At 43.2% G+C, this 115,343-nt stretch carries 102 protein-coding genes, 18 tRNA genes, 2 rRNA genes, 1 riboswitch and 1 other annotated feature (1 of these 124 running past the window's edge); of the genes, 46 read left to right on the top strand and 76 right to left on the bottom strand.

Annotated elements, in window-relative coordinates; translation table 11 throughout:
- From PV403_RS19065 to PV403_RS19050, 4 genes are all read right to left on the bottom strand, one after another.
- Positions 1 to 1,106: the 5' portion of an alpha-amylase family glycosyl hydrolase gene (locus PV403_RS19065; protein WP_332085646.1), read on the bottom strand. 601 nt of this gene lie to the left of the window's left edge; 1,106 of the gene's 1,707 nt are visible here — the first part of the coding sequence; the start codon lies at positions 1,104 to 1,106; its stop codon lies beyond the left edge, outside the window.
- Entirely contained in the window at positions 1,103 to 1,945 is an 843-nt protein-coding gene (locus PV403_RS19060; RefSeq protein ID WP_213533040.1) for a sugar ABC transporter permease, read from the bottom strand. The genes PV403_RS19065 and PV403_RS19060 overlap by 4 nt, the downstream gene beginning before the upstream one ends.
- On the bottom strand, positions 1,942 to 3,282 hold the full coding sequence (locus PV403_RS19055) for a carbohydrate ABC transporter permease (RefSeq protein ID WP_213533221.1): 1,341 nt from the start codon (positions 3,280 to 3,282) through the stop codon (positions 1,942 to 1,944). The genes PV403_RS19060 and PV403_RS19055 overlap by 4 nt, the downstream gene beginning before the upstream one ends.
- Before the next feature lie 159 nt (positions 3,283 to 3,441).
- Positions 3,442 to 4,746 (bottom strand): sugar ABC transporter substrate-binding protein, encoded by a 1,305-nt coding sequence (locus tag PV403_RS19050; protein WP_213533042.1) that lies wholly within the window; start codon positions 4,744 to 4,746, stop codon positions 3,442 to 3,444.
- Positions 4,747 to 5,326: 580 nt separating this feature from the next.
- Between PV403_RS19050 and PV403_RS19045 the strand changes: the two genes are divergently transcribed.
- On the top strand, positions 5,327 to 6,355 hold the full coding sequence (locus tag PV403_RS19045; RefSeq protein ID WP_213533044.1) for a LacI family DNA-binding transcriptional regulator: 1,029 nt from the start codon (positions 5,327 to 5,329) through the stop codon (positions 6,353 to 6,355).
- A 93-nt stretch (positions 6,356 to 6,448) separates the two neighbouring features.
- On the opposite strand, the gene PV403_RS19040 is transcribed toward PV403_RS19045, so the two are convergent.
- Both PV403_RS19040 and PV403_RS19035 read right to left on the bottom strand, forming a co-directional pair.
- Entirely contained in the window at positions 6,449 to 6,652 is a 204-nt protein-coding gene (locus PV403_RS19040) for a helix-turn-helix domain-containing protein (RefSeq protein WP_249717289.1), read from the bottom strand.
- On the bottom strand, positions 6,649 to 6,987 hold the full coding sequence (locus tag PV403_RS19035) for an RNA polymerase sigma factor (RefSeq protein ID WP_213533048.1): 339 nt from the start codon (positions 6,985 to 6,987) through the stop codon (positions 6,649 to 6,651). Before PV403_RS19035 ends, PV403_RS19040 begins: the two co-directional genes overlap by 4 nt.
- A 345-nt stretch (positions 6,988 to 7,332) precedes the next feature.
- Here PV403_RS19035 and PV403_RS19030 point away from each other — a divergent pair, with 345 nt between their 5' ends.
- On the top strand, positions 7,333 to 8,418 hold the full coding sequence (locus tag PV403_RS19030) for a hypothetical protein (RefSeq protein WP_306433089.1): 1,086 nt from the start codon (positions 7,333 to 7,335) through the stop codon (positions 8,416 to 8,418).
- Positions 8,419 to 8,587: 169 nt separating this feature from the next.
- Here the strand turns inward: PV403_RS19030 and PV403_RS19025 are convergent, their stop codons facing one another.
- The 4 genes from PV403_RS19025 to PV403_RS19010 all read right to left on the bottom strand — a co-directional run bounded on the left by PV403_RS19025 (position 8,588) and on the right by PV403_RS19010 (position 13,644).
- On the bottom strand, positions 8,588 to 10,852 hold the full coding sequence (locus PV403_RS19025) for a bifunctional 2',3'-cyclic-nucleotide 2'-phosphodiesterase/3'-nucleotidase (protein ID WP_213533050.1): 2,265 nt from the start codon (positions 10,850 to 10,852) through the stop codon (positions 8,588 to 8,590).
- A 211-nt stretch (positions 10,853 to 11,063) separates the two neighbouring features.
- A complete protein-coding gene (locus PV403_RS19020) occupies positions 11,064 to 11,480 on the bottom strand; it encodes a pyridoxamine 5'-phosphate oxidase family protein (RefSeq protein WP_213533052.1) in 417 nt (138 codons plus the stop codon).
- Between the two features lie 93 nt (positions 11,481 to 11,573).
- On the bottom strand, positions 11,574 to 12,866 hold the full coding sequence (gene serS, locus PV403_RS19015; RefSeq protein WP_213533054.1) for a serine--tRNA ligase: 1,293 nt from the start codon (positions 12,864 to 12,866) through the stop codon (positions 11,574 to 11,576).
- A gap of 316 nt (positions 12,867 to 13,182) precedes the next feature.
- Positions 13,183 to 13,644 carry a hypothetical protein gene (locus tag PV403_RS19010; protein WP_213533056.1) on the bottom strand — a complete coding sequence of 154 codons (462 nt, stop codon included), beginning with the start codon at positions 13,642 to 13,644 and terminating at the stop codon, positions 13,183 to 13,185.
- A 216-nt stretch (positions 13,645 to 13,860) separates the two neighbouring features.
- Positions 13,861 to 13,979: riboswitch (TPP riboswitch) on the top strand.
- A gap of 159 nt (positions 13,980 to 14,138) precedes the next feature.
- Here PV403_RS19010 and PV403_RS19005 point away from each other — a divergent pair.
- The 5 genes from PV403_RS19005 (at position 14,139) to PV403_RS18985 (ending at position 17,939) form a co-directional block, all read left to right on the top strand.
- Entirely contained in the window at positions 14,139 to 15,146 is a 1,008-nt protein-coding gene (locus tag PV403_RS19005; protein ID WP_213533223.1) for an ABC transporter substrate-binding protein, read from the top strand.
- Positions 15,147 to 15,189: 43 nt separating this feature from the next.
- On the top strand, positions 15,190 to 15,483 hold the full coding sequence (locus PV403_RS19000; protein ID WP_213533058.1) for a thiamine-binding protein: 294 nt from the start codon (positions 15,190 to 15,192) through the stop codon (positions 15,481 to 15,483).
- Complete coding sequence (locus tag PV403_RS18995; protein WP_213533060.1) at positions 15,480 to 16,241, top strand: ABC transporter permease; 762 nt, start codon at positions 15,480 to 15,482, stop codon at positions 16,239 to 16,241. The genes PV403_RS19000 and PV403_RS18995 overlap by 4 nt, the downstream gene beginning before the upstream one ends.
- A gap of 63 nt (positions 16,242 to 16,304) precedes the next feature.
- Positions 16,305 to 17,102, top strand: coding sequence for an ABC transporter ATP-binding protein (locus PV403_RS18990; RefSeq protein WP_213533062.1), 798 nt, complete (start codon positions 16,305 to 16,307; stop codon positions 17,100 to 17,102).
- 24 nt (positions 17,103 to 17,126) lie between these two features.
- On the top strand, positions 17,127 to 17,939 hold the full coding sequence (locus PV403_RS18985) for a TatD family hydrolase (RefSeq protein WP_213533064.1): 813 nt from the start codon (positions 17,127 to 17,129) through the stop codon (positions 17,937 to 17,939).
- 100 nt (positions 17,940 to 18,039) lie between these two features.
- Here the strand turns inward: PV403_RS18985 and nfsA are convergent, their stop codons facing one another.
- Both nfsA and PV403_RS18975 read right to left on the bottom strand, forming a co-directional pair.
- Positions 18,040 to 18,783: an oxygen-insensitive NADPH nitroreductase gene (nfsA, locus tag PV403_RS18980; protein ID WP_213533066.1), complete on the bottom strand. Its 744-nt coding sequence runs from the start codon at positions 18,781 to 18,783 to the stop codon at positions 18,040 to 18,042.
- A gap of 16 nt (positions 18,784 to 18,799) precedes the next feature.
- Positions 18,800 to 19,177 (bottom strand): hypothetical protein, encoded by a 378-nt coding sequence (locus PV403_RS18975; protein WP_213533068.1) that lies wholly within the window; start codon positions 19,175 to 19,177, stop codon positions 18,800 to 18,802.
- 254 nt (positions 19,178 to 19,431) lie between these two features.
- On the opposite strand from PV403_RS18975, the gene PV403_RS18970 reads away from it, so the two are divergent.
- Positions 19,432 to 20,007 carry an RNA polymerase sigma factor gene (locus PV403_RS18970; RefSeq protein WP_249717291.1) on the top strand — a complete coding sequence of 192 codons (576 nt, stop codon included), beginning with the start codon at positions 19,432 to 19,434 and terminating at the stop codon, positions 20,005 to 20,007.
- Positions 20,004 to 20,813, top strand: coding sequence for a hypothetical protein (locus PV403_RS18965; protein ID WP_332085645.1), 810 nt, complete (start codon positions 20,004 to 20,006; stop codon positions 20,811 to 20,813). Before PV403_RS18970 ends, PV403_RS18965 begins: the two co-directional genes overlap by 4 nt.
- A 24-nt stretch (positions 20,814 to 20,837) precedes the next feature.
- On the opposite strand, the gene PV403_RS18960 is transcribed toward PV403_RS18965, so the two are convergent.
- Complete coding sequence (locus tag PV403_RS18960) at positions 20,838 to 21,866, bottom strand: YeiH family protein (protein WP_225229255.1); 1,029 nt, start codon at positions 21,864 to 21,866, stop codon at positions 20,838 to 20,840.
- 199 nt (positions 21,867 to 22,065) lie between these two features.
- On the opposite strand from PV403_RS18960, the gene PV403_RS18955 reads away from it, so the two are divergent.
- Complete coding sequence (locus tag PV403_RS18955; protein WP_332085644.1) at positions 22,066 to 22,953, top strand: LysR family transcriptional regulator; 888 nt, start codon at positions 22,066 to 22,068, stop codon at positions 22,951 to 22,953.
- Between the two features lie 27 nt (positions 22,954 to 22,980).
- On the opposite strand, the gene PV403_RS18950 is transcribed toward PV403_RS18955, so the two are convergent.
- From PV403_RS18950 to PV403_RS18935, 4 genes are all read right to left on the bottom strand, one after another.
- The gene (locus PV403_RS18950; protein WP_332085643.1) at positions 22,981 to 23,721 is read right to left on the bottom strand and encodes a uracil-DNA glycosylase family protein; all 741 of its coding nucleotides are present in this window, start codon (positions 23,719 to 23,721) and stop codon (positions 22,981 to 22,983) included.
- Positions 23,722 to 23,903: 182 nt separating this feature from the next.
- Complete coding sequence (locus PV403_RS18945; protein ID WP_332085642.1) at positions 23,904 to 26,342, bottom strand: heavy metal translocating P-type ATPase; 2,439 nt, start codon at positions 26,340 to 26,342, stop codon at positions 23,904 to 23,906.
- A 156-nt stretch (positions 26,343 to 26,498) separates the two neighbouring features.
- Positions 26,499 to 26,699, bottom strand: coding sequence for a copper chaperone CopZ (gene copZ, locus PV403_RS18940; RefSeq protein ID WP_191799946.1), 201 nt, complete (start codon positions 26,697 to 26,699; stop codon positions 26,499 to 26,501).
- 70 nt (positions 26,700 to 26,769) lie between these two features.
- Positions 26,770 to 27,180, bottom strand: a complete 411-nt coding sequence (locus PV403_RS18935; protein WP_332085641.1) for a metal-sensitive transcriptional regulator — start codon at positions 27,178 to 27,180, stop codon at positions 26,770 to 26,772.
- A 186-nt stretch (positions 27,181 to 27,366) separates the two neighbouring features.
- Here PV403_RS18935 and PV403_RS18930 point away from each other — a divergent pair, with 186 nt between their 5' ends.
- Positions 27,367 to 28,041, top strand: coding sequence for a metal-dependent hydrolase (locus tag PV403_RS18930; protein WP_332085640.1), 675 nt, complete (start codon positions 27,367 to 27,369; stop codon positions 28,039 to 28,041).
- 104 nt (positions 28,042 to 28,145) lie between these two features.
- On the opposite strand, the gene PV403_RS18925 is transcribed toward PV403_RS18930, so the two are convergent.
- The 6 genes from PV403_RS18925 to PV403_RS18900 form a co-directional block, all read right to left on the bottom strand.
- The gene (locus PV403_RS18925; RefSeq protein ID WP_332085639.1) at positions 28,146 to 28,886 is read right to left on the bottom strand and encodes a nucleoside phosphorylase; all 741 of its coding nucleotides are present in this window, start codon (positions 28,884 to 28,886) and stop codon (positions 28,146 to 28,148) included.
- A gap of 1 nt (position 28,887) precedes the next feature.
- Entirely contained in the window at positions 28,888 to 29,559 is a 672-nt protein-coding gene (locus PV403_RS18920; RefSeq protein ID WP_332085638.1) for a sulfite oxidase-like oxidoreductase, read from the bottom strand.
- A gap of 33 nt (positions 29,560 to 29,592) precedes the next feature.
- Entirely contained in the window at positions 29,593 to 30,516 is a 924-nt protein-coding gene (locus PV403_RS18915) for an ABC transporter permease (RefSeq protein WP_332085637.1), read from the bottom strand.
- Positions 30,500 to 31,567: an ABC transporter permease gene (locus PV403_RS18910; RefSeq protein WP_213533093.1), complete on the bottom strand. Its 1,068-nt coding sequence runs from the start codon at positions 31,565 to 31,567 to the stop codon at positions 30,500 to 30,502. The genes PV403_RS18915 and PV403_RS18910 overlap by 17 nt, the downstream gene beginning before the upstream one ends.
- On the bottom strand, positions 31,564 to 33,066 hold the full coding sequence (locus tag PV403_RS18905; protein ID WP_332085636.1) for an ABC transporter ATP-binding protein: 1,503 nt from the start codon (positions 33,064 to 33,066) through the stop codon (positions 31,564 to 31,566). Before PV403_RS18905 ends, PV403_RS18910 begins: the two co-directional genes overlap by 4 nt.
- 153 nt (positions 33,067 to 33,219) lie before the next feature.
- A complete protein-coding gene (locus PV403_RS18900; RefSeq protein WP_332085635.1) occupies positions 33,220 to 34,257 on the bottom strand; it encodes a BMP family lipoprotein in 1,038 nt (345 codons plus the stop codon).
- A gap of 264 nt (positions 34,258 to 34,521) precedes the next feature.
- On the opposite strand from PV403_RS18900, the gene PV403_RS18895 reads away from it, so the two are divergent.
- The 3 genes from PV403_RS18895 to PV403_RS18885 all read left to right on the top strand — a co-directional run bounded on the left by PV403_RS18895 (position 34,522) and on the right by PV403_RS18885 (position 38,756).
- Positions 34,522 to 35,898, top strand: coding sequence for a hypothetical protein (locus PV403_RS18895; protein ID WP_332085634.1), 1,377 nt, complete (start codon positions 34,522 to 34,524; stop codon positions 35,896 to 35,898).
- A 158-nt stretch (positions 35,899 to 36,056) separates the two neighbouring features.
- Complete coding sequence (locus PV403_RS18890) at positions 36,057 to 36,656, top strand: DUF5317 domain-containing protein (protein WP_332085633.1); 600 nt, start codon at positions 36,057 to 36,059, stop codon at positions 36,654 to 36,656.
- A 237-nt stretch (positions 36,657 to 36,893) separates the two neighbouring features.
- Positions 36,894 to 38,756: a diguanylate cyclase gene (locus PV403_RS18885; protein WP_332085632.1), complete on the top strand. Its 1,863-nt coding sequence runs from the start codon at positions 36,894 to 36,896 to the stop codon at positions 38,754 to 38,756.
- 80 nt (positions 38,757 to 38,836) lie between these two features.
- Here PV403_RS18885 and PV403_RS18880 read toward each other — a convergent pair whose 3' ends face one another.
- Entirely contained in the window at positions 38,837 to 39,007 is a 171-nt protein-coding gene (locus PV403_RS18880; RefSeq protein WP_191799918.1) for a hypothetical protein, read from the bottom strand.
- A 372-nt stretch (positions 39,008 to 39,379) separates the two neighbouring features.
- On the opposite strand from PV403_RS18880, the gene PV403_RS18875 reads away from it, so the two are divergent.
- Positions 39,380 to 40,222: a sensor histidine kinase gene (locus PV403_RS18875; RefSeq protein WP_332085631.1), complete on the top strand. Its 843-nt coding sequence runs from the start codon at positions 39,380 to 39,382 to the stop codon at positions 40,220 to 40,222.
- Positions 40,219 to 40,875, top strand: a complete 657-nt coding sequence (locus tag PV403_RS18870; protein ID WP_285745658.1) for a response regulator — start codon at positions 40,219 to 40,221, stop codon at positions 40,873 to 40,875. Before PV403_RS18875 ends, PV403_RS18870 begins: the two co-directional genes overlap by 4 nt.
- Before the next feature lie 196 nt (positions 40,876 to 41,071).
- Here PV403_RS18870 and PV403_RS18865 read toward each other — a convergent pair whose 3' ends face one another.
- A complete protein-coding gene (locus tag PV403_RS18865; protein WP_332085630.1) occupies positions 41,072 to 41,941 on the bottom strand; it encodes an SDR family oxidoreductase in 870 nt (289 codons plus the stop codon).
- 138 nt (positions 41,942 to 42,079) lie between these two features.
- Between PV403_RS18865 and PV403_RS18860 the strand changes: the two genes are divergently transcribed.
- Complete coding sequence (locus PV403_RS18860; RefSeq protein WP_332085629.1) at positions 42,080 to 42,439, top strand: winged helix-turn-helix transcriptional regulator; 360 nt, start codon at positions 42,080 to 42,082, stop codon at positions 42,437 to 42,439.
- Positions 42,440 to 42,620: 181 nt separating this feature from the next.
- Here PV403_RS18860 and PV403_RS18855 read toward each other — a convergent pair whose 3' ends face one another.
- Positions 42,621 to 42,989, bottom strand: coding sequence for a TIGR02328 family protein (locus PV403_RS18855; RefSeq protein WP_332085628.1), 369 nt, complete (start codon positions 42,987 to 42,989; stop codon positions 42,621 to 42,623).
- A gap of 16 nt (positions 42,990 to 43,005) precedes the next feature.
- Positions 43,006 to 44,256 carry a DUF445 domain-containing protein gene (locus PV403_RS18850; RefSeq protein WP_332085627.1) on the bottom strand — a complete coding sequence of 417 codons (1,251 nt, stop codon included), beginning with the start codon at positions 44,254 to 44,256 and terminating at the stop codon, positions 43,006 to 43,008.
- Positions 44,257 to 44,792: 536 nt separating this feature from the next.
- On the opposite strand from PV403_RS18850, the gene PV403_RS18845 reads away from it, so the two are divergent.
- On the top strand, positions 44,793 to 45,254 hold the full coding sequence (locus tag PV403_RS18845) for a hypothetical protein (protein ID WP_332085626.1): 462 nt from the start codon (positions 44,793 to 44,795) through the stop codon (positions 45,252 to 45,254).
- Positions 45,255 to 45,319: 65 nt separating this feature from the next.
- Here the strand turns inward: PV403_RS18845 and PV403_RS18840 are convergent, their stop codons facing one another.
- Together PV403_RS18840 and gpmA are read right to left on the bottom strand one after the other, a co-directional pair.
- Positions 45,320 to 45,535: a hypothetical protein gene (locus PV403_RS18840; RefSeq protein WP_160035944.1), complete on the bottom strand. Its 216-nt coding sequence runs from the start codon at positions 45,533 to 45,535 to the stop codon at positions 45,320 to 45,322.
- Positions 45,536 to 45,651: 116 nt separating this feature from the next.
- Positions 45,652 to 46,416, bottom strand: a complete 765-nt coding sequence (gene gpmA, locus PV403_RS18835; protein ID WP_332085624.1) for a 2,3-diphosphoglycerate-dependent phosphoglycerate mutase — start codon at positions 46,414 to 46,416, stop codon at positions 45,652 to 45,654.
- A 304-nt stretch (positions 46,417 to 46,720) separates the two neighbouring features.
- Between gpmA and PV403_RS18830 the strand changes: the two genes are divergently transcribed.
- The 3 genes from PV403_RS18830 to PV403_RS18820 all read left to right on the top strand — a co-directional run bounded on the left by PV403_RS18830 (position 46,721) and on the right by PV403_RS18820 (position 48,194).
- Complete coding sequence (locus PV403_RS18830) at positions 46,721 to 47,536, top strand: transporter substrate-binding domain-containing protein (RefSeq protein WP_332085650.1); 816 nt, start codon at positions 46,721 to 46,723, stop codon at positions 47,534 to 47,536.
- Between the two features lie 74 nt (positions 47,537 to 47,610).
- Entirely contained in the window at positions 47,611 to 47,919 is a 309-nt protein-coding gene (locus tag PV403_RS18825; protein WP_332085623.1) for a hypothetical protein, read from the top strand.
- Between the two features lie 119 nt (positions 47,920 to 48,038).
- Entirely contained in the window at positions 48,039 to 48,194 is a 156-nt protein-coding gene (locus tag PV403_RS18820) for a hypothetical protein (protein WP_332085622.1), read from the top strand.
- A gap of 100 nt (positions 48,195 to 48,294) precedes the next feature.
- Here the strand turns inward: PV403_RS18820 and PV403_RS18815 are convergent, their stop codons facing one another.
- Entirely contained in the window at positions 48,295 to 49,044 is a 750-nt protein-coding gene (locus PV403_RS18815; RefSeq protein WP_332085621.1) for a Crp/Fnr family transcriptional regulator, read from the bottom strand.
- Between the two features lie 198 nt (positions 49,045 to 49,242).
- On the opposite strand from PV403_RS18815, the gene PV403_RS18810 reads away from it, so the two are divergent.
- From PV403_RS18810 to PV403_RS18785, 6 genes are all read left to right on the top strand, one after another.
- Positions 49,243 to 49,695 carry a GAF domain-containing protein gene (locus PV403_RS18810; protein WP_332085620.1) on the top strand — a complete coding sequence of 151 codons (453 nt, stop codon included), beginning with the start codon at positions 49,243 to 49,245 and terminating at the stop codon, positions 49,693 to 49,695.
- A gap of 135 nt (positions 49,696 to 49,830) precedes the next feature.
- Positions 49,831 to 50,484, top strand: a complete 654-nt coding sequence (locus PV403_RS18805; RefSeq protein WP_332085619.1) for a response regulator transcription factor — start codon at positions 49,831 to 49,833, stop codon at positions 50,482 to 50,484.
- Positions 50,477 to 51,592: a PAS domain-containing sensor histidine kinase gene (locus PV403_RS18800; RefSeq protein WP_332085617.1), complete on the top strand. Its 1,116-nt coding sequence runs from the start codon at positions 50,477 to 50,479 to the stop codon at positions 51,590 to 51,592. The genes PV403_RS18805 and PV403_RS18800 overlap by 8 nt, the downstream gene beginning before the upstream one ends.
- A gap of 312 nt (positions 51,593 to 51,904) precedes the next feature.
- Positions 51,905 to 52,405: an Lrp/AsnC family transcriptional regulator gene (locus PV403_RS18795; RefSeq protein ID WP_332085616.1), complete on the top strand. Its 501-nt coding sequence runs from the start codon at positions 51,905 to 51,907 to the stop codon at positions 52,403 to 52,405.
- Positions 52,406 to 52,420: 15 nt separating this feature from the next.
- Positions 52,421 to 53,008 (top strand): chromate transporter, encoded by a 588-nt coding sequence (locus tag PV403_RS18790; RefSeq protein WP_332085614.1) that lies wholly within the window; start codon positions 52,421 to 52,423, stop codon positions 53,006 to 53,008.
- A 3-nt stretch (positions 53,009 to 53,011) separates the two neighbouring features.
- Positions 53,012 to 53,566 (top strand): chromate transporter, encoded by a 555-nt coding sequence (locus tag PV403_RS18785; protein WP_332085613.1) that lies wholly within the window; start codon positions 53,012 to 53,014, stop codon positions 53,564 to 53,566.
- A 77-nt stretch (positions 53,567 to 53,643) separates the two neighbouring features.
- Here the strand turns inward: PV403_RS18785 and PV403_RS18780 are convergent, their stop codons facing one another.
- Together PV403_RS18780 and PV403_RS18775 are read right to left on the bottom strand one after the other, a co-directional pair.
- On the bottom strand, positions 53,644 to 56,019 hold the full coding sequence (locus tag PV403_RS18780) for an Ig-like domain-containing protein (protein WP_332085612.1): 2,376 nt from the start codon (positions 56,017 to 56,019) through the stop codon (positions 53,644 to 53,646).
- 544 nt (positions 56,020 to 56,563) lie between these two features.
- Positions 56,564 to 57,013 (bottom strand): Lrp/AsnC family transcriptional regulator, encoded by a 450-nt coding sequence (locus tag PV403_RS18775; RefSeq protein WP_332085611.1) that lies wholly within the window; start codon positions 57,011 to 57,013, stop codon positions 56,564 to 56,566.
- Positions 57,014 to 57,130: 117 nt separating this feature from the next.
- Between PV403_RS18775 and PV403_RS18770 the strand changes: the two genes are divergently transcribed.
- Entirely contained in the window at positions 57,131 to 57,685 is a 555-nt protein-coding gene (locus PV403_RS18770) for a cysteine hydrolase family protein (RefSeq protein WP_332085610.1), read from the top strand.
- A gap of 253 nt (positions 57,686 to 57,938) precedes the next feature.
- Here the strand turns inward: PV403_RS18770 and PV403_RS18765 are convergent, their stop codons facing one another.
- On the bottom strand, positions 57,939 to 58,280 hold the full coding sequence (locus PV403_RS18765) for a winged helix-turn-helix transcriptional regulator (RefSeq protein ID WP_332085609.1): 342 nt from the start codon (positions 58,278 to 58,280) through the stop codon (positions 57,939 to 57,941).
- Positions 58,281 to 58,633: 353 nt separating this feature from the next.
- On the opposite strand from PV403_RS18765, the gene PV403_RS18760 reads away from it, so the two are divergent.
- The 4 genes from PV403_RS18760 to PV403_RS18745 all read left to right on the top strand — a co-directional run bounded on the left by PV403_RS18760 (position 58,634) and on the right by PV403_RS18745 (position 62,526).
- Positions 58,634 to 59,506, top strand: coding sequence for a hypothetical protein (locus PV403_RS18760; RefSeq protein WP_332085608.1), 873 nt, complete (start codon positions 58,634 to 58,636; stop codon positions 59,504 to 59,506).
- 45 nt (positions 59,507 to 59,551) lie between these two features.
- A complete protein-coding gene (locus PV403_RS18755; RefSeq protein WP_332085607.1) occupies positions 59,552 to 60,394 on the top strand; it encodes a Sir2 family NAD-dependent protein deacetylase in 843 nt (280 codons plus the stop codon).
- 24 nt (positions 60,395 to 60,418) lie between these two features.
- Complete coding sequence (locus PV403_RS18750) at positions 60,419 to 60,997, top strand: HD domain-containing protein (RefSeq protein ID WP_332085606.1); 579 nt, start codon at positions 60,419 to 60,421, stop codon at positions 60,995 to 60,997.
- Between the two features lie 62 nt (positions 60,998 to 61,059).
- A complete protein-coding gene (locus PV403_RS18745; RefSeq protein WP_332085605.1) occupies positions 61,060 to 62,526 on the top strand; it encodes a nicotinate phosphoribosyltransferase in 1,467 nt (488 codons plus the stop codon).
- A gap of 67 nt (positions 62,527 to 62,593) precedes the next feature.
- On the opposite strand, the gene PV403_RS18740 is transcribed toward PV403_RS18745, so the two are convergent.
- Positions 62,594 to 62,872, bottom strand: coding sequence for a hypothetical protein (locus tag PV403_RS18740; RefSeq protein ID WP_213533146.1), 279 nt, complete (start codon positions 62,870 to 62,872; stop codon positions 62,594 to 62,596).
- 16 nt (positions 62,873 to 62,888) lie between these two features.
- The gene (locus PV403_RS18735) at positions 62,889 to 64,862 is read right to left on the bottom strand and encodes a heparinase II/III family protein (RefSeq protein ID WP_213533148.1); all 1,974 of its coding nucleotides are present in this window, start codon (positions 64,860 to 64,862) and stop codon (positions 62,889 to 62,891) included.
- 159 nt (positions 64,863 to 65,021) lie between these two features.
- Here PV403_RS18735 and PV403_RS18730 point away from each other — a divergent pair, with 159 nt between their 5' ends.
- The 3 genes from PV403_RS18730 (at position 65,022) to PV403_RS18720 (ending at position 67,043) form a co-directional block, all read left to right on the top strand.
- The gene (locus PV403_RS18730; RefSeq protein WP_213533150.1) at positions 65,022 to 65,585 is read left to right on the top strand and encodes a hypothetical protein; all 564 of its coding nucleotides are present in this window, start codon (positions 65,022 to 65,024) and stop codon (positions 65,583 to 65,585) included.
- A complete protein-coding gene (locus PV403_RS18725; RefSeq protein ID WP_332085602.1) occupies positions 65,575 to 66,192 on the top strand; it encodes an immunoglobulin-like domain-containing protein in 618 nt (205 codons plus the stop codon). The genes PV403_RS18730 and PV403_RS18725 overlap by 11 nt, the downstream gene beginning before the upstream one ends.
- 104 nt (positions 66,193 to 66,296) lie before the next feature.
- On the top strand, positions 66,297 to 67,043 hold the full coding sequence (locus PV403_RS18720) for an alpha/beta hydrolase (RefSeq protein ID WP_332085601.1): 747 nt from the start codon (positions 66,297 to 66,299) through the stop codon (positions 67,041 to 67,043).
- 93 nt (positions 67,044 to 67,136) lie between these two features.
- Here PV403_RS18720 and PV403_RS18715 read toward each other — a convergent pair whose 3' ends face one another.
- The 8 genes from PV403_RS18715 to PV403_RS18680 form a co-directional block, all read right to left on the bottom strand.
- Positions 67,137 to 70,202, bottom strand: coding sequence for a glycoside hydrolase family 2 TIM barrel-domain containing protein (locus PV403_RS18715; protein WP_332085649.1), 3,066 nt, complete (start codon positions 70,200 to 70,202; stop codon positions 67,137 to 67,139).
- A 157-nt stretch (positions 70,203 to 70,359) separates the two neighbouring features.
- Positions 70,360 to 71,184: a carbohydrate ABC transporter permease gene (locus PV403_RS18710; protein WP_213533158.1), complete on the bottom strand. Its 825-nt coding sequence runs from the start codon at positions 71,182 to 71,184 to the stop codon at positions 70,360 to 70,362.
- Positions 71,181 to 72,053: a carbohydrate ABC transporter permease gene (locus PV403_RS18705; RefSeq protein WP_191800315.1), complete on the bottom strand. Its 873-nt coding sequence runs from the start codon at positions 72,051 to 72,053 to the stop codon at positions 71,181 to 71,183. Before PV403_RS18705 ends, PV403_RS18710 begins: the two co-directional genes overlap by 4 nt.
- A gap of 201 nt (positions 72,054 to 72,254) precedes the next feature.
- A complete protein-coding gene (locus PV403_RS18700) occupies positions 72,255 to 73,556 on the bottom strand; it encodes an ABC transporter substrate-binding protein (protein ID WP_332085600.1) in 1,302 nt (433 codons plus the stop codon).
- A gap of 253 nt (positions 73,557 to 73,809) precedes the next feature.
- Positions 73,810 to 75,627 (bottom strand): cache domain-containing sensor histidine kinase, encoded by a 1,818-nt coding sequence (locus tag PV403_RS18695; RefSeq protein ID WP_332085599.1) that lies wholly within the window; start codon positions 75,625 to 75,627, stop codon positions 73,810 to 73,812.
- A complete protein-coding gene (locus PV403_RS18690) occupies positions 75,624 to 77,198 on the bottom strand; it encodes a response regulator transcription factor (RefSeq protein WP_213533161.1) in 1,575 nt (524 codons plus the stop codon). Before PV403_RS18690 ends, PV403_RS18695 begins: the two co-directional genes overlap by 4 nt.
- A gap of 188 nt (positions 77,199 to 77,386) precedes the next feature.
- Positions 77,387 to 78,175: an NAD-dependent epimerase/dehydratase family protein gene (locus tag PV403_RS18685; protein ID WP_213533163.1), complete on the bottom strand. Its 789-nt coding sequence runs from the start codon at positions 78,173 to 78,175 to the stop codon at positions 77,387 to 77,389.
- A gap of 67 nt (positions 78,176 to 78,242) precedes the next feature.
- On the bottom strand, positions 78,243 to 80,549 hold the full coding sequence (locus PV403_RS18680) for an AraC family transcriptional regulator (protein ID WP_213533165.1): 2,307 nt from the start codon (positions 80,547 to 80,549) through the stop codon (positions 78,243 to 78,245).
- Between the two features lie 174 nt (positions 80,550 to 80,723).
- On the opposite strand from PV403_RS18680, the gene PV403_RS18675 reads away from it, so the two are divergent.
- The 5 genes from PV403_RS18675 (at position 80,724) to PV403_RS18655 (ending at position 87,257) form a co-directional block, all read left to right on the top strand.
- Entirely contained in the window at positions 80,724 to 82,226 is a 1,503-nt protein-coding gene (locus PV403_RS18675; RefSeq protein ID WP_332085597.1) for an extracellular solute-binding protein, read from the top strand.
- Between the two features lie 301 nt (positions 82,227 to 82,527).
- On the top strand, positions 82,528 to 84,078 hold the full coding sequence (locus PV403_RS18670) for an extracellular solute-binding protein (RefSeq protein ID WP_332085596.1): 1,551 nt from the start codon (positions 82,528 to 82,530) through the stop codon (positions 84,076 to 84,078).
- A 197-nt stretch (positions 84,079 to 84,275) separates the two neighbouring features.
- Positions 84,276 to 85,220, top strand: a complete 945-nt coding sequence (locus tag PV403_RS18665; protein WP_332085595.1) for an ABC transporter permease — start codon at positions 84,276 to 84,278, stop codon at positions 85,218 to 85,220.
- A gap of 19 nt (positions 85,221 to 85,239) precedes the next feature.
- Positions 85,240 to 86,115, top strand: a complete 876-nt coding sequence (locus tag PV403_RS18660) for a carbohydrate ABC transporter permease (RefSeq protein ID WP_332085594.1) — start codon at positions 85,240 to 85,242, stop codon at positions 86,113 to 86,115.
- 41 nt (positions 86,116 to 86,156) lie between these two features.
- Entirely contained in the window at positions 86,157 to 87,257 is a 1,101-nt protein-coding gene (locus PV403_RS18655; RefSeq protein WP_332085593.1) for a glycoside hydrolase family 88/105 protein, read from the top strand.
- Positions 87,258 to 87,544: 287 nt separating this feature from the next.
- On the opposite strand, the gene PV403_RS18650 is transcribed toward PV403_RS18655, so the two are convergent.
- From PV403_RS18650 to ypfJ, 12 genes are all read right to left on the bottom strand, one after another.
- A complete protein-coding gene (locus PV403_RS18650) occupies positions 87,545 to 88,684 on the bottom strand; it encodes a DUF2087 domain-containing protein (RefSeq protein ID WP_332085591.1) in 1,140 nt (379 codons plus the stop codon).
- Between the two features lie 202 nt (positions 88,685 to 88,886).
- The gene (locus tag PV403_RS18645) at positions 88,887 to 89,732 is read right to left on the bottom strand and encodes a manganese catalase family protein (RefSeq protein ID WP_332085590.1); all 846 of its coding nucleotides are present in this window, start codon (positions 89,730 to 89,732) and stop codon (positions 88,887 to 88,889) included.
- A gap of 266 nt (positions 89,733 to 89,998) precedes the next feature.
- Positions 89,999 to 91,675, bottom strand: a complete 1,677-nt coding sequence (gene nagZ / locus PV403_RS18640) for a beta-N-acetylhexosaminidase (protein ID WP_442951778.1) — start codon at positions 91,673 to 91,675, stop codon at positions 89,999 to 90,001.
- Between the two features lie 4 nt (positions 91,676 to 91,679).
- Complete coding sequence (locus PV403_RS25330) at positions 91,680 to 91,781, bottom strand: hypothetical protein (protein ID WP_442951777.1); 102 nt, start codon at positions 91,779 to 91,781, stop codon at positions 91,680 to 91,682.
- A 154-nt stretch (positions 91,782 to 91,935) separates the two neighbouring features.
- On the bottom strand, positions 91,936 to 93,906 hold the full coding sequence (locus PV403_RS18635; protein WP_332085588.1) for a methyl-accepting chemotaxis protein: 1,971 nt from the start codon (positions 93,904 to 93,906) through the stop codon (positions 91,936 to 91,938).
- A 150-nt stretch (positions 93,907 to 94,056) separates the two neighbouring features.
- On the bottom strand, positions 94,057 to 95,082 hold the full coding sequence (locus PV403_RS18630) for an aromatic ring-hydroxylating dioxygenase subunit alpha (RefSeq protein ID WP_332085587.1): 1,026 nt from the start codon (positions 95,080 to 95,082) through the stop codon (positions 94,057 to 94,059).
- Between the two features lie 78 nt (positions 95,083 to 95,160).
- On the bottom strand, positions 95,161 to 96,198 hold the full coding sequence (locus tag PV403_RS18625) for a BMP family protein (RefSeq protein WP_332085586.1): 1,038 nt from the start codon (positions 96,196 to 96,198) through the stop codon (positions 95,161 to 95,163).
- Between the two features lie 28 nt (positions 96,199 to 96,226).
- Positions 96,227 to 97,744, bottom strand: a complete 1,518-nt coding sequence (locus tag PV403_RS18620; RefSeq protein ID WP_332085585.1) for an ABC transporter ATP-binding protein — start codon at positions 97,742 to 97,744, stop codon at positions 96,227 to 96,229.
- Between the two features lie 34 nt (positions 97,745 to 97,778).
- On the bottom strand, positions 97,779 to 98,717 hold the full coding sequence (locus PV403_RS18615) for an ABC transporter permease (protein ID WP_332085584.1): 939 nt from the start codon (positions 98,715 to 98,717) through the stop codon (positions 97,779 to 97,781).
- A complete protein-coding gene (locus PV403_RS18610) occupies positions 98,710 to 99,852 on the bottom strand; it encodes an ABC transporter permease (RefSeq protein ID WP_332085583.1) in 1,143 nt (380 codons plus the stop codon). The genes PV403_RS18615 and PV403_RS18610 overlap by 8 nt, the downstream gene beginning before the upstream one ends.
- A 30-nt stretch (positions 99,853 to 99,882) precedes the next feature.
- Positions 99,883 to 101,268 carry an amidohydrolase family protein gene (locus PV403_RS18605; RefSeq protein ID WP_332085582.1) on the bottom strand — a complete coding sequence of 462 codons (1,386 nt, stop codon included), beginning with the start codon at positions 101,266 to 101,268 and terminating at the stop codon, positions 99,883 to 99,885.
- 328 nt (positions 101,269 to 101,596) lie between these two features.
- Positions 101,597 to 102,442, bottom strand: coding sequence for a KPN_02809 family neutral zinc metallopeptidase (gene ypfJ / locus PV403_RS18600; RefSeq protein ID WP_332085581.1), 846 nt, complete (start codon positions 102,440 to 102,442; stop codon positions 101,597 to 101,599).
- A gap of 369 nt (positions 102,443 to 102,811) precedes the next feature.
- Here ypfJ and PV403_RS18595 point away from each other — a divergent pair, with 369 nt between their 5' ends.
- The 3 genes from PV403_RS18595 to PV403_RS18585 all read left to right on the top strand — a co-directional run bounded on the left by PV403_RS18595 (position 102,812) and on the right by PV403_RS18585 (position 107,350).
- Complete coding sequence (locus tag PV403_RS18595; RefSeq protein WP_332085580.1) at positions 102,812 to 104,497, top strand: PucR family transcriptional regulator; 1,686 nt, start codon at positions 102,812 to 102,814, stop codon at positions 104,495 to 104,497.
- Between the two features lie 144 nt (positions 104,498 to 104,641).
- Positions 104,642 to 106,072, top strand: coding sequence for a serine hydrolase (locus PV403_RS18590; protein ID WP_332085579.1), 1,431 nt, complete (start codon positions 104,642 to 104,644; stop codon positions 106,070 to 106,072).
- A gap of 66 nt (positions 106,073 to 106,138) precedes the next feature.
- Entirely contained in the window at positions 106,139 to 107,350 is a 1,212-nt protein-coding gene (locus tag PV403_RS18585; RefSeq protein WP_332085578.1) for an acyl-CoA dehydrogenase family protein, read from the top strand.
- Between the two features lie 178 nt (positions 107,351 to 107,528).
- Positions 107,529 to 107,835 (bottom strand) — a sequence feature (23S ribosomal RNA rRNA prediction is too short).
- 755 nt (positions 107,836 to 108,590) lie between these two features.
- Here PV403_RS18585 and PV403_RS18580 read toward each other — a convergent pair.
- Entirely contained in the window at positions 108,591 to 109,370 is a 780-nt protein-coding gene (locus PV403_RS18580) for an ABC transporter ATP-binding protein (protein WP_332085577.1), read from the bottom strand.
- A gap of 471 nt (positions 109,371 to 109,841) precedes the next feature.
- On the opposite strand from PV403_RS18580, the gene PV403_RS18575 reads away from it, so the two are divergent.
- From PV403_RS18575 to PV403_RS18565, 3 genes are all read left to right on the top strand, one after another.
- Positions 109,842 to 110,765 carry a TauD/TfdA dioxygenase family protein gene (locus PV403_RS18575; RefSeq protein WP_332085576.1) on the top strand — a complete coding sequence of 308 codons (924 nt, stop codon included), beginning with the start codon at positions 109,842 to 109,844 and terminating at the stop codon, positions 110,763 to 110,765.
- Positions 110,766 to 110,828: 63 nt separating this feature from the next.
- Positions 110,829 to 111,854, top strand: coding sequence for an aliphatic sulfonate ABC transporter substrate-binding protein (locus tag PV403_RS18570; protein ID WP_332085575.1), 1,026 nt, complete (start codon positions 110,829 to 110,831; stop codon positions 111,852 to 111,854).
- A gap of 264 nt (positions 111,855 to 112,118) precedes the next feature.
- The gene (locus tag PV403_RS18565) at positions 112,119 to 113,033 is read left to right on the top strand and encodes a TauD/TfdA dioxygenase family protein (RefSeq protein WP_332085574.1); all 915 of its coding nucleotides are present in this window, start codon (positions 112,119 to 112,121) and stop codon (positions 113,031 to 113,033) included.
- A 72-nt stretch (positions 113,034 to 113,105) separates the two neighbouring features.
- Here PV403_RS18565 and PV403_RS18560 read toward each other — a convergent pair.
- The 20 genes from PV403_RS18560 to PV403_RS18465 all read right to left on the bottom strand — a co-directional run.
- A tRNA-Gly gene (locus tag PV403_RS18560) sits at positions 113,106 to 113,176 on the bottom strand.
- Between the two features lie 9 nt (positions 113,177 to 113,185).
- Positions 113,186 to 113,259: transfer RNA gene (locus PV403_RS18555), tRNA-Pro, on the bottom strand.
- A 9-nt stretch (positions 113,260 to 113,268) separates the two neighbouring features.
- Positions 113,269 to 113,345 (bottom strand) — tRNA-Arg (locus PV403_RS18550).
- 9 nt (positions 113,346 to 113,354) lie between these two features.
- Positions 113,355 to 113,429: transfer RNA gene (locus PV403_RS18545), tRNA-Gly, on the bottom strand.
- Positions 113,430 to 113,437: 8 nt separating this feature from the next.
- Positions 113,438 to 113,524 (bottom strand) — tRNA-Leu (locus PV403_RS18540).
- Between the two features lie 13 nt (positions 113,525 to 113,537).
- Positions 113,538 to 113,610, bottom strand: a tRNA-Lys gene (locus PV403_RS18535).
- 10 nt (positions 113,611 to 113,620) lie between these two features.
- Positions 113,621 to 113,695 (bottom strand) — tRNA-Gln (locus PV403_RS18530).
- Positions 113,696 to 113,715: 20 nt separating this feature from the next.
- A tRNA-His gene (locus PV403_RS18525) sits at positions 113,716 to 113,791 on the bottom strand.
- 26 nt (positions 113,792 to 113,817) lie between these two features.
- Positions 113,818 to 113,903 (bottom strand) — tRNA-Tyr (locus PV403_RS18520).
- Between the two features lie 10 nt (positions 113,904 to 113,913).
- Positions 113,914 to 113,989 (bottom strand) — tRNA-Thr (locus tag PV403_RS18515).
- Positions 113,990 to 114,039: 50 nt separating this feature from the next.
- Positions 114,040 to 114,116 (bottom strand) — tRNA-Asp (locus PV403_RS18510).
- A gap of 11 nt (positions 114,117 to 114,127) precedes the next feature.
- Positions 114,128 to 114,201 (bottom strand) — tRNA-Met (locus PV403_RS18505).
- Between the two features lie 9 nt (positions 114,202 to 114,210).
- Positions 114,211 to 114,286, bottom strand: a tRNA-Val gene (locus tag PV403_RS18500).
- Between the two features lie 8 nt (positions 114,287 to 114,294).
- Positions 114,295 to 114,366, bottom strand: a tRNA-Glu gene (locus tag PV403_RS18495).
- A 32-nt stretch (positions 114,367 to 114,398) separates the two neighbouring features.
- Positions 114,399 to 114,487, bottom strand: a tRNA-Ser gene (locus tag PV403_RS18490).
- A 5-nt stretch (positions 114,488 to 114,492) separates the two neighbouring features.
- A tRNA-Asn gene (locus PV403_RS18485) sits at positions 114,493 to 114,568 on the bottom strand.
- A 4-nt stretch (positions 114,569 to 114,572) separates the two neighbouring features.
- Positions 114,573 to 114,648 (bottom strand) — tRNA-Ala (locus PV403_RS18480).
- 22 nt (positions 114,649 to 114,670) lie between these two features.
- Positions 114,671 to 114,747: transfer RNA gene (locus tag PV403_RS18475), tRNA-Ile, on the bottom strand.
- 49 nt (positions 114,748 to 114,796) lie between these two features.
- Positions 114,797 to 114,913: ribosomal RNA gene (gene rrf, locus PV403_RS18470) — 5S ribosomal RNA — on the bottom strand.
- A gap of 204 nt (positions 114,914 to 115,117) precedes the next feature.
- A 23S ribosomal RNA gene (locus PV403_RS18465) occupies positions 115,118 to 115,343 on the bottom strand; the annotation flags it as partial.

The raw sequence follows: 115,343 nt of genomic DNA, 5'->3' as shown, positions 1-115,343 counted from the left end.
TGTGATTTCTCGGCGAAAAGCTCATAGTTGCGGTTCCATTGAATCAAGAAACCGCCGTTTTGCTCACTGCTTACTGTGCGAATAATTTGATCGGCAAGTCCAAAGTTAAAACTGGAATCAAATGCATTTTCTAAATAAGGAGCAATAGATACCGGGGAATTCTCCCATACTTCCCCTACAATATAAGCATCTTCTTTCACTTCGTTCATCGCCGCTCTAAATTCCTGCCACCATGCTACATTTTTAGAAGTGGTTTCGGGACTGCGATCACTCTGTAAATCCTCGTAGATGTGTTTTGCTGCATCCAGACGGAATCCATCAAAACCTTGTTCAAGCCAAAACTTTCCGATCTTCTTCATCTCTTCTCGCACGGCCTCCTGATCAAAGTTCAGATCCGGCATACCGCTCCAGAAGGTTCCAAGATAATGATTTCCATTCTTCTCATGCCATGCCGGGCCGCTGCCTGCAGCACTAAGTCCAGATGGATCTATATTCAGATCTTCTGCCCATTTATACCAAGCACGTTGTGTATTGTCTAAAGATGAAGCAGATTCCACAAACCAAGGATGTTCTGTGCTCGTATGGTTAATGACCAGATCCATGATGACTTTCATCCCGCGCTTGTGTGCTTCTTCTAATAGATGCTGTAAATCTTCCATCGTTCCATACTCAGGATTAACCTCGTAGTAGTCCGTGACATCATATCCGTGATAACTTGGTGACGGGTTAATGGGCATAAGCCATATTCCTTCTACTCCGAGATCGTCACCTCCGGGTTTCCCATCATTTAAATAATCCAGCTTCTCTGTAACGCCGTTTAAATCTCCAATGCCATCGCCATCTGAGTCATAAAAAGATCGAACAAAGATTTCATAATATACCCGGCCTGGCTGTTCATCGATAACAGCGGCAGAATCAGAACCGTTAGAAGCAGGCGGATCCGCCTGCCCCTGTGTACGATCTGGTTCTTGCTGCTTCTGAGGATCGGTTCTGTCCCCATTCTCGTCTGCATCACTGCAGGCCACTGTAAGGCACAAGGAGCATATCAATATGCTAGCACCCATCCATTTTTTCCAAGCGAACTTATCCTTAAGAATAGGTATCACCCTTTCGTTGCGCCTGCTGTCAGCCCATCAACGAGGAAGCGCTGCAAGAACATATAGAGAAGTGTGATGGGTACGGCTACGAGAACGGAACCCGCAGCAAACAAAGTGAATTCCGTACTGGAATAACTGTTTACGAGTTCATAAAGTCCAACAGCAAGTGTCCAATTTTCGCGTGACCGAAGAATTAGCCTTGCAAAGATAAAGTCAACCCACGCACCGCTGAAAGTCATGAGTGAGATATACGTAATAATGGGTCTCGAGAGCGGCAGAATAATACTAACAAAGATTCGCATATGACTTGCTCCGTCGAGTAAAGCCGACTCTTCGAGCGCTCTGGGAATGGTATCAAAGAATCCTTTGGCTACGAACATTCCGAGTGCCGCACCGGATGTGTATACCAGGATCAGCGCGAGCGGCGAATCAAGCAGGTTCATCTGCAGCAACATAACGTATACGGCGATCATGCTCATAAATCCAGGGAACATACCTAGAATAAGAATGACGGACATCGCTGTTTTACGTCCCTTAAAACGGAAACGAGACATCGCATATGCCGTGAGCACTTGAATGATCGTTCCGAGTATCATACTTGTGACTGCAATCTTCAGTGTGTTTCCGTACCACTTCAAGAAAGGAATATCCTTGTCCGCCTGAGGCTTAAAGAGATCTACATAATGCTGTATAGTGAATTTTTCAGGAATAATGGTCTCACTATACAATGAGTCCCCTACCTTAAAGGAAGACATCACAATCCACAAAGCGGGATAGATACATACAATCGCTATGAGTATCAGCAAAATATAGCTGAAAGTAAGCTTAATTCTCTTTTTTCTTTTCATTGAATCATATCCTCCTCTTTAAACGAACGGCTTCTACGATAGTTGTAGATTGAGAACGAGGCAATGATTAAGAAAATAAGAATTCCGATCGCAGAGGCAAAGTTATATCTTTGATTATCCAGCGTCAGTTTGTACAGCCAAGTAACGAGCAAATCCGTACTTCCGGCAAACGCATAATCCCCATTCGCAGGAGCACCGCCTGTTAATAGGAAGATCACGTTAAAGTTATTGATATTCCCAGCAAACTGCATAATCAGAATGGGTGCGGTCTGGAACAGAACGAATGGCATCGTGATGTTGCGGAATTTTTGGAATCCAGAAGCCCCGTCTACTTCAGCAGCTTCATATAAATCTTTTGGAATGGCCGTTAATACCCCGAGCACTAGAATCATAGATACTGGAATCCCGATCCACATGTTGACGAGAATGACAGTCACCTTCGCCATAAACGGATCATTAAGCCATGGAACCTGCCCTAGCCCCAGCATACCGAGATACTGATTAATGGGCCCAAACTGGGAATTCAGAATATTTTTCATGATAAGCAAAGAGATGAATTGCGGAATTGCATAAGGAAGTATAAAGATCGTACGCCACATCGTCTTAAAGCGAATACCATGCTGCTGAATCAGGAGCGCGACGAGTATACCGCCAAAATAAGTAGTCACTGTAGCTACGACAGCCCATATAATAGTCCAGGTCAAAACACCATAGAACGTTTTACTCCAGGCTTTCAGGGTAAAGAGGCTTTTGAATGTCTCAAATCCAACCCAGTCTACCAGGTTCTTTGGCGGAATATGATCCGGCGCAGAGTAATTGGTAAAGGCCATGAGAATCATGAACATAATCGGAAGAATCGTGAAAAATAATACGCCGATCGTTGGTAGGGAAAGCAGTAGATAAGGAAAACCTTTATCAAGAAGATGCTTAGTGGTATCCCGGAAAGAAGGTACTTCTTTCCCTTCATCCCGAAGCTGACCGATTACCCGAGCATCCCGGATGTTACCAATATAGAATAATACGAACAGCACGATATAGATCAACGCAGCAAGTCCGTAAATCATCATAAAAATAGAGTGGTCCCCAGGGACGTTCTGATAGAGTCTGCCTACCTTCTCCATTCGAGAAGGGGTATCACCCAGTGTTATGAGTCCCCATAGGTTCGCTCCAAACTGTGCAATGATGAGATAAATACTAATGACCTCAGCAAGCATGAAAATGGCACCTTTCACCCACTGACGGTGATAAAATTGTCCAAGTCCCATAAACAATGCTGAAAGTATGGTCCCGTTACGGGCATGGCTAGCTCCGGCGGATTGCGGTTTGCCGGTTGACATCATGGTGGGGGATTGTCCTTTACTCATCGTATGTTCCCAGCCCTTCCTTCCGCAAAATGGTGATGAACCACCTACGGAGAAATCAAGTCCCGTCGGTGGCTTCTTTTTATCTGCTATTTGAATCAATTCAACTCATTAGAACGATAAATTTGTAACTTCTTAAGATCCGGTCTGAATGTTACTCTTCATTTGTTCTACAACGTTATCCATCACGGCTTTAGGGTCCTTACCGTTATTCCACAAGTCGGACAGAGCGGCTTCCATTGGAGACCATAACTGAGCCATTGCAGGAATAGAAGGCATCGGAATCGAGTTCTCAAATTGGGCAAGGAAGGCCGAAGCGATCTCATCGTTTTTCACAACTTCACTAGCCGCTGCTTCTGTATTCGACGGAAGTGCCCCTGTCATTTCAAAGTTTTTCATTTGGTTTTCTGTATTGGTAATAAAATCAGCAAACAGTTTTGCTGCATTAGGATACTTTGTATACGCATTTACAAAATAGCTCTTCACACCAGAGAAAGGTTTCATGGGATCGCCATTGGGAAGAGCAGGATATACCCCTACACCCAGATTCGTAACGCCTTCTTTCAGAGAACCTACATCCCAAGGACCGCTGATATTCATGGCGAGTTTACCTGAAGTAAATAAGGATTTACGAATATCCCCATTAATATCGGAGGATTTAAGTGGCATGAGCTCTTTTAGTGACTGAAGAAAGGTAGCTGCTTCTACGCCTTGTTCACTATTCAGTCCGATATCGGTTGGATCCGTACCATCATTACCGAAGACATAAGCACCGTATCCCCCGAAGAAAGGATAAGAACTATAACCGTTCCCTACATCCCACATAATGGCGAACTTATTGGCTTTTGTATCGTTAAAGGTAGCTGCAAACTCCTTAATTCCATCCCAATTGGCGGGAACTGCGTCGATCAGATCCTTATTGTAAAATACAGCCGTTGTCTCTACAGACTTCGGATATCCATATAGAATATCTTCATAAGTTAAAGCATTTACAGCGATCTCGCTGTTTCTTGCTCGAATATCTTCTTCAAACCAGTCATTCGGCATAATAACACCCGCGGTTACTCCTTGCCCTATCTGATCATGTACACCCGCAAATATGTCAGCACCAACACCAGCAGGTCCATCCGTAACCATTTGTGTCATCGCTTTATCTGCACCAAGCTCCGTGTAAGATACTTTGACTCCGTACTTTTCTTCAAAAGCAGCGGCTGCCTGTTCTACAAAACCTTTCTGATCTCCGCCGTCCCAGATCGTAAGCATGGCTCCTTCTTCCGGTGTAAGTTCTTCGACTTCAGCAGGTGGTGCTTCGTTATCCGGGGGAGTTCCTGTATCTACTGTATTGGTGGAATTACCGTTACCTCCACTACCGCATGCTGCAAGCAAAACCGTCATTGCAAGTGAGAGTGACATGAAGCTGAATTTTTTCCCTTTTTTCATTTGAAATCATCCCTTCCCCTTTTTTTGCTGCGCATACACCCTCTTTCGTCACTGTATGAACACAGCAACAAAAGACCACTGAACTTGTTCGAATCCGGCAGAGATTCTCTGTTTCTTCACTGCCTTTCAGAAATCAGAATCAACGATGTTCTCCGTTGTGCAAACGTTTGTCTTGATTCGTAAATTTCTGCTTTCATCGGCTAAGTCATCAGCGTATGTATTCTAAATTCATGTAAATATTGGTAGGTAAGCGCTTTATTATCAAATTAATCATAACCGACAAAACCATTTTGTTAAAACGTTTGCATAGATCAAATTCGTCCATATTACGCCATATTCCTGAATTAATCCATTATTTGCTTTGATTTACAATGTCTGTCGTTTATTTTCTCGGGTTTATCATTGAAATATGGATAAGACCTGATTTTTCTTGCTGAAAAACCCTAAAAATAATTTAGTTTTCTGTTAAAACCATGCCATAATGGCTATAAACTCAAAAAAATCTCCATTTACAAACAGGTAAATAATGGATTAACATATCGATACAACGCAAACGGTTTCATTAAGGGAGTGAAAGTAAGTGGCGGTAACGATCAAAGACGTAGCAAAACTGGCGGGTGTATCTCCTTCCACTGTATCCCGTGTACTTTCCGGCCACCCTCGTATCAGTCAGAAAACAGCTAGTAAAGTACGCGATATTATGCAGGAACTAGGCTACCATCCGAATATTATGGCAAAAAGTCTTGTATCCAAAACAACCAAGAGTATTGGGGTGATCTTGCCCAAACCGGCAGAAGAGCTATTCCTCAATACCTTTTTTATGGAACTCATCCGTGGAATTGTCACCCAGGCGAATCGATCAGGGTATGATATTGTCATCAGTTCAGGTGCGAATGAACAGGAAGAAGTCGAAGCTGTCCAAAGGCTGGTATATGGCGGGCGTGTAGATGGAGCGATCTTGCTCTATTCCAGGCAAAATGACCCTGTTGTCGAATTTTTGTATCAAGAGAATTTTCCTTTTGTACTGGTTGGAAGAACGGAACAATATCCCGATCTTCTATCTGTCGATACGGATAATATACAAGCAGCCTATGATGCTACGCGTCATCTGATTTCGTTCGGGCATGAACGGATCGGTTTTGTGAGCGGTCCAAAAAACTTAATGGTATCGAAAGACCGATTAAACGGCTATCATCTAGCCATGAAAGAAGCAGGCCTAGCGGTTAAAGCAGATTGGATTGTGGAAGATGATTTCTTGCAGGAGAGCGGATACCGAGCCATGTCATTCTTTATGAATTTACCCGAACGCCCCACCGCGCTTGTTGTCATTGATGATGTAGTCAGCTTTGGAGTTCTTCGCGGTCTGAACGAGCTTGGATTCAAGGTCCCTTCTGATCTATGTATTGTCAGCTTTAATAACAATCCCTTGTCAGAATTGTATAGCCCACCGCTAAGCAGTGTAGATATTGGTATCTATCATTTAGGATATGTTGCTTCACAAGCACTCATTCAGGCCATACAAGATGAGGATAAGTCCTTGTTCAGTAAACGTCATATCATTCCTCATCGGCTAATGGTGAGAGAATCGTCCATGCACCATCTCTCTTAAGCGGACAGTATAATTTCTTTTCTACTAATCACCTATTCATAAAAAAACAGCACAGTACCCGCGGTCTTCATAGACAGCGGGTACCTTCGTTTTCTACTCTTCCTCATCTGACGACCCCTTCTGATCGAGCACTTTGTTCTTAATCAGTGTGATAAATTCAAGCTTCATACTCTGCAGCGCATCTTCTTCAGGCATGGGAATATATTTGCTTAGCAGCCGCATATCAGATTCAAACATATCGAGCAGCTTTTCCATTGCGGCCGTATCCCCTTGCTGCACATCATAAACAAGTCTCAAGAACTCATTCTCTCCGATAGACTCTGGATTGTTTTTCTTCTCCATTTGTTCACCGCCTGCTGACTAATATTCAGTTCTTTTGCAATCTCTGCCTCACTTTGATCTTCCAAATAAAATAAACGAATGACTTTTTGTCCCGTAACCGAGGGAATCAGTCCGAGAATATACTCAATGAACAGTTTTGATTCGATCTCTTGCTCAGGAGATAAATTCGAGATTAATAGCAGCTCTGTTTTGAGTGGAAGCTCTCTTTGACGTTCGGCACGGACACGATACTGAAGACGCCACGCAATTCGTTTGAGTTCTTTTTGATAATAGTGGACGGAACTACTCATAACTAACACCTCTTTTTTTCTAATTATAGGAACATTTGTTCCCTCTTTGTTGCTATTATAATCGCTCCACCTTTTTCTTCCAAGTCCTAAATTAAAAAGTAGTTATTCCTGCTCTTTCTTCTCTAGGTCTTTCGTCCTTCATACCATTGCTGATTCACCAATCCGGTCTCAGAGGTAGAGTTAGATAAAGAAAACCGCCAGCACGGTAGAGATGTCACCATCTAAGGAAAAATGAGAGAAGAAAAAAAGTTAAAAAAGTTTTATAGAACAGGTTGTATTTTCAACGTCCCAAACTCCTATATTAGTGAACAACAAAAAACGAGAGAAGAAAGAGGAGGAATAAATATGAGCTGCAAACAAGAAAATTTGGCTGTTGAAACACTGGTGGTACCGGGGAACATTAATATTGATATTGCCTCCGCAAAAGCGGGCGACGAGCGCAGATTAATGCTTAGTGATAATCCAGAGACACTGACACAAGAGATTTTGACAGAGCCGTTTTCGACACTATGGCATGATGTGGTGGTGACTTCCAAACGATCGATGAAACACCGCATCTTTGGATGGCACTACAATCGTACAGGTGCTCCCGTGCGAATTGGAGTTACGATTGAAAACAAAGATGAGGAGCAGATCGAGGTTCGTCATATCGAAAGAGATCTGAAGCTAAGTCCCTCCACAGGACACTGGATTATTGATGTCGGTCAATGTCTTGCGAAGTCATGTGTAGGCGGTACTCTCGATCGAATTAAACCCGTAGACCCTTATAAATTTGGCAAAAGAGTTTCTCTTATTGAGGAATTTATCGTGGAAGATGACGTGCTTGCAGGATTTATATACGAATTCACTGTGGAACACGCGAGCGGCAAGGGCGGCCAGAATTACGAGATTCGAACCGTCGTCTCGAAAGTAGAAGATAAGAATCTTCGCGAGATTACCTCCGCCCCTATCCCTCCTCGGCCTGCACCTCAAGCCCACCCTCGCGGCAGTTGGACCTTCTCTGAGACGGATGCAACCACCCCTGTATATCGTGTTGGACAAAGTGCTAACTATCGCACCTGTGCCGGTACCAAACTCACGGGAGAACCTCCTGCCGACCTGCTTTTCACTGCAGACAGCAGCACGCTTCCAGCATCCATGACGAATCGTGGACAATTCGGAGCTGTCTATCAAGTAAATATCCCGATTCTAAATGAATCTAGCCAAGAGGCTGTCGTTCGTATTCGGGTGAATCCTCGCGGAGGCGCTTTTGCTGGGGCAGCACTCATTGATGGTAAAACCTACGGTATTCCCCTTCTTCGCAATAACACACAGGCAAGTCCCATTGCAGACGTCACTGTTCCTCCAGGTGCAAGCTCCTATTCCTTCAAATACATGACGGCGGGCAGCGCAAGTACACCGCTTGGCATTTATGTAACGACTCTGACGTAAAACGACTTATTAACTAAGAACTTCTATGTTCATCATCTTTCTTACCTGTGTAGAATGCTAGACTTCCCCGTTATCCGCCACTATCAAAAAAAGCCTTGCCCCGCCGAATCACTCGGACAAGGGGCAAGGCTTTAATCAACTCTAACAGCTGATCAAAATAAGTCATTCATTAGGATGCTGGAATGATCAATTTTTGACCTACTTGCAGCGTATATACATTGCTAATCTTGTTTGCTTTTACAATCGCATTCCAATCTACTCCATACTTTAAGCCAATACGGTACAGGTTATCCCCTTTTTTCACCACATGTACTTTGTCTTTGCTTGCTTCCGGTTTGGACGGCTTCTCCGGCTTAGACGGTTGTACTGGGGTCGATGGTTTCTCCGGTGTTGGTGTCGGCGTTGGCGTAGGAGTCGGTGTTGGAGTCGGTGTTGGTCCCGGTGCAGCCGTTGCATCGCTTGCCAGATTCAATGCATATTTACCGAATCCATCTTTTCCTTCACCAAGATACGTCATCACTTTACTCAGCTCTGGATCTGATTCCACTAATTTTTTCGCTTCTGTCGCTGTATTAAAAATAACTTCCGGATTTCCGCTTACTGCTGCGAATGACCAGTTTCCATCCGCAGATGGATTAATCGTTTTGTTCTCCGTAATATAATCGATGATGACTTGGCGGCTCTCATCGGGTGCAGCGAGGACAATTCGTTTTCCATCTGGATTCGCAAGTTTGGAAGATCCCGCACGGTAGTTATTGGTTGCTACGATAAATTTCTTCTGCAAGTCGATCGCTTTCCCTTCAAATTGAAGGTTCTTGATGCGGCTCGCTGCAGCATTGACTATATTTCCTTTTGCATCATATTTACTCGGCTGGGTTACATCAATTTCGTAGGTTACACCGTCAATAACGTCAAAGTTATACGTCGGAAAATCAAGATTAACCAGCTCTTGTTCTCCTGTCTTACTCGGATCGATCTGATTGAACTGTCCTGCGGACCATTCGAGCCATTCTTTAATCTCTGCTCCGTTTACTTCAACAGCATGTAGTGTATTCGGGTACACATAGAGATCTGCTACATTCTTAATTGCAATCGTTCCTGTAGGGATATCCGTGTAGTAGTCAGCACCCATACGGCCGCCTGCTTTAAAAGGAGCACCTGCAGACAATACCGGAGTACCTTCGTATTTAGTGCCTTTCAGTTTGTTCTCGATATACCATTTCTGTGCATTCGTTACAATCTGAATGGAAGGATCATCTTGGACAAGTGCAAAATAGCTCGTTATCGGCGCCGTTGTCGTTCCTACCGGCCCACGCACATAATCCACTGTCGCTTTATGCTCGTCCGCTATGGCGGCTACGATCTCTTTGTCGGCTTCGACGATTGCTTTTTTATTCGCTGCATCATAAATTGGGCTCGATACCGATTTTGAATCTACCACTTTCCATTTTCCATTTGCCTGCTCCAGTTGTAAATCAATAACTCCAAGGTTATCTCCCCAAGCGCCAGGTTCTACAGCGGCAACACCATTAATCGTCCCTTTTTCAAGATTCACTCCCTTTTGATCTGCAAATGCACTTCCAGGGAAAACCTTGTGAGCATGTCCGAACAGAATGGCATCAATACCATCCACTTCACTCAGCGGAAGAACCGCATTCTCTGCCATATCCGCCGGCGGATTCTGGTCGTAACCGGTATGAGCAAGGGCAACGATAAGATCTGCCCCTTTTTCCTTCATTTCAGGAACAAACTTCGCCGCCGTTTTTACAATATCTTTGGCAATGACTTTACCAGTAAGGGAAGAACTGTCCCACTGCATAATCTGCGGAGTAACGAGTCCAATCACGCCCACTTTCAGTGTATGTTCCTTACCGGATTCATCTTTTACTTTCTTCTCAATCATTTCATAGGGTTTAAAATAGTTCACGTCGTTGCTTTCATCCTTATCGCCATCATCTTTATAAATATTGGCGTTCACATAAGGAAAATCAGCGCCTTTCAGCGTTTGATTCAAGAAATCAAGACCATAGTTGAACTCATGGTTCCCAAGCGTTGCTGCATCATAATCCAGCAGATTCATTGCTTTATATACAGGGTGGACTTCAGCACCCTTCAGCGGCTTTACTTTAGCCACATAATCCCCGAGCGGATTCCCTTGAATAAGGTCACCATTATCAAACAAAAGACTATTGGTTGCTTCCTTACGAGCCTGTTTAATGAGGGTAGCGGTTCTTGCCAGACCATACGTTTCAATTTCCTGATCACTGTAGTAATCATAATCCAGCAGATTCACGTGAATATCCGTTGTCTCCAGAATACGAAGTTTCACTTTGGCTGCATCGGCAGCAGAGACAGGTTGTCCTGGAATGGCGAATAATTGAAACAGTAAAGCTGCGGTCGTCAGACCTGCTAATAATGGTTTACGTGATCTCAAAAGAACCCCTCCAAATTTTCATCCCAATAATACTGGAAATAATATACTTCTGACAGATATTCTAAACCATTTATTACTGGTATAAAAGTGTAATTTTAACTAAAATAACAACCTTGAGGGAGGCTTTTTATACAAAAAAAGAAAGAAGAACGATCTATGTCGATCGCCCTTCTTTCTCTTCTGACATCAGGCTGTAAAGGTCATGTGATATTTATGCTTCCCATACCTGTTTTTCTTGCCCTTGTCCTGTATATTCAATCCGGTTTGGGGTGATATCCAGAATGACGTAGTTCGGATCTTCCGGACCGCTGAACCATTTGCTGAACTCGTCATTCCACAGTTTTTTGCGAAGACCGCCGTCCTTTGTTACACTTGCGGTTCCTTCAATCTCAAGTATATCTTTGGTACCGCCGGCTTCGTAACCCATCAGTAGGCTAACATTCGGGTTATCCTCCAGCTCCTCCACCTTATGAGTGCAGCGGTTTGTTGCCATATGAATGTTCAGGCCATCATTGAAAACAGCCATGTATCTCAGTTTTGGTTTTCCTCCCTCTACGGTTGCCAAGGAACCAAAATGATTATTTTCTATGCCCGCTATGATTGCACGTTCAAGATCTGTTTTATTCATTGTATTTGTCTCCTTTCAAGAGCGAAGTTTGTAATTATAGTAAAAATAATCTGTTACTATAGTGTACCCGTCTCTCGAAAGTTGAACCTTATTTTACCCTTGCACTGCCGTACAGGTAATGATGTCTCTGCCCCCCATATAAGGCCGAAGTGCCTTAGGAATATAGATGCTTCCATCCTCCAGCAGATGATTCTCAAGCAGTGGAATTAGAATTCTTGGCGAGGCTGCTGCTGTATTGTTAAGCGTATGCACATATTTTAATTGTCCATCCTGATCCCGGTAGCGAATGTTCGAACGACGCGCCTGAAAGTCATGTAAATTCGACGAAGAATGGGTCTCTCCATAAGCTTGCCTGCTTGGCATCCAAGTCTCAATATCATATTGTTTGTACGTTTTCTGCGACATGTCTCCCGTACATACAGCCATGACTCGGTATGGCAGCTCTAGCGCCTCTAGCAACTGTTCGGCATAACTTGTAATCTCCTGGTGAACTCTCTCCGACACATCGTCATTTGCTTCTGTTAGAACAACCATCTCTACTTTAGCAAACTGATGGACACGGTATAGTCCTCTGACGTCCCGTCCTGCCGACCCCACCTCGCTGCGGAAGCTCGTCGATACAGCAGCAAGGCGAATCGGCTCCGTTACATCAACCACTTCCCCGGCATAATACGAGATCAGCGGAACTTCCGAAGTGCCGACGAGGAACTTATCCTCTTCTTCCAGCGCATAGGTCTGATCACGCCCGGTAGGAAAGAAACCGGTGTTTACAAGAGCTTCCTCCCGCACCATAATCGGTACATCCATCGGTATAAATCCGTGTTTCATTACGATATCCAGCGCCAGCTGCTGAACAGCCCGGTGCAATAGTACGCCGTCTCCTTTTAAATAATAACTTCTCGAACCGCCGACTTTCACTCCGCGAGGAACATCAAACAGATCATGAAGTTCCCCTAGCTGGATATGATCCTTGATGGTAAATTCCCTTTCCCTTACTTCACCTACTTGCCGCACGAGTACATTATCTTCATCCGACTTACCAATCGGGGTGTCCTCCGAGACGATATTTGGAACGAGCATCATCTGTCTTTCATATTCCTTCTCCGTCTCAGACAATTCCTTGTCTATTTGTTCAATACTGCCGCCCAGTTCTCGAATCTCCGCCTTCAGCTGCTCTGCTTCTTCCTTTCGTCCTTCTTTCATAAGCTGACCGACTTTTTGCGATCCTTTATTTCGCTGCCCGCGCAGTTTCTCTACTTTAGTAATAAGCTCTCTTCTTTTATCATCCGTGTCTATAAGCTCTTTTACCGATAGACTCATATTCTTCAGCCTTGCAACTTCTTCTACCTCATCTGCATGCTCTCGTATCCAGTTTATATCCAGCATACCGCTCACATCCCTGTCGTTATTTTTTATAAAAAAAAGACAAAGAGCGCCCTCATCCCTTGGGACGAGGAGCGCTCTATATGCTCGCGGTGCCACCCAATTTATTGAAATGAATACGGATCCGTGCACATTTCAATCACTTTGGTTCCGCGATAACGGGCGGTGCCGATTAACTTAGGGAATGTCCATATTCCCTTAACGAAAATACCTCCGAGTTGGAATCTCTTCACTGGCATTATAACCGATTTTTAGTTGGCATAATTATAATGTAGCTTTCCCCCATTCGCAACCTTTTTATTCAAGCTATGTGAACGAATTAATTAAGTGCACTTGCAGATATCTTATAGTTACTGTTTGTACCATCTATACTTATCATCGACACAGTATAAATACCACTTCTCAGAGTATGTTCATCTTCTAGGGAAGAAATTGTTTCAAGGTAGGATTTGCCTGCTGCCACTTTTCCGGACCTAATAATACGCTTATCTCCGTCAGTTAAAGTCCAATCAAAAGCAGCTCCTTTTGTATTTTCAACGTAAAATCTTAAATCGTATCCTTGAACATAAGTAAATGTAGTCTTACGTTCACCATTAGAAAATGTGCCTGTCTCATCTGTTAATAGAGTTAGCGGAGCTATTGAACCTTCATCAAATTCAACATCTGATGAGTCAGATCGTTCAACAAGTTGTTCTACAGACTCTGAGAATAATGGTAGTGTAGACCCTGAAAGTAAGATAAGAGAAAGTGCAACTGCAATAAACACTTTTTTATCAATCACGTAAACAGCTCCCATGTTATATTTGAATAAACGAACGAAATTTAAACATCCTATAAATACATATTATAACAAAAATTACATTTTTGGAATTTTTGTTTTCTCTATCCTATTAGCCCATCTTAACTTTGTAGACGTTACCTCCCCTACTCTGTCTTATCATCTGGACATGCCTGTGATATAGGACTATAATACATGGTTGTAACAACTTAACTTTATAATGTACTCAAGGGGTGCTGGTGAAGCCGGCTGAGATAGTATCCGTGAAATACGTGCAGATACGTACCCTGTAACCTGATCTGGATAATGCCAGCGTAGGAATGGAGAAATATATTTTTGGGCTTACTATTTCATGAAGAAGTATACCCATTCCCTTACGTACACAGAGCATCCCGATTCGGGATGCTTTTTTTATGATGAAAAGGTAGCTTTCAGGTGCATTCTAAAGACATCTAAGATATCTAAAGGAGAGGGAAACATTGCAGAAAAAGTTAGGCATGTTCTTGCTGCTTGCTATGCTCACCATCGTTACCGCCTGTGGTAATTCCGGAAATGGCAGCTCAGGAGAGCAAAGCGGGGCAGGAGAAAATACAGAGGGTGAATCACTCCGCGATATTAAGGTGGTACTAGATTGGACCCCAAACACGAATCATACCGGTCTTTATGCGGCGGTAGATCAAGGATTTTACAAAGAAGAAGGATTGAATGTTGAGATTATTCAGCCTGGACAAGCGGGTGCAGATACTATGGTCGCTTCTGGTGAAGTACCCTTTGGAGTAAGTTACCAGGAAGGTGTCACTCAGGCTCGTACCCAAGGGGTACCTATTGTGTCCATCGCGGCAGTGATTCAGCATAATACGTCTGGTTTCGCTGCTCCTACTGATCGGAACATCAAGTCACCTAAAGATTTTGAAGGTAAAACTTACGGCGGCTGGGGCTCCCCGATCGATTCTGCCGTTCTTGATACGATTATGAGTCTCGAAGGCGGCGATGTAGATAAGGTGTCTAATGTGAACATGGGCGATGCCGATTTCTTTACAGCGATCAAGCGTGACATTGATTTTGCATGGATCTTCTATGGCTGGACCGGAATTGAAGCTGAGCTGCGCGGTGAGGCTATCGATATGTTCTATGTCAAAGATTACTCTGAGAAGCTCGACTACTACACACCGGTTCTGATCTCGAATGAAAAGACGATTAACGAAGACCCAGAACTCGTAAAAGCGTTTATGCGTGCAACTACGAAAGGTTATGAGTATGCGATTGAACATCCGGAAGAGGCTGCTGGTATCCTAAGTGCAGCTGTACCCGATCTTGATAAAGAACTAGTGCTTGCCAGTCAGAAATGGCTGAGTCCAAAATATCAGGATGATGCTTCTCGCTGGGGCGAGCAAAAAGCAGAAGTATGGCAAAACTACTCTGACTGGATGGTAGAGCATGGACTTCTCGATCAGCCGCTGGAAGTAGAAAAAGCATACACAAATGAATTTTTACCAACTGAATAATTTGGTTAATTCTATTAATGAAGGAAAGAGAAGGTGATTTATCATGGCAAAGACACTACTCAGCATTCAGGTCATACCGAAAACACCGAATGGAGAAGATTCCATTCCTTATGTAGACAAAGCCATTGAAGTTATTCAGCAGTCCGGACTTACATATCAGGTCAATCCGCTCGAAACCACACTCGAAGGAGAACTTCCTGAGCTGCTAGAGGTAGTCCGTCAAATGCATGAAGTACTGATTGAAGCAGGCAGTCCGAGTGTAATCTCTCAGATTAAGATCGCTCATTATCCTAGCGGAATCAGTATGGAAGGTCTTACGGAGAAATATCGCCCATGAGTTCTTGGTGGAAAAGCGTATGGCCGCCTCTTACGGCAGTCATCCTCTTCTTAGCGGTGTGGCAAATTGCCGTGCCGCTTTTTCATATTGAGAAGTGGATTCTGCCAAGCCCTGCTGATATTACGAAAGAAGCGCTTGCTCAGGCTGCAAGTCTCACCGAGCATACTTGGGCTACGGTGCAGCTGACTTTGCTTGGATTCTTCATTGGTACAGTTGTCGGACTTCTTACGGCGATGCTGCTCCATCTTGTCCCATTTTTGAAGTCGGCCTTATATCCGCTGCTTATTCTCAGTCAAAATATTCCGACGATCGCTCTGGCTCCTCTGCTCATGATCTGGTTTGGTTTTGGGCTGCTTCCCAAAATCATTGTCATTACGCTGGTGTGCTTCTTCCCTGTTGCTGTGTCCACCATGGATGGACTGACACAGACCGATCGGGGAATGATGAACTACATGCGAATGGCCGGAGCGAGTAAAGCGCAAATTTTCAGGAAATTAGAAGTTCCGCATGCGCTCCCTTCCGTCTTTTCCGGCGTAAAAATTGCCGCTACCTACAGTGTAATGGGTGCTGTCATTGCGGAATGGATTGGAACCGATCGCGGTATCGGTTACTATATGATGCTACAAAAATCTGCCTACCGCACTGACCGGGTTTTTGTCGCTATGGCAATCATCGTCCTGTTAAGTCTGCTCCTATTTGCATTGATCGCTCTGCTGGAAAAGATACTTGTCCGCTGGCGAGGAGCAAATACGAAATAATATTTCTGCAGCAGTTTCAGCAATTGAACAATTCATTCCGGAATGGAAAGGAGATAACTGCATATGAATGTACCCGCTCTAGAAGTCAGAGAGATCGCTCTCTCCTTCCGAGAGAAGAAGAAAAATCTCCAGGTCCTTAACGATATTTCACTTACGGTTCAGAAGGGAGAATTCGTCTCTATTGTCGGTCCTTCCGGCAGCGGGAAGAGCTCTTTATTTCAAATTATTGGCGGTCTTCTTGCTCCCGGGGCAGGAAGTATCCATATGAATGGAGAAGTGGTAACAGGAGAACGAGGGCATATCAGCTATATGCCCCAGCAACCGGCGCTTTTTCCTTGGCGTACAATCATAGATAATATCAAGCTTTCTAGTGAGGTCGCTCCTCGAAAGCATGCTGCTAAGAGCGGGAAACTTAGCGAAGATGAGATCCTCCACTGGATTAGACAAGCAGGCCTCGAAGGTTTCGAACATGCCTATCCCCATATGCTCTCTGGCGGGATGCAGCAGAGGGCCGCTTTTGTACGCGCGCTGCTAAGTCCTCAGGAGCTCATGCTGCTGGATGAACCGTTTAGTGCGCTCGATGCGCTCACTAGAAGCGAGATGCAGGAATGGCTGCTCGGTATATGGGAACAGTACCGCCGATCGGTGCTTTTTATTACTCATAATATTGAAGAAGCCTTATTGCTATCCGATCGAATCTATGTATTTTCCAGCCGGCCTGCCACCGTTCTCCATGAGATTCAGGTTCCTTTTGCAAGACCAAGACAAGAACAAATTACCGAGAGCCCTGACTTTCTTGCATTAAAAAGACAGATGTCAGGCTGGTTACGTGCGGAAAAAGAACGAAGCCGCCCGTTGTAATCTAGACAAGGAGGTGAAGAACACTTGCAGCAAACCGAAGATTTTGGATGTCCGGTTATTGATGCACATATTCACCTCGATCAGTATGAGGATGATATACAGCCGCTGCGGTTGTCTCTTGCTCCAAATGGAGTAAAATCAGTAATTGCGGTATCTACTCAGCTCGCCTCTTGCCAGAAAATAGAGAGAGCTGCTGCCGCTGCGCCTGACTTAATCTATCCTGCCTATGGATATCATCCAGAGCAATCCATTCCAAGTACAGAACAGCTGAATGAACTGCTGGACTGGATGGAGAATCACACGGATTCCATGATCGCTGTTGGGGAGGTTGGACTACCCTACTATTCACGGATGGAAGCGGAAAAGGCAGGACAGCCTTTTGATATGGACCCTTATATCTCCATGCTGGAGCAGTTTATTATCTTTGCCAAGAAGCATAACAAACCAATTATTCTCCACGCCGTTTATGAGGATGCCGATCTTGCCTGTGATTTGCTGGAGAAGCATCAAGTAAAGAAAGCCCATTTCCACTGGTTTAAAGGGTCCGATGATACGATCCACAGAATGGCTGAGAATGGGTATTATATTTCTTTTACACCCGATCTTGTGTATGAAAAAGAAATTCAGGATCTAGCAAGCAAATATCCGCATGATCAAATCATGGCAGAGACCGATGGTCCATGGCCTTTTGAGGGGCCTTTTGCTGCTCATAAAACCCATCCCCGGATGGTAAAAGACGTGATTCGTGCCTGGTGTGATGTCACTGGGGTTAAGCTTGAAATCGCGGCAGAACTGTTTTATAAGAATACGAAACAGTTTTACAACCTATATTCATAGTTTACGTACGCTAATACTCGCTCTACATACGTGGAGAGCCCCTCGCACTTCAATGCGAGGGGCTCTCCTTTTTTATTTGTATAACAAATGAAATAAGGTACTAGCGTTTCATAAACCCTTTACCATCAAGGAATGATTTTAACTGAAGACGAGCAGGCTCCGTCAGTCGTTTCGTCATCATCTCAGACCAGGTAGCAGACTGCTTCCCATTAGAACGTTCACGCATATAAGCCGATAAGGTCTCATCATACTCTTTTACCCCAGCCATAGACTGCTCTTTATTATAGCCGTTTCTATGCAAAACAGCTTTCAACGGAAGACGCGGACGAAGCACAGGATCCTGATCCGGTACCCCGAGGCACATACCAAACACAGGGTACACGAGCTCAGGTAGTCCTAGTAGTTCAGAGAGTTCTTCAATGTTATTGCGGACTCCGCCAATGTATACAACACCAAGTCCCAGAGATTCTGCAGCAACAGCAGCATTCTGAGCGGCGAGCGCTACATCAATGGTGGACACCACAAAATTCTCCATGGTATTTTCGTAGGTTTCTACCCCTGCAGCCTGTATTTCAGCCGTTTCACGAAGTCTGTACATATCTGCACACCACACGAGGAAAACAGGGCACTCATTTATATAAGCTTGGTTCCCCGCAAGACTCGAAACCTTATCTTTTAGCTCGGAATCGGTAACGGCAATTACACTGTAGGCTTGTACATTACTTGAAGAAGAGGCCATTTGCCCTGCCGCTATGATTGTTTCTAGCTGTTCCTCTGTCACAGGTTCATTTTTGTATTTGCGAATCGACTTGTGATTCATTAATAGATTGATTGTGTCGTTCATTTCTCCTTCACCCCTTCTATTTAACCTTCAGATAATCTTCAATGTCCTGCGGAACCTCATAGTATGTGCCATCAAGCCCACTCAGTACATGACCGTCCCCAATATATACAAGATCTACTTTTGGAAAATGCATAAGAACCGCTTCTTTTGCAGTCGCAGGGTTAATTCCTTGTGCTTCCTCAGGCACTTCGATTGACTTGCCTTGATTCAAGATCGCAATCATAGCCGATAATTCTTGCTCATCCGTGATGGTCCTAGATGCTTCTTCTTGGCGAATCAGCACTTCACTGCTCCCTGTCAAGCTATCCGCATATGGCGGTAATTCTTCCTTCTGCGAACAAGCAGAAAGAATCAGGATCAATAACATGCCTAACATAAGGCCGTATTTCTTCATGATGTCTTTTCTCCTTCCTAGATAGTGATCATTACAGAGATGTACTAAGTACATTACCCATATATGATCATGTTCTATCTTTGGTCTATTTTCTAACCTCTCTTTACAGGCAACAGACATTATTTATAAAATCATTTCTGCTCCATTCTTTTATTTTAGCACGAAATGATATAAGTGTTGTGATGAGGAACATCTCTGCATCTAGGAACTTATTTCGACATTATGTAGTCTATAGAGTAGTGAGGTGAGCAGGCTTGGATTACAGCGATCTTAAACATGCAGTTACGCTGGATAACGATACTTTATATCAAATCATGGACGACTTTGGTAATGACGTATGGAATTATGCTTTTTTTCTGACCGGAAGCCGGGACCATGCCGATGATATTTCGCAAGAGGTTTTTATTAAGGCCTATCAAGGAATTCACACCTACCGGGGTGAAGCTTCACTCAAAACATGGCTGATCACCATCACACGAAATACAGTTCATTCCTACCGAAGATCTCGTTTCTTTCGTCAGAGCCTCGGCAGTAAACTTTTCTCGATAGATGATGAAAAAACAGCGGAAAGCAGTGCTTTATCGTCACATAGCCGAATAGCCCCTTCTGCCGAATCGATCGTCATGGAACAGCACTATGAGGATTCGATATGGGAGATTATTATGAGCTTGTCTGTCAAATCGCGGGAAGTACTCATTCTTGCTTTAAAATATGAAATGAAAATTCATGAGATCGCTAAGATCCTCCACATATCAGAAGGTACAGTGAAATCACGTCTTTCCAGAGCAAAGGAAAAAGTACAAAAAGAACTAGGGAGGCGGGCAGAATGACAAAACATCATGAAGAGTGGGAAAAACGGGTTAAAGAGGATCCTTTTGCAGATCAACCTTTCACGGAAGAGCATAAGCGGCAAGTCATTCAGGCGGTGCAGCGCATTTCTCAAACACCGGCTCCCAAGAAAAAAAACGTTTGGCTAAAACGCATCCTGCCGAGTGTCGCTGTATGCACCACTCTTATAGCCGCAGTATGGTGGTTTCTGCCCGGTACGGAACTTACACCCAGCCAGCCAGAAATGATTAGTATGAGCGAAGCTGGCCCATCTGCCGAGTCCACAGCAGAATCAACGGATAGCGAGTCTTACGCCATGACTCAGAAGGAAACGAATAGAAACGCTAAACAACATGCGGAGATAGCGGATTCGTCATCTAAAGAGGAGCAATCCAAATTGAGATTTTCGGACCAGGAACTATGGTTACAAGATTTGATTAAAGAAGCGGATCTGATTGCGGAGCTGAAAATAACAAATCCAAATCGGGATGGACTTGGTCTGCAAGGTAATGTAGAGAAAATCATGATCTCGCACGTAAATGAGGTGCCAAGTGCACTAAAAGTTAACCTAAGTGAGACAGTAAATCTGACTGATCTTTCCCTTGAGGCAGAAGATAGAGTGGTGCTTTTTTTGAAGAAAACAGAAAAATTAGATACGTATCATCTAGCAGGAGAAACCCAGAATGTATACGTGGTTTCAGCAGATAATCTTGTGTCTTCCATCGGATCTACACCGAATTCTTCAGCCATGGAAGAAATCCCTTATGATGAATTTATAGAGAATATAAAAGCCCTTGAGGATCAATGATCCTAAGGGCTTTTGTCTTTTACCTTATGCAAGTCCGAATAAATGTACGAGTGCAAAACCAAGAAGGGATAACAGAATCGAACCGATACCGCCTGCAATAAACGAAGGCAGTCCTTTTTTTCTAAAGGTAGAAAACTGAACACCGAGTCCAAGACCGGCCATCGCCATACCAATCAAAAGATAAGAAATCGTAATGATACCAGAAACCATGGCAGGTGGGATAATACCCAGTGTGTTTATACCGCTCATAACCAAGAAACCAACAATGAACCAAGGAATAGGGATATCACGAACACTCATTTTTGCGCTGCCGCCATGTTCAATGCGCTCCTTACGAGCACTCCACATCCCAATCACGATAGCAATCGGAACAAGCATAGCAACGCGGGACAATTTAACGATAACCGCCAGATCGACTGCACTTTGTCCGCCCGGATCTGCTGCTGCAATGACATGGGCGATTTCGTGAAGCGTTGCACCAGAGAAGATGCCGTATCCAGATGCAGTTAATCCAAGTACAGGGTACAATAGCGTATAGAGTAAAGTGAAAATGGTGCCAAGGATTGCGACCGTTGCCGCGCTTATGGCTGTATCTTCATCACTTGCCTTTAACTGTGGAGAGATCGCCACCACGGCAGCTGCTCCGCAGATGGCCGTTCCGCAAGCCGTTAGAATACCCAGCTTCTGATCCACTTTGAAGACTCTCGTCAGTACATAGACCACCACGATAGCAAAAATAATATTGATAATGGCAATGGCCAGTACTTTCGGTCCCGCTTCAATTACGTCTGCCAAGTTAAGTCTTACTCCCAGCAGAATAATCCCGTACCTGAGCAGTTTTTTACTGGAAAATGATATGCCGCCTGAGGCGTTCTCAGGAATAGGGAAGAATGCCCTGTAGATCATCCCCAGCAAGATCGCAAGTACAAGCTGGCCCATAATACTTAAAAAAGGAAGCATTGCTAAAAATCTTGCGACAAGCGCGATAGCAAGTGTAATACCAATCCCTAGGAAGAAGCCTTGTTTATTCGGCCCTCTTTGGGGTGCAGCCATAGATTTGCTCATTTTCAAACACTCCTTGTTTAACCTAGATGACTTCTGCGTGTTCTCATGTCTTTACTATAGATGATCGTGTTTCCCGAGTGAAATACCGATATGCTATGCCAATCATTACAAATACTTATGATTGAAATAACGAACGATCGACTTCTCTCATGTCTCATAGCAAAACAATTATCAAAGGAGAATAATGATGATTACAGATACTTTACGGGTATTCGTTACTGTTGCAGAGCTGCGTCACTTCTCTAAAGCAGCCGAATCGCTTAACCTATCTCAGCCTGGAGTCAGTCTTCACATCCGTAATTTGGAGAATGAGATGGGAGCTAAGCTGCTTCATCGTTCTTCGAAACAGGTCCGCTTAACAGAAGCAGGAGAAATTCTGTATAAGCACGCAAAACAAATGATGCACCTGTATGATGGAGCAAAACAGTCCATCCGGCTTCTTCAACACGAAGTCACTGGTCAGATTCGGCTAGGTGCCAGCTTTACGATTGGTGAGTATATTCTTCCCGGCATGATTGCGGATTATGCGAAACAATATCCACATGTCAATATTGAAGTAACGATTCGAAATACAGAAGAAATTATGCGAGGAATTCGCGAAGGTATTTTGGATATTGGCCTGGTAGAAGGAAAAGTGAGTGCTGCGGAATGGACCGCCGTTACCCCTTTTATGAAAGATCAAATGATTCTGATCGCCCCTTCCGATCATTCGCTGGCAAAAGAACGAGTCATTGAATCTGAGCAGCTTCAAGACCAAATATGGGTGCTGCGGGAATCCGGTTCAGGGACACGGGCTTTCAGCGATCAGTTCATTGCGGAGCAGGGGCTTCGTGTTAAACAGACTTATTCCTTTTGCAGCAGCCAGGGCGTGAAAGAAGCAGTTGTCTCCGGTCTTGGAATTGCTTTGTTGTCAGAATGGATTGTACAAAAAGAAATCAAGTACAGGGAAGTAGCTCAAATCCATTTAAAAGAGCACCAGATGGAAAGAAAATTCAGTATGGTCCAATCCGCTGGTTTAGAAACCACACTTGCTCATCGGATGTTTATTCAGCACTTGCTCACTTACGTATCGTAGGTCTGGATAAACTGTATGGGAGGTACTTTACTTGATTTGAAGATAACGAAGCGTTCGTCTCATTTCAGGCTTTGCGGTTTCGAACTGCTTGTGTCGATGCCCATTTGCACCCGAAGGATGAGGAAATCCCCATAAATAATTGCCGGCTTGGATTTTGTTCTGATGAACCAGCTGACGCAGCACCTTCTCAACTGATTTCCCTAGCGGAATAATAAGGGACCCTTCCAGCATGCTTATCTCTTGTGGAAAGGATTCAGCTGCTTTTTTATACAAAAATTCATTGTTCGTTAATGATGGTAAATGTCCGTTGTAGTTCTGTTTATCGACAAATACCGGGTATCGCAGTAAGGACGTTGTATGTAAAAGAGTAGTATTAACGTCAAATAAGTCACTTGCTTTTTCGATATCAAAATAATGGGGTAACTCCAATTCTTCAAGCATGCTGATGATATTTGTACGCATCGATCCAGCGAACCGGGCAGCTATTTTCGCTGCCTTACATGCTTCTTCATCTGTCTCTCCTCTATGGAAAGCCTGTACAGCCGCTTGATAAGCCCGTTCCATCTGTGTCCAGCCTGGCGTAATGCCTACGATCACAATCTTCGCGTGCTGATTAATGTACTCATTATGGGGAGCATAATACATTTCCAGTTGCCCTTCCCTCGCCATTAACAAATCTTCAATTAATAAATCTTGTTTTGAGTACTGATCCTTGATCGGAAGCGATCGGATAAAAGATAGATAGGATTTGGATTGTGCTGATAACATATGATCTCCTCCGTTCTTTCTTGTTGAAACTTCTTATTTCAACCATTCTATAACAAAAAAAAGATATCCTGCACTCGCTCAAAAAGCCAGCCAGGATATCTTTTTTCTACATCCTAAGAATCTCACTGTTCCATCATCATTAAGCCTCTACCTCGGTACTCAGTTATAGCTTTTCCACTGGCTTATAGCTTCACTCGCTGTAACCGCAGTGCATTTAGTACAACCGATACCGAACTTAGTGCCATTGCCGCTCCCGCAAGCCATGGAGCAAGCAGTCCAATCGCGGCAATAGGAATGCCGATGACGTTATAACCGAGAGCCCAGAACAGATTTTGTTTGATATTCCCCATCGTACGACGACTCATCATAATTGCATCAGGGATGCTGTTCAGATCACCGCGCATCAGCGTAACATCCGCTGCTTCCATCGCTACATCAGTTCCTGTTCCCATCGCCATACCTGTATCTGCCGTAACAAGGGCAGGTGCATCATTGATGCCGTCACCCGCCATCGCTACTTTTTTACCCGTCTGCTGAAGTTTTTTTACTTCTTCGGCTTTGCCTTCCGGAAGTACTTCAGCCAGTACATGATCAATACCCGCTTCCTTAGCAACCGCTTCTGCAGTCCGCTTGTTATCACCTGTCATCATAACCACTTCAATACCCATTTCTTTTAGACGCTGCACAGCAGCACGGGAAGTTGGTTTAATCGTATCAGCGACAGCAATGGTTCCTGCCCATTTACCATCGATAGATACCAGCATTGCTGTTTTTCCTTTTTCCTCTAGTTGCTGCATACCTTGGTCTGCCATCTTACTATCAACTTGATGCTGTTCTAATAATCGGCGTGTCCCGATAAGCAACTCTTTACCATTAACCTTAGCTTTTACCCCGTATCCAGGAATATTCTCAAAATGCTCCGCTTCCGGAAAACGAATACCTCTAGCCCCAATTCCCTGCACGATGGCCTGTGCTAGCGGATGTTCCGAAGCGTTCTCGGCAGCGGCAACAAGAGATAGCAGTTCCTCTTCCGCTAGATCATCGCGAGTAATAACATCTGTTAATTGCGGTTTTCCTTCCGTTACCGTTCCTGTTTTGTCGAGCACAACAATCTCTATTTCTTGTGCATGCTCTAGATGTTCTCCACCTTTAAACAAAATCCCATATTCAGCCGCTCTGCCTGAACCGGCCATAATAGAAGTTGGCGTTGCCAGACCAAGCGCACACGGACAAGCAATAACGAGTACGGCAATGGCTTTTTCGAGAGCATTTGCAAATTGCCCTTGTTCAACGAAGAAGAACCAAACCGCAAAGGTTAGCACCGCTATCCCCACAACAATCGGTACAAAAATACCGGAAATAAGGTCAGCAATCCGTTGAATTGGTGCCTTTGAGCCTTGCGCTTCTTCCACTACTTTAATAATTTGGGCAAGGGCTGTATCGGACCCGACTTTTGTTGCCCGAACAGTGAGAGCACCGTTTTTGTTAATGGTAGCCCCAGATACATTGTCCCCTGGTTTCTTATCAACTGGAAGACTCTCCCCGCTGAGCATCGATTCATCTACAGAAGAGGAACCTTTCTCAACGACTCCATCAACTGGGAACTTCTCCCCGGGTTTAACGATAAATAAATCGCCCGTAACCACCTCTGATGCTGGAATCGTCTTCTCTTCTCCGTCACGTATGACAAGTGCTGTTCTTGGCGCTAGTTCCATCAAACTGCGGATGGCCTGAGATGAACGGCCTTTTGCAACACTCTCGAACCATTTTCCGACGAGAACGAGCGTAATGAGGATTGCACTTGTCTCATAGTACAGCTCAGCACCATGATGTCCGCCCTCTATTGTCCACACAATGCTCAAATAAAGGCTGTAGAAGTACGCTGCCGAGGTTCCGAGAGCGACAAGAACGTCCATGTTTGCACTCTTGTTGCGAAGAGCACCATAGGCACCTCTATAAAATTGCCACCCAATCACAAACTGGATTGGCGTTGCAAGAATCCACTGGAACCAAGGATTCATGAACAGATCAGGTACATATATCCATGAGGTGAACGAGAAATGACCTACCATGGCCCACAATAATGGGATGGATAGAATTGCGGAAATGATCCACTTCCATTTTTTACGCTCCAGCTCTTTCTGACGAAGATCTGCTATATCTTCCTTCGCTTGCTGCGGAAGAGCGCCATAGCCTAGCTGCTCCACCTTTTTGACAAAATCAGAAGAGCTTGCTGTACCGGAAGCATATTCAATATGGGCTGTTTCCAGCGCTAAATTGACGTTCGCCTTTGTAACCCCAGGCATTCGGCTAAGGCCTTTTTCAATCCGAGTGGCACAGGCGGCACAGGTCATTCCCGTGATGTTTAGATCCACACTCTCGACAGCAGTTCCGTATCCTAGGGAATCGATTTTATTCTTCAGATCATTTACACCAACTGCCGCTGGGTCATATGTAACTGATGCCTGCTCCAGCGCCAGATTCACATTCGCTTCCTTAACCCCTTCCATGCGCGATAACCCTTTCTCGATTCGGGTCGCACAAGCAGCACAAGTCATCCCTGTTATATTCAGTTTTGTTTTTTTGTTATTTATACTATTCTCTTGCGTTAGTTCATTCATTACATTTCATCTCCTTTATACCCCCGAGGGGTATATACATGAGGTAAAAAAAGCAGCCTATGTCTGACTGCTCTCTACATAATAATAAAAATAGAGCAGAAACGATCAACGTTAGATACCTGAGCGTTCCTTTACTATGTTCATTTTGGAAGTCAATTAAACTACGTCATACCCTTGATCTTCAATCGCTTGTTTCATTTGATCTACTGTCACTTTTTGCTCGTCGTATTCGATACTTACCTTACCTGCATCAAGATCCACATTCCCTTTCGCGCCAACACTTTCAAGAGCACCTTCTACTGCTTTTACACAGTGACCACAAGACATTCCTTTTACATTCAATGTTACGTTACTCATTATGTTTTCCTCCTTAAGGTTGGTGTAGAGCTCTACATTAGACTAAAAACAGATTATAAATCGCAATACATTACTTCATTAACTTCTTAACCGTAACCAGCAGTTCATCAATCACTTCGGAGTCTCCAGCCTGGATGCGTTCGATAACGCAGCTCTTCATATGACCTTCGAGTAAAAGCTTTCCAACGCCATTCAGCGCAGATTGTACCGCTGCAATCTGCGTAAGTACATCGTCACAATACGTATCGCGTTCGATCATACCCTTAATTCCTCGAACCTGTCCTTCAATTCGGTTGAGGCGTGAAGTGAGAATGTTCTTCATCTCATCCGAGTGATGACTATGTCTTGGTCCGTCGTTGCCTTGAGGCGAATGAGCATCATGACATGCGCTGACTGCAAGAGCTCCTTGTGGCGAACAACAATCCACCGTTTTATTCGTTAGTTCCTCACTGGGAGTATGGTCTACCTTGGACTCTTCCATTCCCATGACCTCCTTCGTCTCTCTGAACACAGTATAATATACCCCTATGGGGTATGTCAATGGCGAATCGGATTATATGAAGATCTATCTATCTATTTACATATAATAGAAATTATTCTATATTTATAAAAATTACGAGTTTCACACGCTGCTTATCTATATAAAAATCTAATGTGAGGTACTTATATGATCATTCATACTTTCATGCATATCATTATAGGGGCTTATCTCTATACCCTCTTTTTTAAACCTACGAATAACAGAGAAAAAGTAATTATTATCCTGTCGGGAGGCATCATTGGAATCACCCCTGATGTAACCAAATTCTTTGGCGATCTATGGCTACACAGCATCATCTTGATACCTTTGATAGGATTACTATTTGCTTTGCTCTTATACTCTTTGTTAAGAATTAACCTGCTAAAAGGGTTATGGATCAGTATGTTAACGGTTTTTCTAAGTCACCATCTTATTGATTATTTAGGAAACGGAATTAACATATTATATCCGATTACTAGCGATGAAATGGAGCTAGATGTGATTCCTGAAAGTATGGAAGCTATTATAATATTCGTATTATTACTTGGCTTCATTCTTTATTTATCGAAATTATCATTTACATATTATATAATGCCTCTCATTGTCATCATCATGTTGCTGACCATTCAAATCACTTCATCGTTAACGATTCAGCACAAATTAGATACGAAATTACATCCAGCTACGATGACCATGACACCGGAAAATCAACTTTTACATTGGGAGTTTGACGTTCGCTTGGCAGATACAACGATAATAAAAGGTTCAGGTGCTTATCTAGATTACAAAGTAGATCATACAACTCCTCCTCCTAAAGAGTAGCTTCTTTAGGAATGAGACAATTTCCAAACAAATTGACAAGGATCATATGCCGTTACAACAAAAAATGGGCGCCGATCCAATATCGACACCCATTTTTTTATCAGCTACAATGCTTCCGTATCTTTCTGTGCAAGACTTACCATCGCTTTCAGCGCGGCTTCCATCTCACGCTCTACTGCATCACTCACCACATTCGTATGCGGATCATACTCTGCTGCAAGGTCCTGATCGGCAAAGCCGTCAATCGCTACAATCGCTCCCGCTCGCGCACCCCGAAGAGAACTGATAACAAACAGGGCGGCTATTTCCATCTCTGCACCAAGCGCACCTGCCTGTTTAAATTTCTTATGCTGAATTTCCTCAACTCCGTTAAAGAAAGCATCCACGGTTACAGTCATCCCTTTTCGAACCACACCTTGCATAGCAGTAGCAGCGCTATACAAAGCATGTGTCACTTCATGATCTGCCACCGCAGGGAATCCATCCGGTACGAGCTGTCTTGTAAGACCATCCGTACGAATCGCCGCTGTACTTACCACAAGGCTGCCTGCAGGTACATCTGCAGTATAAGAACCCGCCGTTCCTACTCGAATCAGGGTTGTCACTCCGGCGCGGATCAGTTCTTCAAAACAAACCGCTGCACCTGGGCAGCCCACTCCATGACTTACCACAGCGATAGGAACGCCTTCATACTCCCCCACAAATGTACGGTATTCCCGGCTGAATGCAAGTTCTCTTGCTCCCGTCAGCTTACCCGCAATTTTCTCTGCACGGAATGGATCTCCACATACGACCGCATAAGGCGGCATATCTTCCGAATGAATCTGTAAAATGGGCAGTAACATATTAATCAAACTCCTTCTTCATCCACTCATCTTCTGGAATCGGCAGTTCCTCATCTGAGAAACGCTGTTCCTGAAATGGATCAGCTGTATTATGAAATCCGTTCCGTTCCCAGAATCCATGACGATCTTCTGTCATAAACTCAAAGCCGCGAATCCACTTGGCACTTTTCCAAAAGTAAAACTCAGGAACCACCAGGCGCAGCGGCCAGCCATGCTTGGGCGTTAAATCTTTGCCATCATATTTAAAAGCGAGCAGCACATCATCCCGCAGCAGTGCTTCAATCGGCAGATTCGTCTCGTAATCTTGATCTGCGTGAATCATAACGTATTTTGCTTCCGGTTTAATCTTGAAATGCTTCATAAAGTCAGTAAACCGAATACCCTCCCAGGCCGTATCAAATTTAGACCAGCGAGTAACACAGTGTATATCACTCACCGTATTTGTCATTGGAAACTGTAGAAGATCTTCGTAGGAAAAGGTTACTTCTTCCTCTACTTCTCCATAGACGCGCAGATCCCACGTGCTCATATCATACTCCGGGACTTCACCTTCATGCAGTATGGGGAATTTCTCAGTCAACACCTGTCCTGGCGGCAGACGATGTGCTAAAGATTCATCAATATTTATCTTTGGTGACTTTGTTCCTTTTAGTCGCTCTGCTTTACTTTTCATATAGTACAGCCCCTTCCTGTGCGCCTGTATTTGTTACCTTGAGCTTCCGCCCGCTTTCTGTGCATCCTGTGCATATGTCTTATCCTTGAAGAAGAACATCGCGGCAAGTGTAATAATATAAGGAAGCATATTGGTGAAATGGGATGGAAGTGAGAAACCTTGCAGACGAATCCCCAGTGCCTCCATAAAACCAAACAATATACTCGATGCCATTACAAGAATTGGACTGGACTGACCGAGCATTGTAGCAACAAGTGCGATGAATCCGCGTCCTGCTGTCATTCCTTCTGTAAACATCGTCACTTGTCCAAGCGACAACTGTGCACCGGCAAGCGCACAGAGTATGCCGCACATCAGTACAGCAAGGTATTGCGTACGGCGAACGGGAATACCAAGACTTTGTGCAGCTACTGGATTCTCCCCAACAGAACGGAGCCGAAAACCAGATACTGTTTTAAATAGATAGAAATGAAGCACGAATACGAGAATATATGCCAGATAGACAAGCGGTGAATGACCAGAGATCACATCCCCGATCCATGGAATATCTTGAATGAATGGGATATCCCATTTCGGTAATCCGATCATATCCTTATCGTAATAAGCACCCTTCACATCAAAAATAGCACGTAACGAGAATGTCGTAAGTCCCGCTGCCAGAAAGTTAATGGATAAACCGACCACAATTTCATTAGCCTTTAGATTAATACTGACAAAAGCAAAAACAAGCGAGAAGAACGAGACAATGAGAATTGCAAAAATAATGGCAATCACCACGTTATGAAATAAATAGTTACCTACAATAGAAGAAAAGGCTCCAATAAGGACTAATCCTTCCAGACCTACATTAAATAAACCAACACGGGAACATAATGCCCCTCCGAGCGCAGCAAGCAAAATGGGTGTAATCATACGAAGAGTCGCATTAAATAAGGCTGCATCAAGAAGCTGTTCCATTTGTTTTGTTCCCCTTTCTTCGTTTTAGGAAGCGATAGCCGATTTTTGCGGATACGAAAAGAGTCAGCACAGCTTGAATTACACTACCTACTTCCAGTGGCACCTCGGTATTGCGTTCCACACCCATAGACCCGGTCTGAAGAGCAGACAGCAGAAAAGCTGAGAAAGCCGTACCAAGCGGATGCGATCCAGCGAGCAGGGTAGCCATAATTCCGCTCCATGCATAATTCGCACTGCTCAGTGAACCATCAATATACCGGTACTGGGTACCCAGCACTTCTCCTGCTCCTGCAATTCCAGCCAGCGCTCCGCTGACAATCATCGAAAGCATCATCATTCGCACTCTTTTCACTCCGCCAAAAGCAGCAAAGGAAGGATTGCTTCCGAGCATTCGAATCTCGTATCCTGGTACTGTTTTTTGCATAAAAAAGTAAATGACTACGGCAGCAATGATTGCGATAATAAATCCGGCATGAAGACCCATGCCTTGGAACAGTTTAGGCAGCCATACACTTGGATCAACCATCGGTGTCTGTGCCATTGCCGCCGATCCCGTTGTATCCTTAAGCGGATACGCAACCATATATCCCGCAAATAAAGCAGCTATGTAATTGAGCAACAGCGTAGTAATCAATAAATTCATACCAAATTTGGCATCCAGCCAGCCGGCAAAAAGAGACCAGATACCGCCGACAATCGCACCGGCAAGAATGGAGACAATCGTGACAAACCAGCCGGGTCCTGGCAGGTAGAGCGCAGTAATTGCGGAAGCTAAAGCCCCTAGCAGCATTTGCCCTTCAGCCCCCATGTTAAAAAATCCGGCTTTAAAAGCAAGAGCAACCCCAAGCCCGATCAGAATAATTGGCGTGGCTCGTGACAGTGTATTAGTGAAGAAGTAGAAACTGCCAAAGGCGCCCTTCCACATCTCCCCGTATGTCTCAAATACATTGCCGCCGACAACCAAGATCGCTATCGCTCCTGCAAGCAGGCCGATCACTACAGCAAGCAGCGGCTGGATTAAACTTTTCAAATGATTCTTCAACATGCTCATGCCTGTTGTTTCCCCCCTGCCATCAGTAAACTGATGCTCTCTTCGGTCGCATTCTCTGCCATAAGTTCTCCTGCGATTTCTCCTTCATACATGACAACAACCCGGTCCGAGAGTTGCAATATCTCTGACAATTCAGAAGATACAAGTAAGATCGCGGCACCTTGATCTCGCTGATGGAGCAGTTCTTTATGAATCGTCTCCATTGCCCCAATATCAACGCCGCGCGTCGGTTCAGCAGCAATGAGAAAAGGAGCTTCATGAGCAAACTCGCGGGCAGCAATCAACTTTTGCAGGTTTCCGCCGGAGAGATACTGTGCTTTTGTCTCGACAGAACCTGTCTTTACTCCAAAGCGCTGAATCCATTCCTCTACTTTCTTGCGTACCTTACGAGAGGAGATAACCCCTTTGTTCTGCAGAGTATGATGGTGACCCATCATTCCATTCTCAAGAACGGTCGCATCTTTTGCAGCTCCCCACATATAGCGGTCTTCCGGTATATGGGCAAGACCTGTCTCCCTAATTTTGCGAACAGACAGCCCGGTAATATCCTGACCTGACAAGCGGATCGATCCTTCACTGACCGGTCTAAGCCCGGCAATGGCTTGAATCAATTCCGATTGTCCGTTCCCCGAAATCCCTGCAACTCCAATGACTTCGCCTGCGTGAACCGTGAGGTTAATATCTCGGAGCGATGTTTGCTCTTTGGATCCCTTCATCGATACTCCTTCGATTTCAAGCACAGCATCCCCAGGCTGAAAAGGCTTTTTCTCCATTCGCACCAGTTCTCTGCCTACCATAAGTCTTGATAGCTGCTCAACATCTGTGTTTTTTGCCTCAAGTGTTCCCGTCGCGACCCCATCTCGAAGTACCGTGATGCGATCAGACACTTCCATGACTTCCTGCAATTTATGCGTAATAAGGATAAAACTTTTGCCGAGCTTCGTTAGAGCACGAACGTTAATGAGAAGTTCTTTTACTTCGAGCGGAGTTAGTACGGCAGAAGGTTCATCCAGAATAATAATGTCTGCCCCTTGGTACAGTACCTTCAGAATTTCAACGCGCTGCTGCATACCAAGCGAACACTCACCTGTTTTTTTCCAGGGATCAACCGGCATTCCGTACTTTTCACCGAGTTCTATGACAATTTTGGCGGCCTCATTTCGATCAAAGACAACACCGCTTTTGGATGGTTCACGGCCAATCACTATGTTCTCAGCAATCGTAAAAGACGGAAACAACATGAAATGTTGATGGACCATGCCGATTCCATGAGCAATCGCGTGTGATGGCGTTGTAAAGCTCACTTCCTTGCCGTTTACCCGTATGCTGCCCGAGGTCGGTTCTTCCATCCCGTAGAGAATGCGCATCAGTGTCGTTTTCCCTGCACCATTCTCCCCTACAAGGGCATGAACCTCGCCTTCTTTTAAATCAAAGTTCACTTCTTTATTCGCCGTAAGTGTTCCATACTTTTTTGTAATCCCGCTCATTTCTAGCAGCACGCGTATCCTTCCCCCTTCTCCTCTTAATGAAGAAAAAACCGACTACCTGTGTTGGGCAGCCGGCCAAATCTTGAAGAACTAACAATCATTCCGAGCTCTAACATAGCTGTAGTAAATTCTTCTTCCATTTTGCTTTAAAAAGAAATGTATTACTTAGTTACTTTGAAGCGGATCCGTCACTACGATCTCACCAGATACAATCTGATCTCTGATTGCTTTCACTTTATCAACCACTTCTTGTCCAATGAATGGACTAAGCGGGGATTCACTATCTCTAGTTACAAAAGTAAGTCCCACGCCGTCTTCTTTCAGACCATAACTAACATAGCCGAACTCAAACGAACCATTTGCAAAAGCCTTCAACTCTTCATAAGCAATAGAGTCTGTCGATTTAAGCTGTGAAAGAACAATATGTTCTGGATCTTCTACCGTACGATCTGTATCTTGACCGGAAGTATAGAAACCTTTTTCTTTCGCTGCTTCAAATACACCAAGATCACCTACTGCAGAAGCCCCAGCAATAAAGTCAGCTCCTTGATCAGCTTGAACGATCGCCAGTTCTTTTGCTTTGGCAACATCATCAAATCCACCTGCATAGTTAATCAGGAATTTGGCATCCGGGTTAACGGAAGCAAGTCCTTCTCTAAATCCTTCGGTGTACTTCTTAATCAAAGGAATATCTTGAGCGGCAATCATGCCGACAATATCTGTTTTGGTTGCGAGGCCCGCTGCTGCCCCAAGTAGGTAGGCACCTTCATATTCTTTAAATCCAACACTTCGAACATTAGGCAGATCAATAACCGTATCTACGATAGCAAAAGACTTGCCTGGATTTTCAGTGGCCACTTTAGTAAGAGCATCCTCCGCTTGGAAGGTAGCCGTCATGATTAGATCATAATTCTCTGCTACAGCTGCACGAAGATTCTGTTCAAATGCTGCCGGGTCTGTCGATTCGATCGTCTTTACTTCAATTCCGAACTCTTCCCCTGCTTTTTTGAACCCTTCATCCATCTGCACGAAGAAAGGATTGACACCAATTTTCTCAGGAAGTACAAGAACTGCTTTTTTAGACTCTTGCTTGGAAGCGGATGCGCCTTCAGACCCATCTTTTCCACTGCTATCACTGCCGCAGGCAGCTAATAAAATGGAAAGCATTGAAATAATCAACACAAACGAAAGAGCTCTTTTCATAGTGACCTAATCCCCTTTTCCTATTTTCATAGTTCAATAATACGAACATTGTCGATGTGTGTCAATTAATCTTTCGGATTTTGCTATATGTAAAGGTAAAATGTATGGTTTGTCGCTAATTGTAATCAATATAATGCGAATGTTTGATTGACACTCTTTTAAGCCTAATGGTAAGATGATCCCTAAATTTAGAACATTAAACATACATAAATGGTAGGTTTAGTAGGATTATAACGTATTCAAATGATCTTGAGGAGTGGTCTTATGAAAAAAGTTTTATTAAAAACAGTCGTTGCAGCAAGTGTAGCTCTATCTGTTCTTCCTTCCACCTCGTTTTTTGCTTCCCATCCAGTCACCGAAGCAGCATCTATGTCTACGGTAAGTCAGTACGCTGGAGCGGACACGATCGAAGGATACGTGCAATTTCTCAGTAACAAGTACGGGATTGTGTTTGAAGCGAAGCCAACAAAAGGTGACTTTATCGAAGCGGTCGCAAAAGTTCTTCCTATCCATGTAGAGAGTGACGATCCTGTTTTTACAGATATAGATTCCTCTGATCCACTCTATCCGTCAGCCGCCAAACTCTACAAGGCAGGCATCATCACAACAAACACAGTTCATGGGGATGCAAAACTCACTCCACTCGCAGCACTGTACATTGCAGTGAAAGCAGCTGAAATCCAGGAACTCAGCTATACTTATCCATCAGCTAAAGTAGAAGCATCTCTTAAGAAACTAGGTTTTTCACCTTCTCGTATTCAGGGCAAAGCCGGTTCCGAGATTGCTGCTGCGGTGGATACAGGTCTTCTCCCCTCTTCCTTATATAAGGAAACCGTAACTGCCAAACAAGTCTCAAGCGAATATGCAGCCGCTTTACTCGGACAAGTGCTGGAGCTAAACGGTAATTATAAACATAGTATTGGTAAAACCAGCGATGCAGACATCTATTCCAAGCTTAGTGATGCTTATAACACTTCTGATTTGATTGCAGCCCCCGATCTTCGTGCAATCGTAAATGAAGCACTGGAGAACAATGAAATTACCGGATACAACCTGAAAGATACTAGATATAACTCTAATTTTATAGATTCATTAAAACTTACGTATGGTCATGATGACGTTAAACATGCGAAGCAGTTAATCGGACTATTACGGAGTGAAGGAATTCAGACCGACATCCAGCTTGAGCCGAAAACATCGGCATTCATCTATTTAAAAGAGTGGGGCGAGCCGAAGGAGACTGACAATTATAAAGTAGAGCAAATAGCAAATGGGAATTACATTGCTTATGCGAAAGAATACGATCTTGTACTAGAATTTAACAATATAGATGATAAAAACCGATTTAATAATATAGTACTTGCTTATGCTAAGAAAAATAGCGATGAACAGAAAGATCATTTATATGGTTCTTGGTGGCAGCCGCTGTACTACTCACCAACAGCCCTTTCGAACTATGAAGTCATCGTAAATAACAAAATAGCAAAAGGAAATTACTATGCTCAATCGTTTACTTTAGAAGAAAATGCAAAAAAAGTATCCGATGCACTAAAAAAACGCGCACCTGATGCCGATATATCTAGTTATAAACTGTGGGTCGATGTACCTTTTTATAACTATTTACAAGGCGGATATGAATAATTCTTTATTATTCTTAATTAGTTCCTTAACACGCAAACTAAACTTTTTGTATCAGACAAATTAACTAAAAAATATTTTGAAAAAAAGAAGGAATTTGTATATACTAGTCGAATATAACTATTTGACTGGAAAAAAATACGATATACGGAGATTAATACATGGTATATGATGGTATAATTCTTGGGCTTATCGTCGGATTGTTCAGAGGCGGTCTCAAGAATGGTCTCATGCAGTTTGGTCAAATTAAGTTAAAGGGCGGACTTATCTTTCCGATCCTTCTACTCATTCAGTTCCTTATTTTTCGCTTTCAAGGAGATGCCTCCTGGTTAGCACCTGCTTCAGGGTATTTCTTTATGTCCATCTACGTTATTGGTATGGTGTTTCTGTGGATGAATCGACAGAATAAAGGCTTTACAATCATTCTTGTCGGTGTTCTTTTTAATTTTCTTGTGATGGCTGTGAATGGTGGCCGGATGCCTGTATCACTCGATGCAGCTCAAGTATTGGGGCCATATTATACAGAACTCCTAACTAGCGGCGATGCAGTGTACAAGCATTATATGCTGGATGCCTCTACAAGATTGTCGTTTCTTGGGGATATAATTCCTCTCTCTAATCCTTATCCACGAACTCAGGTCATTAGTGTCGGAGATGTCGTTATGAACCTTGGCATTTTCTTGTACATCCAGAGTATTATGGTTCCCAAAAAGGATACTGAAGATCAAGATCTCGCACCTAGTTTACATACATCTAACTAACTTTTAAGGAGGATACATACTATGAAAAAAACAAACATTGCTCGCATCATCATGAATGCGGTTATCGTAGCTTCCGTTGTTGTTGCACTTACTTCTGGTTTTGCATTCGGCTAAGACCTCATATCATTTTTTTAAAAACAGGCTTTCACAGCCTGTTTTTTTCTTTTTATATCAAATATTGACAATGTCATGATAAAATAAGAATAGATGACGGATTTAATAGGAGATTATAGATTCATGACGAAAATTTTCAGGAAAATAAAAGAGCTAGATATTAGCGAGTGGTATATCGTTTTTCTTTGTCTAATGGGGATGTTAACCTTTACATGGACTAACGGATTTTCTTTTATTAATTATAGTAGTGAAGAATGGGTAAATCTTTATGTAATGTTAGGAGCTACGCTAATTCTTAATAGTCTCAAATTTCGACTTCCTCCTGAAGGAAATGTAATGTCCTTTGATTCTTCCGTCTATCTTGCTTGTATATTTATTTATGGAAGTCAATTCACGCTTGCCGTTTTATTATTATTCTGCATAGCTTACATTATCTACAACCGCACCATCGTCTGGTGGAAACAACTGACCAACTTTGCCCTATACTCTATAATGATCGCTATTTCATATCAAGTCTTTCTCGCACTTGATGGTACACTAGGTCCCGTCGACGAAATGAATTTAGTTTCTTACGCCATATCTCTTGCTGTTTACTTCTCAATAAATACAATGGGTATGTTTATTTATTACTATTTGCTATATCGCAAAGATCTTTATAGCACTCTTAAAGGATTCGTAAAAGAAACCATGCTCGTTTATCTTTGCATGCTTATTCTTTCTCTCGTACTATCTGTTCTTATTGTTTACAACGGAATTCTTGGCATTATTCTTTTTCTTGGTTTGGCCATTTTATTATCTCATGCATTCAGACAGATGTTCTTCTTATACCATCAAATACTGGATCGCTCCAATTTAGATCAAAGGACCGGTCTATACAATCATAGCTATTTTGAGAGTTCTTTAGAGAATCATATTAAAGAAGCAAAGAAAAATGACTCTTCTCTTACACTAGCCATGATCGATATTGATGATTTTAAAAAATACAATGACAGCTTCGGCCATTTAAAAGGTGACCTGCTCATTAGTTTTCTCGGTTCTATGTTGAAAGAAGAAACAAAAGACACCTCTATTGTGGCTTCCCGTTATGGCGGTGAAGAGTTCACTCTTCTTATGCCGGGATATGACTACGAAAAGGCTCGACATTTTGTTGATAAGTTGAGAAAAAAACTAAACGATACTCCTTTCGATGGTGTAGAAGTTTTTCCACATAAATGCTTATCTTTTTCAGCTGGGATCGCTCAGTACAGTATAGATCTATATGATAAATCGCAGCTTGTGGACCATGCCGATAAAGCGCTTTACTATGCTAAGAAACAAGGAAAAAACACCGTACATACTTATGGCTGTGACTTAATAATGGAAGACGAACTAGATTTGTCTCATGAAGTAAATTACATCGAGCAACAACTCAACTTATTTATGTACAAAGATATAGATACATTCAAGCACTCAAAAAGAGTGTACAAATATGCATTAGATATGAGCAATATTCTATCATTAGACAAAGAAGAAAAAAGAGAGTTTGTCCTTGGTGCGCTGATTCATGACATCGGGAAACTTGAAATTCCGTGGGGCGTCTTGAATAAAGAAGGAAAACTTACTCCTGAAGAGTGGGAGACCATTAAACAACATGTTACATGGGGAAAGAAAATCGCGCTTACCGATCCACGTTTTAGAGATTTAATTCCTTATATAGAGCTTCATCATGAACGATTTGATGGTAAAGGATATCCTCATGGACTAAAAGGGAAAGAAATCCCTAAACTATGCCGGATGCTCACTGTTCTTGATTCTTTTGATGCCATGACTACAGAACGGCCTTACCAGAAAACAAAGACACTGCAAGAAGGGATTATTGAGCTTCGCGCTTGTGCCGGAACTCAGTTTGATCCAGAGCTAGTCGAGATCTTTATTGCCTATATCCTTGCCCGGTCACCAAAAAACGAACTGACCTTGCAGGAAGAGACTGCTCCTTACATGGTATAAAAAGAATAGAACCCGGATCCATCAGCTTCTGCAATCGCCAGAAGCTGATGGATCCGGGTTCTTTTTGTATTAATCATTATTTAGCGTCTTTCCGTGTTCAACTCATGTGAAGTTTGATAGAGTTCTTTAATCATTTGTTGTAAAAACATGCTTTGCTGTCTTGTAATGCCCTTTTGATTTTCCCGAATTAGCAATTGTTCAATATTTTTCTTCAGTAGTTCACTGCGACGTTCCAACACTGCTAGACTCATGTTTCTACATACACTCCTCTTAATTACTCTAATTTAGTAACGCTCCTAGCTGCTAAGATGAGAAGAACTTTTGTTTAAAAGAACTTCGTTATTAGCAACATCGATATTACCATAAGTATACAGAAGGACGGGGTACAAAGGAAAATTGCATTCTGCGTAAGAATACAGCATAACAGGAAGTGAGCAAGGTTGACTCTCTCCTATCGCCTTTTTCCATACACATCCTCCCATATCCTTAAAATCACGCACCATGTTTCTATTTCCCCCTTCTTCAATGGGCTGAAACTAATCCCTTTCTTTCAATTAGAAGGTATAATAAAAATAGTTAGTGTTTTTATATGATTTCCCCTGTGATAAGGAGTGCTGCTGCACATGAGCTATAAACATATAAAGTGGATGATTCTTATCATCCCGACGATTACGGTCGGTCTGTGGGAATACATTAGACACCAGTTTCTTATGCCCTATCTCTCAATGGAGGCCGGCAATTGGCTGACACCTGTCATTATTTATCTTGTCAGTGTAACCCTGTTAAATAAATTATTTCAGGTCATGGAACGTGCTCAGGCTGAATTAGAGAAAGAAAAAGCAGCAAAGTCTGCTCTTGAGGCTAGAGAACAATTAGCAAGGGAATTGCATGATGGGATTGCTCAATCTTTATTTTTATTATCGGTACAAATGGATAAAGCGGACCGCAATTTGTCTGGTTCTGCTCATCAAGGTGAACTGCGAGATGCAAGAAAAACAGTACATGAGATTCATCATTATGTGAGACAAGCGATTGCTCAGCTCAAGATTCCAGAAAGTGCCAGTGATCTTCCTGCACACCCGCAGCAGATGCTTAGACAAATTGAGGATTTGATATACACCAGTCGTCTGGAATCGAAAATCAGCTGGAATATACCAGATGAGGACCTAACCACGAAAGAACAAATTGAACTGATCGCTTGTATTAGAGAAGCTGTTCTCAATGTCCGAAAACATGCCAACGCTGGTTTTATTCAAATAACGGGTCAAGGAAATAAGACATCGTGGACCGTATCCATTATGGATGACGGATTAGGGTATAAAGGTGACCCTTGGGATCGACCGGACCGATATGGTCTCCGGATTACGAAAGATCGGGCCGCTGAAATGGGCTGGGATTTTGCTTTTTATAACCAAGAACATGGCGGGACGTGTATGACCATAATGAAAGGAGGACCTGATTCATGAACAATACACGAGTACTCATCGTAGATGACTCTGCTCATGCGCGGGCAGCGATCGAGGCTATTTTATCTGAGGATCCCTCATTTGAAATTGTAGGGAAGGCGACCAGCGGTGAGGAAGCACTCCAGCTTACTGAGGAATGGATGCCTGACCTCATTCTGATGGATATCAGAATGCCCGGTATGGATGGGCTGGAGGCAACGAGGCTGATCAAGCAGCGCTATCCCTATGTCATCATCGTGATGGTAACCGTCTCGGATGATGTGACCCATCTGTTCGAAGCACTTAAACAAGGCGCTCAAGGCTACCTATTTAAGAATCTCTCTTCCTCAACCTGGTTGGAATACCTGAGAGCCACTGTATGCGATGAAGCCCCTTTCAGTCAGGAGCTTGCGTATCAGATTCTGCAGGAGTTCCCCAAAACGATGAAAACGGACGATAACCGTCCTCCCTTAACAAATAGAGAAAGAGAAATATTGAACTGGGTAGCTTCTGGAAAAACGAATCGAGAAATAGCCGATGCGCTTGGGATATCCGATCAAACCGTTAAAAATCATTTGAAAAACATTTTACAAAAACTACAGCTAGAGAATCGGGTCCAGCTTACTCGTTATGCCATTGAACAAGGACTGGTGGAACGAGATTTCCCCCGCTAGGACAATATCGCTTATTAAATGTATATTAAAGTCTATTTCTTAAACTACTAAGTAAATAAAAAGATATAAGATCTATTTTTAGATATTATATGTATATCGAGTTAATCAAAAAAACAGGGAAGTTCAGTTTTACGCTGTAACAACTCTGTTTTTTTGGAATTTGTTTTATTTGATTCTACTGAGCAATTTGCTCTATCTATTTTGTATTTAATAATAAATGTGTCAGTGCCTGTTTTACTGAAGTAGCCTGACGATCTAATAAGAAATCTAAATCGGTATGTGTGGCTTCTAATCCTCCTTCACGAATACCTTTTTGAGTCATTATTAACATTGGAAGGTAGGCTTCCGGTACTCCAGCACCTTTTATCATTTCTTCATATGAAGCATCGTCTACTGCTAATAAAGGAACTTCTTTGCCTAATACTTCATTTAAAGTATTAACAAATTGCTGTTGTGTTAAATTTTTTCCAGAAAGTTCATAAATATTATTATCGTGACCATCAGCTACCAAAACATTCGCTGCTGCCTCAGCTAAATCTGGGCGATATACCCAACCAATTTTTCCTTCTCCAGCAGAAGTTACCCAAGGGGCACCTGCCATACATCCTTGAATTGTGCCAAGTTCATTTTCTACATACCAGTTGTTTCGTAGAATCACATAAGGAATACCTGATTCAATAATTGCTACTTCACGTGCTCTATGCAAACCTGCTAGGAAGAAGTCATTTCCTTCTGCCCTCGTAACACTTGGATAAATAATTTGTTTTACATCTGTTGCTTTAGCAGCTTCTACTGCATTTATATGCTGACGTATGACTGTTTTATAGTCACCAAATGTTGACATAATGAATAAACGATCTACACCTTTGAATGCTGTAAGTAATGCTTCTGGATTTTCATAATCTGTTACACGAACCTGTAGGCCGAGGTCCTTATAGCTAAGCGCTTTTTCAGACTTATCGTCACGTACACCAACAATTATTTCTTCAACTGATAATTTAGTAAGTAAATATTCAACAATTTTAGAACCTAAATTTCCAGTTGCACCTGTTATTAAAACTTTCATAAAAACTCCTCCACTACAGTGATATTTTTGATTTTTATTCCTAATGCATATACTATTACCAATGAGAGATTTACGTAAGTAGGCACAATTTTATAACATAGTCATAAAAATAGTACCTAAAGAAAAGGAGGTCTTATTTTGGCACGTTTTAGTTATCAAGATGAAACGGTCTCTGAGGAAACGCTGCAAGAAATTTGTCCATTAACAGTTGCCCAAAATGCAATTGCAGGCAGATGGAAAATCGTGATTTTATGGCATTTAAGTCAAAATAAAATGATTAGGTTTAATGAATTATTGAGACTACTACCTGGTATCTCGAAAGGAATTTTAACTAGACAATTAAGAGAGCTTGAAGAGGATAGTCTAGTACACAGAGAAGTATATAAAGTGATTCCACCAAAAGTAGAATATTCATTGACAGAGCAGGGGCAGAAGTTTATACCTGTATTAAAAGCAATCCAAATTTGGGGTAAAGATTTACTAAATGAAAAAATGTAGATGTATGAAAAACTTTTGTTTTCGTTTTCTGAAATATACTGTTCAGCAAGAATAAGTCTAATAAGTCTTGGGGCAAGTTCTTGTTTTGCCGATAAACAAAAAAGTACACCACTATATGTAAGTGATGTACTAATTTTTTTAATATAATGTGTGACATTAAAGAAAAGTCTGGTCCCTATTGCTATATAATATGAACTCCTTTTGAAGCGAGGTTCTGCGCACATTCTTCCATATAGGCATCATCATGCTCGTCGTAACGGCCATACTCATCAAGTGAAGCAATATATTCTTCTTCCCATCGCTCGCTCTGCTTTCCACGATACAGCGGGTCTTCCCATAGAATATCGACGTTGTACCCTCGGTTTTTCATTTCTTCAATGATAAGCAGATGGTATCTAACTAATTTCATGGGGTGATATTCAAATACATAATTTACGGTAGCATGCTTCTTTCCCCATCCCTTGCCGCGGAGTGCACAGCACTCACGGTGCTGACCGAGCAGCTGAGCTCTAGGAAGTTTTCCAATTAAATCTTCATGCCATAGGCGCATAATATGAGCCCCTTCCTCATACAAGAAGGATTTGAATAACGGTGAGTACAATACCAATCAAGAATCCGGTAACTGCCCCGTTAATTCGTATCCACTGCAGATCCTGACCCACTTTATCTTCGATCATTTCGATCAACGTTTCATTATCCATTCGATCTACATTTTCTCTTACCAATGTTCCGATCTTGGAATGGTTGCGTTCTACAAGGTTTGTGACACTGTTTACGATTTTCTCATTAATACGCTGTATCAATTCATCATTCGCCTTCACTTCGGAGATAAGGGATTCAATGATAGGCAGAACGTGCTCTGATACATATTTCCCATCTTCCATATATGCAAGTGCCTGATCGCGCAGCTCCTGCATTTTATGTAACACGGTCATCTCCGCATCCCAATTCTCAAGAAGCGAGTCTTTCCATTCACTTAGTCCAGCGACCACTTTATCTGAATGAGCCAGTCTGACCAGCTGTCCCCGTATACCGGCTAATACCTGATGACGATTCGGGTGTCCCTCATATTTCAGATCCTGAACCTGTTCGTATAAGAAGCGCTGCAGAATTCCGCCAAGACGCTCTTCATTGAGATAACCCATAAGTGCATTCATGGCAAATTGCATAAGCCCGTTCACTTGCACAGAGTTCAGAGCCTTCATACCGACTTCACCAAGTGTATATAATGCTTCCGGTTTCATAAGCCATGCTTCAGCTTGGTCCAGCCCGTAATCAAGTGCGATTTTATCATAACCTTTGCTGGTAATCTGCTGTTCTGCTTTGGCTAGCAATGAAGATACGTCCACTTGTCCAATCTGACGCTTCATTTCGTTTGCCACGAGTGGCGCAATACGTTCAAGAGGCAGCGTAGCTACAATCCGTTTAGCGAGAATATCAATTGCATCCTTAGTTCCCTTTGAATGCAATTCTTTCTCTGCCATTTCAAGGATCATCTCACTGATCGGCATCCCTGATATTTTAGCAGAGATACTTTCCTTGTTCAGTAAGTTATTCTCCACAGCGGACACGAGGCCATCGGTCATCTTATCCCGGTTCTTGGGAAGCAGTGCAGTATGCGGGATCTTTAAACCGAGGGGATGGCGAAACAATGCAGTGACTGCAAACCAGTCTGCCAGTCCCCCCACGAGGCCCGCCTCAAACGCCCCAATAAGAATCTTCCCAGCTAAGCTTCCATGAAAAGGCAAGGAAGCAGCAAACCCAGCTCCCATGATAACTAAGGACCATGTCGCTGCTTTTTTTGTCTGTTTAACCATATTTCTAGACTCCTTTGTTATATATCTTAACTTTCATTTACTGACATTATTTACTCAAAATATTCCACGATATGCTAAGGTTAGTATTCATCTTATCACCACAATCGTTATATTCCAAACCTGCTATATTCAAGCTCACTAAAACGATGTTACTTTCAGCTCTATACGAAATTAATAATCCTACTTAAGCCCTCAGTCCCCATCTTCTTTTATGTATGTAAAGTACGATTTATTCAAGAAGACAGCGCTTTCACTGGACGTGTGAAGGGGGGGAACCCTATAATAAGCTCAAGAAAGAATTCTTAAGAGGACTTTCCTTCTTTTCTCATTAAATTCTAATGTTGCTCTTTCTTTATTCTCATTTAGCAAAGGTAATATGAATTTGTAAGCAAATGAGACATGAAGAAACAAACGTATTGGTGAACAGGATCTTTAGTTTTTAGTAAATTTCTAAATTATCTGATTCGCGGCGATTCGTTGATCAGCATTTGGTGTTATGTGATTACATGAATTTTCATTGAGAGGGGAATATTATTATGCCTGATAATAAAATTGAAGATTTTGAGGTAGAGAAAGTATTCGAAAACCGTTTGCATGAGCGTCTGGCATTCACTTTTAAGGTGAAAGAACAAGAATTCAAAGGACATTATCATAATGAAGAAATTCAGTGGCTTAACCCTAGCCCTATACAATTACTTGATGAAAGTACAGTAGAACGTATTGAAGCAACAGTACATTCCTTTATGCAGCATTATCTCGTTTTAAATGATATTCAGGATATGGAAATCACACCTGTATTTGAGGATACTCCGCATGAGCGTCATAAAATATGTATTCATGTACAAGGTGAGGATTACAAAGGTTTGGTACATAATGGAGAGATTCAGTGGTTTCATCCACAACCATTGCAGAACCTCGATAAAAACACAGTTCAGGCCTTAGAGTCTGAAATCCATGAAATAGTAGAACAACATGAACAAGAAAAGAATGACAAATAAATACGATAAACATCAAAAGAGGAGACCTCTCTAGAGAGTCCCCTCTTTAATCATGTTATAAATACTTAAGAAGCACAACTTTCACACTCTTCAATATGGCCTGATGCATCCATTATTTTCAGGAGATTACCTACAATTACATCTTCTATTTCTGTAAATTCGAGGTCAGCAATCCGATCACGAATCGCATCTCTTGCCTTCTCTTCTGATTCGGCAACCCAGCTGAATTCACTTATAAATCCAGTAGATATTAGTTCATACTCGAACAAATAACGGTTCATGTAAGTCCCTCCATTCTATATGATCTTACCCTGATTCACATCATGAATAAAAATAAGATAAGCTCCATTTTATATGGTCCGCTCTACCTTGTCCACTCTTAAAAAGAACCTCGTCATTATGCAGGAGGTCCTTTCGTTGTACTCTCTTTACTTATATGTTTTGGTATGGTTCCTGCTGGGAGAGGTCCTTCCATACCCAGATAGTAGTGGCGAATTGGCTTTAGCTCTTCATCCAGTTCATAAACCAGCGGTATTCCCGTTGGAATATTCAGATCGATAAGACTATCCCCTTCGAGGTGATCCAAATGCTGAATCAAAGAACGCAGTGTATTTCCATGAGCTGCAATAATAATATGCTTGCCGGAGCTTAGACCAGGTGCAATCCGTTCCTTCCAATAATCCATTACCCGCTCCTCGGTATCAAGCAAATTTTCGGTGCGCGGATATTCTCCTTCCTTCATCGCTCGGTACTGCGGAAGAGAAGCTTCATATCTAGGATCATCCAGGGAAAGCTCAGGAGGACGCACATCAATAGATCGACGCCAGGATAAGACCTGCTTCTCTCCATACTTCACGGCTGTTTCTGCTTTATTAAGTCCTTGTAAAGCTCCATAATGCCGTTCATTCAGTTTCCATGTCTTATAGACAGGAATCCACATCATATCCATTTCGTGAAGAATAATCCCTAATGTGCGAATCGCGCGCTTGAGATATGATGTATATGCTTCATCAAATACATACCCATTTTGCTTCAGAATGAGTCCTGCCTGCCTTGCCTCTTCAAGCCCAGCTTCAGACAAATCGACATCGGTCCAGCCTGTAAAGCGATTTTCCAAATTCCATTCACTTTGACCATGGCGGACCAGCACAATTTTAATCATTCGTTCCCCTTCTTTCTGGCTATACACTTATTCTCGTTACAAATTACCCTATTCGGATTCGTTCCTAACTCATCCCGGAATATTCACTCTTATAAATGAAAGTGAGCCTCCATCTATGTTTGATCTTACTTGACATAAACATTGCTCTGTTCCTAAAAGATATTGTATGATCTTAGTTGTATTTACTATATAATCCTTATTTGGATTCTGTGCCTTTTCAAACAGAAGAATGATTCCGCTGGTTCCTGAGCCGGCTTATTTTCGAATTGTCCAGCATAATCATAAGGAGCTGAATATCATGGTAATGAACAAAATAACAGCGCGAATGCTGTTCTTGTTCCTGCTTTCTTTTACCATACTTCTCTCAGGATGCAATAACTCGGATTTATCTGATGAGACCATTGATCCAGCAGAAGTATTTGACACCGTTGCCGTCATTCAAGAACGCGGAAAAGTAATTGCCGGGGTTCGATTCGATACACGACTATTCGGACTAAAAGATTCTAAATCAGGCAAGGTAGAAGGGCTCGATATCGACATGGCAAGAACTCTCGCTAAAAAAATTCTCGGGGATGAAACAAAAGTAGAATTAAAAGAGGTTACTTCCAGCACACAAATCCCCCTGTTAAAGGACGGACAAATTGACGTCATCATTGCGGCAATGTCGATTACGGAAGATCGTAAAAAGGAAGTCGATTTTAGTGATGTTTACTTCTATGCCGGTCAATCTCTCCTCGTACCGAAGGGCAGTCCGATTACGGGATTAGACTCTTTGTCCTCCGATACTACGGTGATCGCTGTTAAGGGCTCTACTTCCGTGAAAAGTATAAAAGATAAGGTGCCTGAAGCAAAAGTTGCCGAATATGACGACTATCAAGAAGCATTTACTGCTCTTCAGTCTGAACAAGGAGATGTGCTCACAGCAGATAATTCCATTCTGCTTGGAATGATGCGCGACGATGCTAATTTCGAAATGGTCGGCGGGCTTTTTACAAACGAGTCTTACAGCATAGCCATTCATAAAGGCGACCAAAAGATGGTGGATACCGTGAACGAAATGTTAAAGGAATTGAAAGAAAGTGGAGAGTATACGAAACTCTATGAGAAATGGATTGAATAGCCCCTAGTGAAGCCAATTAGTATGCGTCTCCATGAATCTGTCCATACTTCTAACAAAAAGGAGGACTTAGTCACGTGAACACATTTATAATTGCTGGATTTATTCTATTTCCCTTTGTACTGAGCGGACTTTCGTTACTATATAAACCTTTGCAGCGCCTGTTACATTTTATCGCGTTATTCTGCATTTATCTTGCGGGTATTTCACTTCTGCTTGCTGTTTATCATACCAATGCGAGCGGAACTACATTTACTACTCAGGTCCATCATATTTTGCTAGACCCGATGCTGCTTATTCCTGCTGCCTTTTTAGGGATCTACATCCCCTTTCTCATCATTACTTATTTACTTCTTCCTAAAAAAGTAAAGAAAAACAACGATTAATGTTTGCATTTCCAAGAGAAACCATGCATAATGAAATTATTGATAATGATTATCATTATTGCAAGTTATCTAACGTAGATAACCTGCACATTTTATTATAAAGGGGACTTAAGGACAGAATGAACATATCGGCAACCAAAACGAATTTGAAACTTGACGATTACTTGGACCTTCTCAATCTGGCAGTGTCCATTGGCGATGAAAAATGGCAAAAAGAAATTGTACGTAAGTTGTCCTATACTTATCCTTCCAGTAAGCTGGTCTCGAATAAATAATTCCATTCTATTGTAGAGGAGCTATATGCTCTTTCTAGAATAAAAACATAGAAAAAGACACCAGCTGGTGTCTTTTTTATTTGTGCTATGATTCGCTAAGTTACATCCGGCAAATTTTTGGCGAGCAAAGATTCCCTGCCTGGCAGCCGCAAATCTCATGCAGCTCACTTATTTCACGAACAAGAATCCGTCCCTGCGATACTTCTACGATCCCTTGCTCTTTCCAGCCGCTAAGTGTCTTCGTTACATTCTCTCTCGTTGCTCCAATAAGCTCAGCTATATCTGCATGATTTAATTTTTTAGTAATCAGAATTCCTTCGGGCGTCATTTTTCCATAACTATTACATGCTCTTACGAGTACCGAAGCGAGCGCGCCTGCTTTACCATTCATCAAAAGGTCGCGCAGTTTATACTGGAGTATACGCTGTGCAGTTCCCATCAAGCGGATAAATTCGAGGGCCATCTCTCCGTTTTGGCTGAGGTAGACCTCCAGATTCCGAACCATGATGACACCCACCATACCCGCTTCTACCACCTCTGCTTCAAATCCGTGAAATTCGCCTTCTACTCCTCCAAATTCACCTACCAGATCATCTGCCTGCATGAACGAAAGAATAATCTCTTTTCCGTCCTCATTCGTCTTTGTCAGCTTCACCCGGCCCGACTTCATGTAGTACAGCGCCTCTACCTCATCACCTTCATAAAACAGTCGGTCCCCGACGTTGATCGATTTAAGCTGCATCAAACCTTGGAGACCCTTTTTCAGTTCAGCTTCCCCTTGGCTAGTCTCATTCCCTCCGCACATGGTCACCTCTACCTCACGTCCTCTTCTGGCTAATACTAATGTCATCTTAAATCGCCCCTCGCTCTTCTAATATCTCTATTGTACTTAATCCCCCCATATTACGGATCAGGGAATCACCTGATAAAAGTGCTAAAATTCCCCTAACTTTCTAATTTAGCTACGATCTAGTGACATATTTCACAGCCTGTTTCTCGAAAACGAGTAATCTTAGTTTCATAAATCTAACCAAAGGATGTGATGATGATGCAACGCTTATCCCCTGCAGAAGAGTATATTGTAGAGCAGCTGCAGCATAGTCTACACGCAGACTTCACCGCCATCTTGCTCCTCTCCAAAACAGACGGAAAGCTGCATGTCATCTTTCAGATAGGAAGCCGCAGTAAGCGCACATCAAAACTAGCTTTTAAAACAAATGAAGGTATTGCAGCCCCTGTCTTTAAGTCAGGCCGCAGTTTTATCTCAAGTATGACTTCAGATCATGCTTCTCTGCTGTTTCATACCTGTCCCCTCTTACTAGCAGAGCGGCTTACCAGCATTATTTCCGTTCCACTCCTGCAGGATCAAAACCCTGTTGGAATTCTCATTACCGGCCTCAGAAATCATTCTCGCACCTTTCATCCGAGTGAGATCCAGGTGGTAGAGCGAGAAGCGGGCCGCCTCTCCTCTTCTATGACAAACATACTGACTGTGATCTGACATGGTGAACCATTTATGTAAAAAAACCAATGCTTAGCTCTCTTTTTTCTTAAAGATCGGGTGCAGCCCTATTCTAACTGTAGTAAAATGTTAACTACATCACACCGGACCTTGAAGGAAAGGGAGGAAAACCATTTGATTCGTATCGTAATTGCTGACGACCATATTGTAGTACGATCAGGACTATCTGCTTTGCTGCAAGGAAAGCATGAGATTGAAGTAATTGGAGATGCAGCAGACGGAGATGAAGCGATAGCCAAAGCGGAAGAGCTGAATCCCGATGTTGTACTCATGGATTTCAGTATGCCTCCTGGAAAGGATGGCCTTACCGCAACCGCTGAACTAAAACAAAAAATGCCTCATATCGGCGTATTGATTCTAACCATGCATGATGATGAGGAGTATTTATTCCGAGCCATTCACGCAGGTGCTTCCGGCTACATACTCAAAAGTGCTCCTCATGAGGAGCTCATTGCGGCGATTCGCTCTGTGGCTGATGGGACTGCCTATTTATATCCAAGTGCAACAAAGAAGCTAATGAAGGAATACTCTGATATGATTCGCCGGGGAGAATCAGATGGTCCTTTTGAAACTCTGTCTGATCGCGAAAAAGAAATTATGGCCTGGATCGCCAAAGGGTATTCCAATAAGGAAATTGCAGAGCAACTTATTATCAGCGTCAAGACGGTTGAATCCCATAAGAGTAATCTTATGGATAAACTTGGTCTAAAGAGCAGACCTGAGCTCGTCAAACTTGCAATGAAGAAGGGGCTCATGACTTATGACTGATACACAAAGCTTTACATCTCCTTTTCAGAACTATTCCATTGATAAACTTATAAATGAAGTAGAGCATCACATCGAGAACGATACGGTGAAGGATGAAGTGAAAAGTGCACTCCTGGAGTTGACCGATCTTAAGATTGCTCTAGATGAATCCTCGATTGTCGCTATGACAGATACAAAGGGTAAAATTCAGTATGTGAATGATAAATTTTGCGAAATATCCAAGTACTCAAGAGAAGAACTGCTCGGACAGGATCATCGTATTATCAATTCGGGATACCACGATGCTGCTTTTATGGAGGAGCTCTGGACGACCATCCGTGAAGGAAAGGTATGGCAAGGGGAAATTCGTAATACAACTAAGGACGGAAAATTCTACTGGGTAAATACCACGATCGTGCCGCTGATGGATGAACAAGGAAAACCTAAGAAGTATTTGGCGATTCGTAACGAAGTAACGAGACTGAAGCAGACAGAAGCCGAGCTGCAATCCATGATGACCAAGGTCATTCGGATTCAAGAAGAGGAGCGGAAACGGTTCTCTAGAGAGCTCCATGACGGGATTGGGCAAAGCCTCTACTCTCTCGTGATTCAGCTGGATCAACTCACTTCGAATGAATCGGTTGGTAAATCTGACTTACAACCTCTACGTGAACAGGTGACGACGATCATTGAGGAGGTAAGAGGTCTTGCCTGGCAGCTTCGTCCTTCTGTATTAGACGACCTTGGTATCGTTCCTGCGATTCGTACCTATATTGAGAAGTTCATAGGTTATTATGGCATCGATGTCTGCTTTGAGTGTCACTTACGTCGCAGACTGTCCCATAACCTGGAGCTGGCGATCTATCGAATCATTCAAGAAGCGCTGACCAACATCGCCAAACATGCCGATGCAGAAGAAGCGAAAGTCACGATTGATGATCGTGAAGCGAAGCTGCTCGTCACGATCAGTGATAATGGAGAAGGCTTTACCGTTGGAGCAGCCGGCAGTGAAGCTGGCGTCGGCCTTTTTAGTATGGAAGAAAGAGCAAGAAGTGTTGGCGGCACGCTGACCATCACATCTACTCCTGGAGAAGGAACAAGCATCACCATTATTTTTACTAAAGAGTAATATACATGCGATAAATTTAAGAACCAACGAGTCATCCGATTTTAGGTGACCCATTGGTTTTTTATTTTTTTACAATTCGTATTTGTATTAATCCGTTCTATGATTTGAATACTCTTATTGATCTGGCTCTTTGGTCCATAGGATCAGAGAGCTGACTTGCTTCATTGATGTTCAAATATACAAATTGAAAGAAATATATTATATATATGAACAAATCGAACTCAAATTGTTGACTCATCTTACGAAAAGTTATAAATATAGGTGTATAAATTACGTAAAGATCGTTTCGAATTATTGAAAGGTGGTCTAATGATGAGTGAAGATTGGATGGATCAGGTTTTCCCACCTGAGATACCCCACATGCATAACCTCGATGACATTGATCGCAAAATATTAGCAGCCCTGCACCAGAACAGCCGTATATCCTATACCGAGCTTGGTCAGCAAATCGGATTATCCCGCGTTGCCGTTCAGTCCCGAATTAACGCACTGTCCGAGAAGGAAGTCATCGAACGCTTTACGGTTGTGATTAATCCGGTGAAAGTGGGCTTATCTGTATCAGCCTTCTTTAATGTAGATATTGAGCCGCAGTATTTGGATGAAGTGGCAGAGAAGCTTGATCAAGAGCCGGCGGTTACCAGTCTGTATCACATGACAGGCCCGAGCACGTTACATATGCACGGTATTTTCGCAGATATGGAAGAGATGGAACATTTTCTACTAGAGAAAGTATATAAAATGCCCGGGATTGTAAAAGTAGAATCCCAGCTGCTGCTCAAACGCTACAAGAGCCGCATGGGCATGCGCTTATAGGAGGAGACATCAATAATGAACCTACAGCCTTACAAAGAACTGGCCATTGGGATGGTGAGAACCGGTATTTTGGGATATGGGGGCGGACCCTCTGTTATTCCCCTCATCCGCTATGAAGCAGTTATCCGCTATAAGTGGATGGAAGATGAAGAATTTGGAGAAACCCTCGCACTTGCCAACGCCCTGCCTGGACCGATTGCAACTAAAATGGCAGCGTATCTCGGCTATAAGCGAAAAGGAGTCCCCGGTGCCATTGTCTCGGTGCTTGCTCATATCTTGCCATCGAGTATTGCCATTGTTGCTCTGCTCGGGGTAATGTACACCTTAAAAGACTCCAAATATATTGCAGGAATGATCGCGGCGGTAAGACCCGTTATCGTCGTCATGCTTGGTATTATGGCTTATGAGTTTGCCCTGAAGGCATGGAAAGGTCTTGGAAAAGGGTTTGCTATCTTGTTTGGAGTTCTTGCGTTTATCCTGCTTCAGTTGCTGCAAATCCACCCAGGGATTGTGGTTATGCTCTTCCTTGGTTATGGCATGTTCCATCTAAACCTCGTGCAGCGATACAAACGGGACAAACAAAGCGATAAAGGGGTGTCATAAACCGTGGAGCAACTACAAACATGGTGGGAACTGTTTTGGGGATTTTTCGTAGCCAATGTACTTGGTTATGGAGGTGGCCCCGCATCCATTCCACTTATGCAGGAAGAAGTCGTGAACCATTACGCTTGGATGACGAATGAACAATTTGGTGATGTGCTGGCGGTAGCAAATGCCCTTCCTGGACCGATTGCGACCAAAATTGCTGCTTTTGTCGGATACCAAGTAGCCAGCTGGCCTGGATTCATAATCGCTACCTTCGCTACTGTTGTTCCTTCTGCAACAGCACTCATTCTACTGCTTAGCTTACTTAATAAATACCGTACATCTAACGTAGTAAAAGGAATGACGCTGCTTGTTCAGCCTGTCATTGCTGTCCTCATGCTCCTATTAACATGGGAGATGGGGATTGTCTCGATCGAGACAATTAATGTGTGGCAGACTTTGATTATTTCAGCGATTGCACTCTTTATGCTCACGAAAACAAAGATTCATCCCGCATTTGTTATTCTTATCGCATTTGCATATGGAGCGATAGTCTTATCTCATACAATCGTCTAAATGATATCTAAGCGATAAAAGGCCGCTACCCCCTTAATGGGATAGCGGCCTTTTTCTGCTTTTACATCGCTAGGTATTTACTCCGTAACGACAAGACTCACTTTTGATTTCTTGCCGGCAAAGCTGACCGTAATCGTTGCTTTTCCTTTTCCAGTTGCCCGTATGGTACCGTCCTTTACGCTAGCGACCGTGATCCTAGAAGAAGTCCACATCGCTGGCTTCGATACGTCAGCCTCGGAACCATCCGCATAGGTTGCTTCTGCCGTAATCTTTACCGTTTGTCCTTTTTTCAGTGTCAGACTCACTTCATCGGTTTGCAAGTACTTGAGTGTATCTACATCTACGGGTACACTTTCTGATTTACTGCCATATTTAACTGTAATCTTAGCTTTTCCATAGTCTACTGCTTTTACTTTCCCTTTGCTCACTGTAGCTACTTTATAGCTATTCGTTTTCCATTCTGCAGCGCTTGTCACGTCACGTGTAGAACCATCGCTGAGCATTACATTCAGCGTCAGATCTATCGTGTCGCCTGATTTCAGAGAAAGAGAAGATTCTGAAATTTCCATGCGTTCAATGACGTCCACTTCTACTACAATTGTTACCTTCTGATCACCATATTCAGCGGTAATATTGGTCTTCCCCTTGCCGTAAGCAGTAATTAATCCTTTTTTCACATCTGCTATACGGGCACTGCTTGATTTCCAGGTTGCATCATTGCTTACATCCTGCTCATTTCCGTATTCATCGGACGCAGTCAGCTTGAGTTGATACGTTTCTTTGGAGAGCAGCGCTACGATGGGAACGTCAGCTTGCAGGCCGCTCGCAAGTCCTACTTCTACCGCCATGGTAAGGGTTTTACCTTGATATTTTGCAGTAATGGTCGCTTTACCTGTCTTTATTCCTGTAATTAAACCACCTGATGTAACCTCAGCAATCTTCTCATTGCTTGAGCTCCATTCTGCTTTATCTGTTACGATCTCCTCGCGATCTTCTGTGTAAGTAGCAATTACATTCGCTTGCAGGGTTCCGTCTACAGGAACCACCCCTTTTTTGCTTGCCAGTGCTACTTTGGTCGGAATGTCTACGCTAACTGCTGCCTCAACCGTTTTACCGCCATAGGTTGCTTTTACCGTAGTCTTACCTGACTTATATGCCGTCAGATTTCCACTCTCTACATAAGCAACGCTTTCCTCGCTTGACGTCCAGGTTGCTTTGTTCGTTACTTCTTCTGTTACACCGTTTGCGAAGGCTGCCATCACTTTAAACGTGTGCGTTCCGCCTACTTTGAGTCCGAGTTCTTCCTTATCGATATCCAGATGACGAGCAACTTCTACATCCACTGGAATTTCAACTGTCTGATTGCTGTATTTCGCTGTAATCGTTACCGATCCAGAAGCATTCGCATACACCTTGCCACCAATGACATCCGCGATCTTCTCATTACTGGAAGTCCATACCGCTTTTTCTGTTACATTGACCTCGGTATCATCAGGATAAACAGCCTTCAAGTCAATTTGTTTTTTTTCGTTTACATTCATGAAAAAGCTTTGTTCGCTCGCAACCAGCTTACGCGTCTTATCTACATCCACTTCAAGTGTGGTTGTCTTCGTACCGTATTCCGCTGTAATCGTTGCTGTACCTGCCTTGTAGGCTACAATATTACCTTTGAACGCATCAGCAACTTTCTCATTGCTGGAGGACCATACGGCATCTGCTGTAACATCTTTCGTTTCTCCATCTGGGTACGTTGCTGTCAGGATCACTTTCTGTTCGTCCTTTAGCTTTCCATCTTTTAAGAGCAGGGATAACTGCGTGTAGTCCATCTCAATTCGTCTTACGACCTCTACGCCAACTTCAACGGTCACACTTTGTTTGCCTAACTTTGCTGTAACGATTGCTGTACCCGCTGACAAAGCATTTACGGAACCATTAACTACAGTAGCTACTTTGTTGTCCGAAGAAGTCCACTCGGCGATACTGGATACATCCTGTTCTGTGTTATCTGTATAAATCGCTTGGAGAGAAACACTTGCTTCCTGTCCTATACGCAGATCAAGTGCCTGTTTATCCTTCGTTAGTGCCTTTACTTTCTTTGTTACTTTTACATTAACAGCCTGTGACTTGCCATCATATACAGCGACAATTGTCGCCGTACCTTCGCTTTTCGCTGTAATTGTGCCGTTATATACGGAAGCTACAGAACTATCATTACTAGTCCAGTTTGTGCTAATGGTTACATTATTAGATTTACCATCACTATAGACCGCTGTTGCTGTCAGTGTACTGCTATCCCCGTTCTCTAAGCTTAGTGAATCCGTAGACAAAACCAGTTTGCTGATCTCCGCATCTGCAGCAGACACCACGTTTACGGAAACAAGTCCTGTTGTCGTCATGACTAGAACGAGAGCCATAAACGCTGCCATTACTTTTGCCAATCTTTGTTTTATCATGATTTCCCCCCATATCAGTTGAGTAGTCTTCTTCTTTTGTCGGTTAGGGAACTATCGATGTTTAGATTTTAAGGTCTTTTTATTTATTAATTTGGTGAAAATAATTAATTTTCTCCTCATTTTTTTCATTAAAAAGTCTACTATTTTAAAAAATCTAATAAAAATTATAATTTTGTTTCTTATATGTAACATTTGATGTGTATAATAGCTAATGGTGCCATTTATTAATATCGTAAAAGGGAGTTTTCAAAAACATGATTCAAAAACTGGTATTCTGGACTGTTGGGGCTGCTGTCCTTGTCAGTATCGTTATTTTGTCTATTATTTTCTCAAGCGGTGTTCTGCCACCTTTACGTTAAAGACAATTCATAACTAGATATAAGACATAAGTAAAGAGCAGCGATGAACTGCTCTTTTTTAAATGATTTCTTCTTTACCGCTATGTAATCAATAGATGATGTATAGATCTTAATCCATAGAAAAATCAATAGTGTTCCAAAAGCAAGATAGGTATAGTAACTTCGAGTTATTATACCTATCTTTTTTATACTTGTAACATACTAGACAGTGGATTGTGTTTCTTAATGTTTTGTATAGATAAATATATTTTGTAATTTCCATAATCAAGAATTTTATTAAGAAGAACATTTAAATGTTCTTGAGAATTCACCTTTATTTTTAAATGGTAACAACCTTCACCCGATACTCGGTGAGCTTCCACTACCTCTTTTTGTTCATTAATAAAGGATATAAATGATTCATGATTCGCTGTTTTCATATAAATAATGACAAAGGCGGTATAAGAGAACCCTAATTTCATTTCATCTACGATTAGAGAATAGGCTTCAATCACACCACTCTCCTCTAATTTTTTAATGCGATTCCCTACTGCTTGTCCGGTCATATGGATTTGCGCTCCTAGGTCCTTCCATTGAATGCGTGAGTTTTCGGATAGTAACCGGAGGATCTGAAAATCGATGTTATCAAGTTCCATATTAACTTCCTTTCATCATGAAATCATTAGATGCCAAAGCCTTTCATCAAAGTATCGATAAAAACCATGATCTTATTTATCATTGATTATACTAAATCGATTAACGAGGTGGAAAAAATGAGCACAGCTTTAATTATTGTAGATATCCAAAATGACTATTTTCCAAATGGAAACATGGAATTAAGTAACCCTGAAAAAGCAGCAGCTAATGCAGCTAAAATCCTGGAGTGGTTCAGACAAAATAACAAAGATCATATTTTCCATGTTCAACATATCGCAAGTGACCCAGGGTTAGGCTTCTTTCTACCGGATACAGAGGGAGTTAAGATTAATGAAGCTGTACAACCATTGGAACACGAAAGCATTATCATCAAACATTTCCCTAACAGCTTCTTACAGACAGAATTAGAGCAACAATTAAAAGAAAAAGGAATTACCAAGTTAGTCGTTGTAGGTATGATGACACATATGTGTATTGATGCAACAGTTAGAGCTGCAGTAGACCTAGGCTATGAAACCACCCTTATTGAAGATGCTTGTGCAACAAAAGAATTATCTTATCAAGATAAAATCGTACCTGCTGAAGAGGTTCATTATGCGTTTGTCGGCGCTCTTAACGGTATGTACTGCAATGTAGTTTCGACTGCGGACTTCCTGAAACTGAACAACTAATTAATCATTTAAAAAAGTGATTAAAAGAATGCACCTTCTCTGTTAGATAAACATAAGCCCTAACTGGACGATCACTGTGAACAGCAGTCCAGTTAAGGCTTTTTTGTCCTTTGATTACATAAAAAATGCACCCTAATCAATTTCAATAAAATTGATCCGCCCACTAGAATATTGGATTAACTACAAGGGGTTCCAATATCTATATCTATTCTAACCGGCACACTTCAATATCTAGCGAAAGCTGCTATTTTCATTAATCTTCTTTATATTGTTCTCCCCATTGGCACATCTCCTGAATGAGCGGCCAAAGTGTTTGTCCTTTTTCAGTTAGACTATATTCCACTTTTGGAGGGATCTGCGGATACTCCTCACGATGAATCAAACCATCATTTTGCATTTCTTTTAGTGTAGTACTAAGGGTTTTATAAGTGATTTTTCCTAACAGACGTTGAAGTTCGTTATAACGAACAGCACCGTTTTGTGATAGGTGATAAATAATAAGCAGTTTCCACTTACCGCTAATAATCGATAAAGTGTATCCAAAAAACGGTTCCTTGGACTCCTCTTTATTCGTAACTGAGTCATTACTATTCATATCCACGCTATCCTCCCAGATAGTATAAGTTAATAAGTTATATACGCATTCTTTAATATGTATTAACTATATTATATGTCTATAGTCTAGTAAAGCGGGTCTCTTAATGAAGATACATTTTATCCCCAGATTTTAGTGTGTACATAGTCAGCTTATCAATGCGTGAATGCACCCAGTCGTAGTAAGCCTCATTTTATAATTCTTATTTGTGAGACGAACACTATCTATTTAGATAGTATATACCTTAAAAGTGCATACTTGTTTATAAGAACATACGACTTATATAATACACATAAATCCTAGAACATCAGGATCCCGAATTGACCAACCCTATTAGGAGGACAAATTAAATTATGTTATTACAACAGAACAATATAGATATATTACTACAGAAATTAGAAGATGCTGATGCGATCGTGGTTGGCGGAGCTGCTGGCATGTCGGAGGCTGCTGGATACAGCTATTATGAAAAGGGAGAGTTATTCAATAACCATTTTGGAGAATTCGCAAAAAAATACGGAATGGAAAATTTATTTTATGGATTTTATCATCCTTTCCCAACGAAAGAGGAACGCTGGGCTTACCTGGCTACATTATATCAGAAGACTATATATGATCTCGAAGCTGGTCAACCCTACCTTGATTTAGAAAAATTGCTTGAAGGCAAAAATTATTTCATTGTGACAACGAATCAAGATGCACAGTTCTCTAAGGTCTTCCCTCAAGATAAAGTTGCACCAATTCAAGGGGATTCCCGTTATTTTCAATGTAACGATCGTTGTCATGACCAAGTTTATTTTAATAAAGATATGGTTGAAAAAATGTATGAAAACATAGAAGGAACAAGTATACCTACCGAGTTGATTCCAACCTGTCCAAAATGCGGAGGCGATATGGAGCCCTGGGTCCGCTCCTATGTATTTTTAGAAGGTACTGCTTATCGAACCGAACTTAAAAAATATAATGAGTTTCTCATAAAAAACAAAGATAAAAAGGTACTGTTTTTAGAATTAGGTGTTGGAAAGATGACTCCGATGTTCATTAAAGAGCCATTCTGGAATATGACATATCACTGGCCGGATGCCTATTATATTACGATTAATCCAAACGATGCAATATTGCCAGTTGAGCTTATGGATAAAGGACTCGCGATTCATGAGGACATTGCTCAAGTATTGAAAACGGCTGTGAAAGAGCAAGAAAAACGAGCAGGGAATATCGAATAAGTACGGTTTCGTACCTAGAATCAAGTATTTGAATTGGAGGAACTTATGAAAGAAACATATGCAACCGTCTTAAAAAAGATTGAAGAAGCTGACAGCATTGTCATTGGTGCCAGTAACGGTCTTGCCATTTCAGGAGGCTATAATATTTTCGCAGAAAATGCGGCATTTATAGAGAATTTTAGTGATTTTCGAGAAAAGTACGGCATTCGCAGTATCCTGCAAGGATCTTTTTATCCCTTCCCTTCTCAAGAAGAAAAGTGGGCATTTTTTAGCCGGACGTACATGTACTTTTTAGAGAACGAGAAAGTTAGCCCTGCAATGAAAAACCTATATGAATTAGTAAAAGATAAGAACTATTTTGTTATTACATCAAATACGGATGCTCACTTTGAATTGGCAGGATTTTTAAAAGAACGTCTTTTCGAATTTGAAGGGAATTGTCGTAAGTTACAGTGTTCTAACAGCTGTCATGATGATATTTATTCAGGTGATCACGTATTACGTGAAATGGCACAAAAACAGCAAAATGGAAAAGTACCTTCCGACCTGATTCCACAGTGTCCAAAATGTGGCGGTCCGATGCAAATGCATGTAGAAGTTGACCGTAATTTCTTAAGGGATACATCTTGGCAAGCAAGCTATAAAGCGTATCAGAATTTTATTAAGACCGCTCATGGTAAAAAATTAGTATTGCTGGAATTAGGCGTAGGTTATAGAAACCAGTTGATTAAAGCACCATTTATGAATATTACGAACAACGAGGAACACGCGACGTATATTACGTTGAATAAAGGAGAAATTTATATTCCGCAAGAAATCGCCTCCAAATCAATTGGAATCGATGGGGATATTTCCGCCGTATTAGAGCAATTAGTTCAGCTGAAATAAACGAATAGAGATGGGAGAATAAATATGCTTTTAGCAAAAGTTCTAAACGAGCCCACTTTCCATCCAATTAAAGAGTGTTACGAACGATGGTATACATTCATGGAGGAAAAAGTCGAGTTTTGGCTGCCAGATAGTCAATGGCATACGAAAACGCACAGTGCACGCGTGCTGTTACTTGCTCTTATCATCGGGCACCAAAAAGGAATTCGAGATGAAGGACTAGATGCACTCGGTATGGCGGCTGTTTTCCATGATACTCGTCGCTTGGATGATGGTATTGATCAAGGGCATGGTAGCCGGGGAGCAGCGTACTACAAAGAATATTGCGAGGCAAACGAATTACCCTATGATGAAAAAACGTATTTTATGATCTATTACCATGACCAACATGATTCACTTGGTTTGTCAGAGATTGAAATTTCATGCAGTGATCATGAAAAGGCTAAACTGCTCTATCAAATTTTTAAGGATGCCGATGCACTGGATCGTTTTCGTTTAGGTCCAAACGGTTTGGATGTGAATTTTCTTCGGACTGAAGAAGCACGCCGACTCGTTGAGTTTGCTAAACATCTCTTACGTCAAAGTGAAGAAACTAAAATTTAATGTCATAAAAACGATATATAGTGAACAAACCTGACCGTATTTTGTTAGGTTAGGAGGTAATGATGATGAAGAATGATGTGGACGATAGCTTCGCTCTACACACGGACCTGTACCAAATCAATATGGCTGAATCCTATTGGGCAGATAATATTCATACCAAAAAAGCGGTGTTTGATTTATATTTTCGGAAATTGCCTTTTGGAAACGGATATGCGATTTTTGCTGGATTAGAAAGAATTATAGAATATATACAAGCATTTCGTTTTACTGAAATTGACTTGGATTATTTAAAAGAACTTGGTTATCAAGAAGACTTTGTTGCCTTTTTGAGAACGATACGTTTTACAGGAACCATTCGTGCTATGAGAGAAGGTGAGGTTGTCTTTGGAAATTCACCTATTCTTCGGATCGAAGCACCTTTAATAGAAGCACAACTTATGGAGTCGGCCTTACTAAATATTGTGAACTATCAAACACTCATCGCAACCAAAGCGTCCCGAATCAAACAAGTTGCGGGTGACCAGCCCATCTCCGAGTTGGGTACTAGACGTGCCCATGAATTCGATGCTGCCCTATGGGGTACGAGAGCTGCCTATATTGGTGGGTTCTCTAGTACAAGCAATGTTCGAGCAGGTAAATTATTTGGTCTGCCTGTCTCAGGAACACATGCTCATTCCTTTGTACAAGCATATGGAGATGAATATATCGCTTTCCATAAATACGCAAAACGTCACAAGGATTGCGTATTTCTAGTGGATACGTACGACACGCTAAACTCAGGTGTTCCGACGGCAATAAAAGTGGCAAAAGAATTAGGTAACAAAATCAATTTTGCCGGTATTCGTATAGATAGCGGGGACCTCGGTTACCTCTCCAAAGAGGCAAGGAAATGTTTAGACCAAGCAGGATTTGTTGACACGAAAATCTATGCTTCGAATGATCTCGATGAATACACGATCATGAATTTAAAAGCTCAAGGAGCAAAAATTGATGTATGGGGAGTTGGTACGAAAGGTATAACTGCCTTTGACCAACCTGCCTTAGGAGCTGTGTATAAACTAGTCTCCATTGAAGACGAAGATGGACAGATGAGAGATACCATCAAAATTTCTGCAAGCCATGAGAAAGTCACCACACCAGGAATAAAAAAGGTGTATCGCATTATCAACAACCATACGAAAAAATCAGAAGGCGATTATATTGCCCTTGCCTATGAACAACCGGAAAAAGAATCCGAACTTCATATGTTTCATCCCGTGCATACGTACATTAGGAAAGAAGTCAAAAATTTCACGGCGATCGATTTGCACGAAGTGATTTTCGAGAATGGCAAACTTGTGTATGAATGTCCAAAGGTTCAAGAAATCCAACTTTTTGCAAAACAACAGCTTGATCTTCTATGGGAAGAATACAAACGTTCCTTATATCCAGCCGAATATCCTGTGAATTTGAGTCAGGCTTGCTGGGACAACAAAATGAAAAACATTGAGGTAGCCAAGAAATTCAACAGAGAATCTGTAATTATATAAGGTATAACCCCGTTTTAAACAGACCTTATCTGATGAGATAAGGTCTGTTTTTTATTACTCTCAAGGATCATTTTCTAGAAGTGGCAAAGCGGTAGATGATGAGAATGAATGTGAGCAGCGAAGTCAGGATCACAAGAATGGCTGATGAATGATATACCTGTTTAAACGACTCTACTGACCAACCATCCTCTGCTATTAAGAAGGACGCAATTGAATTTGATATTCCTATGCCTTCACTGTTAGTAATGAGACTGACAGAATAATTTTGAGCTAAAGCGATATTCGCGACTATAAAAAGGGAGTTAACTACTAGAAGCAGCAAGATAAACAGGTCAACTTTCCGCATTCCATCCCTCCAAATTTCATTTGATTGGTATCTCAATCTCATGACTGCTCTTTGAAGCAATATCATCTATCTCAAACTGAAGCCGGCATTTGGTTTGTTTGCCCTCTTGCTCCTTGTTTACAAGTGAAGTCGTATAAAAAGTGTATGGTTCTCCTTCATGAGTGAAGTGTGCTGTTGCTATACATGATGCTGCCCACAGGGCTGAATCATAGCGGAGGATCAGCCTTGCTCTGCTGCCGTTCCATATCACCGTGTCTTGCTCGAGAATAGGTTCGATTCGGCTAATCAGCCTTTCCTCTATAGACTCTGCTACCCCCTTCCACTCGAACACATCTTCCAGTTGTAATAAAGATCGCTTCTCACCTTCGGGACATTGGAAGAGAACAGAGCGGGTAAAGCAGTGAATGGGAGCTTCACCATAAGCTTTCGTTAGATCAAGTACTACCTGAAGTTCCTTCTCGCTGCTCTTTGTCTTTAGAACCTTTGCCGAATACGAAGGACCTGACTTTTGCATATGTCCACCGATTACAGGCACACTATGACCGCCCGAAGAGATATTAATAATCGACTCTCTGCCTTCTTGAAAATAAGCTTTGGAATACATCCCTGCGCCTAAATCGCAGAGAAGATTTTCCCCACCGCCATGAATAATAAACTGTCCTAGATCATTGTGATTATGTGGTTCCCCATTATGACCACCTTTTAATGCGAAACCACTCGACTGCCCTCTGCTCACCCACCAACTGAGGTTCGGAAATACAGATGTCCTAAGACCAGCTCGCTCAGTACTGTTAGATGAGGCTGCCATGTGGTGTTGATTTTCATTTTCATTTTCGCTCTCATCTTTTTCCATATGTTGGTCTGTATTACTCCATAGGAAGTTACGAATCAGGTGCGCCCATCTTCTCACAGGGTCATCCAGCATACCAGGAATAATAAAAGGAATATCATGAATGCATCCCGTTCGCTCTGCGATTCGGTTCAGAAGTCCTGACGGAAGCACCTCCCGCTCACTGCTATCCGAAAAATTAACATACACTCCATCCGAAAGATGGATAGATGAGGGAAAGCGAGCGATTGACCGCACATGCTCTGTTGCAAGCAGATCTATTTTCCTATGCGAATATTCTCTCAGCATCTCAGCAAAATAGGTATAGTAACCAAATCCGTATACCCAGTAACCGAGTCCTTCGGCACAGCCTCCATCCGCTTCATAGCCGCTCAGAAAAGATTGCATAGACTCCAGCGTCTGCATCATCGCACTTGCCTTCTCTTCCGGATCATTCATTAGAATAAGCGCAGCCATCCCGCTCCCGCCAGCACATACTGCCGACCAGTTATGCTCTGCACTTCGCCAAAAGAAAGGTCTTTTCTCAGTAAAAACCGGGGTAAGCACCCGTCTTCTCACCTCGGTTCGTATGCGCTCAGCAATCCTGACATCCAGTACCTCTTGGTGCATCGCATAGATTTCGGCAAGCGTCTGTGCTGTCTCGGCTGCAAACAAATCTACCTCTTGAGAAGGGTCTCCTTCCCTTGGCAGATGAGCGGTTAAACACCACGTATACTCTCCGCATATATCCCAGATCACATTCTCTAAGGAAGCTAGATATTGTTGGTGCTCTTGCTTCTCTGTGATGACTGCAGTTACCACAGCAAGTGCATTCAACCTCGCTCTCCGTTCAAAATAAACATCCTCATATGCTTTACGCTCTCCCGTATCAGCAAATTGCCTGAAGATCGCAAAAGAAAGTTCCGGAAGTGGTTCATTTAAAGCCTGAGCAGCTTTCCATCTAATCTGCTCCCAGCCCTTAGTGAAATGAGGTTCTTCTTGGGTGCGACTTAATCTTTGTCTCCAATTCGCGATCCCAAAAGCAAAAGCGGCTGAATCTGCCTCTAATTCTTCAACCCTTGCTGACAAAGCTCCTTTTAAATATTGCCGATCCACATAGGGGCTACTTTCTTTATCCTTATCCGTTCTACTCATTTCCATGGGGGACCAAACCACCTTCAAGAAATTTTGTTTACGCTTTCATCTTACCTTAAGGATGGAAGTTGCTGAAGTATTTTTTATCTTTTTTAAGAATAGGGAACGTTATCCAGCTCAACTGCGTCAAAAGATTATAGATGTTGATGAGAGGGAGCGATTGTCATGACGAAACCAAAGGTAATTGTGCTTGTCTTCCTGGCACTTGCCACGATTACCGGGTGTACCTCAAATGAATCTGCCGCAAAAGTCGAACCTAACTCGGCAACGAATATAGAGAAATCTGTATTTATGTGCCTTTCTGCCCCAACATCTGATATAAACAGCCTGGATCGTTTCCATCTTCGATTCGAATTTGGGGTTAATAACGACATCCTGATCGATACAAAAGAACAGATACTTCGCGTAAAGGTGAGCAGCGATATTACTACCCACGTCAGTGATTTTCAGCTAAATGAAAAAGACATGTCTCTCATCTATGAAGAGGCGATCAGTCAAGGCTTGCTGCGAGAGCAAGACAAAGTCGAGGAGTCCGTAACATGTAATAAAAAACCGCATGAGAATTATAAACTAACCCTTTACCATGAGAGCAGTACATTTCACTATGAATGGAATGAATGTGATAAAGATAAGCAGAACCTGACGAATTTGAAGGACGTAATCATGAATACCTTGCAGAAAAATGAGACTTACATACAACTCAAGGAGGATATGCGCTATGCCGAATAATCATAGAATCTTAAAACGTAGAAAACAGCTGCTTTATTTGCTGCTTGTCACCGGGGTAATGCTCCTACTTGTCTCCTGTCAAAAGGACGTATCTACAACGGGTTCCGATATCAACTCTAGTGGATTCCAGCAAGGAAAAGAGTCTTCCACCCCCTCCCTCAAAGATCGAATCGAAGAAGCAGAAGGAGTCAGTCTTGGTGAGCCATCTACACTTACTCGTTCAGAAAGAGAAGATATTAAACTTAATCTCATAGGTTCAGAAATCGTAATGTGCGGTTTGTCGGAGAAAGAATACATCTTGGGCAATGCAGTCTCATTTCGTATAAAAAATAATACAGACATGACGCTCCACTATGGCGAATTTACAGGAGTCGAAGCGGACATCGATGGAGTATGGACAGAAGTGCATGTTGATCTTAACTACAAGGAACCTCTATATGGACTGGAAACGAATAAAAAAGTGGAACTCGATGCTTATATCACAGAGAAATTGCCCGTCGGAAGATATCGTTTGACGAAGGAAGTATCACTTGTTAATACAGAGGACATGAAGAATGAGGAGGAAGTTGTTCTCATCAGCGAACCATTTATGATTAGAAAAGATTAATCCGGATTTTGTCCATGGATGGCCTTATTTATTTTTCTTATGCTAGAGTACAGAGCCATATTACCCGTTCTCTATTGTACTCATATAGATAAGGAGTTTCGTTCATGAGAAATATGTATCAGCAAGAAGTCGTTTTAGATAAACAGATTTCCATCTATCTCCCGCCTTCCTATAATGAGACTGAGAATTCCGTCAGATTTCCTGTCGTTTATCTTCAAGACGGAATAGATCTCGTTAGCCAAGTATTTAATCTACTGAGTCATAAATTTCGAGTAAAGGAACTGCCCGAACTCATTATCGTTGGGGTTGAACCAAACAACCGAATTCATGAATACACCCCTTGGCCCGCCGCTTCTCTTCGTGGCGCAGATCATCCTGGTTTTGGCGGTAAAGGTGCTGAATATATTGAATACATCACCGATGTTTTGAAACCGCATATGGATAAAACCTATCGTACGCTGGCAGACCCAGAACACACCGGAATCATCGGCGCCTCTCTCGGCGGCCTAGTTTCTCTCTATGCCGGCTATCTGCGGCCTGATGTATTCGGCAAAATAGGAGCTTTATCGGCTTCCTTCTGGTATGAAGGCATGTTGTCTTTTATAGAGACTAACCCGCTCCCTTTACATCATGGCGGTAAACTGTTCCTATCTGTTGGAAGTCTTGAAGGAGTGTATAAAGAAAATATTCAGCGTCACATGGTCCCATACACCCTAAGAGCCCATGAACGGTTATTGGAGAAAGGATTGACCCCGGAGCAACTGAAATTCGTACTCGTAGAAGGCGGAACTCATGATGATGTCTTCTTCGCGAAACAATTTATAGAAGCACTGCACTGGATGTTTGCTTAATTCATCTCAAAATACAGCAATCAAAAAAAGAGCCTTTCTCTTCTCCCGAGAAAGGCTCTTTTTGCTTATACTAAAACACCGTCACTTATTGAATTAACCCTGATTTCGAATTGTAAATTGGAAGGACAATTCGCCTGATGGATCAATTGTAAATTCGTCTAGTACAGGCGCTCCCCAACTGTCATCTCCGCCAACACCCATTTGGCAGCCCGCAATCGTGACTACGGTATGATGCACATTTGGCAGTTCATAATGATGAGTTGCTTGTTCCAGTTCAAACGCCGTGTACGGCGATATTACTGCTTCTACAGGCTGGGATGCCGGAGCCGTAATCAGAATTCCTTTTCCAGTGTCATTCGTGATTGCAACCTCACGAACTCCCGTACGATTACCCGATTCCTGCGGAACGAGATAAGCAGATACATTGTCTTCGGCACGGTTTTTGAAACGTGTAAGTCTTGCTCCCTCCGCACGGTCTGCATAGTTCTCTTCTGGTCCTTTTGCATACCAATCCAGGTTCGCATAATCTGCTGGCACTTTTAAGGACAATGCGAAGATTGGGAACTTCGGTAATCCAGACACCCCTTTATACGTGGAATCTACCTGAATACTTCCGTCTGCAGATACGGTATATGCTACCTTCACTCGTACGTCCTCATGAACACTCAGTTTATAGGTATACGTGATCGTTGCTTGTCCTTCTGATTCTGCCAGCTCCCAGCTTAGTGTACGGCGAGTAAGACTTGCTGCATACCAAGCGGAAGAATCAAAATGGAACCCTGCTCCTTTATCGTTATCCGTCATCGCTCTCCAGAAGAGCGGAGCTGGCGGTGCCGAGATCATCTCACGACCTCCATAGTTCACCGAGATGAGTGTTCCGGCCTGTTTAGAGAACATGATCGAGAAGTCACGGCCGTGTACGCCGATATTCACATCCCCTTCTACCACGCGGAAATCATTTGATAGCGCGGAGCCTTTTGCAGAAATATCTTTTTTAGCTTCTTCCACCAGGAACACATGCTGTCCAAAGCACACTTCATACCCTGCTTCAGCCCATAAGGTTTCTTCCTTGAGCACGAGGGAGCAATCTACGCTATACTCGCCAGGCTGACCACTCACCTCCGGCAAAGTATACGCAATCTCTTTCTCTTCTCCCGCAGCCACATGAACATCCATTCTTCCTGTGAACAACTGCTTTCCTTCTTTGTTCAGCGTGTATACGAGTTCATAAGCATCCGTGCTGACAAAAAGATTCTCATTTCGAATCGTAACTCCCGTAAGGCTTGGCGTAAGCTTCACGTTCTGATACACGAATTTCACTTCCTGCATCTTTGGAGACCAGCGGCGGTCTGCATATACAATCCCATTACCGGAGAAGTTGTAATCCGTAGAACGATCGTCAAAGTCACCGCCGTAGGCCATAAATTCCTTGCCATAACGATCTTTTTTAATTAAAACCTGATCCATGTAGTCCCAAATAAATCCACCTTGGTACATTGGATACTTCTGTTCAAGTTCCGTGTATTTATGGATACCGCCTAACGAGTTCCCCATCGCGTGCATATATTCACAGCTGATATACGGTTTACCTGGATTGTCATTTAGATACTCTTCAATATCTGCTACCTTCGCATACATCCGGCTCTCCATGTCACTCGTTCTGTCATAATTCCGGTCGTAGAATACTCCTTCATAATGTACGAGACGAGTGCTGTCTTTCTCCCGGAAATAATCGGATACATTCAGGATGACGTCCCCAGCATAGGATTCATTACCACAAGACCATATGAGGATGGAAGGATGGTTTTTATCCCGCTCTACCATCGAAATCGCACGATCCATTACAATATCCTGCCATTCCATGTTGTTTCCAGGCACGTTCCATGATGGCTCAACTGCGCCCATCTTCTGCCATGATCCATGGGTTTCCAGATTCATTTCATCAATGACATATACACCATACTCATCACAAAGTTCATACCAGAGCGTCTGGTTCGGGTAGTGGGAGGTACGAACCGCGTTCATATTCCCCTGCTTGATTGCTTTGATATCCCATAGCATATCTTCTTTTGTTATATTCCGTCCTTGACGAACATTGAATTCATGTCGGTTTACCCCTTTGAAGACAATACGTTTCCCGTTTAGATGCATCACTTTGTCTATCATCTCAAATTTACGGAAGCCTACTTTTTGAGGTACCACTTCGACAAGTTCTCCTGCCTCATTGTATAAAGAAATATAAAGAGTATATAAGTACGGTGCTTCTGCGCTCCATAGATTTACATTTCCGGCTGCCAGACGAACCGAGAGATTGTCTTCGGGAGATACTACAGTCTGCTCCGCAATCACTTTATTTTCCGCATCTTTTAGTACAAGTTCCACTTTTGATGCTGACTTGCCTGTCAGTTGCAGATCCGTAAGAAGTGTACCTGCTTCATACTTCTCATCCAGATCTGTCTTTACAAATAAATCTTGAACATGCACTTCTGGAATGGTGTACAGATATACTTCCCGGAAGATCCCTGAGAAGCGCCAGAAGTCTTGATCCTCCAGCCAGCTGCCTGTGCTGCGTTGATACACCTCAACAGCCAGCTTGTTCTCTCCGTCCGTTATATAGGGAGTAAGATCAAACTCACTTGGCGTAAAGCTGTCTTCACTGTAACCGACAAACTCTCCATTCAGCCATACATAGAAAGCCGATTCAACACCTTGAAAAGAAACATAGAGCGGACGGCCTTCCCATCCTTCAGGTACGTCAAAATATTTTACATAGCTGCCAACCGGATTATGGTCTTCTGAAACCATAGGCGGCCTAAGGTTCTCATGTCCATCCCATGGATACATCGTATTTACATACTGCGGGTTTCCGTACCCTTGCAACTGAATATGTCCAGGAACTTCAATCTGAGCCCAGCCCCGGCAAGATACTTCTTTCTTATAAAAGTCCGCTTGGCGTGCTGCCGGCGAAGCAGCATAACTAAATTTCCAGCTTCCGTTCAGACTATGTCGAAGCGGCATCTCTCCACGCTGCTGCGCCTCTTCGGCTGTAGCATAATACTTATGATCGGAATGCGCAGGCACTCTGCCCACAGCGAATACGCTTACATCAGACAACCATGTTGTGCTCGGATTTACTTTTTGCTCCATTACTTGTTTCATCATACATCCTCCATTTCTATATGGGAAAGGACTGCCTGACATCAGTCTTTACTTGCTCTCAACTGATGCCAAGACAGCCTTTCCTATCAAGCTTGAATCCATTTTATAATGCAAGCAGCAAAACGTATTATGAAATGAGATTCGATACCTATTTAAATTACTTAACGGACCCTGTCATTCCTGCTACGAAGTGTTTTTGCATGACAAAGAATACAAGTGCAGTTGGCAGCGTAGTAATGACAATCGCGGACATAATCATTCCGTAATCCGGTGCATATCCTGAACCAAGGTTAGAAATCAAGAGCGGCACTGTCATATTCTCAGGCGACTGCAAGACGATGAGCGGCCACAGATAGTTGTTCCAGCTGCTAAGGAATGTAATGATGGCAGCTGCTGCATACGTCGATTTCATTGTCGGCATGTAAATCTTAAAGAAGAGTCCAATTTCAGTCAGACCATCCATACGCCCTGCTTCCAGTAAGTCTTTAGGAAACATTTTCGAGCTTTGACGGAAGAAAAAGATCAAGAATGCCGTAGTGAATGTTGGTAAAATAACTGCCGATGCAGTGTCGATCCCAAGGAACGGAATGACACTCGATACTTTTGCAAACATTTGATACAGCGGCACCATAATAGCTGCAAAAGGAATCATCATGGATGCCAGCAAAATGTTGAACACAATATCTTTCGCACGGCTGCGATAAATCTCGAATCCGTAACCTGCTGCGGATGCAACGAGCAAAGAAAGAATCGTTGTCACAATCGATATTTTGGCTGAGTTCCAAAGTGCCTGCCACATATCTACACTGTTAAATAGGTTCCTTACATTATCGAAAAGATGTGATCCCGGAAGAAGTCTTCCCTTTGTAACGTCTACTGACATATTCGTTGAACTTGTGATCATCCACAAGAATGGAAAGATCGAAATCAGGGTAGCAAGGATAAGAAATGCATACGTAAAAAATTTCTTCGGTTTACTCATTTTTTATCGCCCCCAATTTTGTTCTGAATGAGTGTCAGTATGATGACCATCACTACGATCGAGTAAGAAACAGTTGCTGCATATCCAAAGTCTGGTGTGTACTCAAATGATAAGTTATAAATATACTGTGAAATCGACATGGTTGAGTTACCTGGTCCGCCTTTCGTGATGTTTACAACTTCATCAAATAACTGCAGGGTACCAATCGTCGATGTAATCGTCGTAAATAAGATCATCGGTTTTAGAAGAGGAATCGTAATTTTAAAGAATTGAGTAAACGCATTTGCGCCGTCAATACGAGCTGCTTCATATACGGATTTGTCGATATTTTGCAAAGAAGAAAGATAGAAAATCATGTTATAACCTGTAAAACGCCAAGTAATCGCAATAATAATGGTTACTTTTGCCCAGAACGGATCAGAAATCCATTGAATCGGTTCTGATATAAGATGGAAATTCATGAGCATCTTATTCACAATACCGTCTCCGCCAAACATGTATTTAAATACAACGGAGTATGCTACAAGGGAAGTAACGGTAGGTAAGAAAATCGCGGTTCTAAAGAACCCTTTAAATTTCAAGTTATCATCATTAAGTAGAACGGCAATAAAGATCGCAAGGACCAGCATGACAGGAACTTGTATGATGAGATAAATAAACGTATTTTTTACTGCGGTAATAAAGTTGCTGTCCTGGAACAAGCGAATATAGTTATCGAATCCAACAAAATCAAGATTCATCCCCCGGCCTGATTTAAAGGAAAGGATCAGCGCCTGAATCATTGGATAAAAATAGAACAAACTGATTGCAAGAACCGGTACGAGAATAAATAACCAGCCTGTTATATTGATACGTCTCTGACTGCCCATGCCTTTAGGACTTCCGGTACTCGCCGCGGTCTTCGCAGTTTTCACACCACTCCACACCCTTCTCAACTGTTTTCTAAAGTATGTTTTTTTGTTTCTCTCTCTTTTTTCTTCATAAAAAGGACCCTTGCCCTTTCCCTCCATCCATAGAGGTTTTCTCTAAAGGAGAAGCAGAAGGAACAAGGGCCCGTATTCATTCATGAATTAACGAATTTGAGTGTCTGCTTGAGACTGCGCATCCTTAAGTACGGAATCAATATCTTTGCCGCCTAGATAGTTTTGCATTGCAACAACCAAGATATCCTCGACTGCGTACGTATTTAGACCATAATTCACGTTAGGAATTTGTTCTGTCCAAGCAGCGAAGTCAGATACCACTTTTTGTCCTTGGAAATACTCATCTTCTGCTTTATAAGCTTCACCCTCGGAAGCCGCTTTGAACGTACCGATTACACCCACTTCTGTATTCAATGTTTGATACAGATCTACGTCGGTACCGAAAGTTGCAGCCAAGAATTCTGCCGCTGCTTCTTTACCGTCTACGTTCATTACATACCAAGAGCTGCCGCCAAGGTTTGAAGCATTCACAGCACCTTCTACACCAGGCAGTTTCGGCGTTGGAACTACTGCCCATTTTCCGGACTGAGAAGCCTCTGCTTTGATCGATGGAGTAATCCAGTTACCTGAAGGAGTAGATGCAACATCACCGCCGTTAAGAGCCCCAACCCCTTGACTCCAGTCAGAAACGACTTTGACGATACCCGAGTCCATCAACTTTTTGTAGGTTTCAAATGCTACTTTCATTGCTTCGTTATTCGCAATGTTTGGCGTTTCACCATCTTCGGTGGTATACCAAGAACCCGCAGATTGAACCATCATACGAATGATTCCGAGGTCATTCGGATCTTGTGTCAGCATCAATTTTCCTGTTTTTTCTTTAATGTCTTTACCGATTTCAATATACTTATCCCAATCAATATCTTGCAGGTCGTCAAGCGTGTACCCTGCTTCCTCCAAGTAGTCTGTTCTGATATACAATCCAGTAGCTCCAGAATCAAAAGGAACTCCATATTGTTTGCCATCTACGCTAGTAGGTCCCACTTTATAATCCGCAAAATTGGCTACATCAATGACATCTGTCAGTTCAAAGAAAGAATCCGGATACGATTGTAGGAAACTTTGTGCCCGGTAATCCTCAATCAGCACAATGTTCGGAAGACCTTTTGTAGATCCAGAGTTAAGGCCTGTGTTCAGCTTCTGCACGATATCTGCTTGTGCGTTCTCTACAACATTAATCTTAAGATCAGGATTTGTTTCCGCATAAGCCTCTTTCGCTTTATTCATTGCTGCAATGTTAAACGCTGGGTCCCATGCCCAGACTGTAATCTCTTTCGTATCTGCACTAGATCCTTCACTAGATTCTCCACCTGAACCCGTAGAACAAGCAGATAGAACGACCGCACTAGCTAACAGGACTGAAAGTACTTTTGGTAATTTGTTTCTCAATGAAATAACCCCCTCAAGGCTGTAATAAATATGGATTTAAAATAAAATAAGATGGAAGCGTTTACTTTCTATGCTTCCATCTTATCACTCATGTATGCGGTTTCTTTAGAACTATCTTTGTTAGCTTTGGTGCTTTTCTTAGTTACCTTGTTCAATTCACCGCTATACTCATGTACTATATTTAGGTTTTGGTTCTTTATTTAGATTAATCCCATATTTTTGAATTTGATTTAACTTTTATATCCTTTATTGTTCAACTGCTTTTCTCGTCTTGCTCCTCCTGTTTTTGTAGAGGTATCGTGATTTTGATCCGAGTACCCTCACCAATTACACTGCTAATATCAACTCCATAGCTGTCTCCATACATGAATCTGAGCCTATGATCCACATTCTGTATCCCGATACCCGAGAATAACTTTCGATTCCTCTTTGTCTTCGGTAATGTTTTTCCTTCCGCCGTTTCAGCTGAATCTATGTCCATCCCATCTCCGTTGTCATTTACTTCACAGACCAAATGATTATCCTGAACCGAAATCATAATCAGAATCGTTCCCTCTTCTTTATGGTTGAAAGCATGAAAAAACGCATTTTCAATAAACGGCTGTAAAATAAGTTTAGGAATTTGGTAGTCCATACTCTCTGGTTCTATGAAATAATTGACTCGAATTCTATCGCCATATCTTACATGATTGATAAACACATAATTCTTTAGTGTGTCCAGCTCTTGGCGGACGGTAACGGCACTTTGTACGTTACTGACGGTATTTTGCAGCAAGGTAATTAAGGCATTGATCGTTTCGGCAGCTTTTTCTTTGTTTCCTTGTTGTACGAGAAACTTAACAGAAGCCAGCGTATTATATAGAAAATGAGGATTAATCTGCATTTGGAGCGCCGCAAGTTCGGCTTTTCGCTGTTCTTTCTGAGTCTCTACCAATCGATCTACATACACATTTAATTCGTCGAGTACATAGTTGAACGCATTGCCCAGCTCCTCCACCTCATATCCGCTTTTGGATACGTCAACGCGCTGATTAAATCCACTCGTTGGAATCTGTGACATATGACGGACAAGTCCTCTCATGGACTTCGTCATTTTCCTTGTAATGAGATAGACAACAATTAGTGACAGTAAAACAACGGACATGATCATGAGTGTAATTGTTTTTACATTGACCATATTCCCCATCGCTGTTTCTCGGTCTAAAAGGTTCACCAGATAAAAATCAAATTCCGGTAAATACTCTGATAATACCGTCATCTCGCTTCCCTCAAAAGAAAGGCTTGTACTGCCGAGTCCACTCTTCTCTTGTGTATCTACAGCGTGCAACAGAGAAGGAACATGCTTACCGATCAGCTCACTTCGATTACTGGAAATAATCTGTCCCTGTGAACTCATCAGCAGCACATCATTGCCTTCACTCGTGAAATTCTCATAAAAAGACTGGAAATCCTGGTCGCGAAACGTGATATACAGTGTTCCATAAATATTCCCAGTATACTGTTCATATAAAGCTTTTGAGGCAACCAGCACAGGTTTTTGTTCTGTACCCGGCTGATCTCGATCATAATAAAGCTGATACAGAATCTCCCGCGGATTTGCTTTTGTCTGTTTTGTTATCTCATGATTGTTTAATTCATCTACCGTAACCGACCAGTACCAAGGATCTGTTGTATAACTTCGCCCGTTGGCTCCAACGAGTGTCACACCTACATCATAAGCACTTAGGTTCGTTATAATTGTCTTGATCCGCTGCGTCATTGCATAGGTCTGCATGGATAAAGACACGGAATCCGTCTCACTGCTCGACAGGTATTTACGGACTCCTCCGCTTTGCGCAATTAAGGTAGCGCTCGTTGCAACCGCATTATTGTATGCTTCAAGATCTGATTTGACCTGTCCCAGTAACTTTTCATTCGTAATACTGAAGGTCTTGAGGAATAAATTCTCAGACATGCGAATCGTAATCGCTACAGATAGCAACGAGACCGTAATAATACTGATTAAGGTGACTAAAAACAGCTTCACAAACAAACTTCTTTTGTTCAAATTTGCAAGCTCCCCCATCATCATATGTTCTGGTTCTCCTGCACTTGTTCTTTTCGATACTGACTTGGTGATACCCCGGTCATCTTTTTAAAAACTTTTGTAAAATAACTCTGATCAGAGTAACCTACACGGTCACTAATTTCAGAGATTGTCTCTTCTGTTGCTACCAGCATTTCTTTTGCTTTCTCAACTCGCACCTTGTTTACATATTCACTGAAACCTTCATTATTGTTGGCAGAGAAATAACTCGATAAATAAGATGCGTTAAAATGAAACTTCTTCGCCACTTCCGTTAGGGTAATTGGCTCGGCATAATGCTCCTGTATATAGTTTAGCAGACGATAAAAACTTGGATTCGTTGAAGTGTCCGTCTCTCTCGTAATGCTCTCCGCTTCTTGGATAAATTCCTCGATGAACTGAATCGCATCACGTGCGTACACGGCCTGATCAATTTGTCTGAAATAATCATATTTTCTCTTTTCGAGTGGCTCGGTTTCAAATTTCAGCTTACTTAGTGTGTTGGTAACATTAAATATAAAATTACCAAGCAGAGATTTGAATTCAAATATATCTGTCTCATAATCTAAAGATTTCGCATGGATATGTTCAAGGAAAAATGAAAAGGATTTTTGGAATTGTTTACGTTTTAATCCTTCAATCAGTTCCGCCATATCTATCGCTGACGTCCTAGCCGGTAAGGCAGGTAAATGGTCTGCTTCAAGAACCGGATACGTCGGTAAATAAAACGAGTAACGTTTCAATCTCTCATATTGTTTACTGTAGACGTTGCCCAATTGGCAAAAATCTTCAAATCGATTACTAATAATAAAATGCAGCCTCTCTGCTTGCTCACGCTGCTGAGGAATACGGGAAAGATTCTGTATCAGTTGCTCTATACGTTCGGACCAGGGATCATTCGCATTGAGTAAATAGAGCAGCGTGCCTGGAACAGATTCTAGCTTCATATACTCTGCTTGCCCTGATCGTAAATGATGAAGACACTGACTCACACTTTTTTCGATCTGACTCTTCTCTAATTTATCTTTTACGGGATTCAAATCTGCACCCAGTAGAAGAAACTTAGGATAAGGAAACCGGCGGCGGATGATTTCGGTTGTTATCTCTGCCTCATAACCGGAAATCATCTTATCGATTGCTTGCGCGATCTGTGTCTCTTCCGATCGTTCTTCTTTTACCGGTATGCCAAGTCCTTCTATTTTGGCTGCTGTTTTGTGTAAAATAGAGAGCAGATATTCCGCCTCGAGTTTAGGTTTTAATATATAGTCAGCGACTCCGTTCTGAAACGTAGAACGCACATAATCGAATTCGCTGAAGCTGCTCAGCACGATAACCTCGATAGCAGGATAGCGCTCTTTTACCAACCTTACCAACTTCTCGCCATCCATAATAGGCATCACGATATCTGTAATCACAATGTGAGGTTGTAACTCTTCTACCAATTCTAGCGCTTCCAAACCATTAGAAGCTTCCCCAACAATATAATAGCCAGCTTGTTCCCAGTCCAGAAGATGTTTGATCCCCTGTCTAACCAGCATCTCGTCATCGACGATAAGAACTTTGCACAATGATCTCATCCCTTGACCCCCTCTGAACTCCGATTCTCTTCTTTCTTTTACTATACACTTTCGTCGAAAATTAATAAATGCGTTTTATATTTACCATATTCAACCAATTTAAATCTGTAAAATGAATAAAAAAGACGAAATCAGCGTATTTGCTGTTTCGTCTTCTTCTTTTAGATTCTGGGAAGCCAGATGCCTTTTTATATATTGCCGCCCTGATACTCTGTCTCATCTTGCTTTACCTGTTGTCCCTGGCGCTCGAACTGTTCCATGAGTTCTGCTGCATCATCTTGAGGTTCATATCCGATCAGCTGTTTAAGGTAACGAATATCATAGTAGTTATCTGTGTTGGCAGAAGTGCCATATAGACTTAAGAATTTATGTATCTCTGGTGCTTCTATGCATTTATCTGCAAGCTGTACTAAATCTCGCTCGGAGATCCATATATGCGCTGCACGCTCGGAATGCGGTTTGTTATCACCCGGGAAATTACCAATTCGGATGTTAATAGAAGAAATTCCATGTTTGTCCGAATACAGTCTGCCAAGAAGTTCGATATAACACTTGCTCAGTCCATAAAAACTATCGGGACGATAGGGGTCATTCGCATCGACTTCTTCCCCTACTTTATAAAATCCCGTGGCGTGGTTTGAACTTGAAAAAATAACCCGCTTTACCCCGTTACATCTTGCTGCTTCATATAAGTAATACGCTCCCGTTACATTGATCGGCAGTACTTTGCCAAGGAAGTCTTCCTCATCTTTAGCCCATCCTATATGGAGGATCGTGTCGACTCCCTTGGTAAGTTCCAGTAGCTGGTCTGAATTGGTAACATCGAGTGGTTGTATCTTCTTCTTTTCGTCCCCAATCAGATCTGTTGCGATCACTTCGTATTTGCCCGTCTCTCGTAAACCTGCAGCGAGGCAGCTTCCAATTTTACCTGCGGCCCCTGTGATCAGTATTCTTTTACGCTCTGAGTTATGTCCCATTCCTATACCCCCTGTTTTATGTCATCACAGAAAGTATTAACCAAAAATCCATGGACATATCACAAGGTCAGGCTTCGATTTGCATCGTTTTTTGTCTGTATTGGCCAGGGGTTAAACCTTCCTGCTTACGGAACGAACGGATGAAATTCTGCGAATTGTTGTAACGAAGCTTCGCTGCAATGTCTTTTACCGGAATATCCGTTTCGGCCAGCCACTTCTTCGCAATTTGAAATCGGTAAACAGATAGATATTCACTGAAAAAATAATTCGTTTCTTTCCGAAATACACTGCTTAAGTAGTTAGCATTGTAGTGAAGCCTGGAAGCACATTCTTCCAGTGTCAGATCAGTATCATAATAACGATGAATAAGCTCGATTATTTTCTCCGATATGTTGTGGTACTGCGCATCCTGACGGTCTCGGAACACTTTAATCATCGGATGGATCACAGCTGTCCAGAACCAATCCTCGATTTCGGCTACAATATGGCAATCTAGCAGTTCCTCAAATAACGTTCCTGTTCCATAATAAATCTGCTTCAAGCTAATACCGGATTCTTGCATCGTGATCAGCAGGTTATTCAGCAGACGCGATAGCGGAATCTGGTACTCCTGCGGTGACATCTCGGTGGCGAACACATGCCTTAGCAGCTGTTCAAGCAGTTCCTTTGCCTTCTCAGCGTTTGCGAGCTTAACCGCATCCAGCAGCTCGTTTTCTAAATGATTGGGATAATTCAGCTTCAAGTAAGGTTTCCCCGAGTTAATATTTTCAAACTGAATGATAATGCCGTCCCCAAGAGTCATGCGATGCTTTAACGCCTCTAGCCCTTCTTTATAGGCGATCGAAAGGGTTCGGATATCATGGAATGGAAGACTCATGCCAATGCTAACCTGCACGCTTAAGTAACTTGTAATTTCACTCATTAGCTGCTCTGTTGCGGTATAGATTTTAGCTTGGAAAGCCGTCTTTTCGCTCTCCTTGCTGCCGATAAGGGCAACAACTGTGTGGTCAATCATCACTGGAGCCAGCTGTTCTTCCTCCGGAATAAGCTCTTCTACCATATTTTGCACGGCGAATAATAAAAGCTCTAAATCTTGCTTCTCATATCTCGTTTGCTCAAGTGTTCCTATTTGTATGGTAAGCACCGACATCGTCTTCCACTCCTCAAGCTGCCGGCTGTAATCAAACTGCTCTAGCTTGTCATGCAGCTCTTTTGCCTTCACCTTGCCTTGGAAAGCACGAATTAAGAAAAAGGTACGCACTTGCTTAAGCTGCTTTCTCACTTCATCTTCTAATCTCGATTTTGATTGAAATAAAGCATGAACCTGCTCTCCGATCAATTGAAACTCGTTGCTTGTCTTCTCATCTGCATTGCGGTGGCCAAATTGTTTCAGCAATAGTTTAATCGGCGAATACATCCGTTTTGAACCCAGCCAGGCAATAGTGATGCAGATCAGCAGAATGAGTAAACAGGCATAAAGCGTGTACGCTCCAATTTTTTTGGATTCACTCGTCATACTTTGAATAGAATCATAGCTGACATAAGTCCAGTCATTAAAATCGGAACGATAATAGGTTATGGAAAAAGGTTTATCCCCAATATGTGATTTATATTGCCCCGAAGCACCGCTCAATTGCGTCAGACTATGAATGCCTGTCTTCTCCGCAGGCTCGCCAATTAATGATTCATCTGAGTGTAAAATAATCTTGCCCTGCTCATTCACAATCATCAGTCCACTTAGATCGGAATGATTCGTACCCAGCAAGGACTGCACATCACAGGCAGGAATGTTTGCGATTGCCAGCCCATGCGGATCAAGTCCTCTTGAAGGGAGCTGTTTAACAAGACCTATGCTGTAGGAGCAGGCTGAATTATTGGCATTTTCTTCGCTGTAAAACCATGTAGATGGATTCAAAGACCAAGAGGTTGAGTCGGGAAGCTCCATCAGGCTCGCCAGCTGATCATGATAAGGGTACTCATCAAACTTGTAGAGGCCGGAATTTTTAATCATCCAGTTATAACGCTCATTAATGAGAATGACATCTTCGAGCTTGGTATCGAATGATTGCATATAGCGGATTTCAGTACGCAAGTCGTTATACATAATGAAATCGTTTTCAGTTATATTTAAATTAAGAGCTTTCTTCATAAAAGACGAATTGATTACTTGATTAAGTGTTTGGTTGACAGTCGTTAATTTTTGCTCTACATTGGATTTAATTTGAATAATTAACATTAACTTGCTTTCATTTACGTTTTTCTGTATTTCATTGTATGATGTTAAATAAGAGAATGTACCGATAAAAATAACCGGAAGCGTGCTTAATAAGAACCCGAATATCGTCATTTTGGATAGAAAACTTAAAGAACGCACTTGAGGATCACCTACACTTCAATTGTCATATTTATCGTACTGTTATTGTAGTGGAACAGCCCTTTTACGAGCAATAATCATCTACCTGTCAGATAATCATTATCTTAGATTACACACAAGAATTGGGGGAGCGAGCAATTCTCTCATTCTAAATAAGAAGGGGGCAGAATGCTGATGAAAGGGTTCCAAACAGTAAATAAATTATTTGTAACATCTTCCATATTTTTCATTATACTTCTATTTGTAAGCGCATGCAGTAATAATTCTTCAGAAAAATCAAATGCTGCCTCGATAGAGGATTCACCCATTTCCATCATGCTCCCCCTTCACTTCCCTACTCCTCCAAGTGATGAAATGCAGTCCATGCTGGAAGAATGGAGCCGCTTTACCCTAGATATCAACTGGATTCCAGATGGAATCTATAGCGATAAGATGAATACTGCATTAACAACGAACTCCTTAAAGAAAGTGACCTTTGTTAGAAATACGGACTTCCTTCTCCTGAAAAATACAATAAGATCCGGCGCATTCTGGGAGATCGGACCTTACTTAGAGGATTATCCTAACCTTAAATACTTAAATAAAGATATTCTGAAGCAGGCTGCCGTTGATGATCGCATCTATGGTTTATATACAGAGCGTCCATCGTCACGACAAGGCGCAATCATTCGGCAGGATTGGCTAGATCATCTAGAGCTTGCCGTGCCGGGAACCCTTGATGAATTGTATGAGGTTCTTCATGCTTTTACATATAATGACCCTGATGGGAACGGGAAGGCAGATACCATTGGCCTTGCGGACCGTAATGATCTGATCTATGGAGCGTTCAAGACAGTCAGCTCTTATTTCGGGACACCTAATAACTGGAGTATGGAAGAAGGCACATTTATACCAGAGTTTGAGACACCAGCTTATATGGAGACAATGAACTTTTTCAAAAAACTATATAACGAGCAGCTCATTAACCGTGATTTTGCTGTGACAAGCAAAGAAGTGCAGCGGAATATGATCATAAAAGGCAAAGCCGGCGTCTATATTGGAAGCATGACCGATATTCAGCGCTTATATGAGGAAGCTAAAGTAATTAATCCGGATGCTTCATTTACTTTATCCAACCGGATTAAAGGTCCTAACGGTTACCGGGTATGGTCCATTCCGAATTTTAACGGATTATATTTATTTTCCAAGAAGGCGATCAAGACAGAAGAAGAATTAAAGCATATTTTAGCTTTCTTTGACCGCACAATGGATAAGGATATTGCAAACTTATTGAAATATGGCATTGAAGGTAAGCATTATACGTTGGAGAATGGTCAAGTCCGCCTGCCGGAGGAAACAACTCAGCTGCGTATTCAAGAAGTAAATGCTTTTTATATGTTGATGATTGCGGACATGAGTAACCCGAGTGTTATGGAGGTAGCGGAGAAAGAGACCTTAACAGCTTTAGCGGACCAGCTTAGCCAGGATAATGAAAAATTTCTCGTCATAGACCCTGCAGCTCATTTGGAATCAAAGACGTATGATGAGCGGAATGCAGAACTCAGTAAAATTATAACAGACGCCACCTACAACTATATTCTTGGCAACTTAACAGAGCAGGACTTTCAGCAGGAGACGAAGCGCTGGCGTATAAATGGCGGCAACACGATTATTAAGGAGTTATCAGAAGCTTTATAAAAATCAACATTTGGCTTCGCCCCAATCAGTTACTGCTTGGGGTTCTTAGCGTATTGCTGCATTATGCAAGTAAGGTGTCCCCTTTTTCCTGCACTCGAGCAGATCTTTACAACGAATCTCCCTGTTTGCTCTCTCTGGATCTTATACGACACTATGGTGTCATTTCCCACGCAATAATCATTTCATCAGACTCTTGCTGGTATGCCTGCATATGAGCAAATGATTGTATACGATACTTTATCCATTCGGTAGTGTTTAGTGTGTAAGCCAAATCCCATCGTTAAATGGAGGTCACAAAGGAATGAAAAAGAAAAAGCCTTTATCCTTGGCTCTATGTGCTGTCATGTCCCTAACACTGCTTCTCTCCGCCTGCTCCGGCGGAAACGGTACAGGCACAACATCTACCGGATCGGGTGATACGGGTTCCAGCCCTAACGCCAGTACACCGAAGGATGATAGCCCAGCGGAAATTACCATCATGCTGCCGCTGAATACGCCTGAGACTCCAACCGACACTGTTAAAAATGAACTAGAGAAGCTGACAAACACGAAACTTACGTATCAATTCTTTCCAGCGGATACATATGAGGAGAAGTTGAACACGGCATTTGCTACCGGATCCTTGCCGCAAGCGACTTATTTGAAAAATGCTACAACGTTCTTGCTCATGCGTGAAGCAATTAAGGAAGGACAGTTCTGGGAGATTGGCCCTTACCTAAGCGAATTTCCAAATTTAAATAAATTAAAACCAGAAGTACTTGATAATACCAAGGTCGAAGGCAAATTGTATTCTTTATATCTCGGCCGCCCACTTGCCCGTCAAGGAATCATCTATCGTAAAGACTGGGCAGATAAGCTGAATATTGCTCCTCCAGAAACAACAGAAGAGCTGTTCGCTATGGCTAAAGCATTTACTGAGCAGGACCCTGACGGCAATGGACAAAACGATACAACAGGCATCGCAGACCGTAATGAGCTCGTTTTTGGCGCCTTTAAGACGGTTTCCTCTTGGTTCGGTACACCGAACAACTGGGGGGAGAAAGACGGCCAACTGCTGCCTGAATTTATGTTCCCTGAATATATCGATACCATGTCCTTTTTCAAATCACTTCGTGATAACGGTTACATGAATCAAGATTTTGCTGCTACAAGTAAAACAGATGCTGTTAATTTGTTCACGAGTGGTAAAGCAGGTATTTATATCGGCGGATCTATGCCAGATATTACAACACTTGATAAGGACTTGATCAAAAACGTACCAACCGCTGTCCTTGATGCACACAGCATGGTGAAAAGCCCAGACGGCAACATTCATCAATGGATGATTGCAGGTTATAACAACCTTGTATTGTTCCCAAAAACAGCAGTCAAGGATGAGGAAGAACTCAAGAAAATTCTAGGTTTCTTCGACAAAATGATGACACCAGAAGTAGCTAACCTCATGTTCTGGGGTATCGAAGGCACACACTATACCGTCGTAGACGGAAAAGCGAAGCCATCTGAAGATAAAGAACTGACAGAACGTGAAGTGAAGGGCTATAAGGACAGTGTAATCGGTGAGGCAGAAACAAATGGCATGTACGAGAGCTTAAATGAGCTCCCAGGACGTATTCGCGCGGAAGAACTCATTAAGGAAAATGAGAAATACGGCGTGAAAGACCCTACTGCTGCACTGGATTCAGCCACCTATGCATCCAAAGGCGTAGAGCTGCAACAGACAATTACTGATGCTACGTACAAGTTTATCTATGGACAAATCGACCAAGCCGGCTTTGAGAAGGAAATTGAGAAATGGAAGAAGCAAGGCGGCGAGAAAATGATCGAGGAGTTTAATGCGAGTTACAAAAAATAAAAGCGGGCGGCCAATATAAACCGGCCTCTCGGGTAGGCAGAAGGCAGTGCATGCAGATCGTTCCCTAAATAGAGCCTGTATTCAGACACAGCAGCCATATATCAGGCTCACTTAAGGAACGCTCTGCTCGCGCTGCTTATTGTGCCACAGCAGAGTCTTAGCCCCTAGCGGAGCCAACTTTGGAAGGATGAGGACTTATGGAGGAGACCGTGATCAGCCGACAAGTTACCAAGACGCAGCCAGCATGGCGCAAGCGATTTTGGCGAAACAAATGGCTGTATCTCATGATTGTGCCCGGCATTATTTATTTTCTTATCTTTAAATATATCCCGATGTTTGGACTTGTCATTTCGTTCCAAGATTATAAACCGTTTAAAGGCATACTAGGGAGCGAATGGGTAGGATTTAAGCATTTTGAGCGGTTGTTTACTGAACCTGACTTTTGGAACATTTTATCTAATACATTACTATTGTTTGGCATGAACCTGCTATTTTACTTTCCCATACCTATTATCTTGGCCTTAATGCTTAATGAGGTAAGAATCACGTTTTTTAAAAGATTTTTTCAAACACTGGTTTATCTGCCCCATTTTATGTCTTGGGTCATCATCGTATCCATCAGTTATGTCATGCTGACCATGGACGGCGGCATTGTCAATGAACTGCTTGTTCAACTTGGCTTTAGTAAAATTAATTTCCTGCTTAGTCCTGAATGGTTCCGGCCGACCTATATTATTCAGGTAATCTGGCGTGAAGCGGGCTGGGGAACCATTATATACTTGGCGGCAATCGCAGCGGTAGATCCTCAGCTGTATGAAGCAGCAAGGATGGACGGAGCTGGACGGCTTCGTCAAGTGTGGCATATCACGCTGCCTGCCATTCGTAGTGTAATTATCGTCCTGTTAATATTGAAAATTGGCGATGTTCTGGAGCTTGGCTTTGAGCATGTATACCTGCTGCTCAACTCAATGAATCGGGATGTTGCTGAAATAATTGACACCTATGTGTATACCGCTGGCCTAAAACAAATGCAGTTCAGTTATAGTTCGGCAGTTGGCTTCTTCAAGTCACTTGTTGGTTTAGTACTCGTTATGCTGGCAAACCGCTTATCTAAAAAAATGGGTGAAGAAGGCATCTATTAATGCCAAGGGAGGATTCATTATGGTAGAAGATCGTACGCTAAGCGGTCGACTGTTCGTTGCGGTTAACTATACGCTGCTGACGATTATCGCACTTGTTACCGTGCTCCCGTTCATCCACGTGGTAGCGGGCTCGTTTACGACGAACGCCGAGATTGCAGCCAAAAAATTTATTCTTATTCCAACGGTTTGGAGTCTCGAGGCCTATAAGTTTATTTTTTCAACGGATACCATTTTCAGAGCAATGAGTGTATCGATTGGCGTTACAGTGATAGGCACGTTACTCAGCATGTTCGTCACATCGCTAATGGCCTATGGCTTGTCGCGCCGTGATCTAGACGGCCGAAACCTTATTATGTTCCTCGTTGTATTTACGATGCTATTTAGCGGCGGGATGATCCCCACTTTTTTGGTGGTTAAGGAGCTTGGCCTGATTGACAGCTATGCAGCGCTTATACTGCCATCGACTATTGGCGCATTTAATATGATCATACTCAAAAACTTCTTTCAGAACATACCGGAAGGACTTGAAGAATCAGCTAAAATTGATGGCTGTAATGACTTTGGCATCTTGTTTCGTATTGTTCTGCCGCTCTCTATGCCGGCAATTGCAACCATTTCACTTTTTTATGCCGTTACCTACTGGAATACGTATTTGAGCGCTATTTTGTATTTGAACGACAGCAAAATGTGGCCGATTCAAGTATTGCTTCGTCAGATCGTTGTGCTTGCTTCGGGAATGGATTATAGCTCAAACCTGGACTCCGCCGTTCCCCCACCTGATCAATCGGTCAAGATGGCGGTAATCGTCGTAGCTACGCTGCCGATTTTACTAGTGTATCCATTCCTGCAAAAGCATTTTGCCAAGGGAGCTATGCTTGGTTCTATTAAAGGCTAAAAAGATAGCCGCCTAAACTCTATTAGAGGAGAGTAGATCAGATGATTAAATCAGATGTGGCAAAAACACCCATGCAATGGGCTGCAGCTGCGGCAGATGCCATCATGGCAACGTATAAACCAGGCGAACTTCCGCCAGCCCATCGCTGGCATTATCATCAGGGTGTCTTTTTATGCGGGGTTGAGCAGATTGCTGAGCAGTTAGGAGAAGCACGGTATGACGACTATATTCAAGGGTATATTGATGATCTAGTGGATGAGCAAGGTAACCTATTCTTCGCACGGGACGAGCTGGATTCCATACAAGCGGGGCTGTTATTGTTCCGCCAAGCAGAGCGGACGGGGAAACCGCAATATAAGGTGGCTGCAGATAAGCTCCGTAGTTTATTTGGAACCTTAAACCGAACCGCGGAAGGCGGATTTTGGCACAAAGATAAATATCCTCATCAAATGTGGCTGGATGGATTATATATGGGCGGTGTATTTGCTCTAAAGTATGCTGACACCTATGGGGATGAGGAACTGCGGGAAGAAGTATTGCGGCAAGAGCGGCTGATGCGTAAATATATGAAGGATGAGCGGACCGGGCTGCTTTATCACGCTTGGGATGAAAGCCGGCAGATGCCATGGGCAGACCCTGATACAGGCTGTTCACCTGAGTTCTGGGGCCGATCGCTCGGCTGGTATGGACTGGCACTTACAGAGTTTATTGCGCTGCTCCCTGAAGAGCATCCGAGTCATGCTGAGCTGAAGGAGGAGCTTGGAGCATTCGTAGAAGCAATTACTCGCTATCAAGATGAAGAGACAGGCCTATGGTATCAGGTTGTCGATAAAGGCAGCCATCCGGATAACTGGGTGGAAACCTCCTGCTCAAGCTTATTTGTTTATACGATTGCTAGAGCTGTCCAGCAGTCTGCTGCTGACGAGAGCTATATGTCCGCTGCCCGCAAAGGCTTCACCGGACTCGCTCAGATGATGGAAACCGATGATCTTGGACACTTGGTAATGCCCTCTATATGCATCGGTACCTCAGCAGGAGATTATGAAAATTATGTAACTCGCCCAGTAAGTAAAAACGATCTGCATGGCGTTGGTGCATTTATCATGGCGGCCGTTGCTATGCAGGATAAGATGACGAAATAGCATTACACAAAAATATAAATCGGCATATAATATAACTAACAGATCTCGCCCGCACCTCTGCTTATGCATGTGGAACAGGGCGAGACATTTTTGTTTTATGAAGGTTTTTTCTTGTTACAAGATAGTGACCCTAAAACAGCAACCACATATCAAGAGCAATAGATCTCTTTTTTCGTAACCCGTACCTCTCTAACTACTCTCCGTATTAGATTTTGCTTATCCTCAAATGTGAGTTCTTCTGGATTAAGGGTTAAAGTGTTTCTTTAAGCAAGTTTCTGCTGCTTTGGTCAAGCCTCGTTATACCCATTCTCTCCATAAGGCTGAAGCTTCTCAAGCCAGCTTGCCTCCAACTTTTTTAATGCATCTTTTACATCAAAAAAGATATTACTCTCTGGGATTTTTAACTTTTCCACAACTTCAATCGCAAAAGCTTCTTCCCCGTACTCTTTCCATTCTTCTTGAAGCCTGCGGTTGCGATGACTTCCCATATTCAGCATAAATTGTTGACCATTCAGACTTTTGAGGTTTGGTGTACTTGCCACATACCTTTTTCCATTTTCTTTATTACGAATTTGATAAACGCCGGCTTCTGTCTTTATTTCTTTTGCCAGTTGTTTTAACTCTTCTCTGCGATTTGCCATTTTACGACTCTCTCCTTCCTTCGGGGTAAGCCAGTAACTGCTTCCATCCTCTTCCCGGCTAAGTATGCCATAGTCCACCATCGATCTGCGAAGCAACACATAATCCTCATAAATTTGATCTAGAATCCCATTCACTTCGGACTCGGAATATACTTTGTTCGTATCAAAACGTTTTGCAATCTCATTCATAATAATGAGTCGATGTTTCTCTTGCACTGCAAAAGTTTCGAGCGGTCCATCTGTACCAAAAGGGAAATATTTAGTCAGTACTTTCTCCTGCTCAGCGGTCAAATCAGTCTCCTTATTGGTAGCTTGGCCTGCTCTGTTATTAGGTGATACCACAGGCATGACAGGGGTATCGTGATCACGCGAGTGCAGCAACTCCATTACAGCCAGCAGCACTTTTGCTTGTCTCTCCTTCTCCCTGAGCACAAACCGATGATTACGAATCGTTGAAGTAGAGCCAATTCCTAATTCTTTTTGTATTTCCGCATCTTTTTTCCCTTCATAAAACTCTGCCAGCAGCCTGCGCTGTATATCAGAAAGTCCGCTCACTTTCTTGTCCTGTGAGATCAAGAACTGAAATACCGACCCATGTTCTTCTTGAATATGGATCTGTATATATCTGAATGATTCATATAAGACTTCATTGTGAGGATAAATCACTCCTTTTTCAGCGGTATAACCACAGCAGACACAGATATATTCGGTCTCTGTCTCGATATAGCCGCGCTTGATTTCCTCCAATGAGGCATCATATGCAAAATCATTGTGTTGTTCCGTCATAACACGTCCTCCTCGTTTTGTTTATATAGATATATTATGTTCTTGTTTGTTAATTGTCAAACATAATAATAAAAAGTTTGGTTTAATATAGACGAAACAAGATAATTGTCTATATCCCCTCTGCTGATACCATTAAAATACAATCTGTACACGGCAAAAAACCTCCGCCCTTACACAGGGCAGAGGTTTTTATAGATACTATTTATTTTTTTAATGGGACTTTTACAACATCCAGATCATGATGGATATTAGTCGGAGGAATCTCTGGCTTGTACACTTGACCTTGAGGAGCAGGGTCTGCTTCATATACAAAATCGCCTGTTCCATCCGGAGCACTGCCTGTAGCCCACAAACCTTCACTAGATTCATTGCCTTCGGACAAGTCCCAGAATTTATAAGCTTCAGGTTGAGATTCCAGTTCTGCTTCTGGTGGGAAGGAAGCGGGAACAACCACTCCATTCTTCTCTTCCAATTCCTGAATTGCTGCCATCCATTGATACTGGTGGTAACGGTCTCGTGCCAGCATTTTGCGGAACGTTGCACGAACGCCTTCATCTTTTGTCATATGATAAAGTCTAGCAACCTGCAGTCTTCCTTGTGTCTCTGCATGGAGATTAGAACGCATATCTGCAAGCAGGTTACCGCTCGCTACGATGTAACTGCCATTCCAAGGTACACCATTAGAATTCGTCGGCAATCCGCCAAGACCGCTCACAAGCAAGTGTTGTGGATTCATTCCACCCATAATCGCTGCTGTTACTGGGTCCTTCGCAGCTTCTTCTTGGTCTTCCGGTGAAGCTCCATCCAAGAGCTGGCTAATTAACGCACATAGCATTTCGACATGACCGATTTCTTCCGTACCGATATCCATGAGCATATCTTTATATTTTTCCTCACCACGGCAATTGAAGCCTTGGAACAAATATTGCATCATTACTGTCATTTCACCAAACTGTCCACCCAGAACTTCCTGCACCTGGCGTGCAAACAATGGATCTGGACGATCTACTTTCACTTCAAACTGCAATTCTTTTTGATGACGAAACATGATTATCACTCCTCTTATTCTAGTTTTCGCAAACTTCTAATTTGTATATAAACCCTCTCCCCTTTAACTAAACAAAAGAAATTCATCCCAATTATGCAGCATCTCATCTTGAACACTTAGATATAAACGGATGATCTGACACAAAAAAAGCAAGGCCCTCTAACAGGACCTTGCTTAAAATACATATAGATCCGATTACTCACCAAAGGACGTGCCCGTCATCAGTCAGGCAGCAAGCTGCTCTATCTTTTGGTGAAATCCCGCGATCATACGTGGGCCGGATTCGATTTTTCTTCGTCTCCAAGGGAGACAGGCAGTGTTCCTTGAAAAGGAATTAACCCCAACAGCGCCTTAGCTATACTTTCCATTGTCAGCGGTCTGCTCTCATAAGCCGCTACGTAAACCTGCACTTCAGGGAAGCTAGCTAGATCATAAGGATTACGTGTAGCAACAACTGTAAGCGGTTTGCCCAGTGCATACAGCTGCTTCACAAGCCCTGACTGTTCTTCATAGAAATGGGCATTATACGTAGCGATAATGATCTGCTCTACCTCTGCTTGGCGAGCAGCTTCCAAAACATGAGTTGCTTCTTCCGCTACACCCGCTGCCGGGATGCTCATATGGACGACATCGAACCCTTGCTCTATTAACGCCGTTCCTAAACTACACGGGTCCTTGATAATTTCATCAGCGATGGTCATAGCCGACGAAGCAACTGTCACTACTAGCGTTCGTACCTTCTTTAAGGGCAGCATACCTGCCTCATCACGAACCAAGGTTATACTGCGTTCGCTAATTTTGCGAGCTAAATCTTGATGTTCTTGTACTCCAACCCTAGCGGGCAGCCCCTCCCCATCAATTACTGGTAGAGTTACTGTATGAGCAGGAAAATCACCTTGTTCGGTCATGATTCCGCGCTTAATTTTTAGATCAAGCAGACGGCGGACAGACTCGTTAATACGATCTTCGCTGATTCTTCCCTCTGCTACTGCTTTTTCAATAGCCTCATATGCTCCAGTCAGCAGATCATGAGTATGACTGATCAGGATGAGGTCTGCTCCTGCTTCAATCGCCATTACCGATGCTTCTACCGTTCCGTAGGTATCTACAATGGCGCTCATCTCCATGCAGTCCGTCATGATCACACCTTGGTAGCCAAGCTCCTGCCTTAATAGACCTGTAAGCACAGAAGAGGAAAGCGTAGCAGGTTTTCTATCAGACTCTAGCAGCGGAAAATAAATATGAGCAGACATGATGAAATCGACACCTTCATCTATCGCTTTGATAAATGGAACAAGCTCCACCTGGTTCATCCGTGTTAGATCATGGGGAACGACAGGCAGATCAAGATGGGAATCCGCAGCTGTATCCCCATGCCCAGGGAAATGTTTGGCTGCAGCCGATACCCCGGCATCTTGCAGTCCGCGTATTGAATTCGCACCATACTCAGCTACGACTTCAGGCGATTCACCGAAGGAACGAACCCCAATTACCGGATTTAGCGGATTATTGTTCACATCAAGCACGGGAGCAAAGTTGAGATTAATGCCAAGCGCCTGTAGTTCTTTCCCGCTGGCAAGTGCAGCCTCATACGCATCTTCTGTTGAACTCGCAGCAGCGATCGCCATATTTCCAGGAAATAAGGTGATTCCTTCAGCAATCCTCGCAACCATCCCGCCTTCCTGATCAATAGAAATGAAGTGTGGAAGCTGATTTGCGCTCTGTGCTACTTTTTGCAGCTCATAAGTCAGATTGGCAACCTGTCCTACATGCTGTACGTTTCTGGCAAAATAAATAATTCCACCAACCGGATTTGCCCGAAAGAAGTCGGCGAGTGGTTCTGTCAGCTCTCTGCCAGGCAGTCCGCATAACAGCATTTGTCCTATTTTCTCACGCAAACTCAGTTTTGAAAGTAACCTATCTACCTGCTCGTTTCGATCCATATCTTCATCTCCCATATAATAGATAAGGTGCGCGTCTTTGTTTCCATTGCCGTTCATCTTGATTCCATTTCTCCATGATTTGTAAGAGTCCTGCCTGAGTTGCCACTTTATTTCTGACTTCTGCTCCGCCAGTGAGTAAATCAATGAAATACCTGGTATCTCCTTGCTTCAGAGCAAGCAATTGAGCCTAGTACAATATGCAATAAGCACAAAAAGACGAATCCCTCTCTCCTATGAGGTGATTCGTCTCTTCTATTTTCTTATAATTTAAAACGTTCGATAATCTCCTTCATCTCATCAGCAATGCTTGATAATGCTGCAGCAGAAGAAGCGACCTCTTCCATAGCTGCAAGTTGCTCTTCTGAAGCAGCAGATCCTTCCTGTGCTCCAGCAGCGATCTCATCAGATATAGCAAGGGCAATTTCAAAGACTTCATTTACTTGATCCACAGCAGAATCCATCTGTTTAGATGCGATGGATACTGCCCCCATTTCCACTGCCACTTCCTGAATCGAGGATAATATAGATCTAAAATGCTCGCCGGCTTCATTAACTGCCGTAATTCCCTTACCAATCTCCTGCGAAGCAGAGGACATAGAAACAGACGCTTCCGTCGTACCACGCTCCATTTCATGCGTGAGTTGTGCTATGTCTGCTGCTGAGGCAGCGGACTGCTCCGCAAGCTCTTTTACCTCTTTAGCGACAACGGCAAAACCTCGACCATGCTCTCCTGCTCTTGATGCTTCTATGGAAGCATTTAAAGACAGGATGTTGGTCTGTTTCGCTATATTCGTGATGATTTCAACGATCTGACGAATTTCCATCGTTTTGCTGCCAAGCCCTTCAATTACTTCATTCAGGTTTGATGCAGACGTACCGATATGCTTCATTTGTACGCTTGCCTGCTCAATCTGCTCCATCCCTGCTTGAGATTCAGCTGATACTTGTTCGGTAGCGGAGGTGACGTCTTCTGCTTGAAGACTAATCTCCTTTATACCTGCTGACATTTCAGCAACTTGCTGCTTTGCTTCTCCAAGCACTTGATTGGAGTGCAAGATACCAACAGTCGTTTGCTGCATAATGCTCGCTACCTGCTCTGTGGCACTCGTCGTCTGCTCTGAGCTAGCTGCCAGCTCCTGAGAGGACGATGCTAGCTGCTGAGAAGTATCATTGACTTCACTCAGTACGGACCGCAGAGATTTAGTCATTTTATTAAATCCTTCTGCGAGCAGTCCATACTCATCCCGTTGTTTTACCGACAGGTCTATGGTCAGATCACCGCTTCCTACTGTTTTTGACGCGTGGACCAATCCTCTGATCGGCTTATATAGACTTCGAATAACAGGAATCATGATGAGAATTCCGACAATAGCGGAAAACAAAAGCACAATCCCTACGGTTTTTAACATAGGGATAGATACTTGCTCATATTCATCGAGATCAAATTCCGCTACGATTTTCCATCCTGTTAATGGCTGATTTATAAAATAACCACTTTTATTTTGACCTGATATAGAATAATTTAGCGTTCCTTCCTCGTTGCTTACAATCTGATCAGACAGAAGTTCAATTGCGCTCGAGCCTGCTCCAAAATGGGTATGAACCAGGTAGTTTCCCTTCTGATCAACAAGATAGATAACCCCTTTTTCTCCAATCTTCATTCCGTTTACTGTTGAGGTGAGTGAATTTAACCCCAGCTGAATACTAGCAACACCTTTGCCATCGGATAAACGTTTTGCCAAAGTTACCACCACATTACCTGTTGAAGCTGATTTATAGGGCACACTTATGACTGAATCGCTCGTTCCCAAAGCTTCTTTATACCAATCTTTCTCTTTTACTACCTCATCGTTGCTGAGAGATGGTGATTTCATTTGTTTTCCCGTTGCATTCGATACAATAAGTATAGATTCAATCTGCGGATTGCTGTCTCTCATGTTGTCTACCAGTTGCTGTACAGCTGGATTTCTATTCGCAATCTGGGCTGAACTCGTTTGCATGGAGATCAAGTTAAGATTTGCTTTTTGATTCTCTAACAATGAATCAATCTGCTTGCTGACGAGCAGCAAAGATTGTTTCCCTGTCTCCAAATCCGCTTGGCGGATCTCCTGATCTGCTGTTCGAAATGAAAATACAGCGGTAACGATACTTGGGATGAACAAGAAGAGGACAAAGATAGTAATCAGTTTCACTCTTATTGACATCAAGCTTTTCTTTGGTTTTCCACTCAAAAAAAACGACCCCCTTCTGCCTGATAGTAATTACAATGAAATGAGTTCAGATGGTTTATCTGACCGAACATTACAAAAGTAACTTATATATCGGCATATCGGAGGTTTTATTTTATGATGGATATCACTAACCGTATTCAACAGGAAGTCTTACGTTGTTCCAATTCTGACACCCATCTGGGTAATCCAGCGGCGGTAAGCTACAGACAAGAGATCTGCTTTGTGATTCAACTCTGCTTGTAAGTCAAGGGGCAGCAGTTCTGGCTTTTGTGTCTCTATGATCCACTTGTCTTGTTCAAATACCGTATCTTGAAAATCAATAAACTGCTGATCATCTACATCATGTGCATAGTTTCTCGATACCGGCATATAGACAATACACTCTTGCTCTGAAACAGGGAGAACCGTCAGCATAATCCAAAGCGTTTGGCCCGTGGCTTGATCTCGCTTAGATAGGCGAGCAGCGAGCGGACGAAACACTTCTTTTACATAAACATAAGTTGTACCTTCTTCATGTTCAGACCCCGAATGAGCGACAGGCTGAAAAATAGGAACGTCTCCGGTGTACACCCGATTCTCCTCTTTGAATACCTGGAAATCGGGGAGCTCCGAATAATCGGGATGCCCTAAAAGTCCTCCATGCACGTACATGAGGTGAGCAAAATCAGTGAAATTCTCAATCACCCGTGTTCCAGCTGCTTTTACATGATAAGGCCCGCAAACAAGCGGACGATAGTCCGGGTTTTCAAATTCAGCAAAGTCCGGCAGTTCAGCACGCGGCTCTCCAATACATACCCACACAATGCCGAACTTCTCCTGGCAATGATATTTTGTCGCTTTTGCACGCGGAGGAATGCGGTCATCCTTCCCTTGAGCCGGGATGCATACACACTTGCCGTCAGCGTTATATTGCCATCCGTGATAAGGACAAACCAGGTTCTCATTTTTATCAACCCAGCCCTTAGATAACATCGCACCTCGGTGGACACACAAATCGCGAAGCGCATGAACTCCTTTGCTTGAACGGTAAACCGCAACTCGTTCTTCTAGAACGATCGCGGAGATCGGTTTATCTGTTAGTTCATGAGATGCACATACAGGGTGCCACTCATTTTCAAGTACGGAGTCCTGCAAATGGGATCCACCCATTGGTGCATTCACTTTTTGATCCATCATGTCAAACCCCTCCGATTATATGGATTAACTAACCTTGAGCCTGCATCTGATTGTAAATTCGTCACCATTATTTAAAGTTTACTCATTATTCACTGAGATCTCACCGCTTGAAAGTGCTTCAATGGTCTGCTCAATCTTATCTTTAATCTCTTGCGAAACTTTGCTTTCAAACCCGTGGTAAGGACTTAAGTAAACGGCACCTTCCTGTACCCCAAGCGACAGCGGCTCCGGCTTCATCGTTCCATCCATTATCGACTTCACTGTAACTGTCATCGCCTTCGGGTAATCTTGAATGACACTCGTAACCACCGTATCGGGTGCGCTCGGATTCTGATCCTGATTGGAACCCACCGCAAGTACCCCCTCCTGCTTAGCCGCTTCTATGCCGCCCATTCCTGCCTGATTTGCGTTGGTCATTACAACATCGGCACCTTTTTCAATGAGGGAAATGGCCGTTTCCTTTGCTTTGGCAATATCGTCACTGGAACCCGTCATGGTCGTTAGAACGTTGATTCCCTCCACGGCTGCTTTAGCACCTTCCTCGAATCCTTTGACAGAATTCGTAATCGGGGGAATCTCCATTCCACCGATGGCAGCTACCGTTCCGGACTCGGACATCAAGGCCGCTACTGTTCCCATCAAATATCCCTGTTCCCGGTTATTAATACTAATAGAAGCTACGTTCGGACTTTGACTAACACTCGCACTGGTGACAAGAAACCAGGTATTCGGGAACTCTTTGGCAATCGACATCATCGGTTCAGCAAATTCAAATCCATGACCAATCACTACATTGAAACCATCCATTGCATATCCACGGATGAATTCAGCCATATCGGACTGCGTTACTTTTTCGGAATATTGAACCTCCACACCTAGCTCCTTCTCAATCTGTTGAAGTCCGCCATAAGCCACAGAATTCCAGCCGCTGTCATTGACTGGTCCTGGTGTAAGCAGGGCCACCTTCATTTCTTTATCGGAGGATACAGTTGAAGCTGTATCGGACTCTTTCTTCTCACTAACGCCGCCCGCAGCAGACGAACTGCAACCGCTCAGACAAAGCGCACATAGAACCAGAAATGACAACAGCATGTGAACCATTTTTCTATTCCTCATACGAATGGTTTCCCCCTTGATTACTGATTTAAGATATCCCTATCCCTGCCATACATTGTCCGATCCGCTTCCGGGTCGCCTCCTCTCGACTGACGATTTCTACAATCCGGCCTTTATAAAGAACCGCAATCCGATCAGATAAAGCCATCACTTCTTCAAGTTCTGTTGAGATGAGCAGAATGCCAAGTCCACGTTCCCGTTCACTGAGCATCCTTTGGTGTACATATCCTGCTGCGCCTACATCCATTCCTCGGGTGGGCTGCATCGCAATCAATATCTGCGGATCAAGCATCAATTCTCTTGCAAGAATAACCTTCTGCTGGTTTCCACCCGAGAGCTGTCCTGCACTGTTCTCTGCCGAGGGTGTACGAATATCAAATTCAATAACTGCTTTTGTAGCTGCTTCGAGAATGGTTCTTCGTATTAATGTTCCATAACGACTAAACAGTGCTGTTTTGTATTGCTTTGCGATTAGATTTTCGCCAATACTCATCGGCAGCATGAGCCCTTCGCGATGTCGATCTTCAGGAATGTAACCTACACCTTGCTCCGTCATATAACGTGGATGCAGCTGGCGAATAGTCTTTCCGTAGAGCTGTATTTCCCCACTTGCCAGAGATCTCAGACCCATGAGTGCTTCACTTAATTCACGTTGTCCATTACCATCAACTCCAGCGATTCCCACGATTTCTCCTTCTTCTAGATAAAAATTAATGTCGGAAAGAAGATGAATACTTTTATCGCGAACGGACAGATTACGGACTTCAAGGAGTCGCCCTCTTTTCCTGCTGTAAGGCCGAATAGTTAGCGGCGCTATGTCTCTGCCTACCATAAGTCTTGCTAGTTCTGCCGGATTCGTATCACTCATGCGAGCTGAACCTACCATTTTACCCGCCCTAAGAACGGTAACTCGATCACAGATCGCCTTTGCTTCCTGCAGTTTATGGCTGATGAATACAATCGTTTTCCCTTGTTCTCTTAAATGTCGAAGCACAAGAAACAAATCTTCCACTTCTGGAGGGGTCAGCACCGCTGTTGGTTCGTCCATAATAATGAACTCTGCCCCGCGATAAAGTGTCTTTATGATTTCTACACGCTGCTGCTGCCCAATGGACAGCGCACTTACCTTCTTACTTGGGTCCACATCTAGACCAAAGGTTTCCGAGATCCGCTCAATATCCCTGCAAACTTTACGAAAATGAAACCAAGGACTTCGTCCTTCCTTACGTCCTAGCATTACATTCTCTGCTACGGTAAGTGCAGGAATCAGCATAAAATGCTGATGTACCATCCCAATGCCGACCTCCATCGCCTTTCTTGGCGAACGAAACTGAATGGGCTTTCCTTTGTACCACAGCTCTCCTTCATCCGGTGTCAGAAGTCCGGAAAGCATGTTCATAAGTGTACTTTTCCCTGCACCATTCTCGCCCAAAATCCCGTGTATCTCTCCCTGCCGAATATTGATATCCAGATGGTCACTCGCTACAAAAGATCCAAATCGTTTGACAAGTCCTTTCGTTTGGATAATCCAATTAGAACAATTCATTATCCGATCAACCACCTTCCGAAATAATCACTACTTAAGCATGACGATTGGCAGCACTCTTATATGGTTTGCCTGTTGCTGCAGGTTGTTTCGCATTCCCGGAAAACCATGCGAGGGCAACCATAGTAAGAATGTAGGGAAACATCAGCATGAATTGATATGGAATTTCGATACCAAACGATTGGAAACGTAGTTGCAGGGCATCTGCACTTCCAAAAAGCAGGGATGTAAACAAAGTTCCTGATGGCGTCCATCTGCCAAAGATCACCGCGGAAAGCGCTATGAATCCTCTGCCGGCGACCATATTTTCCGTGAATTGATTGAGGATACCGAGAGATAACGCACACCCTGCAAGACCCGCAAACATTCCGCCAATCAGACAGCAGGTGTACCGAACCCGATGAACTCTCACCCCCAGCGTATCGGTAGCCAGTGGATTTTCACCTACTGCCCGAACGGTAAGCCCCCATTTGGTTTTGTATAGAAGGATGCTTGTGATCGGAACGAGCAGAAAGGCGAGGTATGCAAGCAAGTTTTGCTCAAATAATGCGGGTCCAACCCAAGGCAATTGCTGTAGAAAAGGAAGCGAGGGAGCGGGTATCGCATCTACTCTAATTGCTTCCGTACCCATTCCAAGCAAGCTTCTACCGAATACGGTGGTAAGTCCAAGACCTAGCAGGTTGAGAGCAGTTCCAATAATGACCTGATCCGCTCCTGTCGTTACGGTTAGAAAGGCAAACACAAGTCCGGCAATTCCGCAAACAATAATGCTGGTAGCAAGTCCTGCCCAGACACTCCCGCCATAATAGGCACCAAGCACACCAGATAGCGCTCCGATTAATATCATTCCTTCCATACCGATGTTGAGGATCCCGCTTCGAGACATAAACAGAACACCAAGCGCTGCGAGCAGCAAAGGAATAGATAACCTGATCGCGGATGCTGCATAACTAACCCATAGTTCTTCAGCCATTTTTACTGTCACCCGCCTTAGATAGAGAAACGGTTCGTATCTTATTCTCTGTTTCTGTCTCAATTCTCGTAATCATCCATTTGATCATCCGGTCTTTATATCCGCCAAACCAGTAACGATTACATACGACGATGATGATCATAAGAGCCTGTATTACTAGAATGAGCGAGGTTGATGCTCCAGTTACCCGCTGCATGCTGTTAGCCCCGCTTTTCATTCCGCCAAAGAGAAGAGCAGATACAACATTGCCAAGCGGGTGTGTATTACCCAGAAGAGCTACAGCAATGCCTTCATAACCATATCCCGGCGAAAAATTCTGCATCAGTCGGTGCGTTACGCCTGCTAGTTCAACGTAACCACCGAGTCCAGCGAGACCGCCGCTTACCAGCATCACCATTACCATATTTCGTTTAACAGGCATCCCCATCACGCCCGCCGCCTGAATGTTCAGTCCGGCCGATCGTATCTCATAGCCCCACGTTGTTTTATGAAGCAGCCAGTAGATGAGCATTGCTGCAAGAAGAGCTACAAAGAAACCATAATGAAGTCTAGATCCAAATAAGGTAGGAAGAATAGCACCATCCGGAAGTGCCGAGGATTGAGGAAGGCTTGTGCCCGGATCTTTAAGGGGACCCGTTACCATATAACTGACAAGATAGATGGCAACGTAATTAAGCATAATCGTATTAATAATCTCACTGGAACCGCGGCGGACTTTGAGTAACCCGGCAATCCCGCCCCATATTCCCCCACCCATCACTCCAAACAGCAGACACAGCGGCAGATGGAATAGGAGTGGCATTCCTGCCGGGAGTAGTAAAGCCGCCATTGCCCCGGTAAGTGCCCCTGCGTAAATCTGCCCCTCGGCACCGATATTAAACAGTCCGCTTCGGTAAGCAAAGCTATAGCTAAGTCCTGCAAAAAGAAGCGGTGTGGATTTAACCAGTGTTTCTTTTATACTGTTCATACTGCCTGCAGCACCATTCCAGATGAGCCCGTAAGCTTCCAGCGGTGACACTCCAACGGCAGCCATGATCAGTGCTCCTGCACATAAAGACATGACAATGGCAAAGCCGTAAAATAAACATTCAACTGCCCATCTGGCTCCCCTACTCATCCACGGCCTGTGCCTCATTCGTCTCCCCCCTTATCTTCTGATAAGTCATTACTCCCGAATGCCGTATACCGGATACTCTTTTGCAAGTTGATCACGAAGCCTATCGACTCTCGCTTGCGCTCGTTTGATTATTTCCTCTTCATCTACAAATGTGCATCGCCCTTGATCAACTACGATCTGCCCGTTCACGAGCACCGTATGAACATCATTGCCGTTCGCATTGTACACTAGCGCAGAAGAAACTCGGTGAACTGGTGCAATGTGTGCTTTCTGCATATCTATAATAACGATGTCAGCCTTCTTCCCAGATTCAAGAGTCCCGAGATCTTGCTCTCTTCCCATCGCTTTTGCTCCGCCTCGTGTAGCCATCTCCAGGATTTTCATTGCAGGCAGTAGAGTAGAATCCAGATGATGAACTTTATGAAGACAAGCCGTGAATTTCAACACTTCCAGATTATCCTGACAATTGTTACTGCCTGGCCCATCCGTTCCAAGTGCCACGTTGATACCTGCGCTCAGCATCTCAGGAACTCTGGCAACACCCGAAGCAAGATACATATTCGATACAGGGCAGTGGATTACTGAGGCATGATATTTGGCAAGAAGCTCAAGTTCACCGTCATCAAGCCATATTCCATGAACCACCTGAGTTTTGGGGCCTAGCATTCCTACCGCTTCCACAAGTTCCAAATTGCGAAGACCAAAGCGAGCCAGGGTGTTCTCAATCTGATCACTTGTTTCTGCTACATGAATATGAGTAATGAGATTGCGGTCTTGACTGAACCGGGCTGCCCTTTCAAGAAAAGGTCTTGAACATCCATATAGATTTAATGGCCCCATCGCAATCTCAATTCTTCCCGATCCGTTTCCTTGCCAGCGATCCAGAAGAGAGTCGGTTCTAGCAAAAATCTGTTCCTCCTCTTCTCTCAGCTTCGGCTCATAGCTTAGATCAACGCCGCCGCGGGCAAGATGTCCTCGAATTCCTGTTTCGAGCATCGCTCGAAGGACCCCTTCCGTGTTCTCTTCATAGGTGTGTACATAATGGTGATCCATAATATAGGTGGCGCCTGATTTCAAGTTTTCGATGCAACCAATCAGGGCTGCTAAGTAGAAATCCTCAGCTTCCATCGCGATCGAACCCGGCCAGATCACCTGGCGAAGCCAATCTGATAAGCTGTAATCGTCCGATACACCCCGCAGAAAAGTCTGAAACAGATGAGTGTGCCCATTAATAAGTCCTGGGATGATGGCTTTACCTCCTGCATCGATTTGACGCTCCGTCTGAAGCAAATGGCGCCCCTCTTCCTCATTCACCGGCCATGGACCAACCTCAACAATCTGATCATGCTTTATGTATAAGTATCCCGGTGTATAGACCTCATTTTGTTCATTCATCGTAAGAACGGTTCCGTTATATATTAGCAAGGTGCTCATCTCATCACGCCCTAACTTAATGTTAGTATTTATTACATTGAATTGAATGTCTTCATCATAAAGGATGGATTAATGCCCTGTCATTGGCTATAGTACACTAAAATATTTTTGTGTCCTGGTGATTATAACCAACATAATCCTATTATATAACATATAACTGACATAAAAGTAGGTGGAAATCGAGCGATATACAATGGGGATGTCAGATTCACTTGTCATTTAGTCGCAGAATACTACACAAAGAACCCCTATCCTTTTTAGAAGGATGGGGGCTGTCACCGAGAAGGTCCTTGCAAATGTAGAGAACCTTCTCTTTATTGTCCTATACTTATAAAATCTTCGCGTTAAACGTGTCTCCGCCTTGCAGCGTACCATTCTCAAAGCCTTGGTAGAACCAGCGCTTCCGCTGCTCAGATGTGCCGTGTGTAAAACTCTCTGGTACTACGTAGCCTTGAGCTTTCTTCTGGATCGTATCATCCCCTACGGCGCTTGCCGCCGTTAAAGCTTCTTCCAAATCGCCTTCCTCAAGCAGGTTCATACCCTGCGCATGATTCGCCCACACACCGGCTAAATAATCGGCTTGGAGCTCAAATCGAACTTGATACTTGTTATATTCCTGTGTGCTTAGCTGCTCCCGGTATTGTGCCAGCTTGTCCGATGTGCCTAACAGTGTCTGTACATGGTGACCTACCTCGTGCGCGATCACATAGGCCATTGCGAAGTCACCAGGCGCCTGAAATTCTTGGCGCAACTCGTCGTAGAAGCTTAGGTCAATATACAATTTTTGATCACCTGGACAGTAGAACGGCCCTACCGATGAGCCCGCTGTTCCGCAGGCCGACTGGACGCTTCCTGTATAGAGAACAAGAGTCGGATTCTCATACGTCTTTCCTTCTTTTTTAAAAACCTCAGTCCACACATCCTCTGTATCGGCCAGAACAACAGATACGAACTCAGCTAGTTCCTTCTCTTCTTCTGTTTCCGTGTAGGATGTTCCCGTGTCTGATCCTCCGCCCGCAAGACCACTCAGTAAATCAGCAGCATTTCCACCGCCGAGTAGTGTAACGATCAGCAGGATAACGACACCTCCAATACCACCGCCGATCAGTCCCGCCCCTTTCCGTCCTCTCCGGTCCTCTACATTAGAGCTTGCCCTTCTCCCTTTCCACTGCATAATGTTCCCTCCTTGGTCTATTCGATTATGAAAATTCTATACTCATCATGTGATATGTATATCGCTTCTAATAGGATTTACCCTAAAAAGGCCCAGTTATCTCAGCTAGTGACAAGACAAATAGTCTCTTGGATATGTTCATAAAAAAAATAGCTTCTATCCACTTCTGAAGAAAAGCTAGTTATCACTGTTCTATATGTAAAGATTCTTTACATGAAATAAGTTAATCTCACTACAAAGGGTTGTTTATTACCTATTCATTAGCTATAGTATTCTAAAATAACTCAATTTCAGGTTATTATGACTAATAATATTCATTTACATAACATATAACTTACATTCTAGCAGATGAAAAGGGAGGGTTCTATTGTGAAGATATCAGATTTACTTGATGTTCCTATGCTCGCGGGGTCTCGCGTTGCTGCGGGTCATGAAGGATTACATCGTCTCGTCCATTCGGTAAACATGATGGATTCGCCCGATTTTTATGACTATCTGAAGCCAAGGGAACTTCTGCTAACAACAGGTTACGCCATTAAAGATAACCCAGAGATATTGACTGAACTGGTCATTCGCATGGCTGAACTCGGTTGTGCAGGCTTAGGAATTAAGACAAAGCGCTATTTAGATGCAATTCCTGACCTTGCGATTGAAGCAGCAAATCGGCTTCAGTTTCCTCTGCTCGAGCTTTCACCTGACTGTTTTCTTTCCGAAGCACTGCACCAGCTGCTGGGACGAATTATGGAATCTCACGCCGATGAAATGCGTTATGCGCTGGACAGCCACCGTTATTTTTCAGAAATTCTCCTGGAGGGAAAAAGTTTGCAAACTATTTTAGAAGAGTTGTCTCGGCTCTTAAATTATCCTGTTATGCTAGTAGGACGCGACTTCATTCCATTTGCTACTTCCTCTCAGTTCAGAAGCCCTACTCATTCAAAAGTTCTTCCTTATATGGAAGCATGGCTCGCACCCCTTCTTGCTACGAACCCGGATTCAAGTACTCTGTTGCCTTCGGAGGGAAAGCCTGTCCCCTATTCCAGCATGCTGCATTACCCTATACAAACGGATAGTCCGCAAGGTTACCTTATCTCTTTTACGAATGACTCCTCCCCCCATCCGCTCCATCTTTTAACACTGGAACAAGCAGCAAATGTGATAAGCTTTGAACTGCTCAAAAGGCAGGCTGTAAAGGAACGCTCGCGGCGCTACAAAAATGATTTTTTTGGCGATCTTGTCGATGGTCTTGTTTCAGATAAGCAGGACCTTATACACCGTGGACGAAGGTATGGTCTCCATGATGATTGTTCCTATTTCTGTGTTGTCATCAAAAAAGATCTACCGATAACTCCCTCGCACTCCTTCGCTTCCGAAATCGATCGTAGCAACGCTAGACATGCTGCTCCAAGCAGCAAAGAAGATCTTTATGAATTAGTTAAACGAGAGGCTGCCAAATGGGACACTCCATTTATTTTATTTGCTAAAAATGATGCCCTTGTGATGTTCATTCCTGCTGATGCTAACTCAAGTTCGCTACCGCCCGAGAACCATACCTCCTCAGAAAGCTTCATTGCTACCCATTTTCAGAACATCATTCACCATCTATGGACAAAATATCATCTTTCGCTTTCCAGTGGAATTAGCAACCTTGCCGACCAAATTTCCAAACTGCCGCAGGCCTATCAGGAGGCGCTTGATGCTATTAACTCTGGTGTAGTCGCAGGGCAGCAACGTTTCGTACAGTTCTATCACGTCAAAGAATTATCCGACCTGCTTCGCATGATTCCGCAGGAAGATTTAGAGGAATTTATTCGTGATACCTTTTCACACTTACTTTCTTCAGAGGAAAAAGAACAAACGGAACTGCTTAAGACACTTCGTATTTTTTACGATAATCATTGCCACATTGCTGATACGGCAAAGCAGTTATACCTCCATCGCAATACCGTTATCTATCGTCTGGACAAATGTGAACAGCTCACCGGCCGTTCTCTCCGAGCTCCAGCTAACAGCTTGCGCTTCCGTGCGGCTTTTCTTATGAGAGATATATTAAAATAAACATCCAGTATATGGGTTGTTTACCACTCTTACTTTCGTTAGAATAAATACCAGTATCTTCATATGAACTCTCCATCATTTCATTTGATTAGAAGAAAAGTTACAGATTCGGACTACATTCCTGACAGGAGGATTTATTACTTCATGACTTTTACTAAACAACCATCAAAAACAACGCAAAAACTGCTCACCGTACTCTTAGCTGCCGGTCTCGTTCTCACCCCAGCTGGAGCTTTTACTGAAACCACATATGCTGCTTCAGCTATGGTAACGAAACCTGCAAATATTGAAGTGGATTCACAAACAGTTACTTGGGAGTTCCCTCCTTTTGTGCAGAATGGAACGACCTTCGCCCCGCTTAGACAAGCGGCAGCAGCCCTCAAAGGAAAAGTAAAATGGAACCAAAACACACAAACGGTGCAAATCGAGAATCACGGGGAGCTCATCTCTCATAAGGCAGGAACCAACATCATTACGATAAATGACGTCACGCTTACCTTACCTGCGAATTCCAAAAATATGTCCGGAACGCTGATGATCCCGCTACGCTCTCTATCTGATGCCATGAAATCAACGCTTCAGCTAACAAATACAGCTACACACATGAACATCGTACTGAAGTCGGATCAAGTCACGAAAATAAATAAAGAGTCAGCATCCATTGACTCCTATTTGCAAACATCTGGGTTCTCCGGCATTGCACTTGTCGCCAAGGATGGAGAAGTTACCCTTCGCAAGGGATATGGCCTATCTAAAGAAAACCTACTAGTACGGCCGGATCAAAAATCACGAATTGCTTCTATTACCAAAGGATTTACATCAGCTGCCATCATGCAGCAAGTAGAAGCCGGCAAACTTTCGCTAACAGACAAGTTATCCAAATACGTGACCGGTGTTGATCGCGGAGATGAAATTACACTGCATATGTTGCTGTCTCATACATCCGGACTTCCTTCCAATTTCACAAGAGAAGAAGGCATAACGCTAGAGGATACTTTAAATGAAATACGCACCAAAAAGCTGATGGCTGAACCTGGAGCAGAGTATCGCTACAGCAATAATGGCTACATTTTATTAGCCCATATCCTCGAGAAAGTAACCGGTGAAGAATATGGTTCTTACTTAGAGAAACATCTATTTACTCCGCTTGGAATGAAGGATACAGGTACGGCTTCAAAATCGACCAACACGATTAAGGGATTCGTGGATCAGAGTGGAAAATGGGTCACAGCAGATTATTACGTCTCCCAGTCTGGAACGGGTACGCTCTATTCCACTGTGGATGATCTTCTAAAATGGGACCAAGCACTCAAGGACGGAAAAGTAGTCAGCGAAGAATCTCTTAAGAACATGTTCACTCCGTATTCCGAGAAGAATTACGGATATGGCTGGATGATCAGCGAAACTTCCAAAGGTCTTAACGTCTTCCATAACGGTTCAGGGACGGGTTATTCTACAGGCATTATGCGTGATCTAGGTAACGGAACGACAATCATTCTGCTTGGCAATCATGCCAGCATGGATACGATCAAGATGATGAATGAGATTCGTAAACAGGTAACCGAAGCAAGATAGACAAAAAAAGGACTGCTGATACTACCAAGCACTCACACTACCATCTATTTAAAGGGAGGCTTACCGTTGTCACTATTTGAGAACTCCTTTATCAGAACGAAGAATGAGCAGGATACGCTGATCCATATCCGCACGGTTGCTAACCGGCACATCGATGGGGCAAGACTTGCTGATGAGAAGAATGAGCTCAACTCCGCTCTGATCTCTGATCTGCTTACAGAAGGGTACCACACCTATTCTGTCCCGAACGAATATGGGGGTGCTCAGATTTCCCTCCCCCTTTTCCTTATGTGTCAAGAGCAGATTGCTATGGTTGACGGGCCTGCTGCACTTGCCATCGGCTGGCATCACATCACGATGTTTAACCTTGCTTTTCATCGGCACTGGAATGAATCTGTCTTTCAGTCCTTGTGTAAGGATGTGATAAAGAAACAAGCACTAATCAATGCAGCCGACTCGGAGTCCGCAACAGGCAGCCCTTCTCGTGGAGGAAAACCGCAGACGAAAGTACGTAGGGACAGCCATGGATATATCCTGAGCGGCCGAAAAACGTTCACTTCCTTATCTACTGCGCTTAGTTATTTTATCGTCTCTGCGACGGATGAGGACACGGGTGAGATCTCAGAGTATTTGATTCATAAAGATATGCCTGGGGTTTTTATTGAACCTACATGGAATATGGCAGGTATGAGGGGAACAGCAAGTCATGATCTGGTTCTTCAGGAAGTGCTGCTTCCTGAAGATGCACTTGTCTTCCATCGTCCTTCGAGACCTACAGGTATACCCAATGTGTATTTACTTAACATTCCTGCTGTATATCTTGGGATTGCACAGGCAGCACGTAATGAAGCTGTTCAGTTTGCTGCGAGCTATCAGCCCAACAGCCTAACGCATCCTATTTTAGAACTCCCTCATATTCAGCAAAAACTAGGTCAGATTGAACTTGAACTGACCACAGCAAGACATCTATTATACAGCGTTGCAGAACGTGTAGAGCGCCTGGGTCCTTCCCCTGCAAAAGATCGTTTGCAACAGATTGCACCCGATCTTGGAGCAGCTAAAGTGGTTGCCATTCAGACGGCACTCTCTGTTGTAGATATAGCGATGCGCATCACTGGAGTTCATAGCCTTTCTATGAATAGTCCTTTGCAGCGCTATTACCGGGATGTTCGGTTTGGGCTTCACAATCCGCCGATGGATGACGTAGTTCTCGGACAACTTGCAAAGCGGTTCATTGCCGAACATTCTGCTGAATATTCATCTAAGAGTGAAGCGTAGTTCAGCTTCTTAAAGCAACCTAGTAGACAATAGTCTACCTGCAAAAAACCTCCCATAATCCATAGTGGATCGGGAGGCTTTTTTTTATTATTCAGATTACACTTTAACTAACAATTCGCATTTACTTCGTATCTATCTTGTATCTATCTCGTATCTATCTCGTATCGTATTTAACACGTCTTTTTTACGTATCTTTAAGCTCATCTTCCCTTGATTATGGGTTTCCCTTGTGCCTTTACACTCTGCGAATGATTTCCAACCATTCTGAGGGAACCTTTGGGCACCTCCGTTACTCTTTAGGAGGCGACCGCCCCAGTCAACCTGCCCACCTGACAATGTCCTCGTGGCTTTTGTTCCTATCCCTTATAGCTGTCCTGCCAACGAAGTAATCGATGCTCTAAAATCCGCACAACGGAATCCGATAATTTACCCACAAGAGCGAAAATGGTAATCCCCACAAACATCACATCCGTTTGCATAAAAGACCGTGCTTCTTGAATCATATAGCCCACTCCTGTATCGGCCCCCAGTAACTCAGCAACGACAAGGCAAAGCCATGCGATACTTAGCGATAACCGAATTCCAAGCAAGATATTAGGCAGTGCAGCAGGAATGACCAGTTTCACAACTTGTGAGAAACGGCTGAACTCCATGACACGGGCGACATCGAATAATTCTGAGTCCACATTACGAACGCCAAGGAAAGTGTTCACATAGAGCGGGAAGAAAGCACCCATCGAAATCAGCAATACTTTAGATAGTTCGCCAAAACCAAACCACATAATGAATAAGGGAGTAATCGCAAGCAGTGGGATCGTTCGAATCATTTGAACGGTTGGATTCAGCACTTCTTCAACCGGTCTGTACATGCCGACAAGCATTCCGAGTATTAACCCGCTGCTTGCTCCAAATAAAAATCCAAGCGAAGCCCTCACTACACTAATCCGCAGATGATGCGTTAATTCCCCAGAGCTTGTTAGATAAAAATACTGTTTTACAATCAGCCAGGGCGATGAGAACATCTGCTGGGAGATGACGCCCGTTCCGCTAAGAATTTGCCAAAGTGCAAGAATACCTATAGGAAGCAGTGCTCCTCGTAAAAAGAGTCTCCACTTTCCTCCCATTCCTTTTCGAGTTTGCCTCTTGCTTATTTGTACAGACGGATTTTTTCGTATTGTCAGTGGTAAAGCCATCTTCACTTCGCCCCTTTATATCTTAAATTTGTATTGCTAACGCCTGCTTAGATACTATAAGCTTCCTGTTCCTCCCGATGATCAAGCTCTTCCAGTACATTCGTACGCAGTTCTGTAAAAGCACGGCTTGTTCTTTTGCGTGGATAAGGCAGGTCAATCGGGACAATCGATTTTATTCGCCCTGGGCGCCGGTCCATCACAACAACACGTGTTGATAAAAACACAGCTTCATCAATGTCATGCGTGACGAGAACCATTGCTGTCTTATTTGTTTGCCATATATCCAGCAGCGCCTCTTGCATATGCCCCCTAGTGAAAGCATCGAGCGCTCCAAATGGCTCATCTAACAGCAGTACTTCAGGTTCACGAAGAAGTGCTCTTGCGATAGCTACCCGCTGAGACATCCCGCCTGATAACTGCCGTGGATAGGATTTTTCAAAACCATTCAATTTAACCAGCTCAATCAGCCGCTGTACATCATTCCTTACATCCGGATTTTTGAGAGACAGATCAGCTGCGATATTCTTCTCTACATTCAGCCAAGGGAATAATCTCGGTTCTTGAAAAATAAATCCCTTCTCTTGAGAAGGACGCTCCACCCTTTTCCCCTTGAGCAGTACCTCCCCTTCATAATCCCGATCAAGCCCTGCTATAATTTTAAGCAAGGTACTTTTCCCGCATCCACTAGGTCCGATGACCGTAGTAAAGTCTCCTTCCTTCACAGACAAATCTATGGAATCCAGTACATGGGTATCGCCTTGCTCGCTTCGGAACGTTTTACTAACCTCATTAATCTCTAATATGTTGCGTAGTTCCTCATTTAACATCAACAGTCCCTCCGATTCATTATCATTGTTCTTGATTTGCCGTACTGAACTTCTGACCATAAAAAAAGAGATCCGACAGCACCTGATGTGCTTGCCGAATCTCTGGTGGTTCCAGTCAATTCGTTGGCCCCAAAACTTTGGGTCACCGTATAGGATTTGGCTCATCTTATCAAGGGAAAAGAATCTTGTCAATACCCGATTATCTTAGTATGAATTAGTTTTATTAATAGTATATACAAAGAATGGAGTTACATTATTTTCTATATAAATAAAAATAAGGGTTGACAAGATGATTTGCAGACTGATAAGATTTGGTCCATCAAAGCAACGCTATCTAGCTGAATCTACTGGACGACCAGAGATTTGGAGATCAAAGAACCTCTTTGTGATCTCTCAAATCCTGTCGTCCTTTTTTTTCGGCTAAATACTACTAAACAGGTGTGAATACATTGTAAAAGGAGGCTAGACATCATGAATCAAACTGCCTATTTATCTCGTAGTTATGTGCCAAGCAGAGAACTCAAAGCAGGTGCCAGGCAATTACATCGCTTAGCGGAGGGAAGTCAACCAGAGCAGCCATACACTTTGTTTACGCTCAAACCCCTAGGTCCCCTGCTGGGTGCGGAAATTGAAGGTGTCAATTTGGCAGTTCCCCTCAGCTCAGAATTAAAAACAGAGCTCCATCGTGCCTTTCTCGAATGGAAAGTTCTCTTCTTCCGTAATCAAGATATCACCAGTGAACAGCAAGTTGCTTTTGCCAAAGAGTGGGGTGAACTCGAAAAACACCCTTTCTTGCCTCAAGGAAATGCAGAGGAGATTACCCGTTTTGAGAAAAATGCCAATATGACTGGTAACGAAAATATTTGGCATACGGATGTATCCTGGCGTCAAGAGCCTGCTCTTGGATCCGTCCTCCGCCTTTCTGAAGTTCCGGCTCTAGGTGGGGATACATTATGGTGCGACATGGGAGCAGCCTACGATAATCTGCTAGACGAGATCAAAGAACGCATTGATGGTCTAACCGCTATACACGATTTCACCTCTACTTTTGGTCGCTTTCTATCGCCTGATGTACTCAAAGCAAAGCAAGCCGAATTCCCGCCCGCAGAACACCCTATCGTACGTACACATCCCGAGACAGGGAGAAAAACATTATTCGTAAATGCCATCTTTACGATCCGTATTGTTGGACTTGAAGAAGAGCAGAGCGAGCAACTTCTCAATTACCTGTTCAGCCAGGCTCATATTCCCGAATATCAGATCCGCTTCCGCTGGGAGCCTAATTCAGTAGCCTTCTGGGATAACAGAGCGACCCAGCATTATGCTATATCCGATTATTTTCCTAACCGCCGGGTAGCAGAGCGAGTATCGATAGCGGGAGATCGTCCTTTTTAGATCTTACGCAACCTTGCTGCAGCATTTCCGCTTTACCACAAACTTTGGATGGGAGATGAAAAAATGAAACGTCGTTCAAGCAATAAATCCAAAATGGTGACACTCGTAACCGTTCTACTCATGGTGCTTACCGCTTGCAGTAATGAGAATGGAGCTTCCCCATCCATTAGTGGTGGATCTGCAGAAGCTGCTGCTGGAAGTAAATCAGCCGAAGTAACTGTTCATATTGCTCGCCTTGGAGGAATCAGTCCTCTTCTGATTGCAGAGGAAAAAGGATGGATTGATGAGGCCTTCGCAGAGAAAGGCGCCAAAGTGGAGTGGAGTAATTTCACGAGCGGTCCTCCTATACTGGAAGCCCTTGTATCTAATCGGATAGATCTCTCTTCCATGGGTGACGGAGCAGTGATCACAGGCTTGGCCAATCAGTTACCTTTTGAAATTATCGGACTGTTAGGTGATGGAAAAGATCTAAATACGGTGATTGTTCCTGTGAATAGCACGATCTCCTCTGTTGCTGATTTAAAAGGAAAAACGATTGGTGTTGCCAAAGGGACGACAAGCCACGTGTACTTAATCAAAATATTGCAGTCCATCGGTCTATCCCAGGATGATGTTAAACAGATCAATCTGCAAGCAGATGATGCTTTAGCTGCTTTTGAGACAGGACAACTGGATGCCTGGATAACCCTTGATCCTTATGTAACCTTAAGTGTTGAGCAAAAAAAGGCGAAAATCATTGAAGTGGAGGGCGAATTCCTCGCTCCTTTATCCATGATCGCTAGAACTGGTTTTGTTAAAGAACATCCAGAACTCGTCACAGAATATCTAAAAGTGTACCAAAAGACACTCGACTGGCAGCGCGATAACCTCGACGAAGCGGCTGCTCTTTATGAGAAACATTCTAAAATGCCTGCTTCTGTCATCAAGACGGTGCTAGAGCGAAGTGCCAATCAACTCTCCGTCTATACGCCTGAGGCTCTACAAGCCCATGAGGCATCCTCGGAAATACTGCTAAACAATAAATTTTTGAAAAAGAAGCCTGACTTTGCAAAAGCAATTAACAATACGTTTGTTGAAGAACTGAATTAAATGAACTGCTACCCCCAATTGCTTTTAGTCCGAATGATTAGAGTATAAAAGGCACAAGAGTACTTACAGTTACAGTGCCTCTCTATCTGGTATTAACGCAGGTAAATTAGTACAGGTTCCGTTATCTGTATACTCTCCATAATATTCTGCCTTCCGTGTTCCTATTGTTTCTCTTAATTTGCGCCCATTACTTTTTTGTGTAAATTATTGATCGATTATCTACCAATATGGCGGGAGACCGCCTACCCAAGGAGGAAATTATTCATGAATAATGTTACTCATAACCAGGTAGTTCAGCTTGAAATCGTACCGGTAGCCGGAAGAATTGGAGCGGAAGTGAGAGGTATTGATTTAGCTGAGGATCTCTTCCCTGCGGTCGTTGAATCCATTCAAGAAGCTCTGCTCAAGTATAAAGTCCTCTTCTTCCGGGATCAACATCAACTAGATGATGAGGGTCAAGAGCGCTTTGCCAAACTTTTAGGAGAACTTTATGCACATCCGACTGTGCCCGTAAAAGATGGAACCCGAGCTGTACTTGAGCTTGATTCTGCCCACGGAGGCCGTGCTAACGCTTGGCACACCGATGTTACCTTTGTTGAAGCTTATCCCAAAGCATCCATTCTGCGCTCAGTGGTGATTCCTCCTGCTGGAGGGGACACCGTATGGGCCAACACGGCAGCGGCCTATGAAGATCTATCTCCTGAATTAAAAGAGCTCGCAGGCAGCCTTCGGGCAATCCACTCCAATGCTTTTGATTATGTAGCCCCTCCCCAACAAGGAGTCGCAAGAGAGCAGACGCAGCGAAAGAACAATGTTTTTGCCTCAACGGTATATCAAACAGAGCATCCGGTGGTAAGAGTTCATCCCGAAACAGGGGAACGTCACTTACTATTAGGGCAATTTGTAAGAAGGATATCGGGGCTCAGAACCGCAGATTCGGATCGAATCATTAATATTTTACAAGAGCACGTTACCAGACTTGAAAATACAGTTCGCTGGCGCTGGGCTGTAGGCGATGTGGTAGTTTGGGATAACCGAGCAACACAACATTATGCAATTAATGACTATGGCGATGAACACCGTGTAGTACGCCGTGTTACCATTGCTGGCGACATTCCGATTGGTATCGATGGCCGTAAAAGTATAACGCTCCAGCCAAAAAAAGAACAGGCCGATTAATACACTACCTATCCCTGTTCCATATCGTAATATTAAAAAACCCCTTCGCGAAAGCGAAGGGGTTTACTGTGAAGCGGGTGATGGGAATCGAACCCACGCTATCAGCTTGGAAGGCTGAAGTTCTACCATTGAACTACACCCGCGTATAAATATCGGGATGACACGATTTGAACATGCGACCCCCTGGTCCCAAACCAGGTGCTCTACCAAGCTGAGCTACATCCCGTTATTTAAATGGCGCGCCCTGAGAGATTCGAACTCCCGGCCTTTTGATTCGTAGTCAAACGCTCTATCCAGCTGAGCTAAGGGCGCAAATATAATTGGAGCGGACGACGGGAATCGAACCCGCGACCCTCGCCTTGGCAAGGCGATGCTCTACCGCTGAGCCACGTCCGCGAAATATATGGTGCGGTCGAGAGGACTCGAACCTCCACGGGGGTTAGCCCACACGGACCTGAACCGTGCGCGTCTGCCAATTCCGCCACGACCGCATATATATAAAAGTGAGCCATGAAGGGCTCGAACCTTCGACACCCTGATTAAAAGTCAGGTGCTCTACCAACTGAGCTAATGGCTCGTACTAAAGATGGCTGGGGATATAGGATTTGAACCTATGCATGACGGAGTCAAAGTCCGTTGCCTTACCGCTTGGCTAATCCCCAACAGTGATAAGGTTTAAAAATGGGGCGATCGATGGGACTTGAACCCACGAATGCCGGAGCCACAGACCGGTGCGTTAACCCCTTCGCCACGACCGCCATAACAAAATACTTAAAAATAAATCTGGTGGAGGATGATGGATTCGAACCACCGAACCCGTAAGGGAGCAGATTTACAGTCTGATGCGTTTGGCCACTTCGCTAATCCTCCATAATGAAACTGGTGCCGGCGAGAGGACTTGAACCCCCAACCTACTGATTACAAGTCAGTTGCTCTACCAGTTGAGCTACACCGGCTAAATGATTACGATATACCATACTCCATTTTACTGGAGTTAAGATAAAAGTGGCGGAACTGACGGGATTCGAACCCGCGATCTCCTGCGTGACAGGCAGGCATGTTAGGCCTCTACACCACAGTTCCAAGTATTACAATTGCGGGGGCAGGATTTGAACCTGCGACCTTCGGGTTATGAGCCCGACGAGCTACCGAGCTGCTCCACCCCGCGATATTTATATGGTGGAGATTGAGGGGATCGAACCCCCGACCCTCTGCTTGTAAGGCAGATGCTCTCCCAGCTGAGCTAAATCTCCATATAAAGTGACCCGTAGGGGATTCGAACCCCTGTTACCTCCGTGAAAGGGAGGTGTCTTAACCCCTTGACCAACGGGCCTTACTGTATTAAATATTCTAAAAAGTTCGCAACGGAGAAAGAGGGATTCGAACCCTCGAGACGCTTGTGACGCCTACACGATTTCCAATCGTGCTCCTTCGGCCAGCTCGGACACTTCTCCAAAAGTGGCTCCCCGAACAGGGCTCGAACCTGTGACAACTCGATTAACAGTCGAGTGCTCTACCAACTGAGCTATCAGGGAATATTGGTGGAGCCAAGCGGGATCGAACCGCTGACCTCCTGCGTGCAAGGCAGGCGCTCTCCCAGCTGAGCTATGGCCCCATAATGGGATTATGAAGTTAAATGGTGGGCCCTAGTGGACTCGAACCACCGACCTCACCCTTATCAGGGGTGCGCTCTAACCAGCTGAGCTAAGGGCCCTTATCGTTAATTAAACGATTAGGCGAAAAAATAACCCATAAGGGTATTCGCTTGGCGGCGTCCTACTCTCCCAGGACCCTGCGGTCCAAGTACCATCGGCGCTGGAGGGCTTAACGGTCGTGTTCGGGATGGGTACGTGTGGAACCCCTCCGCTATCGCCACCAAACAGGATTTTCTTAGCTTACGCTTCTCGAAAATCTTCGAAAAATCTATACACTCTTCGCGTTTGCTTGGGTTCAACACCGAAGTGTGAATCAAGAAACAAGCGTTTAGTTTTCCTCAAGGATTTGCTCCCTGAAAACTAGAACGAAACAATCTTTGCGATTTATATAGCTTATGCTTCCGAAGTAGCTTTCCTTCAGAAAGCTTGTAGGATAAGCCCTCGACCGATTAGTACTGGTCAGCTCCATGCATTGCTGCACTTCCACCCCCAGCCTATCTACCTCGTCGTCTTCAAGGGGTCTTACTCATTGGGAAATCTCATCTTGAGGTGGGCTTCGCGCTTAGATGCTTTCAGCGCTTATCCCTTCCATACATAGCTACCCAGCGATGCTCCTGGCGGAACAACTGGTACACCAGCGGTATGTCCATCCCGG

The organism is Paenibacillus sp. GYB006 (assembly GCF_036577645.1).
GTDB lineage: Bacteria > Bacillota > Bacilli > Paenibacillales > Paenibacillaceae > Paenibacillus.
The sequence above is the reverse complement of the archived record's forward strand: the minus strand, read 5'-3'. Positions and strand labels throughout refer to the sequence as shown.

Excerpts from the sequence above, each read along its gene's own strand:
- PV403_RS19060 (WP_213533040.1), bottom strand. The coding sequence starts at position 1,945 with ATGAAAAGAAAAAAGAGAATTAAGCTTACTTTCAGCTATATTTTGCTG.
- PV403_RS18945 (WP_332085642.1), bottom strand. The coding sequence starts at position 26,342 with ATGAATGAACTAACGCAAGAGAATAGTATAAATAACAAAAAAACAAAA.
- PV403_RS18885 (WP_332085632.1), top strand. The coding sequence starts at position 36,894 with ATGACGAAAATTTTCAGGAAAATAAAAGAGCTAGATATTAGCGAGTGG.
- PV403_RS18685 (WP_213533163.1), bottom strand. The coding sequence starts at position 78,175 with ATGGGACATAACTCAGAGCGTAAAAGAATACTGATCACAGGGGCCGCA.
- PV403_RS18820 (WP_332085622.1), top strand. The coding sequence starts at position 48,039 with ATGAACATATCGGCAACCAAAACGAATTTGAAACTTGACGATTACTTG.
- PV403_RS18845 (WP_332085626.1), top strand. The coding sequence starts at position 44,793 with ATGCCTGATAATAAAATTGAAGATTTTGAGGTAGAGAAAGTATTCGAA.
- PV403_RS18625 (WP_332085586.1), bottom strand. The coding sequence starts at position 96,198 with ATGAGGAATAGAAAAATGGTTCACATGCTGTTGTCATTTCTGGTTCTA.
- PV403_RS18710 (WP_213533158.1), bottom strand. The coding sequence starts at position 71,184 with ATGAGTAAACCGAAGAAATTTTTTACGTATGCATTTCTTATCCTTGCT.
- PV403_RS18730 (WP_213533150.1), top strand. The coding sequence starts at position 65,022 with ATGACGAAACCAAAGGTAATTGTGCTTGTCTTCCTGGCACTTGCCACG.
- PV403_RS18650 (WP_332085591.1), bottom strand. The coding sequence starts at position 88,684 with ATGACGGAACAACACAATGATTTTGCATATGATGCCTCATTGGAGGAA.
- PV403_RS18760 (WP_332085608.1), top strand. The coding sequence starts at position 58,634 with ATGTTATTACAACAGAACAATATAGATATATTACTACAGAAATTAGAA.
- PV403_RS19005 (WP_213533223.1), top strand. The coding sequence starts at position 14,139 with ATGTTCTTGCTGCTTGCTATGCTCACCATCGTTACCGCCTGTGGTAAT.
- PV403_RS18890 (WP_332085633.1), top strand. The coding sequence starts at position 36,057 with ATGGTATATGATGGTATAATTCTTGGGCTTATCGTCGGATTGTTCAGA.
- PV403_RS18900 (WP_332085635.1), bottom strand. The coding sequence starts at position 34,257 with ATGAAAAGAGCTCTTTCGTTTGTGTTGATTATTTCAATGCTTTCCATT.
- PV403_RS18705 (WP_191800315.1), bottom strand. The coding sequence starts at position 72,053 with ATGGGCAGTCAGAGACGTATCAATATAACAGGCTGGTTATTTATTCTC.
- ypfJ (WP_332085581.1), bottom strand. The coding sequence starts at position 102,442 with ATGCAGTGGAAAGGGAGAAGGGCAAGCTCTAATGTAGAGGACCGGAGA.
- PV403_RS18665 (WP_332085595.1), top strand. The coding sequence starts at position 84,276 with ATGGAGGAGACCGTGATCAGCCGACAAGTTACCAAGACGCAGCCAGCA.
- PV403_RS18605 (WP_332085582.1), bottom strand. The coding sequence starts at position 101,268 with ATGAGCACCTTGCTAATATATAACGGAACCGTTCTTACGATGAATGAA.
- nfsA (WP_213533066.1), bottom strand. The coding sequence starts at position 18,783 with ATGAACGACACAATCAATCTATTAATGAATCACAAGTCGATTCGCAAA.
- serS (WP_213533054.1), bottom strand. The coding sequence starts at position 12,866 with ATGCTGGATATAAACTGGATACGAGAGCATGCAGATGAGGTAGAAGAA.
- PV403_RS18565 (WP_332085574.1), top strand. The coding sequence starts at position 112,119 with ATGAATAATGTTACTCATAACCAGGTAGTTCAGCTTGAAATCGTACCG.
- PV403_RS18620 (WP_332085585.1), bottom strand. The coding sequence starts at position 97,744 with ATGAATTGTTCTAATTGGATTATCCAAACGAAAGGACTTGTCAAACGA.
- PV403_RS19020 (WP_213533052.1), bottom strand. The coding sequence starts at position 11,480 with ATGAATAAAACAGATCTTGAACGTGCAATCATAGCGGGCATAGAAAAT.
- PV403_RS18720 (WP_332085601.1), top strand. The coding sequence starts at position 66,297 with ATGAGAAATATGTATCAGCAAGAAGTCGTTTTAGATAAACAGATTTCC.
- PV403_RS18690 (WP_213533161.1), bottom strand. The coding sequence starts at position 77,198 with ATGAGATCATTGTGCAAAGTTCTTATCGTCGATGACGAGATGCTGGTT.
- copZ (WP_191799946.1), bottom strand. The coding sequence starts at position 26,699 with ATGAGTAACGTAACATTGAATGTAAAAGGAATGTCTTGTGGTCACTGT.
- PV403_RS18575 (WP_332085576.1), top strand. The coding sequence starts at position 109,842 with ATGAATCAAACTGCCTATTTATCTCGTAGTTATGTGCCAAGCAGAGAA.
- PV403_RS19000 (WP_213533058.1), top strand. The coding sequence starts at position 15,190 with ATGGCAAAGACACTACTCAGCATTCAGGTCATACCGAAAACACCGAAT.
- PV403_RS18975 (WP_213533068.1), bottom strand. The coding sequence starts at position 19,177 with ATGAAGAAATACGGCCTTATGTTAGGCATGTTATTGATCCTGATTCTT.
- PV403_RS18915 (WP_332085637.1), bottom strand. The coding sequence starts at position 30,516 with ATGGAACAGCTTCTTGATGCAGCCTTATTTAATGCGACTCTTCGTATG.
- PV403_RS18660 (WP_332085594.1), top strand. The coding sequence starts at position 85,240 with ATGGTAGAAGATCGTACGCTAAGCGGTCGACTGTTCGTTGCGGTTAAC.
- PV403_RS18615 (WP_332085584.1), bottom strand. The coding sequence starts at position 98,717 with ATGGCTGAAGAACTATGGGTTAGTTATGCAGCATCCGCGATCAGGTTA.
- PV403_RS18570 (WP_332085575.1), top strand. The coding sequence starts at position 110,829 with ATGAAACGTCGTTCAAGCAATAAATCCAAAATGGTGACACTCGTAACC.
- nagZ (WP_442951778.1), bottom strand. The coding sequence starts at position 91,675 with ATGGATCGAAACGAGCAGGTAGATAGGTTACTTTCAAAACTGAGTTTG.
- PV403_RS18920 (WP_332085638.1), bottom strand. The coding sequence starts at position 29,559 with ATGAAAAGTAAAGCAGAGCGACTAAAAGGAACAAAGTCACCAAAGATA.
- PV403_RS18655 (WP_332085593.1), top strand. The coding sequence starts at position 86,157 with ATGATTAAATCAGATGTGGCAAAAACACCCATGCAATGGGCTGCAGCT.
- PV403_RS18930 (WP_332085640.1), top strand. The coding sequence starts at position 27,367 with ATGATCATTCATACTTTCATGCATATCATTATAGGGGCTTATCTCTAT.
- PV403_RS18925 (WP_332085639.1), bottom strand. The coding sequence starts at position 28,886 with ATGTTACTGCCCATTTTACAGATTCATTCGGAAGATATGCCGCCTTAT.
- PV403_RS18855 (WP_332085628.1), bottom strand. The coding sequence starts at position 42,989 with ATGCGCCTATGGCATGAAGATTTAATTGGAAAACTTCCTAGAGCTCAG.
- PV403_RS18880 (WP_191799918.1), bottom strand. The coding sequence starts at position 39,007 with ATGAGTCTAGCAGTGTTGGAACGTCGCAGTGAACTACTGAAGAAAAAT.
- PV403_RS18725 (WP_332085602.1), top strand. The coding sequence starts at position 65,575 with ATGCCGAATAATCATAGAATCTTAAAACGTAGAAAACAGCTGCTTTAT.
- PV403_RS18870 (WP_285745658.1), top strand. The coding sequence starts at position 40,219 with ATGAACAATACACGAGTACTCATCGTAGATGACTCTGCTCATGCGCGG.
- PV403_RS18965 (WP_332085645.1), top strand. The coding sequence starts at position 20,004 with ATGACAAAACATCATGAAGAGTGGGAAAAACGGGTTAAAGAGGATCCT.
- PV403_RS18810 (WP_332085620.1), top strand. The coding sequence starts at position 49,243 with ATGCAACGCTTATCCCCTGCAGAAGAGTATATTGTAGAGCAGCTGCAG.
- gpmA (WP_332085624.1), bottom strand. The coding sequence starts at position 46,416 with ATGATTAAAATTGTGCTGGTCCGCCATGGTCAAAGTGAATGGAATTTG.
- PV403_RS18795 (WP_332085616.1), top strand. The coding sequence starts at position 51,905 with ATGAGTGAAGATTGGATGGATCAGGTTTTCCCACCTGAGATACCCCAC.
- PV403_RS18745 (WP_332085605.1), top strand. The coding sequence starts at position 61,060 with ATGATGAAGAATGATGTGGACGATAGCTTCGCTCTACACACGGACCTG.
- PV403_RS18770 (WP_332085610.1), top strand. The coding sequence starts at position 57,131 with ATGAGCACAGCTTTAATTATTGTAGATATCCAAAATGACTATTTTCCA.
- PV403_RS18740 (WP_213533146.1), bottom strand. The coding sequence starts at position 62,872 with ATGCGGAAAGTTGACCTGTTTATCTTGCTGCTTCTAGTAGTTAACTCC.
- PV403_RS18765 (WP_332085609.1), bottom strand. The coding sequence starts at position 58,280 with ATGAATAGTAATGACTCAGTTACGAATAAAGAGGAGTCCAAGGAACCG.
- PV403_RS18960 (WP_225229255.1), bottom strand. The coding sequence starts at position 21,866 with ATGGCTGCACCCCAAAGAGGGCCGAATAAACAAGGCTTCTTCCTAGGG.
- PV403_RS19050 (WP_213533042.1), bottom strand. The coding sequence starts at position 4,746 with ATGAAAAAAGGGAAAAAATTCAGCTTCATGTCACTCTCACTTGCAATG.
- PV403_RS18990 (WP_213533062.1), top strand. The coding sequence starts at position 16,305 with ATGAATGTACCCGCTCTAGAAGTCAGAGAGATCGCTCTCTCCTTCCGA.
- PV403_RS18790 (WP_332085614.1), top strand. The coding sequence starts at position 52,421 with ATGAACCTACAGCCTTACAAAGAACTGGCCATTGGGATGGTGAGAACC.
- PV403_RS18755 (WP_332085607.1), top strand. The coding sequence starts at position 59,552 with ATGAAAGAAACATATGCAACCGTCTTAAAAAAGATTGAAGAAGCTGAC.
- PV403_RS18955 (WP_332085644.1), top strand. The coding sequence starts at position 22,066 with ATGATTACAGATACTTTACGGGTATTCGTTACTGTTGCAGAGCTGCGT.
- PV403_RS18775 (WP_332085611.1), bottom strand. The coding sequence starts at position 57,013 with ATGGAACTTGATAACATCGATTTTCAGATCCTCCGGTTACTATCCGAA.
- PV403_RS18815 (WP_332085621.1), bottom strand. The coding sequence starts at position 49,044 with ATGACATTAGTATTAGCCAGAAGAGGACGTGAGGTAGAGGTGACCATG.
- PV403_RS18630 (WP_332085587.1), bottom strand. The coding sequence starts at position 95,082 with ATGATGGATCAAAAAGTGAATGCACCAATGGGTGGATCCCATTTGCAG.
- PV403_RS18875 (WP_332085631.1), top strand. The coding sequence starts at position 39,380 with ATGAGCTATAAACATATAAAGTGGATGATTCTTATCATCCCGACGATT.
- PV403_RS18830 (WP_332085650.1), top strand. The coding sequence starts at position 46,721 with ATGAACAAAATAACAGCGCGAATGCTGTTCTTGTTCCTGCTTTCTTTT.
- PV403_RS18580 (WP_332085577.1), bottom strand. The coding sequence starts at position 109,370 with ATGTTAAATGAGGAACTACGCAACATATTAGAGATTAATGAGGTTAGT.
- PV403_RS18850 (WP_332085627.1), bottom strand. The coding sequence starts at position 44,256 with ATGGTTAAACAGACAAAAAAAGCAGCGACATGGTCCTTAGTTATCATG.
- PV403_RS19055 (WP_213533221.1), bottom strand. The coding sequence starts at position 3,282 with ATGTCAACCGGCAAACCGCAATCCGCCGGAGCTAGCCATGCCCGTAAC.
- PV403_RS18840 (WP_160035944.1), bottom strand. The coding sequence starts at position 45,535 with ATGAACCGTTATTTGTTCGAGTATGAACTAATATCTACTGGATTTATA.
- PV403_RS18895 (WP_332085634.1), top strand. The coding sequence starts at position 34,522 with ATGAAAAAAGTTTTATTAAAAACAGTCGTTGCAGCAAGTGTAGCTCTA.
- PV403_RS18865 (WP_332085630.1), bottom strand. The coding sequence starts at position 41,941 with ATGAAAGTTTTAATAACAGGTGCAACTGGAAATTTAGGTTCTAAAATT.
- PV403_RS19035 (WP_213533048.1), bottom strand. The coding sequence starts at position 6,987 with ATGAGTAGTTCCGTCCACTATTATCAAAAAGAACTCAAACGAATTGCG.
- PV403_RS18645 (WP_332085590.1), bottom strand. The coding sequence starts at position 89,732 with ATGTTTCGTCATCAAAAAGAATTGCAGTTTGAAGTGAAAGTAGATCGT.
- PV403_RS18695 (WP_332085599.1), bottom strand. The coding sequence starts at position 75,627 with ATGATGATGGGGGAGCTTGCAAATTTGAACAAAAGAAGTTTGTTTGTG.
- PV403_RS18800 (WP_332085617.1), top strand. The coding sequence starts at position 50,477 with ATGACTGATACACAAAGCTTTACATCTCCTTTTCAGAACTATTCCATT.
- PV403_RS18750 (WP_332085606.1), top strand. The coding sequence starts at position 60,419 with ATGCTTTTAGCAAAAGTTCTAAACGAGCCCACTTTCCATCCAATTAAA.
- PV403_RS18780 (WP_332085612.1), bottom strand. The coding sequence starts at position 56,019 with ATGATAAAACAAAGATTGGCAAAAGTAATGGCAGCGTTTATGGCTCTC.
- PV403_RS18935 (WP_332085641.1), bottom strand. The coding sequence starts at position 27,180 with ATGGAAGAGTCCAAGGTAGACCATACTCCCAGTGAGGAACTAACGAAT.
- PV403_RS18590 (WP_332085579.1), top strand. The coding sequence starts at position 104,642 with ATGACTTTTACTAAACAACCATCAAAAACAACGCAAAAACTGCTCACC.
- PV403_RS18910 (WP_213533093.1), bottom strand. The coding sequence starts at position 31,567 with ATGAGCATGTTGAAGAATCATTTGAAAAGTTTAATCCAGCCGCTGCTT.
- PV403_RS18670 (WP_332085596.1), top strand. The coding sequence starts at position 82,528 with ATGAAAAAGAAAAAGCCTTTATCCTTGGCTCTATGTGCTGTCATGTCC.
- PV403_RS19030 (WP_306433089.1), top strand. The coding sequence starts at position 7,333 with ATGAGCTGCAAACAAGAAAATTTGGCTGTTGAAACACTGGTGGTACCG.
- PV403_RS18715 (WP_332085649.1), bottom strand. The coding sequence starts at position 70,202 with ATGAAACAAGTAATGGAGCAAAAAGTAAATCCGAGCACAACATGGTTG.
- PV403_RS18675 (WP_332085597.1), top strand. The coding sequence starts at position 80,724 with ATGAAAGGGTTCCAAACAGTAAATAAATTATTTGTAACATCTTCCATA.
- PV403_RS18610 (WP_332085583.1), bottom strand. The coding sequence starts at position 99,852 with ATGAGGCACAGGCCGTGGATGAGTAGGGGAGCCAGATGGGCAGTTGAA.
- PV403_RS18950 (WP_332085643.1), bottom strand. The coding sequence starts at position 23,721 with ATGTTATCAGCACAATCCAAATCCTATCTATCTTTTATCCGATCGCTT.
- PV403_RS18995 (WP_213533060.1), top strand. The coding sequence starts at position 15,480 with ATGAGTTCTTGGTGGAAAAGCGTATGGCCGCCTCTTACGGCAGTCATC.
- PV403_RS18735 (WP_213533148.1), bottom strand. The coding sequence starts at position 64,862 with ATGGAAATGAGTAGAACGGATAAGGATAAAGAAAGTAGCCCCTATGTG.